Origin of the sequence: Pseudomonas sp. S09G 359, from assembly GCF_002843605.1 — a bacterium.
Taxonomy (GTDB): Bacteria; Pseudomonadota; Gammaproteobacteria; order Pseudomonadales; family Pseudomonadaceae; genus Aquipseudomonas.
Genome location: NZ_CP025263.1, coordinates 3,795,028 through 3,910,059, shown reverse-complemented (window position 1 = coordinate 3,910,059; position 115,032 = coordinate 3,795,028). Strand labels below are relative to the sequence as shown.

Annotated in this window: 91 protein-coding genes and 3 pseudogenes (2 of these 94 cut by a window edge); 42 read left to right on the top strand and 52 right to left on the bottom strand. The window is 61.9% G+C overall.

The genetic code is table 11. From position 1 onward, the window contains the following. From CXQ82_RS17640 to CXQ82_RS17600, 9 genes are all read left to right on the top strand, one after another. Positions 1 to 402 carry the end of an alkane 1-monooxygenase gene (locus CXQ82_RS17640; RefSeq protein WP_101271254.1) on the top strand. It extends 879 nt beyond the left edge of the window, so only the last 402 of its 1,281 coding nucleotides appear in the window; its start codon lies beyond the left edge, outside the window; the stop codon is at positions 400 to 402. Positions 403 to 532: 130 nt separating this feature from the next. Beyond that, positions 533 to 1,027, top strand: coding sequence for an alkane oxidation protein activator PraA (gene praA / locus CXQ82_RS17635; RefSeq protein WP_101271252.1), 495 nt, complete (start codon positions 533 to 535; stop codon positions 1,025 to 1,027). A 132-nt stretch (positions 1,028 to 1,159) separates the two neighbouring features. Continuing rightward, a complete protein-coding gene (praB, locus tag CXQ82_RS17630) occupies positions 1,160 to 1,663 on the top strand; it encodes an alkane oxidation protein activator PraB (RefSeq protein WP_101271250.1) in 504 nt (167 codons plus the stop codon). A 127-nt stretch (positions 1,664 to 1,790) separates the two neighbouring features. After that, a complete protein-coding gene (locus CXQ82_RS17625) occupies positions 1,791 to 3,215 on the top strand; it encodes an outer membrane protein transport protein (protein WP_101271248.1) in 1,425 nt (474 codons plus the stop codon). Positions 3,216 to 3,508: 293 nt separating this feature from the next. Next, positions 3,509 to 6,034, top strand: coding sequence for an acyl-CoA dehydrogenase (locus CXQ82_RS17620; RefSeq protein ID WP_101271246.1), 2,526 nt, complete (start codon positions 3,509 to 3,511; stop codon positions 6,032 to 6,034). 153 nt (positions 6,035 to 6,187) lie between these two features. After that, a complete protein-coding gene (locus CXQ82_RS17615) occupies positions 6,188 to 7,531 on the top strand; it encodes a 3-oxoacyl-ACP reductase (protein ID WP_101271244.1) in 1,344 nt (447 codons plus the stop codon). A 4-nt stretch (positions 7,532 to 7,535) separates the two neighbouring features. Next, complete coding sequence (locus CXQ82_RS17610) at positions 7,536 to 8,426, top strand: MaoC/PaaZ C-terminal domain-containing protein (RefSeq protein WP_101271242.1); 891 nt, start codon at positions 7,536 to 7,538, stop codon at positions 8,424 to 8,426. Beyond that, on the top strand, positions 8,423 to 9,721 hold the full coding sequence (locus CXQ82_RS17605; protein WP_101271240.1) for an acetyl-CoA C-acetyltransferase: 1,299 nt from the start codon (positions 8,423 to 8,425) through the stop codon (positions 9,719 to 9,721). The genes CXQ82_RS17610 and CXQ82_RS17605 overlap by 4 nt, the downstream gene beginning before the upstream one ends. A gap of 31 nt (positions 9,722 to 9,752) precedes the next feature. Beyond that, positions 9,753 to 11,456 (top strand): AMP-binding protein, encoded by a 1,704-nt coding sequence (locus CXQ82_RS17600; RefSeq protein ID WP_101271238.1) that lies wholly within the window; start codon positions 9,753 to 9,755, stop codon positions 11,454 to 11,456. A 638-nt stretch (positions 11,457 to 12,094) separates the two neighbouring features. Here the strand turns inward: CXQ82_RS17600 and CXQ82_RS17595 are convergent. Further along, on the bottom strand, positions 12,095 to 13,210 hold the full coding sequence (locus CXQ82_RS17595; RefSeq protein ID WP_101271236.1) for a Gfo/Idh/MocA family protein: 1,116 nt from the start codon (positions 13,208 to 13,210) through the stop codon (positions 12,095 to 12,097). Positions 13,211 to 13,511: 301 nt separating this feature from the next. Here CXQ82_RS17595 and CXQ82_RS17590 point away from each other — a divergent pair, with 301 nt between their 5' ends. Then, positions 13,512 to 14,546 (top strand): YCF48-related protein, encoded by a 1,035-nt coding sequence (locus CXQ82_RS17590; protein WP_101271234.1) that lies wholly within the window; start codon positions 13,512 to 13,514, stop codon positions 14,544 to 14,546. Between the two features lie 15 nt (positions 14,547 to 14,561). Beyond that, positions 14,562 to 16,937, top strand: a complete 2,376-nt coding sequence (locus CXQ82_RS17585) for an RND family transporter (RefSeq protein ID WP_101271232.1) — start codon at positions 14,562 to 14,564, stop codon at positions 16,935 to 16,937. 52 nt (positions 16,938 to 16,989) lie between these two features. Here the strand turns inward: CXQ82_RS17585 and CXQ82_RS17580 are convergent, their stop codons facing one another. Next, entirely contained in the window at positions 16,990 to 21,648 is a 4,659-nt protein-coding gene (locus CXQ82_RS17580) for a dermonecrotic toxin domain-containing protein (RefSeq protein ID WP_157832175.1), read from the bottom strand. A gap of 151 nt (positions 21,649 to 21,799) precedes the next feature. Between CXQ82_RS17580 and CXQ82_RS17575 the strand changes: the two genes are divergently transcribed. From CXQ82_RS17575 to CXQ82_RS17565, 3 genes are all read left to right on the top strand, one after another. Continuing rightward, positions 21,800 to 22,087, top strand: a complete 288-nt coding sequence (locus CXQ82_RS17575; RefSeq protein ID WP_101271228.1) for a DUF5629 family protein — start codon at positions 21,800 to 21,802, stop codon at positions 22,085 to 22,087. After that, complete coding sequence (locus tag CXQ82_RS17570) at positions 22,074 to 23,249, top strand: lactonase family protein (RefSeq protein WP_101271225.1); 1,176 nt, start codon at positions 22,074 to 22,076, stop codon at positions 23,247 to 23,249. Before CXQ82_RS17575 ends, CXQ82_RS17570 begins: the two co-directional genes overlap by 14 nt. Positions 23,250 to 23,404: 155 nt before the next feature. Continuing rightward, the gene (locus CXQ82_RS17565; protein WP_016980181.1) at positions 23,405 to 23,584 is read left to right on the top strand and encodes a hypothetical protein; all 180 of its coding nucleotides are present in this window, start codon (positions 23,405 to 23,407) and stop codon (positions 23,582 to 23,584) included. A gap of 204 nt (positions 23,585 to 23,788) precedes the next feature. On the opposite strand, the gene CXQ82_RS17560 is transcribed toward CXQ82_RS17565, so the two are convergent. The 11 genes from CXQ82_RS17560 to CXQ82_RS17510 all read right to left on the bottom strand — a co-directional run bounded on the left by CXQ82_RS17560 (position 23,789) and on the right by CXQ82_RS17510 (position 37,573). Continuing rightward, complete coding sequence (locus CXQ82_RS17560; protein WP_101271223.1) at positions 23,789 to 24,385, bottom strand: glutathione S-transferase; 597 nt, start codon at positions 24,383 to 24,385, stop codon at positions 23,789 to 23,791. Continuing rightward, on the bottom strand, positions 24,382 to 28,020 hold the full coding sequence (locus CXQ82_RS17555; RefSeq protein ID WP_101271221.1) for an AAA family ATPase: 3,639 nt from the start codon (positions 28,018 to 28,020) through the stop codon (positions 24,382 to 24,384). Before CXQ82_RS17555 ends, CXQ82_RS17560 begins: the two co-directional genes overlap by 4 nt. Continuing rightward, positions 28,017 to 29,258 (bottom strand): exonuclease SbcCD subunit D C-terminal domain-containing protein, encoded by a 1,242-nt coding sequence (locus CXQ82_RS17550; RefSeq protein ID WP_101271216.1) that lies wholly within the window; start codon positions 29,256 to 29,258, stop codon positions 28,017 to 28,019. Before CXQ82_RS17550 ends, CXQ82_RS17555 begins: the two co-directional genes overlap by 4 nt. Before the next feature lie 177 nt (positions 29,259 to 29,435). Beyond that, positions 29,436 to 29,735, bottom strand: a complete 300-nt coding sequence (locus tag CXQ82_RS17545; protein WP_241150978.1) for a DUF6124 family protein — start codon at positions 29,733 to 29,735, stop codon at positions 29,436 to 29,438. A gap of 350 nt (positions 29,736 to 30,085) precedes the next feature. Further along, positions 30,086 to 31,726, bottom strand: coding sequence for a BatD family protein (locus tag CXQ82_RS17540; RefSeq protein WP_101271214.1), 1,641 nt, complete (start codon positions 31,724 to 31,726; stop codon positions 30,086 to 30,088). After that, on the bottom strand, positions 31,723 to 33,462 hold the full coding sequence (locus tag CXQ82_RS17535) for a tetratricopeptide repeat protein (RefSeq protein WP_101271212.1): 1,740 nt from the start codon (positions 33,460 to 33,462) through the stop codon (positions 31,723 to 31,725). Before CXQ82_RS17535 ends, CXQ82_RS17540 begins: the two co-directional genes overlap by 4 nt. Beyond that, entirely contained in the window at positions 33,459 to 34,547 is a 1,089-nt protein-coding gene (locus tag CXQ82_RS17530; RefSeq protein ID WP_101271210.1) for a VWA domain-containing protein, read from the bottom strand. The genes CXQ82_RS17535 and CXQ82_RS17530 overlap by 4 nt, the downstream gene beginning before the upstream one ends. Further along, the gene (locus CXQ82_RS17525; protein ID WP_101271208.1) at positions 34,540 to 35,034 is read right to left on the bottom strand and encodes a DUF4381 domain-containing protein; all 495 of its coding nucleotides are present in this window, start codon (positions 35,032 to 35,034) and stop codon (positions 34,540 to 34,542) included. The genes CXQ82_RS17530 and CXQ82_RS17525 overlap by 8 nt, the downstream gene beginning before the upstream one ends. Next, positions 35,031 to 35,963: a DUF58 domain-containing protein gene (locus tag CXQ82_RS17520; RefSeq protein WP_094952755.1), complete on the bottom strand. Its 933-nt coding sequence runs from the start codon at positions 35,961 to 35,963 to the stop codon at positions 35,031 to 35,033. Before CXQ82_RS17520 ends, CXQ82_RS17525 begins: the two co-directional genes overlap by 4 nt. A gap of 5 nt (positions 35,964 to 35,968) precedes the next feature. Then, a complete protein-coding gene (locus CXQ82_RS17515; protein ID WP_034106117.1) occupies positions 35,969 to 36,928 on the bottom strand; it encodes a MoxR family ATPase in 960 nt (319 codons plus the stop codon). A 291-nt stretch (positions 36,929 to 37,219) separates the two neighbouring features. Then, a complete protein-coding gene (locus CXQ82_RS17510; RefSeq protein WP_101271206.1) occupies positions 37,220 to 37,573 on the bottom strand; it encodes a hypothetical protein in 354 nt (117 codons plus the stop codon). Positions 37,574 to 38,077: 504 nt separating this feature from the next. On the opposite strand from CXQ82_RS17510, the gene CXQ82_RS17505 reads away from it, so the two are divergent. Beyond that, on the top strand, positions 38,078 to 42,946 hold the full coding sequence (locus tag CXQ82_RS17505; RefSeq protein ID WP_101271204.1) for an NAD-glutamate dehydrogenase: 4,869 nt from the start codon (positions 38,078 to 38,080) through the stop codon (positions 42,944 to 42,946). Between the two features lie 395 nt (positions 42,947 to 43,341). On the opposite strand, the gene CXQ82_RS17500 is transcribed toward CXQ82_RS17505, so the two are convergent. From CXQ82_RS17500 to CXQ82_RS17490, 3 genes are all read right to left on the bottom strand, one after another. Continuing rightward, positions 43,342 to 44,028: a GntR family transcriptional regulator gene (locus tag CXQ82_RS17500; protein ID WP_101271202.1), complete on the bottom strand. Its 687-nt coding sequence runs from the start codon at positions 44,026 to 44,028 to the stop codon at positions 43,342 to 43,344. 17 nt (positions 44,029 to 44,045) lie between these two features. Then, positions 44,046 to 44,747 carry a FadR/GntR family transcriptional regulator gene (locus CXQ82_RS17495; RefSeq protein ID WP_101271200.1) on the bottom strand — a complete coding sequence of 234 codons (702 nt, stop codon included), beginning with the start codon at positions 44,745 to 44,747 and terminating at the stop codon, positions 44,046 to 44,048. Between the two features lie 159 nt (positions 44,748 to 44,906). Further along, positions 44,907 to 46,232 carry a C4-dicarboxylate transporter DctA gene (locus CXQ82_RS17490; protein WP_177409959.1) on the bottom strand — a complete coding sequence of 442 codons (1,326 nt, stop codon included), beginning with the start codon at positions 46,230 to 46,232 and terminating at the stop codon, positions 44,907 to 44,909. Between the two features lie 217 nt (positions 46,233 to 46,449). On the opposite strand from CXQ82_RS17490, the gene CXQ82_RS17485 reads away from it, so the two are divergent. Continuing rightward, on the top strand, positions 46,450 to 47,079 hold the full coding sequence (locus CXQ82_RS17485) for a DNA-3-methyladenine glycosylase I (RefSeq protein WP_101271196.1): 630 nt from the start codon (positions 46,450 to 46,452) through the stop codon (positions 47,077 to 47,079). A 133-nt stretch (positions 47,080 to 47,212) separates the two neighbouring features. On the opposite strand, the gene CXQ82_RS17480 is transcribed toward CXQ82_RS17485, so the two are convergent. Together CXQ82_RS17480 and CXQ82_RS17475 are read right to left on the bottom strand one after the other, a co-directional pair. Continuing rightward, the gene (locus tag CXQ82_RS17480) at positions 47,213 to 47,617 is read right to left on the bottom strand and encodes a cupin domain-containing protein (RefSeq protein WP_101271194.1); all 405 of its coding nucleotides are present in this window, start codon (positions 47,615 to 47,617) and stop codon (positions 47,213 to 47,215) included. An 84-nt stretch (positions 47,618 to 47,701) separates the two neighbouring features. Then, positions 47,702 to 49,135, bottom strand: a complete 1,434-nt coding sequence (locus tag CXQ82_RS17475) for a PLP-dependent aminotransferase family protein (protein ID WP_101271192.1) — start codon at positions 49,133 to 49,135, stop codon at positions 47,702 to 47,704. Between the two features lie 146 nt (positions 49,136 to 49,281). On the opposite strand from CXQ82_RS17475, the gene CXQ82_RS17470 reads away from it, so the two are divergent. Next, positions 49,282 to 49,725, top strand: coding sequence for a carboxymuconolactone decarboxylase family protein (locus CXQ82_RS17470; protein WP_101271190.1), 444 nt, complete (start codon positions 49,282 to 49,284; stop codon positions 49,723 to 49,725). A gap of 25 nt (positions 49,726 to 49,750) precedes the next feature. Here CXQ82_RS17470 and CXQ82_RS17465 read toward each other — a convergent pair whose 3' ends face one another. From CXQ82_RS17465 to CXQ82_RS17445, 5 genes are all read right to left on the bottom strand, one after another. Next, complete coding sequence (locus CXQ82_RS17465; protein WP_101271188.1) at positions 49,751 to 50,518, bottom strand: SDR family oxidoreductase; 768 nt, start codon at positions 50,516 to 50,518, stop codon at positions 49,751 to 49,753. A 22-nt stretch (positions 50,519 to 50,540) separates the two neighbouring features. Next, complete coding sequence (locus CXQ82_RS17460) at positions 50,541 to 51,608, bottom strand: phosphotransferase family protein (protein WP_101271186.1); 1,068 nt, start codon at positions 51,606 to 51,608, stop codon at positions 50,541 to 50,543. A gap of 129 nt (positions 51,609 to 51,737) precedes the next feature. Further along, complete coding sequence (locus CXQ82_RS17455; RefSeq protein WP_101271184.1) at positions 51,738 to 52,691, bottom strand: 2-hydroxyacid dehydrogenase; 954 nt, start codon at positions 52,689 to 52,691, stop codon at positions 51,738 to 51,740. A gap of 94 nt (positions 52,692 to 52,785) precedes the next feature. Continuing rightward, positions 52,786 to 53,310 carry a cysteine hydrolase family protein gene (locus CXQ82_RS17450; RefSeq protein WP_101271182.1) on the bottom strand — a complete coding sequence of 175 codons (525 nt, stop codon included), beginning with the start codon at positions 53,308 to 53,310 and terminating at the stop codon, positions 52,786 to 52,788. 181 nt (positions 53,311 to 53,491) lie between these two features. Continuing rightward, a complete protein-coding gene (locus tag CXQ82_RS17445) occupies positions 53,492 to 54,085 on the bottom strand; it encodes a TetR/AcrR family transcriptional regulator (protein WP_101271180.1) in 594 nt (197 codons plus the stop codon). Between the two features lie 283 nt (positions 54,086 to 54,368). On the opposite strand from CXQ82_RS17445, the gene CXQ82_RS17440 reads away from it, so the two are divergent. After that, positions 54,369 to 55,646 carry a serine/threonine transporter gene (locus CXQ82_RS17440; RefSeq protein ID WP_101271178.1) on the top strand — a complete coding sequence of 426 codons (1,278 nt, stop codon included), beginning with the start codon at positions 54,369 to 54,371 and terminating at the stop codon, positions 55,644 to 55,646. Positions 55,647 to 55,867: 221 nt separating this feature from the next. Continuing rightward, positions 55,868 to 55,993: pseudogene (locus CXQ82_RS31995) on the top strand (HAAAP family serine/threonine permease); the annotation flags it as partial. 216 nt (positions 55,994 to 56,209) lie between these two features. On the opposite strand, the gene acnB reads toward CXQ82_RS31995, so the two are convergent. Beyond that, positions 56,210 to 58,819 (bottom strand): bifunctional aconitate hydratase 2/2-methylisocitrate dehydratase, encoded by a 2,610-nt coding sequence (acnB, locus tag CXQ82_RS17430; protein WP_101271176.1) that lies wholly within the window; start codon positions 58,817 to 58,819, stop codon positions 56,210 to 56,212. Positions 58,820 to 59,216: 397 nt separating this feature from the next. On the opposite strand from acnB, the gene CXQ82_RS17425 reads away from it, so the two are divergent. Beyond that, entirely contained in the window at positions 59,217 to 59,687 is a 471-nt protein-coding gene (locus tag CXQ82_RS17425; protein ID WP_101271174.1) for a DUF1289 domain-containing protein, read from the top strand. A 150-nt stretch (positions 59,688 to 59,837) separates the two neighbouring features. Here CXQ82_RS17425 and CXQ82_RS17420 read toward each other — a convergent pair whose 3' ends face one another. Beyond that, positions 59,838 to 60,701 (bottom strand): universal stress protein, encoded by an 864-nt coding sequence (locus tag CXQ82_RS17420; RefSeq protein WP_101271172.1) that lies wholly within the window; start codon positions 60,699 to 60,701, stop codon positions 59,838 to 59,840. A 150-nt stretch (positions 60,702 to 60,851) separates the two neighbouring features. Here CXQ82_RS17420 and CXQ82_RS17415 point away from each other — a divergent pair, with 150 nt between their 5' ends. Next, positions 60,852 to 61,454, top strand: coding sequence for a tRNA-(ms[2]io[6]A)-hydroxylase (locus CXQ82_RS17415; RefSeq protein WP_027608547.1), 603 nt, complete (start codon positions 60,852 to 60,854; stop codon positions 61,452 to 61,454). Here the strand turns inward: CXQ82_RS17415 and CXQ82_RS17410 are convergent. Further along, positions 61,410 to 62,609 (bottom strand): MFS transporter, encoded by a 1,200-nt coding sequence (locus CXQ82_RS17410; protein WP_101271170.1) that lies wholly within the window; start codon positions 62,607 to 62,609, stop codon positions 61,410 to 61,412. The two genes, CXQ82_RS17415 and CXQ82_RS17410, sit on opposite strands and share 45 nt — an antisense overlap. 39 nt (positions 62,610 to 62,648) lie before the next feature. Then, a complete protein-coding gene (locus CXQ82_RS17405) occupies positions 62,649 to 63,137 on the bottom strand; it encodes a GFA family protein (protein WP_101271168.1) in 489 nt (162 codons plus the stop codon). Positions 63,138 to 63,229: 92 nt separating this feature from the next. On the opposite strand from CXQ82_RS17405, the gene CXQ82_RS17400 reads away from it, so the two are divergent. Genes CXQ82_RS17400 through CXQ82_RS17385 form a run of 4 tightly spaced genes read left to right on the top strand, consistent with a single transcriptional unit; the run spans position 63,230 to position 69,476 of the window. Further along, on the top strand, positions 63,230 to 64,351 hold the full coding sequence (locus tag CXQ82_RS17400; protein WP_101271166.1) for an AAA family ATPase: 1,122 nt from the start codon (positions 63,230 to 63,232) through the stop codon (positions 64,349 to 64,351). After that, complete coding sequence (locus tag CXQ82_RS17395) at positions 64,348 to 64,794, top strand: hypothetical protein (RefSeq protein WP_101271164.1); 447 nt, start codon at positions 64,348 to 64,350, stop codon at positions 64,792 to 64,794. The genes CXQ82_RS17400 and CXQ82_RS17395 overlap by 4 nt, the downstream gene beginning before the upstream one ends. Further along, positions 64,781 to 66,589 carry a hypothetical protein gene (locus CXQ82_RS17390; protein WP_101271162.1) on the top strand — a complete coding sequence of 603 codons (1,809 nt, stop codon included), beginning with the start codon at positions 64,781 to 64,783 and terminating at the stop codon, positions 66,587 to 66,589. The genes CXQ82_RS17395 and CXQ82_RS17390 overlap by 14 nt, the downstream gene beginning before the upstream one ends. Beyond that, positions 66,582 to 69,476 carry a bpX6 domain-containing protein gene (locus tag CXQ82_RS17385; RefSeq protein WP_101271160.1) on the top strand — a complete coding sequence of 965 codons (2,895 nt, stop codon included), beginning with the start codon at positions 66,582 to 66,584 and terminating at the stop codon, positions 69,474 to 69,476. Before CXQ82_RS17390 ends, CXQ82_RS17385 begins: the two co-directional genes overlap by 8 nt. A gap of 218 nt (positions 69,477 to 69,694) precedes the next feature. Here CXQ82_RS17385 and ampC read toward each other — a convergent pair whose 3' ends face one another. After that, entirely contained in the window at positions 69,695 to 70,849 is a 1,155-nt protein-coding gene (gene ampC / locus CXQ82_RS17380) for a class C beta-lactamase (protein ID WP_101271158.1), read from the bottom strand. A gap of 161 nt (positions 70,850 to 71,010) precedes the next feature. Between ampC and CXQ82_RS17375 the strand changes: the two genes are divergently transcribed. Then, complete coding sequence (locus CXQ82_RS17375) at positions 71,011 to 72,195, top strand: DUF2252 family protein (protein ID WP_101271156.1); 1,185 nt, start codon at positions 71,011 to 71,013, stop codon at positions 72,193 to 72,195. A 322-nt stretch (positions 72,196 to 72,517) separates the two neighbouring features. Here the strand turns inward: CXQ82_RS17375 and yghX are convergent, their stop codons facing one another. Both yghX and CXQ82_RS17365 read right to left on the bottom strand, forming a co-directional pair. Then, positions 72,518 to 73,405 carry a YghX family hydrolase gene (gene yghX / locus CXQ82_RS17370; RefSeq protein ID WP_101271154.1) on the bottom strand — a complete coding sequence of 296 codons (888 nt, stop codon included), beginning with the start codon at positions 73,403 to 73,405 and terminating at the stop codon, positions 72,518 to 72,520. A gap of 44 nt (positions 73,406 to 73,449) precedes the next feature. After that, positions 73,450 to 73,944, bottom strand: a complete 495-nt coding sequence (locus CXQ82_RS17365) for a PaaI family thioesterase (RefSeq protein WP_101271152.1) — start codon at positions 73,942 to 73,944, stop codon at positions 73,450 to 73,452. 121 nt (positions 73,945 to 74,065) lie between these two features. Here CXQ82_RS17365 and CXQ82_RS17360 point away from each other — a divergent pair, with 121 nt between their 5' ends. Beyond that, a complete protein-coding gene (locus CXQ82_RS17360; RefSeq protein ID WP_101271149.1) occupies positions 74,066 to 74,620 on the top strand; it encodes a YceI family protein in 555 nt (184 codons plus the stop codon). Here the strand turns inward: CXQ82_RS17360 and CXQ82_RS17355 are convergent. Beyond that, complete coding sequence (locus CXQ82_RS17355; protein WP_101271147.1) at positions 74,617 to 75,510, bottom strand: DMT family transporter; 894 nt, start codon at positions 75,508 to 75,510, stop codon at positions 74,617 to 74,619. The two genes, CXQ82_RS17360 and CXQ82_RS17355, sit on opposite strands and share 4 nt — an antisense overlap. An 88-nt stretch (positions 75,511 to 75,598) precedes the next feature. Between CXQ82_RS17355 and CXQ82_RS17350 the strand changes: the two genes are divergently transcribed. Beyond that, positions 75,599 to 76,924 carry a PLP-dependent aminotransferase family protein gene (locus tag CXQ82_RS17350; RefSeq protein ID WP_101271145.1) on the top strand — a complete coding sequence of 442 codons (1,326 nt, stop codon included), beginning with the start codon at positions 75,599 to 75,601 and terminating at the stop codon, positions 76,922 to 76,924. A gap of 7 nt (positions 76,925 to 76,931) precedes the next feature. Here the strand turns inward: CXQ82_RS17350 and CXQ82_RS17345 are convergent, their stop codons facing one another. Continuing rightward, entirely contained in the window at positions 76,932 to 77,363 is a 432-nt protein-coding gene (locus CXQ82_RS17345; RefSeq protein WP_101271143.1) for a nuclear transport factor 2 family protein, read from the bottom strand. Positions 77,364 to 77,583: 220 nt separating this feature from the next. Between CXQ82_RS17345 and CXQ82_RS17340 the strand changes: the two genes are divergently transcribed. The 4 genes from CXQ82_RS17340 (at position 77,584) to CXQ82_RS17325 (ending at position 80,211) form a co-directional block, all read left to right on the top strand. Continuing rightward, positions 77,584 to 78,681 (top strand): SMP-30/gluconolactonase/LRE family protein, encoded by a 1,098-nt coding sequence (locus tag CXQ82_RS17340; RefSeq protein WP_101271141.1) that lies wholly within the window; start codon positions 77,584 to 77,586, stop codon positions 78,679 to 78,681. 99 nt (positions 78,682 to 78,780) lie between these two features. Then, positions 78,781 to 78,999, top strand: a complete 219-nt coding sequence (locus CXQ82_RS17335; protein ID WP_101271139.1) for a DUF6434 domain-containing protein — start codon at positions 78,781 to 78,783, stop codon at positions 78,997 to 78,999. Then, positions 78,996 to 79,466: a RidA family protein gene (locus CXQ82_RS17330; protein WP_101271136.1), complete on the top strand. Its 471-nt coding sequence runs from the start codon at positions 78,996 to 78,998 to the stop codon at positions 79,464 to 79,466. The genes CXQ82_RS17335 and CXQ82_RS17330 overlap by 4 nt, the downstream gene beginning before the upstream one ends. A gap of 7 nt (positions 79,467 to 79,473) precedes the next feature. After that, positions 79,474 to 80,211, top strand: coding sequence for a CPBP family intramembrane glutamic endopeptidase (locus CXQ82_RS17325; RefSeq protein ID WP_101271133.1), 738 nt, complete (start codon positions 79,474 to 79,476; stop codon positions 80,209 to 80,211). 71 nt (positions 80,212 to 80,282) lie between these two features. Here CXQ82_RS17325 and CXQ82_RS17320 read toward each other — a convergent pair whose 3' ends face one another. Both CXQ82_RS17320 and CXQ82_RS17315 read right to left on the bottom strand, forming a co-directional pair. Then, positions 80,283 to 81,977, bottom strand: coding sequence for an amidase (locus CXQ82_RS17320; RefSeq protein WP_101271130.1), 1,695 nt, complete (start codon positions 81,975 to 81,977; stop codon positions 80,283 to 80,285). A gap of 54 nt (positions 81,978 to 82,031) precedes the next feature. Beyond that, complete coding sequence (locus CXQ82_RS17315; protein ID WP_101271128.1) at positions 82,032 to 82,820, bottom strand: helix-turn-helix domain-containing protein; 789 nt, start codon at positions 82,818 to 82,820, stop codon at positions 82,032 to 82,034. A gap of 83 nt (positions 82,821 to 82,903) precedes the next feature. Here CXQ82_RS17315 and CXQ82_RS17310 point away from each other — a divergent pair, with 83 nt between their 5' ends. Both CXQ82_RS17310 and CXQ82_RS17305 read left to right on the top strand, forming a co-directional pair. After that, positions 82,904 to 83,209, top strand: a complete 306-nt coding sequence (locus CXQ82_RS17310; protein WP_101271126.1) for a DUF2834 domain-containing protein — start codon at positions 82,904 to 82,906, stop codon at positions 83,207 to 83,209. Further along, positions 83,202 to 83,624, top strand: a complete 423-nt coding sequence (locus tag CXQ82_RS17305; RefSeq protein WP_101271124.1) for an MAPEG family protein — start codon at positions 83,202 to 83,204, stop codon at positions 83,622 to 83,624. Before CXQ82_RS17310 ends, CXQ82_RS17305 begins: the two co-directional genes overlap by 8 nt. A gap of 164 nt (positions 83,625 to 83,788) precedes the next feature. Here CXQ82_RS17305 and CXQ82_RS17300 read toward each other — a convergent pair whose 3' ends face one another. From CXQ82_RS17300 to CXQ82_RS17290, 3 genes are read right to left on the bottom strand one after another with little or no spacing between them, the layout of a single operon-like run. Next, positions 83,789 to 84,712 (bottom strand): sugar ABC transporter substrate-binding protein, encoded by a 924-nt coding sequence (locus CXQ82_RS17300; RefSeq protein WP_101271122.1) that lies wholly within the window; start codon positions 84,710 to 84,712, stop codon positions 83,789 to 83,791. 37 nt (positions 84,713 to 84,749) lie between these two features. Next, positions 84,750 to 85,874: a phytanoyl-CoA dioxygenase family protein gene (locus CXQ82_RS17295; RefSeq protein WP_101271120.1), complete on the bottom strand. Its 1,125-nt coding sequence runs from the start codon at positions 85,872 to 85,874 to the stop codon at positions 84,750 to 84,752. Then, positions 85,874 to 86,719 carry an SDR family oxidoreductase gene (locus tag CXQ82_RS17290; protein WP_101271118.1) on the bottom strand — a complete coding sequence of 282 codons (846 nt, stop codon included), beginning with the start codon at positions 86,717 to 86,719 and terminating at the stop codon, positions 85,874 to 85,876. Before CXQ82_RS17290 ends, CXQ82_RS17295 begins: the two co-directional genes overlap by 1 nt. A gap of 123 nt (positions 86,720 to 86,842) precedes the next feature. Between CXQ82_RS17290 and CXQ82_RS17285 the strand changes: the two genes are divergently transcribed. Beyond that, the gene (locus CXQ82_RS17285) at positions 86,843 to 87,868 is read left to right on the top strand and encodes a LacI family DNA-binding transcriptional regulator (protein WP_101271116.1); all 1,026 of its coding nucleotides are present in this window, start codon (positions 86,843 to 86,845) and stop codon (positions 87,866 to 87,868) included. Positions 87,869 to 87,911: 43 nt separating this feature from the next. Continuing rightward, on the top strand, positions 87,912 to 88,916 hold the full coding sequence (iolG, locus tag CXQ82_RS17280; RefSeq protein ID WP_101271114.1) for an inositol 2-dehydrogenase: 1,005 nt from the start codon (positions 87,912 to 87,914) through the stop codon (positions 88,914 to 88,916). Positions 88,917 to 89,078: 162 nt separating this feature from the next. Here the strand turns inward: iolG and CXQ82_RS31300 are convergent, their stop codons facing one another. The 5 genes from CXQ82_RS31300 to CXQ82_RS17265 all read right to left on the bottom strand — a co-directional run bounded on the left by CXQ82_RS31300 (position 89,079) and on the right by CXQ82_RS17265 (position 93,718). Next, the gene (locus tag CXQ82_RS31300) at positions 89,079 to 89,321 is read right to left on the bottom strand and encodes a hypothetical protein (protein WP_157832174.1); all 243 of its coding nucleotides are present in this window, start codon (positions 89,319 to 89,321) and stop codon (positions 89,079 to 89,081) included. Positions 89,322 to 89,413: 92 nt separating this feature from the next. After that, on the bottom strand, positions 89,414 to 89,782 hold the full coding sequence (locus tag CXQ82_RS31295) for a DUF6602 domain-containing protein (protein WP_157832173.1): 369 nt from the start codon (positions 89,780 to 89,782) through the stop codon (positions 89,414 to 89,416). A 116-nt stretch (positions 89,783 to 89,898) separates the two neighbouring features. Then, positions 89,899 to 90,804, bottom strand: a complete 906-nt coding sequence (locus tag CXQ82_RS17275) for a hypothetical protein (protein WP_101271112.1) — start codon at positions 90,802 to 90,804, stop codon at positions 89,899 to 89,901. A 432-nt stretch (positions 90,805 to 91,236) separates the two neighbouring features. After that, a complete protein-coding gene (locus CXQ82_RS17270) occupies positions 91,237 to 92,397 on the bottom strand; it encodes a GGDEF domain-containing protein (protein WP_101271110.1) in 1,161 nt (386 codons plus the stop codon). Positions 92,398 to 92,506: 109 nt separating this feature from the next. Then, on the bottom strand, positions 92,507 to 93,718 hold the full coding sequence (locus tag CXQ82_RS17265; protein WP_101271108.1) for an MFS transporter: 1,212 nt from the start codon (positions 93,716 to 93,718) through the stop codon (positions 92,507 to 92,509). 96 nt (positions 93,719 to 93,814) lie between these two features. On the opposite strand from CXQ82_RS17265, the pseudogene CXQ82_RS17260 reads away from it, so the two are divergent. After that, a pseudogene (locus CXQ82_RS17260) lies at positions 93,815 to 94,637 on the top strand (helix-turn-helix domain-containing protein). On the opposite strand, the gene CXQ82_RS17255 reads toward CXQ82_RS17260, so the two are convergent. Both CXQ82_RS17255 and CXQ82_RS17250 read right to left on the bottom strand, forming a co-directional pair. Then, positions 94,630 to 95,817 carry an MFS transporter gene (locus tag CXQ82_RS17255; protein WP_101271105.1) on the bottom strand — a complete coding sequence of 396 codons (1,188 nt, stop codon included), beginning with the start codon at positions 95,815 to 95,817 and terminating at the stop codon, positions 94,630 to 94,632. The pseudogene CXQ82_RS17260 and the gene CXQ82_RS17255 sit on opposite strands and share 8 nt — an antisense overlap. Then, a complete protein-coding gene (locus CXQ82_RS17250) occupies positions 95,817 to 96,836 on the bottom strand; it encodes an alpha/beta hydrolase (protein ID WP_101271103.1) in 1,020 nt (339 codons plus the stop codon). Before CXQ82_RS17250 ends, CXQ82_RS17255 begins: the two co-directional genes overlap by 1 nt. Positions 96,837 to 97,002: 166 nt before the next feature. Between CXQ82_RS17250 and CXQ82_RS17245 the strand changes: the two genes are divergently transcribed. After that, complete coding sequence (locus CXQ82_RS17245) at positions 97,003 to 97,917, top strand: AraC family transcriptional regulator (RefSeq protein WP_101271101.1); 915 nt, start codon at positions 97,003 to 97,005, stop codon at positions 97,915 to 97,917. Here the strand turns inward: CXQ82_RS17245 and CXQ82_RS17240 are convergent. Together CXQ82_RS17240 and proP are read right to left on the bottom strand one after the other, a co-directional pair. After that, a complete protein-coding gene (locus CXQ82_RS17240; RefSeq protein WP_101271099.1) occupies positions 97,892 to 98,398 on the bottom strand; it encodes a GAF domain-containing protein in 507 nt (168 codons plus the stop codon). The two genes, CXQ82_RS17245 and CXQ82_RS17240, sit on opposite strands and share 26 nt — an antisense overlap. 53 nt (positions 98,399 to 98,451) lie before the next feature. After that, positions 98,452 to 99,954, bottom strand: a complete 1,503-nt coding sequence (gene proP / locus CXQ82_RS17235) for a glycine betaine/L-proline transporter ProP (protein WP_101271097.1) — start codon at positions 99,952 to 99,954, stop codon at positions 98,452 to 98,454. A gap of 352 nt (positions 99,955 to 100,306) precedes the next feature. On the opposite strand from proP, the gene CXQ82_RS17230 reads away from it, so the two are divergent. After that, positions 100,307 to 100,831, top strand: a complete 525-nt coding sequence (locus CXQ82_RS17230) for a GNAT family N-acetyltransferase (RefSeq protein WP_101271094.1) — start codon at positions 100,307 to 100,309, stop codon at positions 100,829 to 100,831. Between the two features lie 143 nt (positions 100,832 to 100,974). After that, positions 100,975 to 102,378: an MFS transporter gene (locus CXQ82_RS17225; RefSeq protein ID WP_101271092.1), complete on the top strand. Its 1,404-nt coding sequence runs from the start codon at positions 100,975 to 100,977 to the stop codon at positions 102,376 to 102,378. A 36-nt stretch (positions 102,379 to 102,414) separates the two neighbouring features. Here the strand turns inward: CXQ82_RS17225 and CXQ82_RS17220 are convergent, their stop codons facing one another. The 3 genes from CXQ82_RS17220 to CXQ82_RS17210 form a co-directional block, all read right to left on the bottom strand. Next, on the bottom strand, positions 102,415 to 103,335 hold the full coding sequence (locus tag CXQ82_RS17220; protein WP_101271090.1) for a helix-turn-helix domain-containing GNAT family N-acetyltransferase: 921 nt from the start codon (positions 103,333 to 103,335) through the stop codon (positions 102,415 to 102,417). A gap of 69 nt (positions 103,336 to 103,404) precedes the next feature. Then, the gene (locus tag CXQ82_RS17215) at positions 103,405 to 104,697 is read right to left on the bottom strand and encodes a sorbosone dehydrogenase family protein (RefSeq protein ID WP_101271088.1); all 1,293 of its coding nucleotides are present in this window, start codon (positions 104,695 to 104,697) and stop codon (positions 103,405 to 103,407) included. Next, on the bottom strand, positions 104,694 to 105,107 hold the full coding sequence (locus tag CXQ82_RS17210) for a DUF2231 domain-containing protein (protein ID WP_101271086.1): 414 nt from the start codon (positions 105,105 to 105,107) through the stop codon (positions 104,694 to 104,696). Before CXQ82_RS17210 ends, CXQ82_RS17215 begins: the two co-directional genes overlap by 4 nt. Positions 105,108 to 105,281: 174 nt before the next feature. On the opposite strand from CXQ82_RS17210, the gene CXQ82_RS17205 reads away from it, so the two are divergent. After that, positions 105,282 to 106,310, top strand: coding sequence for a UV damage endonuclease UvsE (locus CXQ82_RS17205; protein ID WP_101271083.1), 1,029 nt, complete (start codon positions 105,282 to 105,284; stop codon positions 106,308 to 106,310). Between the two features lie 70 nt (positions 106,311 to 106,380). Here the strand turns inward: CXQ82_RS17205 and CXQ82_RS31990 are convergent, their stop codons facing one another. The 3 genes and pseudogenes from CXQ82_RS31990 to CXQ82_RS17195 form a co-directional block, all read right to left on the bottom strand. After that, the gene (locus CXQ82_RS31990; RefSeq protein ID WP_371917364.1) at positions 106,381 to 107,148 is read right to left on the bottom strand and encodes a methyl-accepting chemotaxis protein; all 768 of its coding nucleotides are present in this window, start codon (positions 107,146 to 107,148) and stop codon (positions 106,381 to 106,383) included. A gap of 87 nt (positions 107,149 to 107,235) precedes the next feature. Further along, a pseudogene (locus CXQ82_RS31985) lies at positions 107,236 to 108,240 on the bottom strand (cache domain-containing protein); the annotation flags it as partial. 230 nt (positions 108,241 to 108,470) lie between these two features. Then, positions 108,471 to 112,454, bottom strand: coding sequence for a bifunctional nitrate reductase/sulfite reductase flavoprotein subunit alpha (locus tag CXQ82_RS17195; RefSeq protein ID WP_101271078.1), 3,984 nt, complete (start codon positions 112,452 to 112,454; stop codon positions 108,471 to 108,473). Positions 112,455 to 113,025: 571 nt separating this feature from the next. On the opposite strand from CXQ82_RS17195, the gene nirB reads away from it, so the two are divergent. Next, positions 113,026 to 115,032, top strand: partial view of a nitrite reductase large subunit NirB gene (gene nirB, locus CXQ82_RS17190; RefSeq protein WP_101271076.1) — the 5' portion only. It continues 537 nt past the right edge of the window; 2,007 of the gene's 2,544 nt are visible here — the first part of the coding sequence; the start codon lies at positions 113,026 to 113,028; the stop codon falls past the right edge of the window.

Here is a 115,032-nt window from a genome sequence, read left to right as displayed (position 1 = left end):
TACGGGTTCTCGCTGCTGGAAGTGGTGAACTATGTGGAACACTACGGCCTTAAACGCCAGAAGTTGCCCAACGGTCGTTATGAACGCTGTTCGCCAAGGCACTCCTGGAACAGCAACCGTATTGTTACCAATATCTTTCTATTCCAGTTGCAACGGCATTCTGATCACCATGCCAACCCCACGCGTAGTTATCAGTCGTTGCGCCACTTTGATGAGTCACCGCAACTTCCCTATGGTTACGCGAGCATGATTGTCTGGGCCTATGTGCCGTACTTATGGCGGCGGCGCATGGACCATAGAGTGCTCAACCATTATGCCGGGGATATTACCCTGACTAATCTTCAGCCTTCACAGCGGTTGAAGTATTTGGAGAAGTACAGCAACAGCGCCAAACCCTTCTGATCTGACGTAACAGCGTGTGCAGGCTCGGGGCTTTATGCCGCGCAGGATTTTATCGCCCCGGCGTTGCCCAGTAAGTTGCAAGAACGTTGTTTGACCCGAACAAAAATAATTAAAGGGAAGGACGTACACCATGCAAGCACCTGCCAAGTTCACCAGCCATATCCTGTTGGCTGCCCTGGGCCTGATCGCCTATCACCAGGCCCAGGCGGCCCGTATCGAGCCTGCCGGCAGCGCCTTTACCGCCCAAGGCCCGATCAGTTTTTCCAAGGGCGCGCTGATCAGTGCCGACTGCACCATCAAGGTGGCCGGCAAGGTCGCTGCCGATGGCACCTCGGTGAACGTCGACAAAGTCGAATTTGACGGCGGCCTCAAGTGCAGTCGAGTCGAAGCCATCAACTTGCCGTGGGTATTGGTCGCCAAAGACACCAAGAGCGGTTCCATGTCGAAGATCAGCGTGGATGTTCACGCGTTCGGCTTGGGCGGCAAGTGTGGCCCCTCGACGGCGGAGGGTACTTGGGATAACGCCACCGGCAAGTTGGAAGCCGCCAACGTGCCAATTGGCGAAGACTGCAAGATCAAAACGGTGTCGATCAAGATGCCACCGAACTTCAAAGTTGTTGAATAAGCGTCGGATGTTGAAGCGGTAATTGAATTGAAATTTGGCTGGAAAGGGACGTTCTGCAGTTTCACCGTGACTTCTCGTTCATGGCCATTACCCCCTGGCGAATTGACTCGCCATAACATGTGAGGAATAACAATGAAAAGTTTGAAAACCCTCGTATCGTTGTCTGCTTTGGCTGTTTGCATGGGTGCTGCTTCGATGGCTAACGCCGTCTCCATCACCCCCAATCCAACCTCCTTCACCACGCCTGCCAGCACGATTGCCGTCAGTTCGCCAGCTTCCCTTGGCGCCGCGGTGAACTGTGGCATCAACTTCACCGGTTCTGTTGCCACTGGCGGTGCTAACGCATCGATCACCGGTGCCACCGTGACCGGTGGTGGGCTGTGTGGTGTGCCTGTGCTGCTGGGCCTGCCTTGGACATTGACGCCTACCGGCGGCGGTCCAACCCTGTGGACCGGCACCGTTTCCGGGGTCAACTTCAACATTCTTGGCGACTGCGCGACCAGCCCGGTCACCATCAATGTGACGTTCGATAACGCCACCAACACCCTGAGCATCCCGTCTGCCCAAACGGTCGGCAAGTGCAAGATCACCAAGCTCGACGTTCACCCAGATCCGAAGTTCGTAATTGTGCCTTGAAACCACGGGCTGGTTTGACGTGGTGATCACACGTTGAAACAAGCAGGTGCCTCGCAAGAGGCACCTGCTGCGGCGAACCATATCGGGGCAACCGAGCATGGTGGAAAACAATAATAAGGAGTGGAGCATGAATAATAAGAAACAGCAGGCGCACGCATTCCTCGGGCTGGCGTTGTTGGGAGGCTTGATTGCTACTGCCGGGTCAGCACATGCAGGCGGGTTCTCTACTCCGACGTTTGGGGCGGAAGGCTGGGGTCGCGCGTTTGGTGGTGGCTCGTTGTTCAAGAATGATCCGTCATCGGCCTATAACAACCCAGCGGCCATGGCGTTCATCGATCGCAATATTTCGCAGTTTAACGTTGACTATGCGCGCATCAATATCAAGTACAAGGGTACGGCCAAAGACTATGCTGGCAATCCAACTTCGGTGACGACCATCGACCCCGATACGTTTGATATCACCTCAGTGCCGCGCACCGGTGATGGCGGGCAGGGCGGTTTTACCGCGTGGCTGCCGACCGGCTTCATGGTCATGCCCCTGGGTGATCGTTTCGCCTTCGGCCTCAGCCAGGTGGTGCCCATGGGCGCGCGTACTACCTGGGATGACGACTGGAAGGGCCGCGATTTCGCCGTCGACACACGTATCGAAACCGTGGGGTTGACCGGCTCGCTGTCGTTCAAGGTCAACGACGAATTTTCCATCGGTGCGGGTGCGATTGTTCAGCACACCAAAGGCTTCGTCAGCCAGAACGTTGACTTGTATGCCGCGGCCGCGCTTGCCCCGAACTCGATTCCATTCCCGGCGGGCGTCGGTTATTCGCTGATGCGCGTCAAAGTCGACAATACCTCGGTGGGCTGGTTTGCCGGCCTGGCCTGGAAGCCGACACTGCAAGACACCGTCGGCTTGAACTACCACGCCAAGATCAAGAACAAACTCGAAGGTAAGTACAACATCTACGCCGACCCAGGCTCGACGGGGCTGATCGAGGCAGGGGTGCCGGGTATTTTGTACCCCGGCCTCAACCTGCAAATGAACGGTAAAGCCACAACCCAACTGGATGTTCCTGCCAACGCGTCCATCGACTGGGTACACAGCTTCACCGGCAGCCTTGACCGCCTGACCCTCGGTGCCAGTGTCACCTGGACCCAATGGTCATCGTTCAAAAGCCTGACCTTGAAGTCTGAGGGCTCGACCATCGTGGCCATCCCTTACAACTACAAGGACGCCTGGATGGTCTCCCTCGGTGGCGACTACCGGCTCACTGACGACTTCACCCTGCGCGCCGGTGTTGCGACGGACCAGACGCCAACCCGTAACTCCACCCGCGATCCACGTATTCCGGATGGCGATCGGATTTTCACCTCCTTGGGCTTCGGCTATAAAATTCGTGCGATCCCGGGCCTCGGTATCGACGGTTCCTACTCCCACCAGTTCGTGGAAAAAGCCAAGTTGAAAACCCAGAACCAGGATCGCCTGGGTGGCGCAACCCTGGATGGCAAAGCCGATGCCTATGGCGATGTCGTGAGCCTGGGGGTGACCTACGAGTTCTGACCCTGTGCAACCTGCCGCAGGGCCGGCTTGAACTGGCAGTCAGCGCATCTTTCTGCCTGTTTCACACTGGCCCTGCATCGACGGGTTGCCCACGCGACCCGTTGCGATTTTTCTCATAGACCCACCAATCAGGCTGACCCATTCAGCCGCTGATTTTTTCGCCAAATGATTAAATAAAAATTTCAAAACAAAATTTGAATTTAGCTTTACAAGTTTGTAGTGTGGCTTTACAGCGCAGTTCATTTTGACCTGCCACGCGTAGGCCACGCCCTGAATCGAGTAGAGGTATCCCCATGCTTATCTGGTTATTGGTGGGTTTCGCAGCTGCGATTGCCCTGGCGTATCGACAAGCCGCCGCGACCCTGTGGTTAGGCGCTGGCCTGCTCTGGCTGGCGGCGGGTTACCTGTTTAACGTGGTCGAGGGGTTCGGCGCCAGTGTCGCGGCCGTGCTCGTGGTGTTGCCAGCGTTGCTGATGACGATCAAACCCCTGCGCCGCGCGCTGTTGACCAGCAAGGCGCTGGGCCTGTTTCGTTCGATCATGCCGGCGATGTCCGACACCGAGCGCGCCGCCATCGAGTCTGGCACCGTGTGGTGGGACGCCGAATTGTTCAGCGGCAAACCCGACTGGCAGCGCCTGTTGCAAGCCGCGCCGGCCAGCCTGAGCGCCGAGGAGCAGGCGTTCCTCGACAACGAAGTGGAAACCCTGTGCGACATCGCCAACGACTGGGAAACCACCCAGGTCTGGCAGGACATGTCCCCTGAAGGCTGGCAGTACACCAAGGACGCCGGCTTCCTGGGCATGATCATTCCCAAGCAGTACGGCGGCAAAGGCTTCTCCCACTACGCGCACTCGCAAGTGGTGATGAAGCTGTCGACCCGCTGCTCGGCAGCGGCGATTTCGGTGATGGTGCCCAACTCCCTCGGCCCGGCCGAGCTGTTGCTGCATTACGGCACCGACGCCCAGCGCAACTACTACCTGCCGCGCCTGGCCCGGGGTGAAGACATCCCGTGCTTTGCCCTGACCAGCCCTTACGCCGGCTCGGATGCCGGGGCGATTCCGGACCTGGGCATTGTCTGCAAAGGCACCCATGAAGGCGAGGAAGTGCTGGGTTTCCGTGTGACCTGGGACAAGCGCTACATCACCCTCGGCCCCATCGCCACGGTGCTCGGCCTGGCGTTTCGAGCCGAAGACCCGGAAGGGTTGTTGGGCGCTCCCGGCTCGCTGGGCATCACCTGCGCGCTGATCCCGACCTCGCATCCGGGTGTCAACAGCGGTCGTCGCCATTGGCCGCTCAACGCGGTGTTCCAGAACGGTCCTACCACCGGCAAGGATGTTTTCATTCCGCTGGAGTGGGTGATCGGCGGCCGCGAACAAGTCGGCAACGGCTGGCGGATGTTGATGGAATGCCTGGCTGCCGGCCGCGCGATTTCCTTGCCTTCGGCCAACGTCGGCCTGGGTAAGGTGGCGGTGCGCGGGACTACCGCCTACGCGGCGATGCGCAAGCAGTTCGGCCTGCCCATCGGCAAGTTCGAAGGCGTGCAGGCGCCACTGGCGCGTATGGCCGGGCACCTGTATGCCTGCGATGCGGTACGCAAGGTGTCGGTGGCGTCCCTGGATGCGGGCGAGAAACCTTCGGTGATCTCGGCTATCGCCAAGTACCACGTGACCGAGCGCGCGCGCATGATCGTTAACGATGGCATGGACATCGTCGCCGGCAAGGGCATCTGCATGGGGCCCAATAACTTCCTGGCCCGCGCCTACCAGCAAAGCCCCATCGCCATCACGGTGGAGGGCGCGAACATCATGACGCGCTGCCTGATCATCTATGGCCAGGGCCTGATCCGTTGCCATCCCTACGTGTTCCGCGAGATGGAAGCGGCGCGCAACCCCGACCGGCGCAAAGCCCTGGAAGAGTTCGACCGTGCGATGTTCGGCCATGTGAGTTTTGTGCTGGCCAATACCGTACGCGCGGCGGTGCATGCGCTGACGGGCGGGCGGCTGCTTTCCGCGCCGGCCAAGACCGACCCGGCGCTGGCGCCTTACTACCGCCAGGCCAATCGGCTGTCGGTGGTGCTGGCGTTGATCTCGGATATTTCCATGGGCGTGCTGGGCGGCGCCCTCAAACGCAAGGAAAGTATCACCGGGCGTCTGGGGGATATTCTGTCGCAGCTGTACATCGTTTCCTGCGTGCTCAAACGCTTCGAGGATGACGGCCGGCCCCAGGCGGACCTGCCGCTGGTGCACTGGGCGGCCCAGGACGCGTTGCTCCGCGCCCATGAAGCGTTGGCCGAAGTGCTCGATAACTACCCCTCCAAAGCCGCCGCAGCGGTGGTGCGCGGCTTGAGCTTTCCGTTCGGTATCCCGCTGCGCAAACCGTCGGATCGGCTGTTGGCGCAGGTCGCCGATGTGGTGCAGACCCCAGGCGAGACCCGTGACCGTTTGCTGGCCAATTCCTACATCCCACGCCCGGAAATCGACAAGTTGGCCTACGGCGAATTGGGCTTCCGCCTGTTGCCGCAGGTGGAGTTGATCGACGCCCGGCTCAAGCCGGCCATCAAGCAAGGCCTGCTCGAACCGATGCCGATCTCCGCCACCGCCTTTACCGCCTGGCGCGTCAAGGCGCGGGCGCTGGAACTGATCAGCGAAGACGAAGAGGCGTTGCTGGCGCGCTATGTGGAATACGCCGATCACGGCATCCAGGTGGATGACTTCCCGCAGGACTTTGGTTTGCTGGAGGCCTTGCAACAGCGCAAGCAAGCGCTGGAACCGACCACCAAACGCCGCAATAGCCAAGCCGAAAACGCCCCGGTCAACTAGAACAAACGCGGTCCAAATGTGGGAGGGGGCTTGCCCCCGATAGCGGTGGTTCAACCAATGAGTCGGTGACTGGTGGATTGCTATCGGGGGCAAGCCCCCTCCCACAGGGCCCGGGTTCACAGGTCAAGACAGTGTAGTGAGTGAGTTTTTACTATGAGTGACAGCTACCTTTCGTTCGTCAATTCCCCCTGGGGCCGGCGCCTGGCCCAGGCGGTCGGTCTGCCGCAACCGTTGCCGTTGCAACGCCATCGCAGCGGCCAGCCTGGCCTGGCCAACCCGGTGATCGTCGCGGGGGCAGGGCGCCTGGTGGCGCAGGTGCAGCAGGTGTTCAGCGCGACCGACACGGTCATCGCCACCCCGGCCACGCTCAAGGCACCGTCCACCGTCAAGGTCCAGGGCGCGGTGTTCGACGCCAGCGGCGTGAGCGGCCTGCAACAGCTGGACGAGCTGTATGAGTTTTTCCACGCCAACGCCAAACGCCTCAGCCAACACGCTCGCGTCGTGGTGCTCGGCACTGCGCCCGAACACTGCGCGGATTTACCCCAAGCCATCGCCCAGCGCGCCCTCGAAGGCCTGGTGCGTTCGCTGGCCAAGGAGCTGCGCCGTGCGATCACCGTGCAGTTGCTGTATGTCGCGCCGGGTGCTGAAGCGGCGCTGGACAGCAGCCTGCGCTTCTTCCTGTCGCGGCGTTCGGCCTACGTGTCCGGGCAAGTGGTGCGCCTGGAGAAACCGGTGGACGGCCACCTCACGCCCAATTGGGACAAACCCTTCAGCGGCCGCCGCGCATTGGTCACCGGTGCGTCCCGTGGTATAGGCCTGGCGATTGCCCAGGTGCTGGCCCGCGATGGTGCCCATGTGGTGTGCGTGGACGTGCCCCAGGCCCAGGAATTACTGCAACAAGCGGCGGCCAGTGTCGACGGCTCCGCATTGGCCTTGGACATCACCGCGCCCGACGCCGCCGCGCAGTTGCAGGCCCATGTCAGCCAATACGGCGCCTTCGACGTGGTGGTGCACAACGCCGGGATCACCCGCGACAAGACCATCGCGAAAATGCCCGAAGCCGCCTGGCGCAGCGTCATGGCGGTGAACCTCGAAGCGCCGCTGCAACTGAGCACAGCGCTGCTGGAGAACGGCGGCTTGAACCCCGGTGGGCGCATCGTCTGTGTGTCGTCGATTTCCGGCATCGCGGGCAACCTGGGGCAAAGCAACTACGCCACCTCCAAGGCCGGTGTCATCGGCCTGGTGCAAGGCCTGGCCAGCCGTGCGGCGGCGCAGCAGGTCACCGTAAACGCGGTGGCGCCGGGGTTTATCGAAACCCAGATGACCGCCAAGATCCCGCTGATGATCCGCGAAGCGGGGCGGCGCATGAACTCCATGAGCCAAGGCGGTCAGCCAATCGATGTGGCCGAGACGATTGCCTGGCTGGCGCACCCGGCGTCGGGCGCGGTCAATGGCCAAGTCGTACGCGTGTGCGGGCAAAGCCTGCTGGGAGCTTGAGCCTATGGACTACGTAACGCAGATCATCGACCCAGCGCCAACCCGCACCCAACTGCTGTTGGACGGCGTGCGCGCGCTGCGCAAACCCAAGCTCGACGGAGCGCCGCTGCTGCCCAAGGAGCGTCTGGTGCGCTCGGCGGTGGAAATCTCCGCGGCGGGCGTCGCGGCGTATGGCCGTGCTTGTGGCTTTCGCCGCGAGCAGGGCGTGCCGCTGTCGTATCCCCATGTGCTGGCGTTCCCCTTGCACTTGATGCTGCTGACGCGGCCAAGCTTTCCGTACCCGGCGAGTGGCATGGTGCATCTGGCCAACCGCATTCGCCAGCACCAGCGCCTGCATGAAGGCCAGGCGTTGCGCCTGGAGGTGTATTGCGAGCGTTGGGTCGCGCACCCCAAGGGCCAGGCGCTGAGCATCGCCACCCGCGCCTACAGCGCCGGCACCCTGGTGTGGGAAAGCGACAGCCTGTACCTGCGTCGCGACGTGAAAGATCCGCTGGGCGAGCCGTGGCTAGACACGCTGCCCCTGCAGGAAGAGGGCCTGCTGCGTACCCAGCGCTGGGTCTTGCCTGCCGACCTGGGGCGGCGCTTTGCCAAGGTGTCGGGGGATTTCAACCCGATTCACACCTCGCTGATCGGCGCAAAGATCTTCGGTTTTCGGCGCGCCATTGCCCATGGCATGTGGACCCTCGGCCGCGCCCTGGCAGCCCAGCAACCGCCGGGCGGGTTGGGCCAGGCCGAAGCCCACTGTGATTTCAAGTTGCCGATCTTCCTGCCCGGCCAGGTCGCCCTGTGGAATCGCCCCGTGACCGGCCCGCGCCGTGAGTTTGAGGTACGCAATGTTGCTGGCGACAAACCCCATATGCGCGGGTTGTTCATCTGGAATGAGAGCCTTAAATGAGTGACTACAGTTTCAACCCGGCCCCCACCCGCCGTGTGGCGATCATTGGCGGTAACCGCATTCCCTTTGCCCGCTCCAACACGGTGTACGCCCACGACAGCAACCAGGACCTGTTGGTGGCCGCGCTGCAAGGCCTGGTCGACCGCTACAACCTGCACGGCCAGCGCCTGGGGGAGTTTGCCGCCGGTGCGGTGATCAAGCACTCGCGGGATTTCAACCTGGCGCGTGAGTCGCTGCTGTCCACCACGCTGTCCCCCGACACGCCGGCCTACGACGTGCAGCAGGCCTGCGGCACCGGCCTCGAAGCGGCCTTGCTGGTGGCGAATAAAATCGCCCTCGGCCAGATCGAGGTGGGCATCGCCGGTGGCGCCGACACCACCTCGGATGCGCCCATCGGCATCAATGAATCCCTGCGCCATACCTTGCTTGCGGCCAACCGCGCCAAGGGCCTGGGCGACAAGCTGAAGACCTTGCTCAAGGTGCGCCCGGGGATGTTTTTCCAGCCGCTGTTGCCGCGCAATGGCGAGCCGCGTACCGGCCTGTCCATGGGCGAGCACTGCGAAGAAATGGCCAAGCGCTGGCAGATCAAACGCCTGGCCCAAGATGAACTGACCCTCACCAGCCATCAGCGCCTGGATGCCGCGTATACACGCGGTTTTTTCGACGACCTGATCAGCCCCTATCGTGGCCTCGCGCGGGACAACAACCTGCGCGCCGACGCCAGCCTGGAAAAGCTCGCGGGCCTGTCCCCGGCCTATGACCGTCAGCACGGCAGCCTCACGGCGGGCAACTCCACGCCACTCACCGATGGCGCCTCGGTGGTGCTGCTGGCCAGTGAAGCATGGGCCGCGCAACACGGCTGGCCGGTGCTGGCGTACCTGCGCACCGGCGAGACCGCGGCGGTGAATTTCGTCGATGGCACCGAAGGCCTGCTGATGGCCCCGGCCTATGCCGTGCCGCGCATGCTCAAACGCGAAGGGTTGAGCTTTGCCGACTTCGATTTCTTTGAGATCCATGAAGCTTTTGCAGCGCAGGTGCTGTGCACCCTCAAGGCCTGGGAAGACGCCGACTACTGCCGCGAGAGGCTAGGCTTGGAGGCGCCGCTGGGCAGCATCGACCGCGCCAAAATGAACGTCAACGGCGGCTCGCTGGGTTGCGGCCACCCGTTTGCCGCCACCGGTGGCCGGCAACTGGCGACGCTGGCCAAGACCATCCACGCCAACGGCGGCGGTCGCGGCCTGATCTCGATCTGTGCGGCCGGTGGGCTGGGCATCACTGCCATCGTCGAAAAGTAGCTCTATCAAAAACAACAACAAGGAGACTGCCATGAACGCTGTAAGCCAGGAACAAACCGAACGGATCTGGTTGAACGCTTACCTGCCCGGCGTCCCGGCGGATATCGACGCCGCTATCGAAGACTACCCGTCGTTGCGCGAGGTGTTCCTGGAACACCTGGAGAAGTACCGCGAGCGGGTGGCCTACGTGAGCATCGGCACCGAAATGACCTACGCCGATTGGCAGGTGCAAGGCCACGCGTTTGCCGCCTGGCTGCAGGGCCAGGGCGTGCAACCGGGTGACCGCGTGGCGCTGATGATGCCCAACTGCCTGCAATACCCGATCTGTTTGCTGGGCACCATCCTGGCCGGGGCGGTGGTAGTCAACGTCAACCCGTTGTACACCTCCCATGAGCTGAAACATCTGCTCAAGGACAGCGGCGCGGAAACCGTGGTGATCTTTGAAAACTTCGCCCACACCCTGGAAAAAGTCGTGGCCGGCAGCAGCGTCAAGCGCGTGGTGGTGGCGGCTATTGGCGACTTGCTCGGCACCTTCAAGGGCGCGGCCATGAACTTCATCCTGCGCCGCGTTCAAAAGCAGGTGCCGAGCTTCAACCTGCGCGGTTCGGTGCGGTTCAACCAGGTGCTCAAGCAGGGCCGGGCGCTCAACCATTTTCCGGTGGGCATGCACCTCGATGACCTGGCGTTCCTGCAATACACCGGCGGCACCACGGGGGACGCCAAGGGCGTGATGCTCAGCCACCGCAATATCATCGCCAACCTGCTGCAAGCCAAGGCCTGGGTCGGCGACCAGTTGGACCAGCACAAGCAGGAAACCAACGTCACCCTGCTGCCGCTGTACCACATCTTCTCGCTGACGGTGAATTGCCTGATGTTTATGTGCCTGGGCGGGCGCAACATCCTCATTGCCAACCCGCGGGATGTGAAGCGGGTGCAGATGATCCTGCGCAAGGAGCGTTTCAACGGCATCGCTGGGGTCAACACGCTGTTTAACGGCTTGCTGGAGAACAAGGAATTCTGCGCGCGGGACTTTTCCGATCTGCGCATGGTAATCGCCGGCGGCATGGCCACCCACACGGCGGTGGCCAAGCGCTGGAAGGAAGTCACCGGGTTGCCGATCATCGAAGGCTACGGCCTGACCGAGTGTTCGCCGGTGGTGAGCATCAGCCCCATCGACATTGCGCGCATGCGCGAGATGGAATTCACCGGCAGCATTGGCGTGCCGTTGCCGTCGACCTGGGTGCGTTTTGTCCGCGAAGACGGCGAGTTGGCTGAGATCGGCGAGCAGGGCGAGTTGCAAGTGCGCGGCCCGCAGGTGATGCAGGGCTACTGGATGCGACCCAAGGAAACCGCCGAGGTGCTGGATGCCGAGGGCTGGTTGTCCACTGGCGATATCGGCGTGATGGACGCGCGCGGTTACATCCGCCTGGTGGACCGCAAGAAGGACATGATCCTGGTGTCGGGCTTCAACGTGTACCCCAATGAAATCGAAGACGTGGTGGCGTTGCACCCAGGCGTGGGCGAAGTGGCGGCGGTTGGCGTGGAGGATGGCGTGACCGGCGAGAAGGTCAAGATCATCGTGGTGCGCAAGGACCCGAACCTGACCCAGGAACAGATTCTGGCGCACTGCCGGGAGTACCTGACGGGGTACAAAATGCCCAAGTATGTGGAGTTTCGGACCACAGAGTTGCCCAAGACCACTGTCGGAAAAGTACTGCGCCGCGCCTTGCGCTGACTTGAATCTGTAGGTGATCCAAATGTGGGAGGGGGCTTGCCCCCGATGGCAGTCCATCAGCTAAAAATATACTGGCTGACACTCCGCTATCGGGGGCAAGCCCCCTCCCACAGGGGATTTGCAGTGTGTTTCAGACCGAGTCCACTTTTACCCAGCGCTCCTCAGCCGGCGCCACCCGAATCTATTTGGAGTTTCGGACCACAGAGTTGCACAAGACCACCGTCGGCAAAGTACTGCGCCGAGCCTTGCGCTGACTTGAATCTATAGGTGATCCAAGTGTGGGAGGGGGCTTGCCCCCGATGGCGGTCCATCAGCTAAAAATATACTGGCTGACACTCCGCTATCGGGGGCAAGCCCCCTCCCACAGGGGATTTGTAGTGTGTTTCAGACCGAGTCCACTTTGACCCAGCGCTCCTCAGCCGGCGCCACGCGAATCTATTTGGAGTTTCGGACCACAGAGTTGCACAAGACCACCGTCGGCAAAGTACTGCGCCGCGCCTTGCGCTGACTTGAATCTATAGGTGATCCAAGTGTGGGAGGGGGCTTGCCCCCGATGGCGGTCCATCAGCTAAAAATATACTGGCTGACACTCCGCTATCGGGGGCAAGCCCCCTCCCACAGGGGATTTGCAGTGTGTTTCAGACCGAGTCCACTTTCACCCAGCGCTCCTCAGCCGCCGCCACCCGAATCGCCGTCGCCAGCCGCTCCACCGCCCACGCTGCCTCAAAGTCAGTGCCGTCCGCACCTTGGCCAGCCACGGCCATGATCAATTCCTGCACTTCCAGCGTCTTCAGTTCGTTGTACCCCAACTGGTGCCCCGCCGCCGGGCTGAAGGCGGCGTAGCCGGGCAGGGCAGGGCCGGCCAGCAGGCGCTGGAAACCGTCCTGGCCGACCCGGCACAGGCGCAGTTCGTTGAGGCGCTCTTGGTCGAACGCCAGCGTGCCTTGAGTGCCGCTGATCTCGAAACTCAGGTGGTTCTTGTAGCCATGCTTGAGCCAACTGCTGCTCACCGTGCCGCGCGCGCCGTTGGCGAAACGCAGGAGAGCGTGCACCTGATCATCCACCGCGATGTTTTTCAGCTCGCTGCTTCCCTTTGACGCCGGGCGTTGGGCATGCACGGTCTGGGTATCGGCACACACACTGACGACGTCGCCGACCAGGTAACGCGCCATCGACAACAAGTGGCTGCCCAAATCCGCCAAGGCGCCACCGGCATGCGCCACTTCACAGCGCCACGACCACGGCGACGCCGGGTCGGCCATGAAGTCTTCGCTGAACTCGCCCTGGAAGCTGATGATCTCGCCGAGGTCGCCGTTGGCGATCATCTGCCGCGCCAGGCTGATCATCGGGTTGTGCTGGTAGTTGTAGCCGACTCGCGTGACCACCCCGGCGGTGCTCGCGGCGCGGCGCATCGCGTCGGCCTGCTCCAGGCTCACGGCCAGGGGTTTTTCACAGTACACCGCCTTGCCGGCGGCAAGCGCGGCCATGGCCATGGGGTAATGCAGATGGTTCGGCGTGGTGATCGCGACCACATCCACCGCCGGGTCATCGATCAGTGCCTGCCAGTCGCCGTGGGCCTGGGCAAAGCCCCAGGCCGTGGCACAACGTCGGGCGCGTTCGGTGTCGGCATCGGCCAGGGCGGCCAGCTTGAGGGTTACCGGCAGTTCGAACACCGCCCGAGCATTGTTGAACGCCAAGGCATGGGCGCGGCCCATGAAACCTGTGCCGATCAAACCGATTCCGAGTTCACGCATAGCCTTGGTCCTTTGCATTATTGTTTTCAGGATGAGTATTAATGGAATAAAAATTCCCATATTTCAATAGGTGGAATAAAAATTCATTAATCAGTCCTGGTAATGCCGCTATATTCAGGCCATGGCCAAACGCCGTCAGTTAACAAAAGATAACGTAGCGCCGATTGTCAGACGATTCGAAAGCCCGATAGGATGGCCCTGCTTCCTTCAGGCGCTCTAGATTGCAGGTTTCAAGGCCCTGGAAGGCGACACGACCTAACAAAAAATAATAATTGGGAGAAGGTCTATGAGTGAGCCTGTCATGGGTAGGGTTGTTTGCCGCCCACGCGCCGCACGCAAGGTTGCGTTGCTGGCCGCAGCGCTCTCGCTGTTTGGATTCGGCGTAACTGCCGCCCAGGCCGCCAGCGATACCACTGTTGCTGCAGTGTTTGCGATTGAATCCCCCAAGGCCGCCAAAGGCCTGATGATCGACGTGGTCCACGCCGGCAAGCGCCTGGTGGCGGTCGGTGATCGCGGGCACATCCTCTATTCCGATGACCAGGGCAGCACCTGGACCCAAGCCAAAGTGCCCACCCGGCAACTGCTCACCGCGGTTTTTTTCGTTGATGACAAACACGGTTGGGCGGTCGGCCATGATGCGCAGATCCTTGCCAGCACCGACGGCGGCGCCACCTGGACCCAGCAATACCAGGACCTCAAGCGTGAAGCGCCGTTGCTCGACGTGTGGTTCAACGACGCCAGCCACGGCCTGGCCGTGGGCGCCTACGGTGCGCTGATCGAAACCACCGACGGCGGCAAAACCTGGGAAGACGTCAGCGACCGCCTCGACAACGAAGACCAGTTCCACCTCAACGCCATTGCCCATATCAAGGACGCAGGCCTGTTTATCGTCGGCGAGCAGGGCAGCATGTTCCGCTCCAGCGACGACGGCCAGACCTGGGAGAAACTCGAAGGCCCCTACGAGGGCTCGCTGTTTGGCGTGATCAGCACCGCCCAGCCGCAAACCCTGTTGGCCTATGGCCTGCGCGGCAACCTGTACCGTTCCACGGACTTTGGCAGCACCTGGGAGCAGGTCGAATTGAACGCGGCGCGTGGGGCGCTGGAGTTTGGTTTGTCGGGCGCGACCTTGCTGGAGGACGGTTCCATCGTCGTGGTCGGCAACGGCGGCAGCGTGGTGGTCAGCCACGACGACGGGCAGACCTTCAGCGTGTTCAACCGCCCGGATCGCATTTCGCTGTCGGCGGTGACGGCGGCCGGCAATGGCAACCTGATTCTGGCCGGGCAGGGTGGCGTGCGCGTCGCCAAGCCCACCGGTGCAGAACTCGAAAAACAATAAGAAGGCGGGGAAAGAATGAGCAGTCATCACAACGATAAAGCGACCTTTCTTGAGCGCCTGATCTTCAACAACCGCCCGGCAGTGATCGTGATCTGCCTGCTGGTGAGTATTTTCCTGTTCTGGCAGGCGACGTTGATTCGCCCGTCCACCAGCTTTGAAAAGATGATCCCCCTCAAGCATCCCTTCATCGAAAAGATGATGGAGCACCGCAACGACCTGGCCAACCTCGGCAACACCGTGCGCATCTCGGTGGAGGCCAAGGACGGTGACATCTTCACCAAGGAGTACATGGAGACCCTGCGGCAGATCAACGACGAGGTGTTCTACATCTCCGGCGTCGACCGCTCGGGCCTCAAGTCGCTATGGAGCCCCAGCGTACGCTGGACCGAAGTGACCGAAGAAGGCTTTGCCGGCGGCGAAGTGATCCCGCAGAGCTACAACGGCTCGCCGCAGAGCCTCGACCAGCTGCGCAACAACGTGCTCAAGTCCGGCCAGGTCGGGCGCCTGGTGGCCAACGACTTCAAGTCGAGCATCGTCGATATCCCGCTGCTGGAGTCCTACCCGGACCCGCAGGACCAGGGCAAGTTGCTGGCCCTGGACTACCGCAAGTTCTCCCATGAACTGGAAGACAAGATCCGCGACAAGTTCGAAGCGCAGAACCCCAACGTCAAGATCCATATCGTCGGGTTTGCCAAGAAGGTCGGCGACCTGATCGACGGCCTGGTGATGGTGGTGCTGTTCTTTGGGGTCGCGTTCGTCATCACCTTGATCCTGCTGCTGTGGTTCACCAACTGCGTGCGCAGCACCATCGCGGTGTTGAGCACCACGCTGGTGGCGGTGGTCTGGCAGCTCGGGCTGATGCACTTTTTCGGCTTTGGCCTCGATCCGTATTCGATGCTGGTGCCGTTCCTGATCTTCGCCATCGGTATTTCCCATGGCGTGCAGAAAATCAACGGGATCGCCCTGCAGTCGAGTGACGCGGACAACGCGCTGACCGCCGCACGTCGCACCTTCCGGCAACTGTTCCTGCCGGGGATGATCGCGATCCTGGCGGACGCGGTGGGTTTCATCACGCTGCTGATCATCGACATCGGCGTGATCCGTGAATTGGCCATCGGCGCTTCCATTGGTGTGGCGGTGATCGTGTTCACCAACCTGATCCTGCTGCCGGTGGCGATTTCCTACGCCGGCATCAGCCAGCGCGCCATCGCCCGGAGCAAGAAAGACGCGCACCGCGATCACCCGTTCTGGCGCCTGCTGTCTAAATTCGCCAGCCCCAAAGTCGCCCCGATCTCGATCCTGCTGGCCCTGGTCGCCTTTGGTGGCGGCCTCTGGTACAGCCAGAACCTCAAGATCGGCGACTTGGACCAGGGCGCGCCGGAACTGCGCCCGGACTCGCGCTATAACAAAGACAACAACTTCATCATCAGCAACTACTCCACCAGCTCCGACGTGCTGGTGGTGATGGTCAAGACCAAGGCCGAAGGCTGCTCGCGTTATGAAGCCATGGCGCCCATCGACCAGTTGATGTGGAAGATGCAGAACACCGAGGGCGTGCAGTCGGCGATCTCGCTGGTGACCGTGTCCAAGCAGATGATCAAGGGCATGAACGAGGGCAACCTCAAATGGGAAACCCTGTCGCGCAACCCGGACGTGCTGAACAACTCCATCGCGCGTGCCGATGGCCTGTACAACAACAATTGCTCGCTGGCGCCGGTGCTGGTGTTCCTCAACGACCACAAGGCCGAAACCCTCGACCGTGCGGTGCATGCGGTGCAGGACTTTGCCAAGGAAAACAACAAGGACGGCCTGGAATTCATTCTCGCCGCCGGTAACGCCGGGATCGAAGCGGCCACCAACGAAGTGATCAAGGAATCGGAACTGACCATCCTGATCCTGGTGTACCTGTGCGTGGCCACCATGTGCATGATCACCTTCCGTTCCTGGGCGGCAACCCTGTGCATCGTGCTGCCGCTGGTGCTGACCTCGGTGCTCGGCAACGCGTTGATGGCGTTCATGGGCATCGGCGTCAAGGTCGCGACCTTGCCGGTGGTAGCACTGGGCGTGGGGATCGGCGTGGACTACGGCATCTACATCTACAGCCGCCTGGAAAGCTTCCTGCGCGCCGGGTTGCCACTGCAAGAGGCGTACTACCAGACGCTCAAGTCCACCGGTAAAGCCGTGTTGTTCACCGGCCTGTGCCTGGCGATCGGCGTGTGCACCTGGATCTTCTCAGCCATCAAGTTCCAGGCGGATATGGGCCTGATGCTGACCTTCATGCTGCTGTGGAACATGTTCGGCGCGCTGTGGCTGTTGCCGGCGCTGGCACGTTTCCTGATCAAGCCCGAGAAGCTGGCAGGGCAGAAGGGTAACTCGCTGTTCGCCCACTGATGCACAGGGCGGCGGGGCGTCCCTGCCGCCCTGCCGCCCTGTGGCCTTCAACTCATTGCACCAACGGCAGGAAGCGCCGCTCGGCCAGGTTCCTGCCGATCAACCCGCGATGCACATTGACGATGCTCTGCGAGTCATGGGCATTGCTCAACAACGACTGGTAGCTGTGTTTGCGTTGTGCGCGGGTTTTCAGGTGGGCTGCGGTGTACGCCAGCTTGGGCGTCGTGGCACTGGGGTAATGAAAGTGCGCATACCATAACGGGAAGCCTTTCTTGTCATTGATGGCGTACTCCTGGATGAAATCCCGCTGCTCGCCGCGCATCGGCAGGCGCTGGCCGAGGCTGGCGATCTGTACCTGGTCTTGCAGCAGCAGGTATTCCAGGTTTGCGTGAGTGGGCGGCAGTTGCAGGCTGGCGCTGATACGCAGCTCCTTGCCGTGGGTGTTCAGGCGCAGGGCTGCGTCCCGCATGTTTTCCAGCAGTGTGCGTTCTGCGTCGGTGCGCTCGCCGGCAGCCCGTTCCAGTTCGCCCGCGACGCTGGCCAGGCGATTGGCCTGGTACTGCAGCACTTCTTCAAGCTCCTGAGGGTGGCGGGTAACCTTCAGGTAGCTGTTTGCCCGATTCAGATGCTCTTGCAGGCCAGCGAGCAACCGATTGGCCTGCGCCTTGATATCCTGCACGTTGCGGCTCTGGCGTGGCGAGGCGGGTGCAGGCTCTATGCGGATTTCATCCCACACGTCGTCATGCCGGGAGTAGCTGGACAGCAGTTGGTCGGTGTCCTCGCTGCGCACTTCGACCACATCGATCGGCAATGTGGTGCTGGCGGGCTTGAGCTCGCCGATGATCATGCCCTTGCGGGTCTTGATGACTTTTTTGGCCGGCTTGCCACTGACCACCATCGGCCGCTTGGGCTGGCGCCTGCGCGGTTGCGGGTCTGGCTTGACCTCGGCAGCCAGTTGCCGTGCTGCGTCCTGGTACAAGCTTTCGACCAGCACGAGCAAACGGTTGAAGTCGGTGGGCAACAGCTCGTCGGCATTGACGATGCCGATGCCCTTCAACCCATCGAGTGCCTCGCCGTAGTGCTCCACCAGGCTGCTCAATACTTCGAGTTGTTCGGCGGGCGGCAGGGCCAGGTCGTTCAGTTCGCTGTGGGTGCGTACATGCAATTGCAGTGTGTCGAAGATGTTATCGAGCGCCAGGGCCGGGCCCTGCTCGAACTGCTTGAGGCAGAGAAATTTCAGGCTGCGCACCTGCAGGTTTTTTACCCCTAGGGCGCTGTACTCCGTTGCGGGGCGGTTGGCCGTCAGTCGCGTGTAGGTTTGGGTGCCGGCCTCGCCCAAGTCGAACAGTGCCTGCAGGTAGCGGTCCTTAAACTCAAGCCAGTGGATCTGCCGCGCGTTGATCTCGGTCAGTGCGTGGATAAAACCCAGATACTCGCGCTGATTGGCGCTGACCGCGAGGTTCAGGCTTGGGCCTTGTCTGGTGAAGGCGGTGTTGGCACTGTAGAGTTCGGTGCGGTCATCTCCAGCAAACACTACGCTTTTGCGCGCATTATTGATGGCGCTCTCCATCAGCCGGGCTACCGCCGCTGGCGGCAGCGGAATCAGCAGTTGTTCGCGCTCCTGCCGGGTGGTGAGGATTTTTTCGTATTCGCCCGTTTGCTGTTGCAGCGCCACATCGAAGCGTTGTCGACGACGGATGCGCTCCTGGGCGCTTTCGCGCGGGTCGTTCTGGGCCTGGAGCCACAGGTTTTCCGCCAGGTCGACACGCCGCTGTTCTGTGACCTGTTGCTGCAGGTAAAGCTCGAATTGGCCCTGTAGCGCCTGCTTTCTCGCCGCTTTGCGCTGGCGTTCGGCAACCAGTTGCTTGTTCGGCATGCCCCCACGCAGGCGCAGCCTGAGGTCCATCACCCAGCGGCCATCATCGAGCCGCAGGTAGGGGCCCTGGGTGCGGATATCGGTCGGGTCGACAATCACCCTGGCGTCTGCGTCGTGGCCGACCTGGAACAGGTCACCTTCGATCAAGGCGTAGGTGCTTCGGTCTATCAAGTACAAGCCCTTATCGGGGCCGCTGGCAATCGGCTCCGGCAGGCTGGCCGGCGGCGGCACCTTGAAGCGCACCAGACGTGCGCGTTGAGCCGAGGTCAACTGATTGCGCGAATTGGCGAAACTGAAATCCAGCGGCGCCTGGTTCGCGCCCGGCCATTGGCCATACACCGCGACGGTGTTGTCGGAAAGAGTGGGTGCCACGCGGATCGGCCAGCTTTCGCGGCGCGGCACCGCCGGTTTCAAGAACTGCTCCAGGCGCTCGCCGGCGATTGCCGGTTGGGTGATGGCAGGGGTTGGCGCCAAATGCAGCAAGAGCATGCCCAGGTTGAGCAGGGTATCCACGGCGGCCAGTTCACGGGTCACCGGGTCAGGGTTGGCCAGCGCCGGAATGTCCTGGCTGGCACTCGCCATCAGCGCCAGCAGCCAACCGGTGAGCATCGCCGGGCCGCGCAGCCAGGGCAGCAACAGGCTGCTGAACAGCAGGCCGCCACCTTCCAGCAGCACCGCCCAGCGGCTTTCGTTGTTGGAGACCGAATCGCGCTCGGCCTGGTCCACCAGCGCCCGTGCGGTGCTCCCGAACAGATACTGCATGAGGCGCCCGTTCAACAGGCATTGGTGCAATTCGTCACTGGCACCGTCCGTGGCCAGGCTGGCGGGTGGCGGGGGTTGCAGCGGGGCGAATTCGTCGCCCTGGCCGAAACGTACGTAATGCGGTTGCAGGAAACCGCCATTGTCGTACACCGCGCGGGCGCCGTTGGAGAGCCAGGTCAGCACGCTGGTTTGCAGCTCGCCAGGCGTGGCAATGGCCTCGAGCAAGGCTTGGCGCGTCGCGAATTCCAGCAGTGCGTCGGCATACAGGGGGCGGTAGAGCAAGTGCGGCCCGACCTGAGTGTCCTGTGCTTCGATGATGAACATGGTGTTGACCGCATCGGCACCCGCCTCGGGCTTGCGCAGCAGTGCCAATGCGCGGATCACCACGGGCTGGCCGTCAACCTCACGTTGACTGGCGTTGGGCTGCATCAGGGCCGCGACCAAGTGCACGCCTTTTCGACTCAAGGCATGCGGTGGTTTGAGTGCGAGTTCCAGAGCCTGCAGCGGCAGCTGCACGCTGAGCTGGTCGGCAAACCAGGTTTCGCGTTGGCGGGCTTCGGCGCTGTCCTCCAGCAGCAGGGTCCTGAGCAATGCCGGGTAGGCCTTGCCGATATCGACTTGCTGCACGAGCGCGCTGAGGTAGTCGGCGGTCAGCCAGGCCGGCAGCGGCTTGGCATGCCGGTGGCGCAGGGTGGCCTGGCCACGCGGTTTGCCGACCAGGTTCTTCAGCGCCAGTTCGGTCAGCGTCAGGCTGCGGTGCTCAATGATGCCCGCACCGCCCGGATAGCCGGCGGCGACAGCAAAGTCCAGTTCCAGGTCATCGGGTTTGAAACAATCCGCCTGGGATTGGTCGGCCGCGATCTGGCCCAACGTGACCTCGTCACGCTTCATCTGTTGCCACAGTGTATCGGCGGCATAGGTGCGGATATCGCTGATGCCGCTGAGAAAGGTGCGGCCGGTACTGCGCTTTTTGGCACTGGCGAGTGCCAGGCAATACTCGCGGTAGCGCATCTGGTCGGCGCCGGACGCGTGGCTCAGCCAGTCGGGAATGCGCGGCGAGAGTGCGGCCAGGGCGGCGGGCGACACCTGCAGCGAATCGATGAAAAACAGCCCGGGATCGGTCAACTGCCGGTAAACCTGATGCAGCATCGCCAGCGGTTGCCCGGCCGGCAATCGCAGGGCGGCGAGGTTTTCCAGTTGCTGGTTGAGGATCAGCATGGCCTGGGCGTCGAACACGTTGCCGTCGGGCTCGTAGCGTTGGCAGGCAATGGCCTCGACGTTGTAGTGCGTCGCGAGCCGGCGGGCCCAGGTCTCGGTGAAAGTCTCCACTGAGCGCAGGCACTCGATACTGCCATCGGGCTTGCACAGCAGGCCGAGGGTGCGGCCTGCGACGACTCGTACCAGCATCAGCTCCGGGCTCAGCAGGCGCGTGCTCAATGACTGATGGGTGAGGGTGGCTTGCAGGCAATAGGCATACACCGCGTGCTCGCCAAAGCGTTCGATACGGCTGTCGCGGTCGGGGTACTGGATCAGTTGGTCGAGGCTCTCGCGTTCCAGCAGGTCGAGCCCGGAATGGCGCAACGCGCTGACACGCAGGGTTTCGCGCAGCAAGTCTGCGAGCCAGCGCCAACGGCTGGCGCCGGTGTCGCCGGTTTGCTGCCAGTGGTCAATCAGGCTGTTTTGCAGGCCCAGGGGTAGGGCCCAGGGCAGTTCGCGGATCAGCTCGGCGATGACGCTGAGCTGCAGCTCCTGCGCGGCGCCCTCGGGCATCCTCAGCCGAGTGGGCGGGTGGTCAGAGAGGAAGCATGGCAGGCCGGCGACGTCATCGAAGTTTGGCGCTACGCCGCTGGCGAGGTAGTCCAGCACGTGATCCATCAGCAGGCGCAGGCTCCAATTGCCATCAGCCTGGGGGCTCGCCAGGCGGGTGTGCAGCAGGTTGATGGCGAGCGTCGGGAAACGTTGCCGGATGGCCTCGGCGAGCATTTGCCGGGCGACAGTCTCAAGACTGGGCCGGCTTAGAAACTGCAGGCTGACGGCGTGGGCCGGGCTGATGGGTGAAAAAACGGTGGGCATGAAAAATCCTTTTTGCGGCCTTGTGATAAAGCCTCATTAACGCCCAACTCCGCCGGCACCGGGCGTTATCGGGTTACCGCTTGCGCGCCGGTTTAGGTACCCGTCGAAAACTGGCCTATCATTGGCGCTTTGAACCGACTGAACGACTGCCATGACCCAGACTCTACTGACGACAATCCCCACCAGCGACATGCTGGTCATCGATGGGTTGTACACCTTTGATTTTCGTCTGGAGGACCAGCACTTGCACATCACGACCACCGAGGGCCGTGAGGAAAAGCGCTGGAATTTCGATCTGCAACAACTGCAAGCCGCGACGTTCGATGAAGCGTCGCAGAGTTGGACCCTTACCGATGGCACGGGCGAACACCGCCTGGTCTGCATGAACGGCGCCACCGGCAACAATAACGATGAGGATGAAGCGGATGATGATGCGTAAATTCTGGCCGCTGCTGATGGCCGGCAGTGTTGGCGCGATGTCGGTACAGGCCGCGCCGGCTGACACCTATGAACTGTTGGTCGGCAGCTACACCGCCGGCACCAGCGAAGGGATCTACCGCTTGCAGTTCGACAGCCGTACCGGGCAGTTCAGTGGCAAGCCGGTGCTGGCGGCCAAGGCGGCCAACCCGTCGTGGCTGACGGTATCCAAGGACCAGAAGCACCTGTATGTGGTCAATGAAAACGGCCCGGGCCAGAAAGACCCGGTCGGCCGCGTGAGCAGCTACAGCATTGACCCGCAGAATCATCAGCTGACCCTGATCAACCAGGTGCAGAGCCTGGGCAACGAACCGACCCATTCCAGCGTGGCCGCAGACGGGCGCTACCTGTTTGTCGCCAACTATTCGGTCCTCGAAGACCCGGGCGGCAGCCTCGCGGTATTGCCGGTCGACGCCGAGGGCAAGCTGTCGGCACCGGTGCAGTTGAGCGGGCACCCGGCCAGCCGGGTCAACCCTGAGCGCCAGGCCTCCAACCACGTGCACTCGGTGGTTTCATCGCCGGATGGCAAATACGTGTTTGTGCAGGACCTGGGTGCGGACCGGATTTTTGCCTACCACTACGACCCCAAGGCCAACCACGAACTGCCGCTGACCCCGGCGGACCCTGCCTTTGTGCAATTGCCGCCGGGCAGCGGGCCGCGACACCTGCTGTTCAGCGCCGATGGCAAGCATGCCTGGCTGACCACGGAGATGAGCGCGCAGGTGGCGGTGTTCGACTACAAGGATGGCAAGCTGACCCAGACCCAGCTTGTGGACTTTGCCGCCGGCCAGCCGGTGTCCGACAAGGCGGGCGCTGCGCTGCATGCCTCCAGCGATGGCAAATTCCTGTATGTGAGCAATCGCGGCACGGCCAACCAGATGCTGGTATTCAGCATCGACCCGGCCACGGCGCACCTCAAAGAGCTGCAGCGTCGCTCCGTTGAGGGAGACCACCCGCGCGAGTTCAGCCTGGACCCGAGTGGCAAGTTCTTGCTGATCGCCAACCAGAAAAGCAACGCGATTGTGGTGGTCGAACGCGACCCCAAGACCGGTCTGCTGGGTAAAACCGTGCAGACTTTGCCGATCGATGCGCCCAGCGACCTCAAGTTTGTGCTGCGTCAATAAGCCACAGGCCCCGCAGTGCGGGGCCTGACCCTTAGTATTAATTGTATTAATAGCGGCTACTGTTTCAAAGCATTTCTAAGGCTTAACCCTCGGGCGTAAGTTTGGTTCCAAGGCCTTCCCGGCCACTCAACCAAACGAACACAAGGGTTACCGACATGAACTTGAATCTCTTCTCCATCATCGCTGCTTCCGCTGTATCCGCCACCGTGGCTTTGCCTGCTGCCGCCAGCGTTGAAGTCTCCGGCAAAAAATCCAGCACCAGCGCCTACACCCAGAAATACCTGCAACAAAGCGCCAACTTCTACGCCGCTTTGGACCACAAAACCCAGCAATGAGCCTGATCGAAAGTAGGTGGCGAGCGGGCTTGCCCGCGTTGGGCTGCGAAGCTGCCCCTATCAAGATCATTGCAGGGTGTCAGTAAGTCCGCGGTGCCGGGTTTTAGGGGTGCTTCGCGCCCCAACGCGGGCAAGCCCGCTCGCCACAACAAGCCCTTTCGCCACGACAAGCCCGTTCGTCACTGGCCCGCTTGCCACAGGGGGTTATGTGGGCTTCGCCATCACGCTGATGAATAGCGGTGATTGCACAATAGTCTCAAGCCACTGCTGCAATCGGCTATACGGCGTGCCAGCGAACCAGTCGCGGTCCACATGTGCAAATTGGCGCACGAACGGCGCCAGGGCCATGTCCGCCAGGCTTGGGTGATCGGCCAGCAAATACGCACGGCCCGCCAACAACCCTTCCAGCTTGTGCAAAAACACCTCGCCCTCGGCCCGATAGTGTTCCATCGGCTGCTCCGGGTAGCGTTCGGCATATTTGTATCGATTCAAATGATGTTTGAACACCTGGTCATTTTCTGCGATCAGTGCCGCCACCGCCGGATCGCCGCCCAGCCGCCAATCCTCCGGATCATGCTGCGCCAGGGCCCAGTGCATGATGTCCAGGCTTTCATCGATTACCGTGCCATCCACGCTCAGCACTGGCACCGTGCCCTTGGGCGACAGCGCCAGCATCTCGGCCGGCTTGGCCTTGAGGCTGACCTCGACGATCCGCACCGCCACGCCTGAGTAGCGCAAGGCCAAACGCGCGCGCATCGCATACGGGCAGCGCCGAAACGAATACAGCAGCGCTTCGCTCACTTGACCTCCAGCGTGCTCAGGCCGTTGCCCTGGCGCTTGACCTGGATCTGCACCGGGATGCGCTCATGCATTTCCTGCACGTGGGAAATCACTGCCACTTTGCGGCCCTGGGCCTGCAAGCCATCCAGGGCGTCCATGGCCAATTGCAGCGATTCCGGGTCGAGGCTGCCGAAGCCTTCGTCAATAAACAGCGATTCGATTTTCAACGTACTCGACGCCATCGACGCCAGGCCCAACGCCAGCGCCAACGACACCAAAAACGTCTCGCCACCCGACAACGAATGCACCGAGCGCAGTTCGTCGCCCATTTCCGTGTCCAGCACCAACAGGCCCAACATGCTGCCGCCGCGCTTGAGGCGATAGCGCCGCACCAACTGGCGCAACTGCACGTTGGCGTGATGCACCAGCAGGTCGAGGTTGTAAGCCTGGGCGATCTTGCGGAAGGTGTCGCCGGTGGCCGAGCCGATCAGCGCATTCAGGCGCGCCCAGCGCTGCCACTCGTCATAGGCGTTGGCGATTTGCTCGGCCAGGGCACTGTTGGCGTCCTGGCGGCGCTGGTCTTCGGACTGGCGCGCGCGTAACTCGGCGCAGTGTTTTTCGCCGTCGGCCAGTTGCTGATTAAGCGCGGCCAGGGTGCTGTCCAGCTCTTCCGCTTGCAGGTTGCCGTTGTGCAGGGCCTGGTGCTCGGCCAGGCGTTGATCGCGCTCTTGCAGGAGTACTTTGGCTTGTTCGACGGCTTTTTCGCTGTGTTGCAGGTGTTGGCGCAATTCGCTGACCTGGCTGTCATCGAAGGCCAGCAAGCGCGTGAGCCCGTCGTCATCCAATTCCGGGTGCAAGGCGCGCCATTCGCTCAGGCGTTCGTGGAGGCTGTGCTGTTCGGCGGCCAATGCCTGTTGGCGTTCCTGCTGGGCCTTGAGGTCGGCAGCCAGTTGGATCAAGGCGTTGCGCAGGTCTTGCAGCTGTTGATTGGCGTCGGCCTCGCTCTGGCGTGAGTGCGCCACCGCTTGGTCCAGCTGCAGTTGCCACTGTTCGGCACTGGCGTGCTCACCCAGCAGGGCGCCGAGCTTTTCCTGGGCGGCCTGTTGCTGTGTGGTCAGGTCAGCTACTTGCTGCTGCAGGGCTTCCAGTTGCTGCTGGCGATGCTGCTGATGGGTCTGTTCTTTCTCGATAGCCTGCTGGCGCTCTTGCTGCTCGGCCAGTTCGTCGCGCTGATGGCCCAGCTGTTCCAGACGCTGGCTGACGTGCTGGTCCAGTTGCATAAAGGTCGCCGCCGGCTCACGGCGTAAACCTTCGAGTGTTTCCGCCGGCAACAGGCTGGAAAAGGCTTGCAGCTCCTCGTCGAGGCGCTCGCGGTCATTGGACAGCTCGCGCTGCTGGTCCACCAGCAACTGACGGGCTTGCTGGCTCGCGTCCTGGGCGGCTTGCAGTTGTTGCTGCAAACGCCCGGCGTTTTGTTGCAGGTTGAGCAGGGCGCCTTGGCGCTGTTCGTCCTGGGTAATGCTTTGCGTCAGTTGGTTCAACTGCTGGGCCAACCAGGCACTGCGTTTGGCCGCCTCCTGATTGAACAGCGAGGCGGACAGCGGGTGCGCTTGCAGGCTTGGCGCCAGGCCCTGTTGTTGCGTGGCCAACAACTCCTGCTGGTGCAGGAATTCTTTTTGCTGGGCGATCAACCCGCCCACTTCGCCACGCAGTTCGGTGAGTTTTTCCTTGAGGGTATCCACGGCCTTCTGCGCCGCTGCCTCTTCGTTTTCATCATGCCGACCGAGGCTTTGCAGCAGGGCTTCGGGCTGGTGATACGGGTGTTCATGGCTGCCGCACACCGGGCACGGCTGGTCGTCCTGCAATTGCTCGCGCAGCTCCTCGACACTGGCACTGCGCGCCAGGCGCTGGCGCTCCAGCAGTTGTTTGGTCACCGTCAGTGTTTGCTCGGCCACCGTCAGTTCGGCCTTGGTTTGCAGGCCGGTCTGGTTGAGCTGTTCGCGTTGTTGCTGTGCGTCGGCGAGTTTCTGCGTCAGCGTGCCAGCCTGTTGGTCCAACTGCTGCTGGCTGTCCCACAAGCGCGTGAGGTCTTCGAAGGCGCGTTGCTGCTTGCGATTGTCCTGCAACAGGCTGGCGAGCAACTGGATCTGCTCGGCGACGGCGTGCGGTTCGGCACCGGCCTCCTGGTACAGCAGGTCCAACGCTTCGCGTTGCTGGGTGAACTGTTCGACGGCGGTGGTGGCGCGCTGTTCGAGCTGCGGCAGTTCGGCCTGGCCTTTGTTCAGGCGATTGCCGATCAGCATCAGTTGTTGCAAGCGGTCGCGGTAGGCGCCCCAGGCATCGCTCAGTGGCGCCAAAGCCGCACTGCGCTCCAGCTCGGCGGCCAGGCGTTGCAGGCGCCCGGCGACCTGGGCCTGCTTCTCCAGCAACGCATTGAGCAACCCCTGGCCTTCGGTGCAGGCGCTTTCCTGCTGCTGTTTGTCGTCGCTGCGCTTGGCCAGGTCTTTGGTCAGGTGGGCGAGGGTGCTTTGTTCTTCAAAGGCCTGGCGCAGCAACGGCACCGCGTCAGCCTGCTGCTTCAAGGCGTCAGCCAGGGCCACCTGGGCGGCGACCTGCTGTTGTTGCGCCTGCTCCTGACGGGCCAGCAGCGCGGTTTGCTGCTCGAGGTGCTGCTGGATCTGTGCGGCGAGCGGGGTCAGTAACGTGCCGAGTTCAGCCTGGCGGGCAAACTGATGGCGTTGCGGCGCCAATTGGTCCAGGCGGCTCAGGTCCTGGCGTTGTTGGCTTTGGCCTTCCCACTGCTGCTGGGCGTGTTGCAACTGTTCGGTGGCGCTGAGCTGACGCTCCTGCCATTCACGCAGCTCTTTGAGCCAGGTGTGTTGCAACTCCAACTGCTTGAGCTGGGCCTGTTGGACCTTGAGCTGCTGCTGGGCCGCGTCGAATTGCTGGTCGAGTTCGGCACGCGCTTCAGGGGCCAGGGGCACCACGCCGGTGGCCTGGTCTTGCAAGGCTTTGTGGGCGTCGCGGGCGTCCTTGGCCTTGTCAAAGGCGCGGCGGCCGAGCTGGGTATAGAGCGCGGTGTCGGTGAGCTTTTCCAGCAGCTCGCTGCGTTCGTTGTCATTGGCCTTGAGGAACGCGCTGAACTCGCTTTGCGCCAGCAATACGGCGCGGGTGAACTGCTCGAAATTCAGGCCCAGGGCCAGTTCCAGCTGGGTCTTGTACTCGGTTTTCTGACTGGCCAGCAGTTGCTCGCTGTCGAGGTCGATCAGGCTCTGGCGGCTGTTCTGCAACTTGCCGCTGGCCTTGTCGCGGGCGCGGTTGGCTTCCCAGCGCGCCCGGTAGCGACGCCCGCTGACGCCAACAAAATCCACCTCGGCATAGCCGCCGCCGGTGCCACGACGGATCAGGGTGCGCGGGTCGCCGATGGAAATGTCAGTATCGGCGTCCGGCATCTTCGCCTGGCCGGTGTCGCCCAGGCGTGGCACCGCACCGAACAGCGCCAGGCACAGGGCATCGAGCAAGGTGCTTTTGCCGGCGCCGGTCGGGCCGGTAATCGCAAACAACCCGGCGCTGGCCAGGGGCTCGGCGGTAAAGTCGATCTCGAACGGGCCGGCCAGGGAGGCGAGGTTTTTCAGGCGGATAGCAAGAATCTTCATGGCTGTTCCTCCTCCTGCTGCACTTCCTGGAGCAGCACGGCGAAATCCTTCAAGGTCTGTTCATCCACTTCACTGCCGTAGTTGTCCTGCCAGGCGCGGCTGAACAGCTCCTGGGGCGTGAGCTGGTCCAGCTCGATCAGGCGCTCTTCATTGTCGTCTTCGCGACTGCCCGTGCCGGCGTATTCAGCGGCGATGCGCACCAGGCGCACGGCCTTGCCTTGCAGCGCGGTTTCGATTTGCTGGCGCAGGTCGGGCTGCGGCTCGTCGAGGCGCACGCGCACTTCCAGCCAGGGGTGGCGCTGGGTTTCGGCCAGCAGGTCGACGTCGGGCAACTCGGCCAGCGCCTTGAGGATATCCGCCAGCGGGGCGGCGTCCAGGCGTTGCAGGTCGACCGAGCGGGGGATCAGGATCGGTTCGACACCCACCAGGCATTGGCCCTGGAAGGTCACATCGAGAATCTGATGCTTGTAGCCGATTTCGGAAAACGACAGCGGAATCGGCGAGCCACTGTAGCGAATACGTTCTTCGCCATTGACCTTTTGCGGCTTGTGCAAATGGCCCAGGGCCACATAGCCGACACGTTTGTCGAACAGGCTGGCGGGCAGTGCCTCGGCATTGCCGATGATCAGGCTGCGCTCGGAGTCTTCCGACACCGAACCACCGGCCATGTGCGCATGGCTGATGGCGATCAGCGCCTGGCCTTTTTTGCGCTTGGCGTTGGCGGCGGCGATCAGCGATTCATGCACGTGGCCGATACCGCGCAAATAATCATCACCCAACTGCGCGCCGGTGACTTCCGCCGGGCGCAAAAACGGCAGTGCCAGGCACCACGCCGCGACCTTGCCTTTGGCGTCGGGCAGCGGGATCAGCAAACGCTCGGCATCCAGCTGGCCATCATCCAGCCACAGCACGCGGCCCAACGCGTGAGTGCGCAGGCGGCGCATCAACGGCGCGGGCAATTCGATACGCGAGCCGGAGTCGTGGTTGCCGGCGATCATCACAATCGTCAGTTGCGGGTTTTGTTCGTGGGCGCTGATGATGAAGTCATACAGCCGCTCCTGGGCCTTGAGCGGCGGGTTGACCGTGTCGAATATATCGCCGGCGATCAGCAACACATCCGGCTGATCGGCTTTCAGTTGACCCAGCAGCCACTCAAGGAAACAGGCGTGTTCGAAGTCGCGTTCCTGGCCATGCAGGTTTTGGCCAAGGTGCCAGTCGGAGGTGTGAAACAGACGCAAGGCGAACTCCGTGGAGAAGATGAAAAGGAGGGGAGTTTACCTGTAAAAGCCTGCGCGGTGCCCGTAGGTGGCCAAGAACCAATGTGGGAGCGGGCTTGCTCGCGAATGCGGTGTGTCAGTGAATGCATCGGTATCTGACACACCGCATTCGCGAGCAAGCCCGCTCCCACAGGGGGGTTATGTGCTATGCAGGCAGTTCAGTGCGCGGTCGGCCAGGGTTTTGGCATTGTTGATCAGGTGTTCGGTGGCGCCGGCCATGTGGCGCTCATTGCCGAGCAGCGCCTGGGTGGTGCCGGCTGCGGTGGCGGCTGCACAGCGCAGCAGGTCGCAGATTTCGGCGAGGGCGTCTTCGAAGCTGAGGTCCTGGTGCACGGAGAAGGGCGGTTGTGAGTCGGGTTTCAGGTAGTGGCTGAGGGCGCGCTCGAAGATTTCGCGGTCATGGGTGAAGCGAGGTGAATCCGAATTGCTCTTGCTCATACTTAAGCTCCTGGTAAGGGGCCTACTAGTCTCAGGTTTCCACACCCGTTCGCTGATATGCAGCGACGGAACGAAGGCTAGCCAGTGAAGTGAGCAGGCGCAAGCCCGTGGGATTGTCTAGGAAACTTCCCGCAAATTAAAGGGATAAGGATTGCTGGCGATGAGCTTGTTGTGGCGAGCGGGCTTGCCCGCGTTGGGCTGCGAAGCGGCCCCAAAACCGGTGACCGCGATTTGCCTGGATTAATGGGGGTGCTTTACTGGGGCTGCTTCGCAGCCCAACGCGGGCAAGCCCGCTCGCCACAACTAGCCCGCTTGCCACAACAAGCCTGCTCGCCAAAAAAACCTAGGGTTTACTTCGGATACAACGGCGGCAAGCTGGTGGTATCCGTCGCCGGGTCTTGCTCGCGTTCGGCCATCGGGATGGCTTTGATCGCGCGCCACAGGTCTTCGCCCAGCCAGTATTGGCCGCTTTCGCTGTACAGCGCGCCGTTCAGCCCATCCAGTGCGTCCGACAGCGGCACAAACCGCGCGGCCATGTCGGCCAGGGTTTCCGGTTGCTGGCGGGCCCAGGCGTCCAGCGCCTGGCGCGTGGCCTGGGGGTCGTTGGCCTGGGTGGCGCGCTTGAGGTCGTCGAGCAAGGTGCGTGGGCTTGGGCCGGTTTGCGCGGCGCGCAGTACCGCCGGTTGCCGCCGTGCGCGCCACCACAGGCCGAAGCCGAGCAGGGTGGTGCAGGCCAGGATCAGCGTGCTGAGTTGCCACAGCCACAGACGGCTGTCATCGGGGGCGGTGATGATGGTCGGCGTGGCCGGCGTGTCGACCACCAGGCTCGGGTTGTTGGCCACTTGCAGGGTGCGGGCGGGCAGGCTGGTGCGCTCGAGGTGGTCTTCATGGGTGTTCCACCACACCACTTCAACCGCAGGCAACTCCAGTGCGCCGACGCGGTTGGGCACCAGCGCTTCGCGGTCTTCGCGGCTGCCGATCAGGCCGCGGTCGTTGCTCTGGTTGCCCAGCACCGGCTGGTCCGGGTAGCGGCGCAGGCCATTGATATCGGTGCTGGGCAGGGCCGGCAGTTGCGCGCTGGACAAGCCTTCGGCCTTGACCGTGAGGCTGCGGGTCAGCGAGTCGCCGACCTGCACGTGATCGGGGGCCGGGTTCCAGTTCTCGCTCAGCGTGAGGCTGCGCGCCGGCAGCCAGGGGGTATCGGCCGGGTACAGCTCCGGCTTGGGTTTGACCGTCAATTGCAGCGGCGCGGAGCTGACGTGAATCAGCTTGCCCGGCTTGGTGCCCTGCAGTGTGTTTTCTTGCGGCGGGCGCGATTCCACCAGCGTGGCGCTGAAGGTCTGCGTGGGAATATCCAGGCTGCCGCTGTGCTGCGGGTAGATCGCATAGCGGGTTTCGATCACGCCATGGCGAATGCTGTTGATGACTTTTTCGTAGGTGCGCGACTCGCCCAACTGCTCCACGCGCGCATCCGGAATCTGCAACGGCGTAAGGCTGCTGTCGTCATACAGCGACACCGAGTGGTACACGCGCACGGTCAACAGCGCCTGGGCCTGCACGTACACGGTGGCCTGGTCGAGGTTGGCCTCGACAAACACCGGCGCCAGTTCTGCGCTGGTGTTCTGGCTCGCGGTTTCCACCACTTGCAGGCTGATCGGCTGGGTCTGGTACTCGCCCACTTGCAGGGGCGGGATCACCACGGTGCCGTTTTGCCGGGGCAACAAGGTGATGATCCAGCGCGTGGTGGCGTGGTTGTCGCCACCCAGGGTGGTGAGCTGGTTGAGTTGGCGCGTGCCGCTGACTTCGAATTGCGCATCCAGCGGCGACAGGTCGGGCTTGCCGAACTGGGTGACGTCGCTGGATTCCACCGTCAGCTCTACCGTTTCGCCGGAATTCAGGCGGCTGCGGTCGACACTGGCCACCAGGTTCGCCGCCTGGGCGGGGCCTGCCGACAGCGCGAGCAGAAGCAGTAGGGAAGTGCGGCGGCTCATCGAGTCTTGTCCTGATGTTGTTGCTGTTCGTACCAGAATTTGCGCCGCAGTAGTTCGCCGGGGTTGTCCGGGATCTCCCGCAGCCATTGTTCCAGGGCCTGGCGGTGTTCGCCGTCGAGGCTGGCGTCGGTGGGGCGCAGCGGCGGGGTGGTGGTTTGCTCATCCCCAAGCTCGCTGCCGGGTACTTCATTGCCGCCGCTTTGTGGCTTGGCGCCGGGCTGGGTATCGCCGGTGCCGGCCTCGCCCTGGCCCTGGGATGACTGCTCGCCACCCGGAGCATTTTGCCCACTGGCGCCCGGTTGCGCAGTTTGGCCGGGTTGGGTGGTTTCGTCATCCCTGTTTTCTGCCGTTTGCTCGGGCTCGGGTTGTGCCTGTTGCTGCAGCAGGGTTTCGACCAGGGCCTTGTTTTTCAGGGCCGGTTGCAAATCGGGCTGGGCTTCCAGGGCTTGTTCGTAGGCGTCGATCGCGGCTTCCAGCTCGCCGGCCTTGGCCAGCGCATTGCCGCGATTGTAGTGAGAATAGGCGTCATCGCCCTCGGCGAACCGTTTGATCGCCTCGGCATAGTTGCCGGCTTCGTAGAGGGCCACGCCTTGCCATTGCGGGTCCTCGAAGTGTTCGGCGGCTTCGGCCGGGCGCTTTTTCTTGAGCAGGTATTGGCCTTGCTGGTCGGGGCGCAGCCACAAGTCTTGCAGGCCGAAGGCATAGCTCGGCTGCGGCGCGGCCATCAGCAGCAAGGGCAGGCAGAACAGCCAGCCACGCCGCCCGGCACAGGCCGCCAGCAACAGCAGGGGCAGCAGCAGCCAGTAACCCTGGTCGGCCCAGGTATCGAGGTGCAGCAGTTGACCGTCATTGCGCAGGGCTTGCGGGGTGTCCAGTACGCCGAGCTGGCGCAGGTCTTTGTCGTCGAGGCGCGCGGCACGGTAACGGCCGCCCATTTCGCTGGCGAATGCCTTGAGGGTGGGGCTGTCGAGGCGCGGCACCAGGATTGCGCCCTGTTCGTCCTTGAGGAACTCGCCGCTTTCCTGGGTCACGGGCGTGCCTTCGCGGCTGCCGATACCGAGGATCGACAGCGGCGGCGACTGGCTGTTTTGCAGCAGCAGGCGAATACCTTGGCGTTCCTGCTTGGACAGCGATGAGCCGATCAACAGCAGGCGGCCCTGGCCGAGCCCGCCGTGCTTGAGCAGCTCCAAGGCTTTTTCCACGGCCAGGTCGGCGCGATGGCCGGCTTCGGGCATCAGCGAGGGGCGTAGGGCTTCGAGCAGGTTGCGGCTGGTGGCCAGGTCGTCCGACAGCGGCACCAGGGTGTGGGCGCTGCCGGCGTACACGACGATGGCGGTTTGCGCATCGCTGCGCGCCTGCAACAGGTCGTACAGCTTGCGCCGGGCCTGCTCCAGACGGTTGGGCGGGCTGTCGGTGGCGAGCATTTCCGGGGTCAGTTCCAGCAACACCACCAACGGGTCGGAGGGTTTCTGACTGGTCTGTTCAACGCGCTGCCAGCTGGGGCCGAGCAGCGCCAGCACGGCCAACAGCCAGGCGATGCCAAGCACCACCCACGGCGATTTGCTTTCGCGGCCGTTGCCGCCGCTGAGCAGCACCGCGTGGAAGGCCGGCGGCAGGATCATCTTCCAGCGCCCGGCGCGCTTTTGCCGGTGCCACAGCTGCCACAGCAGCCAGCCGAGCAGCGGCAGCAGCAATAGCCACCAGGGGCGGAACCAGTGCGGCCACAGGTCGATCATCGACGCCTCCGCAAACGCAGGCGTTTGAGGCGCTGGCGCCATTCCGGGTGTTGTTGCAGGAAAATCCCCTTGCTCGATAATTTGTCGAACAACCTTTGCAGGGCGTTGTTCGGCCAGCGCTCCTGAATCACCAGCAACATGCTCAGGATCAACGCCAATGCCAAGGGCGCGCTGTACAGCGCCTGGGCCGGGCGCGCCTGGGTCGGTTGCTGTTCGACGGGCTCCAGTTGGTCGAGGGTTTCCTTGATGGTTTGCAGCTCTTCGCCATCACGCGCGCGGAAATATTGGCCACCGGTGGCCGCGGCGATGGCCTTGAGTGCGGGTTCATCGAGGTCCAGGCTCGGGTTGACGCCGAGGATGCCCAGGGAGCCGGTTTGCTCGGGGTCGGCGCCGATGCCGATCGGGTAGATCTTCACGCCTTCTTCGGCGGCCAGGCGCGCGGCGGTCAGCGGGTCGATCTGCCCGGCGTTGTTGGCGCCGTCGGTGACCAGGATGAGTACGCGGCTTTGTGCCGGGCGCTGGCGCAGGCGTTTCAAGGCCAGGCCGATGGCGTCGCCGATGGCGGTGTTTTTGCCGGCGATGCCAATGCGCGCCTCATCCAGCCAGGTGCGCACGGTGCGGCGGTCGAAGGTCAGCGGGGCTTGCAGGTACGCCTGGCTGCCGAACAGGATCAAACCTACGCGGTCACCTTCGCGGCCTTCGAGGAAGTCACCGAGCAAATGCTTGACCAGGCTCAGGCGGCTGACGTCCTCGTCCTGCCAGTGCATGTCGGGAAAATCCATGGAGCCGGACACGTCCACCGCCACCAGCAGGTCGCGGCCACTGGCGGCAATCGGCAGCGGTTCGCCAAGCCATTCCGGGCGCGCGGCGGCGGTCAACAGCAGCAGCCACAGCACCACGAACGGCGCTTGCTGGCGCCAGCCCGGCAGGTTCACCCGGGCGCGGCGGCGGGCCAGGCCTTCGAGGTCGCTGAGGTAGCTGACTTTGAGTGCCGGCTCGCCGCTGTCGGCCACCGGCAGCACCAGGCGCATCAACCACGGCAATGGCAATAAGGCGAAGACCCACGGCCAGGCGAACTCAAACATGTTTGCGAATCCAGGTGTCGACGGCCTGGGTCAGGCCGGCGATGGCCTTGTCGTCGAGTTTGCATTCGGGTTTGTAGGCGCCTTCCACCAGTACCATCCAGCGCGTGAGGCCGGCGGCCGGGCAGCGGTTGTCGAGGAAGGCCAGCCATTTGCGCCCGTTAAGGGTGTGGCTCTGGCTGTAGGGGTAGTCGTTGCGGCACAGGCGCTTGAGCAGGCCATTGAGCTGCTGCAGCCAGGCACCGGCCGGCGCGCCGTCGTAGGGTTTGGGCATCAGCGCCAATTCTGCCAGGGCGGCGATGCGCAACGGGTCCAGCGGTTGTTCGGCGCGCGCCACGGGCCGGCGCGTGGGCAGGAAACGCCGCGACCACCACAGCCCCCAGCCGAGCAACGGAATCACCAGCAACAGTAGCCACCAGCCGGGGGCAGGTGGCCAGAAGCCGATGCTCGGCGGGGCGATCAGCGGTTGCAGTTGGTCGAGGCTGCTCATTGCTTTTTAACCGGGCGTTGCGGGTTGAGGTATTCGCGCAGTTGCTCGACCATTTCGCTCTGGGTGCTCAACGGCATCAATAGAATGCGCAGTTTTTGCGCCAGCAGTTCCCAGCGGGCGATACGCGCTTCGGCCTGGGCCTTGTAGGCCTGGCGTAAATCGAAATTCAGCGTGTCCAGTTCCAACTGCGCGCCGCGCTCGGCGAAACGCAGCAGCCCTGCGGCAGGCAGGGCGTGGTCCAGCGGGTCCGAGATCGGCAACAGCAGCAGGTCGCAATGGCGCGACAACAAGCTCAGCTGTTGCTCGGCGCCTTCGGTGAGGGCGCGCTCGTCGCAGATCACGATCACCAGGCTGCCGGGGCGCAGTACTTCGCGGCCGCGGCGCAGGGCCATGCCGAGGGCGTCGGCTTCCGGGCGGCTTTCGGTGTTCAGGCTCTGGTTGACCCGCACCAAGCGGTTGAGCAATTGCAGCAGGCTTTGCTTGCTGCGCCGAGGCTTGATTTCGTAGTGCTCGTTATCGCCGAACACCAGCCCACCGACCCGGTCGTTATGCCCCAGCGCGGCCCAACCGATCAGGCTGGCCGCCTGTGCCGCCAGCACCGACTTGAACATCTGCCCCGAGCCGAAAAACAGCCGGCAGCTTTGCTCCACCATGATGAAGATCGGCCGTTCGCGTTCTTCATGGAACAGCTTGGTGTGCGGCTCCTGGGTACGCGCGGTGACGCGCCAGTCGATGGTGCGCACGTCGTCGCCGGCCTGGTACACGCGCACCTGGTCGAAGTCGACACCGCGCCCGCGCAGCTTGGAATGGTGCAGGCCGATCAGCGGGCTGCGCTGGCTCGGCGTGGAGAACAGCTGCACTTCGCGCACGCGGTGGCGCATCTCAATCAGTTCACTGAGTGTGACGCGGATTCCATCGCTGGCGTTCATCGACTTCAAGCGACGGCAACAACGTCGAGAATGCGTTGCACCACGCGGTCCTGGTCAATCCCGGCGGCTTCGGCCTCGAAGGACAGAATGATGCGGTGGCGCAGCACGTCGAACAGCACCGCCTGGATATCCTCCGGGCTCACGAAGTCACGACCGGCCAGCCAGGCATGGGCGCGTGCGCAGCGGTCGAGGGCGATGGAGCCGCGCGGGCTGGCGCCGTAGGCGATCCATTCGGCCATTTCCGCGTCGAACTTGGCCGGGGTGCGCGTGGCCATTACCAGTTGCACCAGGTATTCCTCCACGGCATCAGCCATGTACAGGCCGAGGATTTCCTTGCGCGCGGCAAAGATTGCCTGCTGGCTGACGCGGCGTTCGGGCTTGGTTTCGCCGTTGAGCGCTTCGCCACGTGCCTGCTGCAGGATGCGCCGCTCGACGGCGGCGTCCGGGAAGCCGATTTTGACGTGCATCAGGAACCGGTCGAGCTGGGCTTCGGGCAGCGGGTAGGTGCCTTCCTGCTCGATGGGGTTTTGCGTGGCCATCACCAGAAACAGCGGGGACAGGTCGTAGGTGCTGCGCCCCACACTGACCTGGCGCTCGGCCATCGCTTCCAGCAAGGCCGACTGGACCTTGGCCGGGGCACGGTTGATTTCGTCCGCCAGCACCAGGTTATGGAAGATCGGCCCTTGCTGGAACACGAAGCTGCCGGTTTCCGGGCGATAGATCTCGGTGCCGGTGATGTCGGCCGGCAACAGGTCGGGGGTGAACTGAATACGATGGAACTGCGCTTCGATACCTTCGGCCAGCTCTTTGATCGCCTTGGTCTTGGCCAGGCCCGGCGCGCCTTCCACCAGCATATGGCCGTCGGCAAGCAGCGCGATCAGCAGGCGATCGATGAGTTTTTCCTGGCCGAGAATCTGCGTAGAAAGAAAGGTTCGCAGCGCAAGCAGCGCTTCACGATGTTCCATCGATGACGGTTCCTGGAGAGATGAGCCTGTGCGTGTGAAAACTGCCAAGGCCTGGGGCGTCTACTTTAATGCATCGCGGGGGGTGGCGACTAACGGCGTGACGGGTATTTTTGGCAAAACTTGTAGGAATTTTGTGCTGAGTGCGCAGTTGGGCTGAGCACATTTCTTGTTGTGAGCCCTGTCAATGTGGGAGGGGGCTTGCCCCCGATGGCGGAGTGTCATTCAGCTAATACATAGCTGACCCACTGCTATCGGGGGCAAGCCCCCTCCCACATTTGAATATTTGTACTCTTAAGTTCGGGTGAAGGTACCGGTGCCCTTGAGGATGTTCTGCAAGGTTTCTTCCAGCTCGGCCATGTCCGATGCGGCGGTGGCGTGGGTGATCTGCAACTGGTCCTTGCCACCCAAGGCATCGGCATCGCCCGCCGCCAGCTCCACCAGCAGGGTGGTGTCGCTCAGCGTGACCTTCAAACCGTCCAGGGTCGACGGCTCATAATCCCAGGTCAGCTCGACTTCTTCCTCGTCCGGGTAGCGGCTGAGCATGAACATTTCGCCGTTCTTGCCGTGGCAGCAGAGCATGGCCATGTTGTCTTCTTCTTCGTCGCACGGGGTGGCCATCAGTGCGTCGGTTTTCAGTTGCAGCATGGGAAATCCTGTCTGGGGTAGGGCATTACGCGGGCAATTGTGCCATTGCGGCGAATTTTGTGCTGCTCCCTGTGTCACACCCAGTGCATGACCTGACGGGCTGTATCAGTCATTTCTGGTACTCAGGGCGTAGGAAATAGCTGGTTTTTCTGCCGGAAATTCTCGGTTGCCCAAGTTGCAACCCGGAGCCTGCTTACCGATGACCGAATATGTCGCAGCGTCGCAAGCAGCTGTCTTCCTACTCTCGTTAAGCTGCGCAACGGATGCGCTCTCGTTGCAAAGCCTGCCAGGCGTCTGACCTGCCCGTCGTACCGTCACCCGGCAAGGTGCGCATCTTATGGAAGTTGTATGTGACCTCATTGTCTTGTCCAGCTTCACCCACCTGTCACCCTGTTTCGTTTATGGTTAGTCGCACGGCTATTTACGAACAGCGCTGACGGTCTCCCCGCAAGGGGATAACACGCGACGCTTCCATCAATAACAAGCCCAAGCGGAGTACCACAGATGGCGTTCTTCACCGCAGCCAGCAAGGCCGACTTCCAGCATCAACTGCAAGCGGCACTGGCGCAGCACATCAGTGAACAGGCACTGCCACAAGTGGCGCTGTTCGCTGAACAATTTTTCGGCATCATTTCCCTGGACGAACTGACCCAGCGTCGCCTTTCCGACCTGGCCGGTTGCACCCTGTCTGCCTGGCGCCTGCTTGAGCGCTTTGACCACACCCAACCGCAAGTGCGGGTCTACAACCCCGATTACGAACGTCATGGCTGGCAGTCGACCCACACTGCGGTCGAAGTGCTGCACCATGACCTGCCGTTCCTGGTGGACTCGGTACGCACCGAGCTGAACCGCCGTGGCTACAGCATCCACACCCTGCAAACCACCGTACTCAGCGTGCGCCGTGGCAAAAAGGGCGAGTTGCTGGAGATTTTGCCAAAAGGCACCCAGGGCGAAGACATCCAGCAAGAATCGCTGATGTACCTGGAAATCGACCGCTGCGCCAACGCCGCCGAACTGAACGTGCTGAGCAAAGAGCTGGAGCAGGTGCTGGGCGAAGTGCGCGTGGCCGTGGCCGATTTCGAACCGATGAAAGCCAAGGTCCAGGACCTGCTGGCCGGTATCGACGCCAGCCGGTTCAGCATCGACGGCGAAGAAAAAGCCGAAATCAAGAACTTCCTCGAATGGCTGGTGGGCAACCACTTCACCTTCCTTGGCTATGAAGAATTCGTGGTACGTGACGAGGCGGACGGCGGGCATATCGAATATGACGCCAGCTCCTTCCTCGGTCTGACCAAGCTGCTGCGCGCCGGCCTCACCGCCGACGACCTGCGCATCGAAGACTATGCGGTGGCCTACCTGCGTGAACCGACCGTGCTGTCGTTCGCCAAGGCCGCGCACCCAAGCCGCGTGCACCGCCCGGCTTACCCGGACTACGTGTCGATCCGTGAGATCGATGCCGACGGCAAGGTCATCAAGGAACACCGTTTCATGGGCCTGTACACCTCGTCGGTGTATGGCGAAAGCGTGCGCGTGATCCCGTATATCCGTCGCAAAGTCGCCGAGATCGAACGCCGCTCGGGCTTCCAGCCCAAGGCGCACCTGGGCAAGGAGCTTGCCCAGGTCGTTGAAGTGCTGCCGCGTGACGACCTGTTCCAAACCCCGGTCGACGAGCTGTTCAGCACCGTGATGTCGATCGTGCAGATCCAGGAACGCAACAAGATCCGCGTGTTCCTGCGTAAAGACCCGTACGGTCGTTTCTGCTACTGCCTGGCCTACGTGCCGCGCGACATCTACTCCACCGAAGTGCGCCAGAAGATCCAGCAAGTGCTGATGGATCGCCTGAAAGCTTCGGACTGCGAGTTCTGGACGTTCTTCTCCGAATCCGTGTTGGCTCGCGTGCAACTGATTCTGCGGGTAGACCCGAAGAACCGCCTGGACATCGACCCGCTGCAGCTGGAAAAAGAAGTGGTGCAGGCCTGCCGCAGCTGGCAGGACGACTACTCCAGCCTCGTCGTCGAAAGCTTCGGCGAAGCCCAAGGCACCAACGTGCTGGCAGACTTCCCGAAAGGCTTCCCGGCCGGCTACCGCGAGCGTTTCGCGGCGCATTCGGCCGTGGTCGACATGCAGCACCTCAACAGCCTCACCGAAGCCAATCCGCTGGTGATGAGCTTCTATCAGCCGCTGGGCCAGGTGTCCGGCCAGCGCGAGCTGCATTGCAAGCTCTACCACGCCGATACCCCGCTGGCACTCTCCGACGTGCTGCCGATCCTGGAAAACCTTGGCCTGCGCGTGCTCGGTGAATTCCCGTACCGCCTGCGTCACGCCAATGGCCGTGAGTTCTGGATCCATGACTTCGCGTTCATCGCTGCCGAAGGCGTGAACCTGGATATCCAGCAGCTCAACGACACCCTGCAGGACGCCTTCGTGCACATCGTGCATGGTGACGCCGAGAACGACGCGTTCAACCGCCTGGTGCTCACCGCCGGCCTGCCATGGCGCGACGTCGCGCTGCTGCGTGCCTACGCCCGCTACCTGAAGCAGATCCGCCTGGGCTTCGACCTCGGTTACATCGCCAGCACCCTGAACAACCACACCGACATCGCCCGCGAGTTGACCCGGTTGTTCAAGACGCGCTTCTACCTGGCGCGCAAGCTCACCGCCGACGATCTCGAAGACAAGCAGCTCCGCCTGGAACAAGCGATCCTCAGTGCCCTGGACGATGTTCAGGTGCTCAACGAAGACCGTATCCTGCGGCGCTACCTGGACCTGATCAAGGCGACCCTGCGTACCAACTTCTACCAGACCGACGCCAACGGCCAGAACAAGTCGTACTTCAGCTTCAAGTTCGACCCGCGTGCCATTCCTGAGCTGCCGAAGCCGGTGCCGAAGTTTGAAATCTTCGTGTACTCGCCACGCGTTGAAGGCGTGCACCTGCGCTTTGGCAACGTCGCCCGTGGCGGCCTGCGCTGGTCCGACCGTGAAGAAGACTTCCGTACCGAAGTGCTGGGCCTGGTAAAAGCCCAGCAAGTGAAGAACTCGGTCATCGTGCCCGTGGGCGCGAAGGGCGGCTTCCTGCCGCGTCGCCTGCCATTGGGCGGCACCCGCGACGAAATCGCGGCCGAGGGCATTGCCTGCTATCGCATCTTCATTTCCGGCCTGTTGGACATTACCGACAACCTGAAAGACGGCGCCCTGGTGCCACCGGCCAACGTCGTGCGCCATGACGACGATGACCCGTACCTGGTGGTGGCTGCGGACAAGGGCACTGCGACCTTCTCCGACATCGCCAACGGCATCGCCATCGACTACGGCTTCTGGCTGGGCGATGCGTTCGCTTCCGGCGGTTCCGCCGGTTACGACCACAAGAAAATGGGCATTACCGCCAAGGGCGCATGGGTCGGCGTGCAGCGTCACTTCCGTGAGCGCGGCATCAATGTGCAGGAAGACAGCATCACGGTAGTCGGCGTCGGCGACATGGCCGGTGACGTGTTCGGTAACGGCTTGTTGATGTCCGACAAGCTGCAACTGGTCGCGGCCTTCAACCACCTGCATATTTTCATCGATCCAAACCCGAACCCGGCCACCAGCTTCGTTGAGCGTCAGCGCATGTTCGAGCTGCCGCGTTCGGCCTGGACCGACTACGACACCAGCATCATGTCCGAAGGCGGCGGTATCTTCTCGCGCAGCGCGAAGAGCATTGCCATCTCGCCACAGATGAAGGAACGCTTCGACATTTCGGCCGACAAGCTGACCCCGACCGAACTGCTGAACGCCTTGCTCAAGGCGCCGGTGGACCTGTTGTGGAACGGCGGCATCGGCACCTACGTCAAGGCCAGCACCGAAAGCCACGCCGACGTGGGCGACAAGGCCAACGACGCGCTGCGCGTCAACGGCAACGAGCTGCGCTGCAAGGTAGTGGGCGAGGGCGGTAACCTCGGCATGACCCAGTTGGGTCGGGTTGAATTCGGCCTCAATGGCGGTGGTTCCAACACCGACTTTATCGACAACGCCGGTGGTGTGGACTGCTCCGACCATGAAGTGAACATCAAGATCCTGCTCAACGAAGTGGTGCAGGCCGGTGACATGACCGACAAGCAGCGTAACCAGCTGCTGGCGAGCATGACCGACGAAGTCGGCAACCTGGTGTTGGGCAACAACTACAAGCAGACCCAGGCCCTGTCCCTGGCTGCGCGCCGTGCCTACGAGCGTGCCGCCGAGTACAAACGCCTGATGAGCGACCTGGAAGGCCGTGGCAAGCTGGACCGCGCCATCGAGTACCTGCCGACCGAGGAGCAGCTCAGCGAGCGCGCCGCGAATGGCAAGGGCCTGACGCGTCCGGAGCTGTCGGTGTTGATCTCCTACAGCAAGATCGACCTCAAGGAAGCGCTGCTCAAGTCGCTGGTACCGGATGACGAGTACCTGACCCGTGACATGGAGACCGCGTTCCCACCGAGCCTGGTGGCCAAGTTCTCCGAGGCCATGCGTCGCCACCGTCTGAAGCGTGAGATCGTCAGCACCCAGATCGCCAACGACCTGGTCAACCACATGGGCATCACCTTCGTTCAACGGCTCAAAGAGTCGACCGGCATGAGCCCGGCGAACGTGGCCGGCGCTTATGTGATCGTGCGCGACATCTTCCACCTCCCGCACTGGTTCCGTCAGATCGAAGCCCTGGACCACCAGGTCTCCGCCGACGTGCAACTGGAGCTGATGGATGAACTGATGCGCCTGGGCCGCCGCGCTACGCGCTGGTTCCTGCGCAGCCGTCGCAACGAGCAGGACGCTGGCCGCGACACCGCGCACTTCGGTCCGCACCTGGCGGCGTTGGGCCTCAAGCTCGACGAACTGCTGGAAGGCCCGACGCGCGAAGGTTGGCAGAACCGCTACCAGGCCTACACCGAAGCCGGTGTGCCTGAGCTGTTGGCGCGCATGGTTGCCGGTACGACTCACCTGTACACCTTGCTGCCGATCATCGAAGCTGCCGACGTGACCGGGCATGACGCCGCCGAAGTGGCCAAGGCCTATTTCGCCGTGGGCAGCGCCCTGGACTTGCCGTGGTACCTGCAGCAGATCAGCGATCTGCCGGTGGCCAACAACTGGCAGGCCCAGGCCCGCGAAGCGTTCCGCGACGACGTGGACTGGCAGCAACGCGCGATCACCATCTCGGTACTGCAAATGGCCGATGCGCCACAAGACATGGAAGCCCGCGTGGCCCTGTGGCTTGAGCAGCACCAGGACATGGCTGATCGCTGGCGCGCGATGATGGTGGAAATTCGTGCTGCGGTCGGCACGGACTACGCCATGTACGCGGTGGCTAACCGTGAACTGCTGGACCTGGCGTTGAGCGGTCAGTCGGTGCTGCAACCGGCTTGATTACGCGGTAAAACAAAAGCCCCTGCATTGTGAGATGCAGGGGCTTTTTTGTTGGACCACTATCTATTAAACAATGAAGAGCAAATGTGGGAGCGGGCTTGCTCGCGAATGCGCTGGTTCAGTAAATGCATCATTGACTGATACACCGCATTCGCGAGCAAGCCCGCTCCCACAATTTTAATCTCCATTTGCCTGGGATCAGTGGTGTTTCAGCAACTTGGATTCCAGGTGATCCAGGTGCTTTTTGTTGGAACACTATTTATCAAGTGCCAGTGGGCTCATGTGGGAGGGGGCTTGCCCCCGATAGCGGTGAGCCAGTCATTAAGAGGTTGACTGACCCACTGCCATCGGGGGCAAGCCCCCTCCCACATTTAGATCTCCATTTAATCTGGAGATCAGTGGTGTTTCAGCAACTTGGATTCCAGGTGATCCAGGTGCTGGGTCATCAGTGCCGCAGCGGCAGCCGAATCCCGCTGTTCAATGGCATCCACAATCGCCACATGCTCCTGCCACGCGCAATACGTGCAGGCTTTCGATTCATATTGAGCAATGATCAACGAGGTCAACGGCACCAGGCTATTGAGAAACTGCGCCAATGGCGCGTTGCCCGCCATCGCCGCCAGTTGCAGATGAAACTCCCCGGAAAGCCGGATCGCCGGCCCACGCTGGTCGCGCTCGATGCACTCACGCTCCCGGCTGATCAGCTCGCGCAACTGGCGTACTTGCGCGGCGGTGGCGTGGGCGCAGGCCAGTTGCACCACGGTCATCTCGGTCATGCGCCGCGCTTCGAGGATCTGCCGCGTTTGCTGGGCATCCGGCGCGGCGACCTGGGCGCGTTGGTTGGGGCGCAGGATGATCACTTGCTGATGGGACAGCTTGGCCAGCACCCGCCGAATCACGCTGCGGCTGACGCCAAACGTTTCGCCAAGGCCTTCTTCGGTAAAACGGCTGGCCGGGGCGATGCGTTGTTCGAGGATGGCGTCGAACAGCCGTGGGTAGATGTCATCCACCGAAGGCTTTTTGCCGGCCACCAGGCGCAGGGTGGGCAGGGTGGGTTCGCGTTGCAAGGCGTAGGCGGTCATGGCCGTTCTCCTAAAATTCAGCTACCCAGGTGGTCGTCCGGGATGTTCAAGCGAATGCCCATGCGCAGGCCTTCCTGGAGGATGTGCCGACGCATCTCGGCACTGGCCAGGGCGCTGTTCTTGTTGCGGATGGCGCGCACCACGGCTTCGTTTTCCTGCAGGCGCTCTGCCAGGTGTTCGGGTGAGTTGCGCAGCACCTGGGCGCTTTGCTTGAGCGCGTTGCTGGTTTGCTGCACCACATTCTGGAAAATCGGGTTGGAGGTGAGCGCGAACAGTTCTTCGTGGAAGTCGATGTAGGCATTCATGCCGGCTTCGGCGTCCCCGGCGTCGAGGGCTTCGCGCATGTCCATCAGGTTCAGGCGCAATTGGCCGACTTCCTTGCTGCTGATGGACTGGGCTACCAGACCGACAATGAACGGTTCGAGGGTGTAGCGCAGTTGCAGGATGTCTTCGAGACTGGCGTCGGCCACGGCGTCGCTGGATTGCGGCTCGCTGACGCTGGTTTCCAGTACCACCACGCCTTTGCCGGGCATGGAGCGCACCAGGCCGAGGGTTTCCAGCACGATCACCGCTTCACGCAGGCTGGGGCGGCTGATGCCCATCTGTTCGGCCAGTTCACGCTGGCCGGGGAGCATTTCACCCCGGCGCCACTGGCCCCGCGCCAAGGCGGCGCGGAGTTTTTCTACGACTGAATTAACGACGGTTGAGGTGCTGATCACGTCTACGTCTCCTTGATGTTGCACATACGGTAGCCAAGTGGGCGATGGTCAAAATGTGGGAGCGGGCTTGCTCGCGAATGCTGTGTATCAGTCAACACATCTGTTATTGAAAGACCGCATTCGCGAGCAAGCCCGCTCCCACATTGGAGGTGTGTGGCCCTAGAACTCCTGATGCGCCGGCAACACCGGTTTCTTGGCCTGGAAGGCATAACCTTGCTGGCCGTCGAGGACCTTGTTGGCGCGCTGGATATCAATGTCCTTTTCCCAGCGGGCGATGGCCACGGTGGCGACGCAGTTGCCGATCAGGTTGGTCAACGCGCGCCCGATGCCCATGAACCAGTCCACAGCCAGCACCAGCACCAGCCCGACCACCGGAATCGCCGGGATCGCGGTCAGCGTTGCCGCCAGGATCACCAGCGCCGAACCGGGGATACCGTGGGCGCCCTTGGAGGTGATCAGCGACACCAGCAGGATGGTCAGCAGGTCGGTCATCGACAGCGGCGTGCCGGTGGCGTTGGCGATAAATACGATGGCCAGGGTCAGGTAGATGGAGAAACCGTCGAGGTTGAACGAATACCCGGTTGGAATCACCAAGCCGACGGTGGAGCTGCCAATGCCGAGGTGCTCCAGCTTGCGCATGATCTGTGGCAGCACGGCGTCGGAGGAGGCGGTGCCCATCACGATCAGCAGCTCTTCGCGCAGGTACTTGAGCAGCGGCAGCATGCGCAGGCCCGACAGGCGCATCACCAGGCCGAGGATCAGCGCGACGAAGGCAAAGCAGGTCAGGTAGAACAAACCGACCAGGCTGCCCAGGTGTTGCAACGAGTCCAGGCCATAGGTGCTGGTGGTAAAGGCGATAGCGCCGAACACGCCGATCGGCGCCAGGCGCACGATCATGCCCATGATGCGGAAAATGACGTGGCTCAGTTCGTTGATCAAGCGCGAGATGCCCGAGGCGGCTTCGCCCACCAGGTTCAACGCGCTGCCGAACAGCACTGAAAACAGCAGCACTTGCAGCACATTGTTATCGGCGAAGGCGCCGATCACCGAGTTGGGGATCAGGTCCATCAGGAACTGGCTGGTGCCCTTGATGTGCTGGCCCTTGTCGGCCAGTTCATTCAAACCGGCGGAGGAGAGCTGTTCCAGGTGGATATTGGCGCCTTGGCCGATACCGGTGCTGAAGGCCATGATCAGGCCGATCACCAGGGCGATGGTGGTCAGCACTTCAAAGTAGATCACCGACTTGAGGCCGATGCGCCCGACTTTCTTCAAGTCGCCGGCGCCGGAAATGCCGCTGACCACCACGCAGAACACGATCAGGCCGATCAGCATCTTGATCAGCTTGATAAAGCCGTCACCCAGCGGTTTGAGTTGCGAGGAGAATTCGGGAAGGGCCAAGCCGCAAATGATGCCGAGCATCAAACCGATCACGACTTGCAGGAAAATCGAACGCGAGCACCATCTGAGCATGGGAGGGATCTCTATTCGGTGCCCTGGTGGTTCCAGGGCTTAATTGTTGTGGTCTTACCGGTAAGTCCAGTGCGGGGCCAGTCTACGCTGGGTTTTTTTGAATCTACAAGTAAAAATTCTGCGGTGGGCGGGTCCCGGTCTGACCAGTGAGTCGGTGAGGGCGATGCTTGAGCGGTTGCCGGGCTGGAAATTTTTTCGCTTATCATCCGTTGCTCGGCATAAGAGGTGACGGATGGATACACCTGGACTGACCACAGACGACACCGGGCAGACCCACTGCAGCTGGCGCACGGCCGCGCCGCAATACCCGCATTACCACGATCACGAGTGGGGCGTGCCGGTGGCGGATGATATCCAGCTGTACGAGAAGATCTGCCTGGAGGGCTTTCAGGCCGGCATGGCGTGGATCACCATCCTGCGCAAGCGCGAGCAGTTTCGCGCGGCGTTCGACGGGTTTGATTTTCGCCGCGTGGCGCAGTACGGCGAGACGGACATTGAGCGGCTGATGCAGGACCCGGGCATCGTGCGCAATCGGGCGAAGATCGTCTCGGCTATCAACAATGCGCGCAGGGCGTGTGCGCTGGTGGAGGAAACCGGGTCGCTGGCGCGTTGGTTATGGGCATTTGAACCGGCCCCTGAAGAGCGCCCGGCCGTGGTGGACCTGGCTTACTGGACGGCTAACCCGACGTCCCCGGCCTCGGTGCGTTTATCCAAAGCCTTGAAGAAACGCGGCTGGACCTTTGTCGGCCCGACCACGATGTATGCGCTGATGCAAGCGATGGGCATGGTCAATGACCATCTCGACGGTTGCGCCTGCCGACCAAGGATCGAGCAACTGCGCCGCCAGTTCAAACGGCCGTGAACTCCCTGGCAAACGAAGAGCAAAATGTGGGAGCGGGCTTGCTCGCGAATGCGGTGGTTCAGCCTACGCAGCTGGTGACTGACATACCGCATTCGCGAGCAAGCCCGCTCCCACATTTGTTCGCTGGCGCAGATTATTTGTGTGGCAGCGGGGTGAGCACTTCAGCCTTGTCATCCAGCACCATCACCACCAGCAGCTTGGCCGGCTGTGTCTGGCTGGCATTGCTCGATTCAAAGTGCCGCGAGCCGGCCGGCTCGTAGAAAGATTCGCCCACCTTGTAGGTTTTTGCCTGCTCATCATTCACCCGCGAGGTGATCGCGCCTTCCAGCACGTAGGCCACCGCCGTGCCGGTATGGCTATGCGGCACGGTGGCCTGGCCTGGGGCGTAGTCCACGGTGAGCATGATGGTTTTTTTGCCGGGTACATTGGTCAGCGCGTGTTCTTGCAGCACCTTGATCGATTCCTGGTTGTACACGGGTTCGTGGGCAAAGGCGCTGAGGGAGGCGAGCATGAGGCTGGTTGCGAGCAGGCGTTTCATGGCGAGGTTTCCAAGTGGTTCGAGACCTGTTCACCCTACGCCGCGCGCACGGGCTGACCAATGACCAATCCTGCGGAAAATCCCCTAGCCAATCTGCTGCAGGATATCGCGCACCTTGTCCAGCGCCGGGTCGATGTCGAGGGTTTCGATGGCGCCAAAACCGATGATCAGCCCCGGGCGCACGGGCGCGTCGTGGAAGAACACGTCCAGTGGATACAGCCCCACCTCGACCTGGCGCGCCAACTGAATCAGCAGCGGGATATTCACCGGTACCTTGCACAAGGCGGCCATATGGAAGCCGGCCACCGTCGGCACCGCTTCAAACCAGGGCGACAGATCCCCCGCCAGGCGTTGCAGGATGCGCTCACGGCGCCCGGCATACACGCTGTGGCAGCGACGGATATGCTTGAGCAGGTAGCCCTCGTCGATAAACTTGGCCAGCGCCCATTGCGGCAGCGTGGAGCTATGCTGGTCGGTCAGTTGCTTGGCCTTGAGCACCGCGCCGTGGATTGCCGGCGGCAGCACCGCATAGCCCAGGCGCAACTCCGGCAGCAGGGTTTTCGAGAACGTCCCTACGTAGGTCACCACACCTCGGGTGTCCATGCTTTGCAGGGAATCGGTGGGGCGCCCTTCGTAGCGGAACTCGCTGTCGTAGTCGTCCTCGATGATGATTGCGCCCAGCTCGAACGCACGTGCCAGCAGGGCTTCACGGCGTGGCAGGCTCATAGACATGCCGAGGGGGAATTGGTGCGACGGCGTGACATAGATCAGCCGCGTGCCGAGGGGAATCTGCTCAACCTGGATGCCCTGTGCGTCCACCGGCACACTGGCGACGCTGGCCCCCATGGCCTGGAACAGCTGGCGCGCGGGGCTGTAGCCGGGGTCTTCCATGGCGACGATGCAGCCCGGCTCCAGCACCACACGGGCGATCAGGTCCAGGGCCTGCTGCGCGCCATTGGTGACCACGATGTCGCTGTCACGGCATTTGACCCCACGGGAAAACGCAATATGCCCGGCGATCGCACTGCGCAGCGCCGGCAAACCTTCGGGCTGGCTGTAGAACCCGCTGTTCTGCGCGATACGCCGCAGCGCGTCCTGGGTGCAGCGCCGCCATTCATCCTGGGGGAACTGATGGCGGCTGGTGGCACCGCCGATAAACTCGTAGCGCAACGTGCTGTCGCGGGTCGGGTGGCGCATGGGCGAGGGCAGCGCTTGCCATTTCGCCAGGTTGGCGGCGCAGGCCAGGTCGGTGGCGGTTTGCAGGCGTTCAGCCTGCGGTGTGTGGGCGTTGACGAAGGTGCCACGGCCGGTCTTGCCCACCAGCAGGCCTTCGTAGGTGAGGGTGGCGTAGGTGTCGGACACGGTCTTGCGCGACACGCCCAGTTGTTCGGCGAGCAAGCGGCTGGGTGGCAGTTGCGCGCCGGCAGCCAGGCGCCCGGAGCCAATGGCTTCGCGCAACTGCTGGTACAACTGTTCGGCCAAGTCCTTGCGGCCGTTGATCACCACGTGCAGTTCCATAGTTCATCCAAAGGCACCAAGTCTGCGCCAAGGTTACTCGCTCGTGGGGCGCGCTCAAAATGGTCTATTTGTAAACCGTAGGATTGGCTATAGGGCTTATTTCCGCTGGGCTCTAGGCTGTGTTCTCACTTTGCGAGAACCGCCCCATGGAACCCCGTCTGGATTACTACACCGCCTCGCCGCAAGCGCTCAAGGGCATGTTGATGCTGGAGGCGAACACCTTTGGCCTGTCCATCGAGAAGCCGCTGCTGGAGCTGATCAAGATCCGCGTCTCGCAACTCAACCACTGCGGGTTCTGCACCGATATGCACTCGATGGCGGCGCTGCAGCGCGGGGAGTCGGAACGGCGCTTGTTCGCGCTGTGCGTATGGCGTGATTCGCCGCTTTTCACGGCGCGGGAGAGGGCGGCCTTGGCCTGGAGCGAGTCGGTGGCGACGCTGCCGACCTCCACCGTTTCAGATGAGCTGTTCGCGGCGGTACGCGTGGAGTTCAGCGAGCAGGAGCTGGTGGACCTGACCATGGCGGTGTCCAGCATCAGTGGCTGGAACCGCCTGGCGGTAAGCTTTCGCCAGCAACCGCCCAACGCCTGAGTACACCGCCGCTCCCACATTGCTATCAGGACAGGAAGCCGCCATCCACGTTCAGCGACACGCCGGTGGTGTAGCTCGAGGCATCGCTGGCCAGGTACAGCACCGCACCGGCCATCTCGCTCGGGTCGGCCACGCGCTTGAGCGGGATCTGCGCCAGGGCCGTTTTCAGGATCGCGTCGTTCTTTACCAGCGCCGAGGCGAACTTGGTGTCGGTCAGGCCTGGCAGCAGGGCGTTGCAACGGATGCCAAACGCCGCGCATTCCTTGGCAAAGACCTTCGTCATGTTGATCACGGCGGCCTTGGTCACCGAGTAGATGCCCTGGAACACGCCCGGGGAAATGCCGTTGATCGACGCGACGTTGATGATGCTGCCACCGCCGTTTTCGCGCATCAGCTTGCCGGCTTCCACCGACATGAAGAAGTAGCCGCGGATGTTGACGTCGACGGTCTTCTGGAACGCGCCCAAGTCGGTGTCCAGCACGTTGCAGAACTGCGGGTTGGTCGCGGCGTTATTGACCAGGATATCCAGGCGCCCGAACTGTTCACGAATGCCGGCGAACACCTGGGTGATCTGCTCCATTTCACCGATATGGCAGGCAATGGCCGTGGCCTTGCCGCCGTCGGCGATGATCGCGTCGGCGACGTGTTGGCAGCCTTCCAGTTTGCGGCTGGAGACGATCACGTGGGCGCCTTGCTGGGCCAGCAACTTGGCGATGGCCTCGCCGATGCCACGGCTGGCGCCGGAAACGAAAGCGATTTTGCCGTCGAGGTCGAACAGGTTGGTCTTGGACATGGGAGTTCCTTGTTGTAGTCGATCAGAGCGCGGATTTGCCGATGACATTCAGGCTCATCTGCTCCAGCAGCTTGTTCATGTGGATGAACTGCGCAAAGCGTTTGTCCTGGGTCTGGCCATGGAAGAAGCGGTAGTAGATCTGCTGCACGATGCCGGCCAGGCGGAACAGGCCGTAGGTGTAGTAGAAATCGAAATTGTCGATCTGGATGCCTGAGCGTTCGGCGTAGTAGTCGACGAACTCGCGTCGGCTGAGCATGCCGGGGGCGTTGCTCGGCTGGCGGCGCATCAGTTGCACGGGTGCAGGGTCGCCGGCTTCGATCCAGTAGGCGAGGGTATTGCCGAGGTCCATCAGCGGGTCGCCGAGGGTGGTCAGCTCCCAGTCCAGTACCCCGATGATCTGCATCGGGTTATGCGGGTCGAGGATCACGTTGTCGAAGCGGTAGTCGTTGTGCACGATGCTGGAGGTGGGGTGGTCGGCCGGCATCTTGTCGTTGAGCCAGGCGCGCACGGCTTCCCATTTGGGCGCGTCGGGGGTCAGGGCTTTCTCATAGCGGTCGCTCCAGCCACGAATCTGCCGGGCCACGTAGCCTTCGGGTTTGCCCAGGTCGGCCAGGCCGCAGGCGCTGTAGTCGACCTGGTGCAGCTCGACGAATTTATCGATGAAGCTTTTGCACAGGGCTTCGGTCTTGGCCGCGTCCAGGCCCAGCTCGGCGGGCAGGTCGGAGCGCAGGATGATGCCGTTGACGCGCTCCATCACGTAGAACTCGGCGCCGATCACCGACTCGTCGGTGCAATGCACGTAGGCCTTGGGGCAATACGGGAAACCGTCTTTAAGCTGGTTGAGAATGCGGTATTCGCGACCCATGTCGTGGGCGGACTTGGCCTTGTGGCCAAAGGGCGGGCGGCGCAGCACGAATTCCTGGCCGGGGTATTCCAGCAGGTAGGTCAGGTTGGACGCGCCACCGGGGAACTGGCTGATTGTGGGGGTGCCGCTCAGGCCCGGGATATGGGCCTTGAGGTAGGGATCGATCAGGCTGGCATCAAGTTCTTCGCCTGGGCGAATCTGGGTCGATTGGTCGTTCAGCGCCATGCTTATCCCTTCTGCTTATTCTAAAGGCCTCGGACTATTTCCTAATCTAATGCGCACGACCGCCCAGCGACAAGGTCGAGGCGGCTTAATAGGTTAGCGTGTTGGATGATAATCAGCGTGCCTGATCGGTCATTTTTCGGGCGCGGGCAAGGCGACCGGCGTGAGCACCGGGCGGCCGGCAAAGTATTCCACCAGGTTGTCGGCTACACGCTGCACGGTGTCGTGGGCGGCTTCGGGCGACAGGCCGGCAACGTGGGAGGTGAGCACGGTATTGCCCAAGCGCTTGAGGGCGTCCGGCACCTTGGGTTCGTCGTCGAACACGTCCAGCGCGGCACCGCCGATACGCCGCTGTTCGAGGGCGGCCACCAGGTCGGCGGTGACCACCACGCTGCCGCGGCCGATATTCACCAGGTAACCGTTGGGGCCGAGGGCGTCGAGTGCGTGGCGATCGATCAGGTGGCGGGTGCTGGCGCCGCCGGGTGTGGCCAGGATCAGGAAGTCCGAGGTGCGCGCCAGTTCGACGGCGGTGGCGCAGTAGGTGTAGTCCACATCGTCACGCGGCTGGCGGTTGTGGTAGCTCACTTCCATGCCGAACCCCAGGGCGGCGCGCTTGGCGATCTCCAACCCCACCGCGCCCAGCCCGAGAATGCCCAGCTGCTTGCCGCCCAGGGACGGGCGCATCACCTTGGGCCACTCGTTGCGGCGCACGGCGGCGTCGGTCTGCGGTATGCCGCGCACCAGCGACAGCAGCAGCGCCATGGCGTGGTCGGCCACCGACGGCGCGTTCACGCCGGCGCCGTTGGTGACCACGATCCCACGGTTGCTGGCGGCCTGCAGGTCGACGTGCTCGTAGCCGGCGCCGATCACACAGATGATCTCCAGCAGCGGCAGGGCGGCGATTTCCTCGGCATACAGCCCCAGCGGGCCACGGGTGAGTACGGCGTTGATCTGGCCGCCATGGGCCTTGATGGCCTGGGCGCGTTCCGCCGGCGTCGGCGCCAGGATCAGGTGAAAATCATTGCTCTCGATGATTTGCAGGTATTCGTTGATGGTTTCAACCAGAACCAGAACAGTGGTGGTCATCGGAACGCTCTTCCTGAAGGGTTTGAGGGGATGAGTATGCGCGAAAAAGTCTACGGCAGGCGCGAGCGTGCTCGCACCTGGCGTGTTTGTGTGGTCAGAAGTTGAGATCAGCGGCGCGCACGCGCCGTACAAATGCGCCCGCCAGCGTCGCATTGTGATGCTCGATAATCGCCTCGGCCTTCAGCGCCGGGGTGTCCATGCAGGTGTGGCCGTCTTCAGGCAATACCACCGACAGCCCCAACTCAACCGCCACCCGGCACGTAGTGTCGATGCAGAACTGGGTTTTCATGCCGACGATCACCAGTTCCGTCACGTTGGCGGCCTTGAGTTGCTGCGCCAGGTCGGTGCCCAGGAAGCAACTGGGGCGGGTTTTGTTGAAGCAATGATCGCGGGCTTCATCGACATGCAGTGCATGCCACAGCTGCCACAGCGGGCTGCCTGCCTCGATCGGCGAGCCCGCCGGGCCGGTGTGGCGGGCAACGAAAATCGGCGCGTCGGCCTCGCGGGCGCGCTGGATCAGCTGGTTGATAGTGCCCAGTACACGCTCGCGTTCGAAGGGTTTGTCCGGGCCATCGTACAAGCCGGTTTGCATATCGATAATCAACAGGGCGTCAGCCATGGTGGTGCTCCTTGTGAGTGCCAGATGGCGGAGCAATAAAAAGGCCCCGTCCATTGCTGGCGGGGCCTTGGGTTGAATCTGTGAAGTGTTTGGCTAACCCTCACAGCCACCGCGCGACCCGCCGTAAGCGGTCGTGGTGGTGGTGCGGGTGAGGTTCAGCTGAGTCAGGTTCATGGCCCGATCATGCTGCGGCAGGCGCAGGGCTGTCAACCGGAAGCAGGGTGTTTCGTGCGGCATCCAGGAACTCATCTGACAGTTCAGTGCCTCGTGTCGCACGAGCGAGGGTAATGGCGCCGATCATCATGGCGTACTTGGCCAGCATGCTCTGGCGGTCACCGCCTTCAAGCTGCGCGAAGATCTCCAACGACTGCTCGACGCCCGCGATGAAGGCGTGCTGTAAGGCTGTGTCGGCGGGTTCGCGGCACATGTCCGGGGAAAATGCCGAGATCGGGCAGCCGTCCCCGGGGTTATCACGATGGGTCGCCGACAGGTACGGGGCCATTACTGCCTGCCGGGCCGCTGGCAGGTCTTCACTGCGGTGGATCTTGTCTTGCCAGCCCAGGTTCGCCTGCTTGAACGCCTGTTGGCAGGCTTCTGTCGCCAGCGCTTCCTTGGACGCGAAGTGCCCGTAGAAGCCGCCATGGGTCAGGCCGGCGGCGGCCATCACGTCCGACAGGCTGATACCGTGCAGCCCGCGCTCACGAAACAGGTGCGTGGCGGCCTCGACGATGATTTCGCGGTTGAGTTCGGCTTGTTTGCGGGAAACGCGTGGCATGGCGGGGCTCACAGGAAAAAGGCGGTGCATGGGTAAAAGCTACAGGAACCCACGGGATTCTAAAATAGATTTGTATGGGAATGTATTATCTGCACCGTGCCAAAGCCCACGCAAACCCATGCGTGTGGCGCCCTTTGAGGGTCTGCACCGGCTAACCGTTCCTCAGCTAAGTCTTTGCTTATTCACAAGAATCCCGGACAATCCGGCCCCTTCTATGGTCGGGGCGCTGCCTGTCAGGTTTTTCTGACTCGTCCCGGCTATGTAAATGCGGAGATCCGACCGGATGAATGATCAGGCCAATAGCGTCGACGAACGCTATGCAACGACACCTGCAACCCTCGCAAGCTGGAGCCGCCAGGACACCACCTGGATGCTCGGCCTGTTCGGCACCGCCATTGGCGCCGGCACTTTGTTTCTGCCCATCAACGCCGGCCTGGGCGGCTTCTGGCCCCTGGTGATCCTGGCCGCGCTGGCCTTCCCGATGACGTTCTTCGCCCACCGTGGCCTGACCCGTTTCGTACTGTCCGGCCGGGAAGGCTCCGACATTACTGACGTGGTGGAAGAGCACTTCGGCATCAAGGCTGGTGCACTGATCACCTTGCTGTACTTCTTTGCGATTTTCCCGATCCTGCTGATCTACAGCGTGGCGTTGACCAACACCGTCGGCAGCTTCATGGAGCACCAGTTGCACATCATGCCGCCGCCACGCGCGATTCTGTCGCTGGTGCTGATCCTGGGCCTGCTGGCGGTGGTGCGCTGCGGTGAGCAAGTGATCGTCAAGGCCATGAGCCTGATGGTGTATCCGTTTATCGTCGCCTTGCTATTCCTGGCGGTGTACCTGATCCCACATTGGACCGGCGGTATTCTCACCACGGCCAGTGAAGTGCCGGCGCCTTCTGCATTGCTCAACACCCTGTGGCTGGCGATTCCGGTGATGGTGTTCTCGTTCAACCACTCGCCGATCATCTCGGCGTTTGCGGTGGACCAGAAGCGCCAGTACGGCGCGAACGCCGATCAGCGCAGCTCGCAGATCCTGTCCCGTGCGCACCTGTTGATGGTGGTGATGGTGCTGTTCTTCGTGTTCAGCTGCGTGCTGACCCTGTCGCCAGCGCAGCTGGCCGAGGCGAAAGCGCAGAACCTGTCGATCCTGTCGTACCTGGCCAACCACTTCGACAACCCGACCATCGCCTTCGCCGCACCGTTGATTGCATTCGTGGCGATTGCCAAGTCGTTCCTGGGCCACTACATCGGTGCCAGTGAAGGCCTCAAGGGCCTGGTGCTGAAAACCGGTCGTCGCCCGGCAGCCAAGTCCCTGGACCGCATGACCGCCGCGTTCATGCTGGTGGTGTGCTGGGTGGTTGCCACACTCAACCCAAGCATCCTTGGCATGATCGAAACCCTGGGCGGGCCGATCATTGCGTCGATCCTGTTCCTGATGCCGATGTATGCCATTCGCAAAGTACCGGCCATGGCCAAGTACCGTGGGCAGGCGTCTAACGTGTTTGTCACGGCGGTAGGCCTGGTGGCGATTACGGCGTTGGTGTATTCGTTTATTGCTTGAGTCGTAGCGCTGCTGTGAAGTTGTGAAAATCTAAAAATGTGGGAGCGGGCTTGCTCGCGAATGCGGTCTATCAGTCAAATCATCAGTGACTGACCCAGCGCATTCGCGAGCAAGCCCGCTCCCACATTTGTTTTGTGTTGTTGTTACTACTGTATTCCAGGCATAAAAAAACGCCGCGTATCTTGCGATACGCGGCGATCTGGTCGAAGTTCAGGTGGCGGATGCCGATGTATGCCATTCGCAAAGTACCGGCCATGGCCAAGTACCGTGGGCAGGCGTCTAACGTGTTTGTCACGGCGGTAGGCCTGGTGGCGATTACGGCGTTGGTGTATTCGTTTATTGCTTGAGTCGTAGCGCTGCTGTGAAGTTGTGAAAATCTAAAAATGTGGGAGCGGTCTTGCTCGCGAATGCGGTCTATCAGTCAAATCATCAGTGACTGACCCAGCGCATTCGCGAGCAAGCCCGCTCCCACATTTGTTTTGTGTTGTTGTTACTACTGTATTCCAGGCATAAAAAAACGCCGCGTATCTTGCGATACGCGGCGTTTTTTACGTCACAACATATTAGGCTTGAATCACCGGAATGTTGGCGCTTGCTGCGATCTTGCGGAACTCGGCGATCTGGTCGAAGTTCAGGTAGCGGTAGACGTCACTGGCCATGGTGTCCAGTTTCGCTGCGTAGCCCATGTACTCTTCGACGGTCGGCAGGCGACCCAGGGTGGAAGCTACTGCCGCCAACTCGGCCGAGGCCAGGTAGACGTTCGCGCCATCACCCAGACGGTTCGGGAAGTTACGGGTCGAGGTCGACACAACGGTCGAATTCGGCTCAACACGTGCCTGGTTACCCATGCACAGCGAGCAGCCCGGCATTTCCATGCGCGCGCCAGCCTTGCCGTAGATGCCGTAGTAGCCTTCTTCGGTCAGTTGGTGAGCGTCCATCTTGGTCGGCGGCGACAGCCACAGACGGGTTGGCAGCTGGCCCTTGACCTGCTCGAGCAGCTTACCGGCAGCGCGGAAGTGACCGATGTTGGTCATGCACGAACCGATGAACACTTCGTCGATCTTCTCACCGGCAACGCTGGACAACAGACGGGCATCGTCCGGGTCGTTAGGGGCGCAGAGGATCGGCTCGTTGATTTCCGACAGATCGATTTCGATGATTTCGGCGTATTCGGCGTCGGCATCGGCTTCCATCAGTTCCGGGTTGGCTACCCAGGCTTCCATCGCTTGGGCACGACGTTCCAGGGTACGTGCATCGCCGTAGCCTTCGCCGATCATCCAGCGCAGCAGGGTGATGTTGGAGTTCAGGTACTCGGTTACGGAATCTTTCGACAGCTTGATGGTGCAACCGGCAGCCGAACGTTCAGCCGAGGCGTCGGACAGCTCGAAAGCCTGTTCCAGCGTCAGGTCGTTCAGGCCTTCGATTTCCAGGATGCGGCCGGAGAAGGCGTTTTTCTTGCCTTTCTTCTCTACGGTCAGCAGGCCAGCCTGGATCGCGTAGTAAGGAATGGCATGAACCAGGTCACGCAGGGTGATGCCAGGTTTCATTTTGCCTTTGAAGCGCACCAGGATCGATTCCGGCATGTCCAGTGGCATTACGCCAGTGGCTGCGGCGAACGCCACCAGGCCGGAACCGGCCGGGAACGAGATGCCCATCGGGAAACGGGTGTGGGAGTCACCACCGGTACCCACGGTATCCGGCAGCAGCATGCGGTTCAGCCAGCTGTGGATGATGCCGTCGCCAGGACGCAGCGATACACCGCCACGGGTCATGATGAAGTCAGGCAGGGTGTGGTGGGTGGTCACGTCGATCGGCTTAGGGTACGCCGCGGTGTGGCAGAAGGACTGCATGACCAGATCGGTCGAGAAGCCCAGGCACGCCAGGTCTTTCAGTTCGTCACGGGTCATCGGACCGGTGGTGTCCTGGGAGCCCACGGTGGTCATCTTCGGTTCGCAGTAGGTGCCAGGACGAACGCCTTTGCCTTCTGCCAGGCCACATGCACGGCCAACCATTTTCTGTGCCAGGGTGAAGCCTTTGCCGGTGTCGACAGGTGCTTCAGGCAGCTTGAACAGGTCGGTAGGGCCCAGGCCCAGTTCGGCACGGGCCTTGTCGGTCAGGCCGCGACCGATGATCAGCGGGATACGGCCGCCGGCGCGGACTTCGTCCAACAGCACCGGGGTCTTCATTTCGAAGGTGGTCAGGACTTCATCGGTGCCGTGTTTGCAGACTTTGCCAGCATGCGGGTACAGGTCGATCACGTCGCCCATGTTCATGTTGGTGACGTCGAATTCGATTGGCAGTGCGCCAGCATCTTCCATGGTGTTGTAGAAGATTGGAGCGATCTTGCTGCCGAAGCAGAAGCCGCCAGCGCGCTTGTTCGGCACGTAAGGGACGTCGTCGCCGAAGAACCACAGTACCGAGTTGGTTGCCGATTTACGCGACGAACCCGTACCGACCACGTCACCGACGTAGGCGATCGGGAAGCCTTGGCCGCGCATCTCTTCGATCTGCTTCATCGGGCCGGTCTTGCCTTGCTCGTCCGGCACGATGCCTTCACGAGCCATTTTCAGCATGGCCAGGGCGTGCAGCGGGATGTCAGGGCGGGACCAGGCGTCCGGGGCAGGGGACAGGTCGTCGGTGTTGGTTTCGCCGGTAACCTTGAACACGCGCAGGCTGATCTTGTCGGCCAGGGTTGGGCGGTTACGGAACCATTCGCCGTCAGCCCAGGACTGGATCACGCCTTTGGCGTGCTCGTTGCCGTTCTTGGCTTTTTCGGCCACGTCGTGGAACGCGTCGAACATCAGCAGGGTGTGCTTGAGTTGGGCGGCGGCGACAGGCGCCAGCTCGGCGTCGTCCAGCAGCTCGACCAACGTCACGATGTTGTAGCCGCCTTGCATGGTGCCAAGCAGTTCAACAGCGCGTTTCTTGCTGATCAGGGGGGAAGTGGCTTCGCCCTTGGCCAGGGCAGACAGGAAACCGGCCTTGACGTAGGCAGCTTCGTCAACACCTGGTGGAATGCGGTTGGTGATCAGGTCAACGAGGAATTCTTCTTCGCCAGCCGGAGGATTTTTCAGCAGCTCGACCAGGCCTGCGGTTTGTTCGGCATTAAGCGGCTGGGGAACAATACCCAGGGCTGCACGCTCTTCGATATGTTTGCGGTAGGCTTCAAGCACAGTTATTACCCTCATCAGTGGTCCCACGGGACGCTCATCCAGAAATGAACGGCACGCATGCGCTCGGGGGCTTTTTGGGCCGCAAAGCCAGCGCTGCCGGCATTCCTCACAGAAGCTGCTTTCAAAGTTTTACGCCTGCAGAACGGGGCTGATGAGGGTTGGCGCTGGCTATTGACCTACCGGGTAATAACCATCGCCAACACCGTTCTGAAGGAACGACTGTGCTCGTGACGCTTTGAAAACAGCTTCCAGCGGATTATTGGCGCCTTACAAGGCCGGATGATTCTACGGCAAAAAAATTCTAAAGGTAAGTTGCCTAACCAAGTTTGCTGGGTGATCCAGCTTAGACAAAGGGCTAACATGGCGCACTGTTTCGCTAATTTGCGTGTTGCTACCCATGTCCAACCAAACCATCAAGACCCCCTGCGTCGGCCTGTGTTCCACGGTTTACGGCGATCTGGTGTGCCGTGGCTGCAAGCGTTTCCACCACGAAGTGATCCTGTGGAACGGCTATAACGAAGAAGAAAAACGTGCGGTATGGCTGCGTTTGGAGCAACTGTTGGTGCAGGTGATGGCCGGCAAACTGGAAATCTTCGACCCCAAGACCCTGCGCGGCCAGCTGGAGCAGCGCAAGATCCGCTTCGTGCCGCACCAGTCCGAGTATTGCTGGGCCTACCAGTTGATCGCCCGGGGTGCGCGGGTGATTTCCAATCTGGAGGCCTATGGCATGGTGCTGCTGCCGGAATTTCGTGACTGGAACCTGCCGGATTTGCGTGATGCGATTGATCGCGAGTTTTTTATCCTGTCCGAGGCGCATTACCAGCGGTATATCGCACCTGGATTCTTGAAAGATGCGCTATCTACCTGACACTAATCATTTAAATGTGGGAGGGGGCTTGCCCCCGATAGCGGTGTATCAGTCGATGAATTAGTTTGCTGATCCACTGCCATCGGGGGCAAGTCGAATCGTCGCACCGCCCCTCCCACATTTGATCGGCGTTGGCTGAAAAGGGCTGCGTCAGGCCTTGGTCGCCAGCTCTTCCAGATGATCCATCAGCGTCTCAGGCTTGAGCACCAGCACATCGCTTTCCACCGCATCCAATATCACTTCCGCGGTATTGCCGATCAACGCGCCGGACACTCCGGTGCGCCCGACGGTGCCGATAATCGTCACCGCCGCCTGCAGTGTGTGCACCAGATGCGGGATCAACACGTCCGCCGGACCTTCCTCGATATGCAGGTGCTTGTCATCCACGTCGAATTCCGCCTGGAACGCCTGGCACTGTTCGCGATAACGCGCCGCGATGGTTTCCTTGAGCTGGAAGGTCGGGTCGGCGGCCGACAGCATGGGCGACGGGTGGGCGCTGATCACATGCAACTGCGCCTTGGCCAGGCTGGCGATGTCGAAGCCGTGGTCGATGATTGAATTGTGCAAGGCCCGATGCTCACCGTCGGTATTGCCCACGTCGATGGCCGCCAGAATGACCCCGCCAGACCACGGGGTAGCGGTCTTGACCAGCAGCACGGCGGTGGGGCAATAGCGCAGCAGTTTCCAGTCCGCCGGGGTCAGCAGGGCTTTTTTCAGCGGGCTGTCGGGGAAATGCTGCTTGATCACCAGGCCACACCCTTCGGCCTGCTGCACGTCGATGATGGTTTCATGCAGGCTGGCATTCCACGCCTGTTCGGTGGTCACGCTGTAGCCATCCTCCTGCAGGCCTGACTTGAGCAGGGTCAACAGCGCCGAATGCTCATGTTTCTTGTCGCAGACCAGCAAATGCAAGTGCGCGCCGGTGACCCCGGCGATCAGTTTGGCGCGCTTGAGCGCCAGGCTTTCCGAATGTTCGGGTTCGATCACCACGAGGATGCTGCGGATGGCTTGCATGAGCGGGATCTCCAAAAGGGTGGGCGTGGAATAACTATAGTTGCTGCCACGCAGCCGTCATGTTGATACACATCAAGGCCAGTGGCTGGTGGTCTGCGGCGCGGTCGGTATAATCGCCGGCCTTTTGTGATCCTTTTGCCCGTGAGCCCGATGAACCTGCCCGAAATCCACGAATTCCTCGGCTGCCGTACCCCCGACGCCTGGGTCCAGGCTGCGCTGGCCGATCAGGACACCCTGCTGATCGACCACAAGAACTGCGAATTCAAGGCCGCCAGCACCGCTCTGAGCCTGATCGCCAAGTACCATGCGCATGTTGACCTGATCAATATGATGTCGCGCCTGGCCCGCGAAGAACTCGTGCACCACGAACAGGTGATGCGCCTGATTAAAAAGCGCAAGGTCGAGTTGCGGCAGTTGCACGCCGGGCGCTACGCCTCGGGTCTGCGCAAGGTGGTGCGCAGCCATGAACCGGTCAAGCTGGTGGACACCCTGGTGGTCGGCGCATTTATCGAAGCGCGCAGTTGCGAACGTTTCGAAGCGCTGGTGCCGCATTTGGACGAAGAACTCGGCAAGTTCTACTTCGGCTTGCTGAAAAGCGAGGCGCGGCACTTTCAGGGTTATTTGAAGCTGGCCTACCAGTACGGCGACGCCAAGGACATCGCCCAGGTGATCGAGCGGGTGCGGGCGGCCGAGCAGGAACTGATCGAATCACCCGACATCGAGTTCCGCTTTCACAGTGGCGTGCCAGCCTGAGGCCACCGCCACCCCGAGCAATGTGGTGATCCCGGCCAGTACCAGGATCACCGTTTGCGTGCCCAAGGGCCCAGCCCATAGCGCAACCGCCAGGCCTGCCAAGGGTTGAGGCAGGTTGTTGAGCAACGTGATCACGCCCACCGTCTTGCCGAAGTCCTGCACCGGGATGACCTTTTGCCGGACGCTGCGCATATACACGCTGTACATCTTGTCGAAGCCGATCACCAGCAGGAAACCGACTGAATACGCCCACAGGTTGGGGCTCAGCGCTGTGATCAACGCGCCGACGGCGATCAGCCCGTAGGATACGGTGCCGAGGATCTTCAGCGGCAATGTCGCGCGCGCCAGGTAAAACAGAATCGCGATAGTCACCAGCGCGCCCGCGGCTTGCAACAGTGCGTAGGCATCCTTGCCGGCGGCAAATTGGCCGGTGACCATGGCGGCGGAGGTGGCCAGGGTGACGCCGATGATCAGGTTCACGCCCACCGTCAGCGTAATCAGGCGTTTGAGCCCTGCCAGGTTGCGGATATGCCCGAATGCGATGCGCAACGGTTGCACCCAGATATCCCGGTGCTGTGCGTGGCTTTCCCACGCCACCGTGGTGTTGCGTTGCCAGGCGCGCATTGCCAGGTCCGCCAGCCCGAACAGAACGGCAACCCCCAGTACCACCCAATGCCAGGCCCACACCTCGAGCATCAGTGCGGCAACCAGCGGCCCCAGCACCAGGCCGGATTGATCGGCGATCTGCGAGTACGACAGCGTCTTGGCATAGCTGTACTGCGGGAAGATATGCGGCATCAACACTTCGCGGGCCATGACGCCTTGGGTGGTCAACACCCCGCAGAGTGCCGACAGGCCTACCAGCCAATAGATACCCCCGAACACTGCGTACAGCGCAACTGCCACCGCACAGGCCAGCGCCCGGTACACCTGGCTGATATGCAGGATGCGCACCGGCGAAAACTTGTCGCACAACGCCCCGCACACCGGGAACGCAAGAAAGCGCGGCAGTGACTCGACAAAGAACGCCAGCCCCGCCCAGGCCACGCTCTGGGTGGTTTGGAACACGATCAATGGCACCAGAAACAGCAGAATCTGGTCCGCCAAGCGTGACAGAAACAGCGAGACGAAGAACGCCAGGTAATCCTTGCGCATACCACTCCCTAGTAAAGGCGTTAAAGATTGCAGGCTACATTAAAGCCTCAGCCCCAACCGCTCATGCCACTGGGCAATCGACTCTTCGGGGTATTCATCGAACTGCAAATCACCCTTGCGCAGGCTGACCTCGACCCACGGCGCCTTTGACCCCAGCATCAGGTGCGTATGCTCCGGCGGCACTGGCAACGGCGTGTCGATGGCGCTGGCAAACGGATGGATCAGCTCCGGCCATTCCGGGCTGAACAGCCACAGCGCAGAGCCGCATTGCGAGCAAAAGTGGCGCTCGGCGGTACTGGTGTGAGCGCGGCTGGCGCCCGCCGGCTTGAGCTTGGCATGGTAGATCGAAATCTGTTTGCGCCCGCGCACCTTCAAACTCTTGCTGTCGCCAGACAGGTTGATCGCATAACCGCCGCCGCCTTGGGTCTTGCGGCAGATCGAGCAGTAACAGCGCTGGTAAGGGTAGGGGTGGGTACTGGTGAGGCTGAACGTCACGGCGCCGCAATGGCAGGAACCTTCAAGCTGCATGGGCTGACTCCTGATCAAGACTGTGTAACAACACTTTGCTAATACCTTAGCCTCAGGCAAGATTCCCCGCTTTGGTTTCAGGGAAGACACCCATGATTGCTCAGTTGCACAGCGCTGCCGCGCAAATTCGCCAAGCCGTGCGTGCGGCCACCGAAGGCCTGGTCGGGCGTGAACAACTGGCCGAGCTGATCGTGCTGGCTGCCGTGGCCCAGGAGCACATCCTGGTCATCGGGCCGCCCGGCACTGCCAAAAGTGCCGTGGTGCGGCGCGTGGCGCAGTCCATGGGCGGGCGCTATTTTGAGTACCTGCTCGGGCGCTTTACCGAGCCTTCCGAACTGTTCGGCGCGGTGGACCTGAAAAAACTGCGCGAAGGCACGGTGGAAACCGATGTCAGCGGCATGCTGCCGGAAGCCGATATCGTGTTTCTCGACGAGGTCTTTCTCGGTTCCACTGCCATCCTCAATACCCTGCTGGGCGTGCTCAACGAGCGCCGTTTTCGCCGTGGCCATACCCAGGTCCAATGCCCGTTGCGGGTGTGCGTCGGCGCGGCCAACGGCCTGCCGGATGACGAAGCGTTGGCGGCCTTCGGTGACCGGTTCCTGCTGCACCTGTTTGTTGAATCGGTACCGGACAATCAGTTGGAAGCCATGTTGGCGGGCGGCTGGCAGTCGGAACAGCGGCCAGTCCAGCAGTTGCTGGGGCTTACGCAACTGGACACCCTCAGCCAAGCGATGAAAAGCGTCGACCTCGGCAACGTTCGTCCAGCCCTGGCCCAGGCCATTCGCCGCCTGCGCGAAGCCGGCATTCAGTTGTCCGACCGGCGCATCGTCAAATCCCAGCGACTGATCGCCGCCGCCGCACTGCTGGGTGGCCGCCTGGAGGCCAGTGATGCCGACCTGTGGCCGCTGCTGTACGTGCTGCCGACCCAGGAAACCCAGCAACATGCTCGTGAGGTGTTGCGCGACCTGTTTGCCGCGTCGAGCAATAGCCATCTGTTCAGTGCAGTAGAAGAGGCCACCTTGCAGCCGATGTCGCGGTTCAACCGCCTGCTGGAAACGGCCGAAGACTACCTCGCCCGCAGCGAGCCGCCGGCCAGTGCCGTGCTGGAAGGCTTGCTGCGCGAGATCGATGCCAACTTCGATAGCCAGACCCTGCCCGAGCCATTGCAGCAGGCGCGGGGGCAACTCACTCGCTTGCTGACCCCTGCCGAATGAGTGCGCTAGCGCAGCCCTGGGCCTGGCGTTCGCGGCAGGTGCCGGCCGAGCCCCAGGCCGCCGTGGCCTGGGGCGACGCGGCAAGGCGCTTGCACCGACGCCTGGCGTTGCTCCCCGGCGAACAGGCCGCACGCCTGCAAGCCACTGCCAACGGCGATGTGCTGGTGGTGACCGGTATGACTGCGGATTTGCCCTGGGTCGACGCGGTGGCCTACGCCGCGCCCAGCGCCTGCGCGCCAGGGCTCTGGTTGCCTACCCGTTGGGCGCCGGATGTGCCGGAGGATTTGCTCGGTCAGGCCTTGTCGGCGCGCTTCAAGCGTTTGCCCTTGCTGGTGTGGCGCGAGCCCCAGGTGGTGATCCCGCTGGACCGCCTGCAGACCGTGTCGCCTGAAGTTCTGCAGCGAATCGCAACCTATTGGGGGGCACGCCATGCAACTGCCTGAAGCGCTGCAACCCTGGCGACAATGGCTGGAATGGTTTGCCCCGCAGCACCTGCCACTGTTCGCCGACTTGCTGGGCCGCATCAACCCGGTGCTCGGGCCGCTGCGTGGCCGGCACCAGGGCGGCGTGCCGGAGCCTGATGGCCTGGGCGATCTGCAGCGCCGTGGTCCCTACGAGCGGCTGCTCTCCAGCGAATGGTTACTGGCCGAGGAAGTGCCCGACGAATTCCTGCGCCGGGCGGTGGGCGGCGAGCATATGTTCCTCGCCCCCCAGTATCGTGCCCGTGAGGCGAACCGCCTGATTGTCGTGTTGTTCGACGCGGGCCCTTTGCAACTGGGGGCTGCGCGGCTGGTTCACCTGGCGCTGTTGATGTTGCTGGCGCGGCGTGCCAGCGATGCCGGGGCGCAACTGCGCTGGGGCATTCTGCAAGGCGCGCCGGTGCTGCATGAGTTGGACTCAGCGGCGCAGCTCAAACGCCTGCTCAACGCGCGTACCTATGAAACGGTGAGCGACAGCCATTGGCTGGCATGGCGCGACTGCCTGGCCGACCAGGCCACCGGCGAATGCTGGGTGGTCGGGCAGCGCTTGCCTGCAACCGATCCCAAGGTGTGCACGCACCGGGTGCAGATTCAGCGCAGCCTGGATGGGCGCAGCCTGTCGTTCGCCTTGCAGGCTGGGCAGACGCAGCGTGTGGCGTTGCCGATCCCGGATGAGCAACAGAGCGTGCGATTGCTCAAGGGCCACTTCGAAAACGAGGTGCACACGCCAGGGCCCACCGCTGCCGGCAAGGTGCCTCGGGTGGCCTTGACCCTGCCGCCGGTGATCTCCGGCTCAGGCCACTATGTGGCCCTGCGGATGTTGGACGAGCCTGGGATGGTGGTGATCAAGCTGCCCCACAAAAACCAGAAAAAAGCCATCGAGGTGCGACGGCGCCTGTGGGGCAAACACCAGCATGTGCTCGCCGCGACCTTTCACCATCGCAGCCTCGGCGCATTGCTGGGGGATGAGAACACCCTGGATTTCTGGAACATCCCCACCATCGTTTCCACGCCCAAGCCGTCACGCGAAGAAATGCACCTGCCACCGGGAACGGCAACCTTTCTGCCGGCGGTGTGGCTGCGCGGCCAGCAGTCCGAGCGCCTGTACGTGCTGGATAGCAAAGGCCAGCTCGCCTACTGGCAGCAACGCGGTCGGCGTTTACCGGAGGATGCAGGCTGCGGGGTGACGAGCGACGTACTGGGGCTGGCGCAGGTAGACACCATGCGCCTGGTTTACGCCCGTAGCGAAGGTGCGCAGGTGGTCATCTACCCGGCCACCGTTGCGGGCCCCAGGGCCTCGGGCTACGCGGTCGGTGCCGCTGCCGGCGTGAGCCAGGTGCTGTTTGCCAGCGCAGCGCGCTGGGCATACGACTTTGGTGGCTGCGCATTGCTCACCCAGCATGGCAGCCATCAGAGTTGGCGCCTGGTCACCCATGACAGCTTCCCCACGAAAAAAGCCCAGATCGACCTGCCGCCTGGCTGGAAGGCCATCGGCCTGCACCACGAAGATGGCGCGCAAGAGTGCTACTCGTTGGTACTGCTGGGGCCGAACCAGCACACCGTCGGCCTGTACGTCCAAGGGCAGGCGCGGGTTCTGTTCACCACCTCGGCGCCGATTGCCCGGGCGAGCTTCTGCCCCATGAGCGGCCTGGTGGCGGTGCTGACCAACACGCGTGAATTATTGGTGTACGCCCTTGCCGAGCGCGCCATGCGTTTGCAAGTGATGTGTGACCTTAAGCAAGGAGGCTCCAATGCTTGAGCAGGACCCCCTCGTAATCCGCCGGCCGCTGTTGACCGGCCACCAGCAGATTGACGGCCTTTGGCTGCCCGCCGAGCGCTACACGCTACAAGAACGTGCGCGCCTGATCCTCGCGCATTGGCACACGGGCGCTGCGGCATCGCGCTTTGCCGAGGGCGATATGCTGCGGTTCGCCGCGCCCGTCTCGGTGCACTGCGAAGCCCTCGCCGGGTGGCCGCTGGTGCGCCAGGGCCGTGGCCTGTGTTCAGCCCGGCTGGCCGCCGAGGAGCTGCGTGCCTTGCCGCCCGCCGACCTGTGGCTGGTGCGCGGCAGCCATGTACATGCGCTGCACCTGCGTGATGCCCTGGCGTTGGAGCCAGGGCAGTGGCTCGACATCAGTGCCTACACCTTGCTCGACACCTATGATTGCCACGCGCCCATTGCACAGCCTCTGCCCGAGGCGGTGGTAACCGATGTGCGCGAGATTCTCGGCGGGGCTCTGCAACCGGTCAGTCCGGAACAGGCAGGGGTCATGCAGGCGCTGTTGGAGCGCCAGCGCCAGGCGCCGGCGCCCACACCAGCCCCGACACCGTCGCCCACACGCGCGCAAAACCAATGGGACACGACGACGCCGGCGCAATACCCGGCATTGAAACTCGGCGCGACCCTGGCCTTGGTGGCGGGGCTGATCTGGATGGCCGTGCAGGGCCAATCAGCGCCGCAGTCAGCGGTTCACGCCCCGACCAACGAGCACGTCGGCAGCGTTATTCTGGGGATGCTCATCAGCGCCGTGGTCTTCACCCTGTTATTGCTCGGGTTGAACAAATTCCTGCAGCGCGGCACGCCGGTCATCCATGCGCCGCCGCGTGCCCCGGCTGCGCCAAGCATCAGCCAACGGGCTCAGGCGGGTCAGCGTAAACCGGTCATGTGGCGGCGTTGGCTGACCCGCCTGACCCTGAATTCAAAACTCTCCAGGCTGTATGGCAAGCGCCAAGCTGCCTACATGCAGCGCATGCTGGAGATGTTCGAAAACGGCGATTTCTCCGAGGCCTTGCGCCACGCGATCCCGTTGGGCGGTGAGCAATCCTCGGTGGAACAGAGCTTCGGCACGCCCCAGCGTAGGGAGGACTTGACCCTTAGCCAGCAGAATGGCCACGGCCGTTCCTACCTGTTCGAGGAAGGGCTGACCGAGCACCTGCGCCGGGTCTATCGCCAGACCTACGAGCGCCTGGCCCGTGAGGGCCGCATCGAAGAGGCGGTGTTTGTCCTCGCCGAGCTGCTCAAGGAACGTCAGGAAGCCCTCGACTACCTGGAGAAACACGCACGCCATCAGCAAGCTGCCGACCTGGCCCTGGCCTGGGATATGCCGGCGGCGGTGATCGTGCGTCTGCTGTGCCTGGCCGAGAACTGGCAGCGCGCCTTGCTGGTGGCGCGTCGTGATAATGCGTTTGCCGAAGCGGTGGTGATGCTTCAGACCAAGCAGCCGGAAACGGCCGACCGCTTGCGTCTGGAATGGGCTGAATCGCTGATCGCCAAGGGCCAGTGGCTGCAAGCCGTCGAGGTGGTTTGGAGCCTGCCTGCCGAACGCCCGCGCGCCGCGCAATGGCTGCTCAATGCCGAGGCGGCGGGCGGGCGCCTGGCGATGGGGGCGTTGGTCAAGCGCGCGATTTTGCTGCCCGAGACCCTGCAGGCTTACGGTGCCTGGCTCGAACAGCTACGCGACGATCCTGAGCGTTACCTCGAGCGCGATGCCCTGGCGCATGCCATGTTGGCGCACAAGTCCGAAAGCGCCGCTCTGGCCTGGCTCGCCGGCTCGACCGTGCACGCCGTGCTGGCGGACCAGCTCAGTGGTCGTGGCGGGCTGAACTTCAACCAACTGCAACTACTGGTCAAAATGAGCCGCGACAAGTACCTGCTGGCAGACCTGCCGGGGCAGGCGCTCAAGCGTCCTCCGGTGCGCTCCCTCGACCGCGTGGGCAGCCCGCTTGAATGGCCCGCCCCGGCAATGGGCAGCCGCCCGTTACAGGATGCGGTGTTGCTGGCAGACGGGCGCTACCTGGTGGCGCTGGGCGAGGCCGGCGCGGTGGTGACGGATGCAACCGGCAAGGCGCTGTTTCACTTCGCCGTGCCGGCGCAACGTATCGTCCTAGCCCATAGCCAGCAGATGGCACTGGTACTGACCCGCCGCGACACAGGGTGGCGGATCAGCAAGCTGGACCTGGTCAACCGCACGGCGACTGACCTCGGGATGTTGCTATTGGATGTGTTCGCCAACGTCTTTGACGGCAGCACCTGGACCATCGGCCAAGGCCGGCAACTGCGCGTGGTGGATGTGGACCGCGGCTTTGAAATCCTCTGGCATGTCAGCGACTTGCCCGGAACTGTCCGCGTGTTCAAAAGCGATGAGCACAATGAGTTCCTGTGGCTCCATGACCCGCAACACGGCGGCGAGCGCTGGCACTATCGGTTGCCCGAGCGCCGCCTGGCGGGGCGTGAGCCGCTGCCGCAGACGGAGCAGGGGAGCCCGCTGTTTTGCGCACTCGCCCAGACCTTCGAGTTTCTGGTCAAGCATCACGAAGGCGAAGCGCCCATCCTGGTGATCATGGTCAACGGCACGCGCAAGGGCTACCGCATGCCCGGCTATGACGACGGCTTCACGGATGGTGTGCCCGTGCGCATTGAACTGGACGCGCAATGGTTGGTTATTGGTTACATGGCGGGTGAATTCGACACCTGTTGGCACTTCATCCACCGCAGCAGTGACCGCCTGTGCGCGGTGGTGCAGTGGCCGTGGCCGGAGGTGAACATCCGTAGCACCGGCGAGGGCTGGCTGCTATTCGACGATCAGGGGCGCTTGAGCCACATCACGATTGACGGCGCCAGCCAGCGCAACATCAGCTTGCACTGAGCGTGTCCGGCACCAACGCACGATCGGTGCCGGTTCGTGCACCAGGATGCTGCGCTGCTGGCCTCAGCATCCGGCAAATCGCCTCGAAACTCATCACTACAACGCTCTAAATGTGGGAGCGGGCTTGCTCGCGAAAGCGGTGTGTCAGGCGCGAGACAAGTTGATTGACACACCGCCTTCGCGAGCAAGCCCGCTCCCACATTTGATCGTTGTTGAGCTTAGTTATCCATCGCGCTCAAGATCGCATGGGCGACTTTCACCCGTTCGGCATTCGGGTAGTTCTTGTTCGCCAGGATCACCACACCCATGCGCTTGCCCGGCACATACGCCACATACGCGCCAAAGCCGTTGGTGGAGCCGGTCTTGTTCACCAGGCTAGCGGCGTAGGGCGCTTGGGGCGGGGTCAGCCATTCGACCTTGTGCGGCTCCATGGCCATGGGCGTGGAGTTGCCGTCAATCAACGCCTTGAGCTGGATGGGGTAGGGGTACATTTCCCAGCCCAGGCCTTGGCGCATGCCGTCGACGCGGTAGTAGCCGGTGTGGGTGACGGCGATCGCGCGTTCTATGTCTTTACCTCGGCCTGCCGGGTTCATATTGACGGCCACGTAGCCAAGCAGGTCCTTGGCGCTGGTCTTGATGCCATAGGCTTCGCTGTCCAGTGCACCGGGGCCGACGCGTACCGGTTTGCCGTCCTTGCCATAGCCTTGGGCGTAGAGGTGCTGCTGGCTCGCGGGCACCTTGAGGAAGGTGTGCTTGAGCTGCAATCGAGGCAGCAGGATTTTTTCCATCGCCTTATCGAACGGCCGGTTGAGGCTCTGCGCCGCCAAGTAGCCGAACAGGCCCAGGCTGGGGTTGGAATACAGGCGTTGGGTGCCGGGGGCGAAGTCGGGTTTCCACTGTTGGAAATAGCCGATCATGCGCTCGCTATTGTCTGCTTCACGGGGGAATTGCAGGGGCAGGCCGCCGGCGGTGTAGGTGCCGAGGTTGAGCACGCTGATATGGTCGAACTTGCCACCCGCCAGGGCTGGCAGGTACTGGCTGGCTGGCGCCGAGAGCTTGAGTTTATCGGTGGCTACGGCATAACCGGCCAGGGTCGCGGTGAAGGTTTTGCTCACCGAGCCGATTTCAAACAGCGTGTTTTCACTCACCGGCTGGCGCGTAGCCTGGTCAGCGACGCCGTAGTTGAAGTAGTCCACCTTACCGTCCTGGATCACCGCGACGGCCAGGCCGGGAATGGCCTGCTGCTGCATCAGTGGTTTGACACTGGCATCTACCACGGCCTGTAAATCGGTGGCGGCCAGGCAGTTGCCGGCGGCGAGAAGGGCTGCGATTGCCGTGAAATGACGCACGCCAGTCAGCAAATGTTGGGACATGTTTACGCTTCCATGAGAATGATCGATCGAACAAAGCGCCTGCGCGGGCGAGGGCAAATGTAGGCAGTTCAAGGGCCCAAGGCAAAAAAACATTTCAGAAATATTATGAAACATTTGCCGATGGCCAAGGCTCTATCGCTACACCTGCACTGAGTTCTTCCATGAAAACACCGCGCCCTTCCGCCCGCATGCCTCACCTGACCCAACTGCGAAACCTGAAAATGGCGCGCTCGGCCCACGCCTATGTGCGCGGCAGCACCGTGCAATTCTACGAGTGGCTGCATAGCCAGATGGGCAGGCGCCTGCCTCAAGGCCCGGCCATCTGGATCTGCGGCGACTGCCACGCAGGCAACCTCGGCCCCACGGGTGACACCAAGGGCCGCATCGATATGCATATCCGCGACCTCGACCAGGCAGTCATCGGCAACCCGGCTCACGATCTGGTGCGCCTGGCCCTGTCCCTGGCCACTGCTGCGCGCGGCTCGGACCTGCCGGGGGTCACCTCTGCGCGCATGCTTGAGGAAATGATGGTTGGCTACGCGCAAGCGTTCAAAGACAAGCCCGACGAAGTGCCACCGCGTCCCTCACAGGTCAAGGCCGGGATGCGCAGCGCCGTGGAGCGCACCTGGAAAAACCTCGCCCGTGAACGCATCGACAACGTTCGGCCGACGATTCCTTTGGGCAAGCATTTCTGGTCTTTGTCACGGGCTGAAAAAGCCGCGCTGGAAAACCTCTGCGCCTCGGATGAAATCCATCAGTTGGTCACCTCGCTCAAGGGCCGGCCCAAGGACGCCAAGGTCGAACTGCTGGATTCGGCCTATTGGGTCAAGGGCTGCAGCTCCCTGGGCTTGTTGCGATACGCGGCGTTGCTGGGCGTGGGTGACAAGGACGACCAGGAATATTGCCTGATCGATATCAAGGAAGCCGTCGGCGCTGCCGCACCCCGTGCGGCACGGGCGAAGATGCCCCGGGATAACGGCCGTCGCGTTGTGGAAGGCGCGCGCCAGCTGTCACCGGGCCTGGGGGAACGCATGGTGGCGACGCGGTTTCTGGACCATGGTTTTTTCATCCGCGAACTGCTGCCCCAGGACATGAAGCTGGAACTCGATGAGTTGAGCGAGACCGACGCCATGCACGCTGCCGGTTACCTGGCGCGGGTGGTGGGGATCGCCCATGCCCGGCAGATGGACCGGGCCACCCGTAAGGACTGGATGGCGGTGCTGCAGGAAAACCGCTCGCGGCACCTGGACGCGCCGTCGTGGTTGTGGACCAGCGTGGTGCAACTGGTAGGCAGCCATGAGCAGGGCTACCTCAACCATTGCCGCCGCTATGCCCTGGAACACTGACCTGAACAATGGCGACCTTCCAATGTAGGAGGGGGCTTGCCCCCGATGAGGGTGGGTCAGCCAATTAATCAGTTGCATGACACAGCGCTATCGGGGGCAAGCCCCCTCCCACATTTGGAGCACGCGGCAGCTGGACGCGCCGTCGTGGTTGTGGACCAGTGTGGTGCAACTGCCGCCGGTATGCCATGGAACACTGACCTGGAAAATGGCGACTTTCCAATGTGGGAGTGGGCTTGCCCCCGATGAGGGTGGGTCGGCCAATTAATCAGTTGCATGACCCACCGCTATCGAGGGCAAGCCCCCTCCCACATTTAGAGCACGATCAAGCCAGGTATTTGTGGAACCAACCCAGGGTGCGCTCCCACGCCAGATTCGCCGCCGCCTCGTCGTAACGCGGCGTCGAGTCATTGTGGAAGCCGTGGTTGGCGCCCTTGTAGATAAACGCTTCATAGTTCGTGCCGGCCGCCTTCAGGGCTTTCTCATAGGCCGGCCAACCTTCGTTGATTCGCGTATCCAGCTCGCCGTAATGCAGCATGATCGGTGCCTTGATGCGTGGCACATCCTTGGCCTCGGGTTGGCGCCCATAAAACGACACTGCTGCACCCAGTTCCGGGTAAGCCACCGCCGCCGCATTGGTCACGCCGCCGCCGTAGCAGAAGCCGGTGATGCCGACCTTGCCGGTGCTGCTGTCGTGGTGCATCAGCCATTCGATGGCGGCGAAGAAGTCATTCATCAGCTTGGTTGGGTCGACGGTCTGTTGCAGCGCGACGCCTTTTTCATCGTTGCCGGGATAACCACCGACCGACGTAAGGCCATCCGGCGCCAGGGCGATAAACCCGGCCTTGGCCAGGCGCCGGGCGACGTCTTCGATATACGGGTTGAGGCCACGGTTTTCGTGCACCACCACCACCGCTGGCAACTTGCCTGCGGCCTTGGCCGGGCGCACCAGGTAGCCACGTACCGTGCCGTTGCCCTTGGGTGAGGGGTAGGTGATGTAGTCGGCGACGATATCCGGGTCGGTGAATTTCACCTGTTCAGCCAGGGCATAATTGGGGCTCAAGGCCGCGAGCAAGGCTGAGGCGGTAAGGCCGCCAAAGGTGAACAGCGCGGCGCGGTCGAGAAATTCGCGGCGGTTGATCTTGCCGTGTGCATAGCCGTCGTAGAGTTCCAGCAGTTCGGGAGCAAAGTCTTTCGCGGTCAGACGAGTCATCGGTGCAATCCTCGATTAGCAGTGGCAAACAATGTAGACCAGGATCAACCCTCGCGGCCATGGGCGGCGGCGGCCAGTTGGCCGGTGTCCACACGCACGAATACCGAATCGCCGATGGCCGTGAGCACGTCGCCTGCGTACACCTCGCAGACCACGCGGCTTTTACGGCCCACATCGCCCTCGACCCGTGCGCGCAGGGTGAGGATGACGCCCATCGGCGTGGGCTTGATAAATTTGATACCAAGTGTGCCAGTGACGCAGTCGATGCGCGGCAGGCTGCCGGGCTCGCGCTGCTCGGCGCGGTAGTGGTAGGCCATGGCGGTCCAGTTGGAGTGACAGTCCACCAGCATCGCGATCAGGCCGCCGTAGACCAGGTCGGGCCAGCCGCTGTATTGGGCGTCGGGCAGGTGCTCGGCCACCACGTGCACGCCGTCTGTGTCCCAGCGACTCTTGATGTGCAGGCCGTGGGGGTTGCTGCCACCGCAGCCGTAGCAGATGCCTTCGGGGGCGGTGATGTCCTGGAGTGAAGGGGGTTGCATGGAACGTCCTTATTATTCTGGGCGGCTATCCTGTTTAGCAGAGCATGGCGCGGATGGGAATAAATCCGTGGGTTGGGGTGTTAGCTGAGTATCTGTGTCATGTCCTTTTGTGGAGCGTTGCATGAAGCCTCTCATTTACCTGGCTGTTCTCCTGGGTTTTTGCGCCACTGCCCAGGCGGTGGAATACACCGACGTCAACCGCACTGCCAGCCAGATCAGCTTTACCTACAAGCAGTTGGGGCAGCGGGTGTATGGCACCTTCAGTGATTTCGAGGGCACGCTGAGCTTCGATACGCAAAAGCCCGAGACCGGCCATGCACTGCTCAAGATCCAACTGGCGAGCATCGACGCCGGCAGCCCCGACGCCAACGACGAGCTGCAGCGAGCGTCCTGGTTCGACACCGCGACCTACCCGGTGGGCGTGTACGAATCCACCGGTGTCACCGCCCTGGGGGATAACCGCTACCGGATCAGCGGCAACCTGACGATCAAGGGCACCACGCGCCCGGTGGATGTCGACGTGGTGCTCAAGGAGCAAAGCGGCATCGGCGTGTTCGACGGCGAGTTCATCCTCAAGCGCGGCGACTTCAAGATCGGCGAGGGCGAGTGGGCGGGTAACAGCGTGGTGTCCAACGACATCAACATCAAGTTCAAGATGGTCGCGCCACAGCGCTAGCGCGCGAACTTCTTCGCGCCGGCCACGCAGCCGATCACTGCGACCGTCACCAGCACCATGCCCAGGCTGACCTGTTCATGTAGCAAGCCCGCCGCCAGCGCCAGGCCGAAGAACGGTTGCAGCAACTGCAACTGGCCGACCGCGGCGATGCCACCTTGGGCCAGCCCGCGGTACCAGAACACAAAGCCGATCAACATGCTGAACAGCGCCACATAGCCCAGGCTTAACCAGGCCGGCAGGCTGATGCCGGTGAGGCTCGGTGGCGCGAGGATCAGGCTCAACGGCAGCACCACCGGCAATGCCACCACCAGCGCCCAGCAGATCACCTGCCAACCGCCGAGGCTGCGCGATAGTTTGGCGCCTTCGGCATAGCCCAGGCCGCACACCAGCACTGCCAGCAGCATCAATAGATCCCCCAGCGGCGCGGCGCTCAAGCCCTGGGCGAAGGCATAGCTCATCACCAATAGGCTGCCGAGCAGCGAAAACAGCCAGAACACCGGGCGCGGGCGTTCACCGCCGCGCAGTACGCCAAACACGGCGGTGGCCAACGGCAGCAGGCCGATAAACACGATGGAGTGCGCGGAGGTCACGTATTGCAGCGCCAGGGCCGTGAGCAGCGGAAAGCCGATCACCACCCCCAGCGAGACAATCACCAAGGGCACCCACTGGTGGCGTGCGGGGCGTTTTTCCTTGAATAGCCAAAGCACCAGCAATCCCAACACGGCGGCGATAGCGGCGCGGATCATGGTGAGGAACACCGGGTCGAACTCCATCACCGCCAGGCGTGTGGCCGGTAACGAGCCGCTGAAGATCACCACGCCGATAAAACCATTGATCCAGCCTTGTTTGCTGGTGTCTGCGGTGTGCAGAGTGTTGAGAGTACGTTGCATGGCGGTGTGCTCGAAAAGAGGGGTTGCGTAGGCGCCATCCTAGGAGCGAGGATTAATACAATCAAAAAATTGTCATGGATACATCCGTATGCCGCGCGCCCGCTACAAGTCATTGGTCGACACCTTCGCCGAAGCCATCCGTGCGGGTCGTCTACCGCCCGGCACGCGGCTGCCGACGCACCGGCAACTGGCCGCCGAGCACGGCCTGGCGCTGGCCACCGCCAGCCGGGTGTACACCGAGCTTGAGGCCATGGGCCTGGTCAGCGGGGAAACCGGCCGGGGCACCTTCGTGCGTGAAATCTCGCTGCCGCCGGGGCAGGGCAGTGGGCAGATGAACCTCGCGGCGGGCGTGCTCGACCTGAATTTCAACTACCCATCACTGCCCGGCCAGGCCGACCTGCTGCGCACAGCCCTACGCCAATTGGCGCTGTCCGGCGATCTGGAAGCTTTGCTGCGTTATCAACCCCACGCCGGCCGCGCCCATGAGCGGGCTACCGTGGCGCGGCATTTGCTCAGCCGCGGGTTGACGGTGGAGGCCGACCAGGTGCTGGTGGTCAACGGTGCCCAGCACGGGTTGGCGGTGACGCTGATGACGCTGCTCAAGCCTGGGGACGTGATCGCCGTAGACGCACTGACCTATTCGGGGTTCAAGGTCTTGGCCGAAACCCTGCATCTGGAAATGCTCGCGATACCAGCCACCGCCCACGGCCCCGATCTGGATGCGCTGCACGGCCTGTGCCGCAAGCGCCCGGTGCGCGCGGTCTACTGCATGCCGACCCTGCACAACCCCCTCGGTTGGGTGATGAGCATGGCGCAGCGCGAGAAACTGGTGGCCATCGCCCGGCAGCACAACCTGATGATCATCGAGGACGCGGCCTACGCGTTTCTGGCCGAGGACGCGCCGCCGCCCGTGGCCAATTTGGCGCCGGAGCGCACGGTGTATGTGGGTGGGCTTTCCAAGAGTGTCGCCACCGGTTTGCGCGTGGGCTTTATCGCCGCGCCCTTGGCGTGGGTGAAGGCGCTGGAGCGCAGCATCATGGCCACTACCTGGAATGTGCCGGGGGTGATGAGCGCCATTGCGATGGCATGGATCGAGGACGGTACGGTCGCACAACTGGAAGCGCAAAAGCGCCAGGATGCCCAGGCCCGGCAGGCTGTGGCGGCGCAGGCACTGCAAGGGCTGGCGTACATCAGCCATCCCTCGTCGTACTTTCTATGGCTGCCGCTGGCCGAAGATTCCCGCGCCGACCAGGTTGCCATGAGCTTGCAGCGCGAGGGCGTTTCCGTCTCCACCGCCGAGCCGTTTGCCGTCTCGGCCCAGGTGCCTCACGCGTTGCGCCTGGCCCTGGGGTCGGTGGAGATGGGCGCCCTGCGCGAAGCCTTGGTGAAGGTGCGCAGGGCGGTGCAGTGGTGAGTCGGTATCAGTATTTGTAAGCCTGACGGCCGATCAGCAGCCACTTGCCTTTCTGTTTCTGCCAGACCTGGAAGTTGTCGATATCGGTCGGCACTTCAACGCCACTGTTCACGGCCAGCGCGTGGAAGTGGTTGCGCACCAGGGCGGTGTCGCCTTGCAGGGTGACGGTCTGGTTCTGCATTTCGAGGGTCTTGAACGCGCTGGTGTGGGTTTCCAGGTCAGCGATGAATTGCGCCTTGTTCTGCACCTTGCCGCTGGAGTGGCCGTAGGTGAGTTTATCGCTGGTCAATGCGTGCAGTTGCTTGAGGTCCAGGTGCAGCATGGCTTGGGTCAGTTGATCGACCGCTTGGGCCACTTCCTTTTCGGCGGGGGCAGGCGCGGCGGCGACAAAACCGCTGAACAGGCACAGAAAACCGATCAGCACTTTGACTTTTTGCATGGGTGTTTCCTTATTGTTGTTGGGGGCGTTCGGGCAACACGTTACTGAATGTGTTGTCGTACAACATGCAATAGTTTGGGGTGATTTGGAAAGTGAAATTTGGAGTATTTGCGTGATTGCTCGGGTTTGTTAAGCGGTATCTTTCAATCTATCTTGTACGATGTCTCATCACGCGTTAAAAATGGCCTCCCGTCTAACAATAAAATAACGGAGACACATGATGGATCTTTCCCCTTTGCCTGCCCGAACGGATCACAGCCGCCGCGTCTTTCTCAAACGCTCCCTGGCGGTTTCCGCGTCGGTGGCGGTGCTGGGCAACCTGCCGCAGTTAGCCGACGCAGCAGAGCCGTTGAGCCAGCGTTACCCGGACCCACTGGTCAAGGTGCTCGATGACAGTTTCCTCGAGTTGCGGTTGTTCAATGCCAGCGTCGAACGGCTCGCCACCGGCCTGCGTTGGGCCGAAGGGCCGGTGTGGGTCGGCGATGGTCGCTACCTGCTGCTCAGCGATATCCCCAATAACCGTATCGTGCGCTGGGACGAGGTGACCGACAGCCTGTCGGTGTACCGCGAACAGTCGAATTTCTCCAACGGCATGTGCCGCGACCGCCAGGGTCGCCTGCTGGTGTGTGAAGGCTCAACCACCTTCAAGGAGGGGCGGCGCATCACCCGCACCGAACACAACGGCAGCATCACGGTGCTGGCGGACAGTTTCGACGGCAAGCCCTTCAACTCGCCCAACGACATCGTGTGCAAGCGCGACGGTTCGGTGTGGTTCAGCGACCCGCCATTCCAGACCGGCAACAACTACGAAGGGCACAAGATCACTCCCACCCAGCCCCACGGTGTCTATCGAATCGACGCGGACAGCGGCAAGGTCACGCGGGTGATCGACGACCTCAACGGGCCCAACGGCCTGTGCTTCTCGCCGGATGAAAAGACCTTGTATGTGGTAGAAGGCCGGGCCAAACCCAACCGACTGATATGGGCCATCGACGTCAATGACGACGGCACCCTCGGCGCACGCCGCAAGCATATCGAAGGCCTGGAATACGCCGCGTTGGACGGCATCAAGTGTGACGAAAGCGGCAACCTCTGGTGTGGCTGGGGCGGCAATGGCGACCCCAAGGCGGACCTGGAAAAACTCGACGGCGTACGGGTGTTCAATCCCCAGGGCAAGGCCATCGGGCATATCTCGCTGCCGGAACGTTGCCCCAACCTGTGTTTTGGTGGCAAGGAAGGCAACCGCCTGTTCATGGCCGGCAGCCATTCGATCTATGCGCTGTTCGTGAATACCCGCGACGCCGGTTTCGCGGCATGAAGCGCTGAAAAAATTCACGTTCAGTGTCGGTAGGTCGGCGCTGAACGTGGCATTTTTTCGTTATGCTGCGTGCTCCTGTGAGTACAGAGATGCAAGCCAATGGATTTTGACTGGCACAGCGACCCCATCACCCGCGCCACGCCCGTGACGCCGCGCTATAAAAACACCCAGAACGTACGCCGTTTCATGCTCGAGCACTGCGGTCCAGGGTTTAAATTCGACCGGCCGTTCATGGCCTGGATTCGTAACGACCAGCCCAAGACCCTCGGTGATCTGGTGGATGAATGGCAACGTCGCAACCAGGACACACGCCCATGACGCTCGATCAAAAATACCAGGCCGCCCAGCAACGCCTCGGCTATCAATTGGATGAATTCAAAGTTGGCGGCAACTACACGCCGCTGGTGCGCGACGGCAATCACCTATACATCAGTGGCCAGATCCCCCGGGTAGGCGATGCTATCGTGCTGCCGGGCAAGGTCGGTGACAGTCTCACCTTGGCCCAGGCGCAAATCGCTGCCGGTGTCAGTGCCTTGCGTTGCCTGGGTTTGCTCAAGCAGGCGCTGGGGTCTCTGGACCGGATCAAGGCTATCCCGCGGATCACCGTGTATGTGCGCAGTGCCGAAGACTTTGATCAGCAAAGTGAAGTAGCCAACGGCGCCTCCGACTTGCTCCACGAGATCCTCGGCAGCGCCGGGGTGCACACGCGCACGTCGGTGGGGGTGATGCAACTGCCGAAATCGGCGGCGGTGGAGATCGATATGATTGCGGTGGCCCACGACTGAACACGCAATGATTACCCAAGGCATGCTGGTTCTGACCCACTACGGCACTTACCTCGCGCCGGGCCTGGCGCTGTTTGCCCTATGGTTTGCGCTCACGCCCAAGGCGCTGACCGCCCTGCGCATTCTGATTCTGCTGGCCGCGTTCGTGCTGATGCGCGACGCGATGACGCCACTCGGCATGTGGGCGCTCAGCGACGCGGTGAGTATCACCTTTACCGCCAATACCTTTGTACTGGCGGCTTTGGGTGGCCTGTCGCTGTTAATGATTGCCGTGCTTTCGCGGCTGGCGCCGGAGTTATGGCGACTGGTGGTGTGGGTCAAAGGCCAGCCGCTGGCAGGGCTTGCGGCGGGGCTGGCCATGGGCTGTCTGATCGGTGTGCCGTTGCGGTTTTACCAGGGCATTGAGGCGCATGCGATCCCCGGCTATTGGGCGTGGCTGCCGGGCATGGCAGTGCTGGCCTATGGTGGCAATGCACTGGAAGAAGTGCTGTTTCGCGGTTTTTTGCAGGGCTACCTGGAACAACAGGTAACGCCGTTGCGCGCAGCATTACTCAGTGGCGTGGCGTTTGCGGCCTGCCATGCCTTCCTGGCTTTGAGTGTTACCCAATTGGGCTGGCCGGTGTTGCTGTTTACCCTGATCGAAGGGCTGGCCTGCGCGCTGGTGCGCATGCGTTTCGGGGTGCTGGCGGCGACGCTGGCCCATGGCACGGCGATCTTGTTGATTGCGGTGCCTTACATGGCTTGAATTGAAATACGGTCCAGATGTGGGAGGGGGGGGGACGATTCGACTTTCCCCATCCCACATTTTAACCGCAGCTATTCAGACGGTAGCGCCGGCGTGCGCGGCGGAACCACGCGTTTGCTGCCCGTCGCCTCATACGCTGCCGCAAACCGCAGCAGCGCCGAGTCGTCATAGGCGCGGCCGGCAAACGTCAGGCCGATCGGCATGCCGATATCCGCCATTACGCCCATCGGCACGGTGACGGTGGGCACGCCCAGGTGGCGTATCGCGAGGTTGCCGTTGGCCACCCAGATGCCGTTGCTCCAGGCGATATCGGCGCTGGCTTCGTTCACGTCGGCATCCGCGGGGCCTACGTCGGCCACGGTCGGGAACAGCACCGCGTCGAGCCCAAGCTTATCCATCCAGTCTTCCAGGTCGACCCGGCGGGTCTGTTCCAGGCCGCGCAGGCCGTCGGGTACTGTGCTGATCTCGTTCCACGGCGTGATGCCGCGTTCGGCCATGCGCACGTACTCGTCCATGCCGGCGGCCAGGTCGTCTTCACGGTTGGGCAGGGTGCCGGGGTCGTGGGGGAAGATCTTCGGCCCGTCCACATCCGCCAGGCGGTTCAGGTTCGGGTCGTTGTTGGCGCGCAGGAAGTCATCGAACGCCCAGGCGGACAGCTCCCACAGCTCATCGTGGAGAAATGCCTTGGACACCAGGCCACGGGTAAACACGGTGGGCGCGCCAGGGCGGTCGCCTTCGCAATTGGACACCAGCGGGAAATCCACTTCGATCACTTCGGCTCCGGCGGCTTCCAGCGCCTGGCGTGCGTCTTGCCACAGGTCGATGACGCTGGCGCGGGTGTTGATCTTCTGCCCGGTCGGCCCGCCGATGCCGGGTTTTTCGCTGGTGCCGGCCTCGGGGTCGGCATTGATGTACATGCGCGGTACACCGAAGCGTTTACCTACGAGGGATTCAGGCGTTGCGGCGAGTTCTGCGTAGGACGCAGGGCGCACGTCGGCGACGCGGGGGATCGGCACCCAAGGCTGCAGGCGCCACAGGTCGCCACGGGTGTCCGGGTCTTCGGCCACCACCACGTCGAGCACTTCGAGCAGGTCGGCCATGGTGCGTGCGTAAGGCACCACCACGTCCATGGTCGGGGTCAGCGGCCAGTTGCCACGCACCGAAATCACCCCACGGGATGGGGTGTAGGCGCACAGCCCGTTGTTGGATGCGGGGCCGCGCCCGCTGGACCAGGTTTCTTCGGCCAGACCGAATGCCGCAAAGCTGGCAGCGGTGGCTGTGCCGGCACCGTTGGACGAGCCGGAGGCGAACGGCGCGGTCAGGTAGTCGGCGTTATACGGGCTTTCGGCACGGCCATACACGCCGCGCTGCATGCCGCCATTGGCCATCGGCGGCATATTGGTCTTGCCCAGACAGATGGCACCACCGGCGCGCAGGCGTTCGATGGTAAAGGCGTCGCGATGGGCAACCAGATCGGCGAAGGCGGGACTGCCGGAGGCGGCGGTCAGGCCTTTGACCAGGTAACTGTCTTTGGCGGTATAGGGGATGCCATCCAATGGCCCCAAGGTTTCGCCCTTGGCCCGGCGCGCATCAGACGCCGCGGCTTCTTGAAGGGCTTCGGGGTTGCGCACTACCACGGCGTTGAGTGCGCCGTTGTACGCATCGATCCGCGCCAGGTATGCCTGAACCAGTTCAACGGCCGTGGTCTGGCCGGTTTCAAGCGCCGCGCGCAATTGGGCAATGGAGACTTCGGTAACTAGCATCAGGTTTTTTTCGCCGCCTTCAGATGGGGGTATGGCGGCAGTCTACGTACAGATATTTCACAAAACCAGTGCGGCATGGTCGGCATAGGCGCCGCGCATTACCTGCCAGGTGGCGTCGTCGGCGGGAATCAGATGTTCGATACGCAGCGAGGCCAGGGTGATGTCCTGAGGCATGCCGAAGGTGGTGAAGGTCGACAGAAAGTTCAGCTCGCCCTGGGTAGAGCGGATGCGGGTCAACACCAGGGGCGGCAGCTGTTCCGGCATTTCGCTGTTGCTGGGTGCTGGCAGGCCTGCGAGTAAGGTCGCCAACCCCGGGTTGCCGAGCGCCTCGCGGGTGGCGCGCTGCCAGGCCAGGCTGCGGATTTCGTCGGCATTGATCAGGTGGTCGCCCAGGCCGCCGGGCTGCAGCAGGGTGGTCAGCAGGTTCACGCCTTGGGCGGCATCCGGGTGGATGCCCACCAGCGCAAACAACACACCGGTGCTGGCATTCGCAGCCAGCACTTGCCATTGGCTGTCCAGCAGGATCGCCGGGGCCGGGTTGTTGGCGTGCAGCACATGGCTGACCGCCTCGCGAATTGCGGCCATCACCGGCGAGGCGAGCGGGGTGGCGGTGTAGCGGGGCGCAAAGCCGGCGGCGAGGAACACCTGGTTGCATTGGTCCAGCGGCACTTCCAGCGCCGTCAGCAGATTATGCAGGGTGCCAGGGCTTGGCATGGCGCGGCCGGTTTCCAGGCAACTGAGGTGGCGCTGGGAAACCCCCGTGATCAGGGCCAGGTCGAGCTGGCTGAGCTTGGCCTGGCGGCGCAATTGGCGCAGGAGTGCGCCGGCGGTAGCAGGGTTTTCCATGACGTATTCATGACCTCCGAGGTCATTGCGAGGGAGGCAACCTTATCACTAGGCTGAGCCTCAATCACTTCAAGGATGACACCATGCACAAACCCTTTCTGGCCCTGGCCGCGCTGTTGGGCTTTTCGTTTTACACCCTGTTCACCATGCTCACGGCCGAGCAGTCGCTGTTGGCCTTTGGGCGGGAATTGATGTCGCGCCCGGATACGGCGCAGGTGGTGATTGACCTGTATTTGCTGGCCGCATTGGCGTGCGTGTGGATGTACCGCGATACACAGCGGCGTGGGCGCACGGTGGTGGCGGTGCTGCCGTATTTTCTGCTGACGGCAGTGTTCGTATCGGTGGGGCCGTTGTTGTACATCGTTGTGAATGGGTGGCGGGATGAGTGATTTATTGCAGGTCTACGCGCTCTGCGTGCTGGTGCTGTGCGTGAAGATGTTGGGTGTTTCCTGCTATCAAGGATGCTTCCGTATCTGCGGGCGGGCGTTCGTCAATCCTGAAGACGCGGCTTGGTTGAATAGCACAGCACGCGCAGTCGAGTTGCCACAGGTGGAGCGAGCAGCCAAGGCATGGAGCAATGACCTGGAGAATATTCCGCTGTTTTTTGTGTTGGGCGGGCTGTGCGTGGTGCTGGAGACGTCCGCCATGGCCACCGTCTGGTTGTTTGGCGGTTTTACCCTGGCTCGGATTACGCACACGGTGACGTATCTAGGCAGGTGGCAACCTTGGCGCACGCTGGCATATGGAGTGGGGATAGTATGCCTGTTCGGGCTGGGAGGGATGGTGGCTTGCAGGTTGGCATGAAGAAGCGCGGTCCCCGATTTGCTGGACGAATGAGCTTTTTTTTGTGGCGAGCGAGCAAGCTCGCTCACCACATAGAGCTCTTTAGCCACTTATAGCCCAATGGCCACATAGAGCCCTTTAGCCATAGAGGTTTCTTTAGCCACAGCAAGTCCCTCCGCCACAGATCAAGGATTAAGAAACGCCTGGTAGTTGTCCTTGGTGATCTGCTGGTAAGGAATGGTCAGCTCAGCCTCATATGGTTGTTTCTTCACCATCTTCACCGCCAGGTCAATCGAGCCCACGGCCTGGCCCTTGTTGTCCTGGTACGCGGTGACCAGCAACAGACCTTTCTTCACCGCATCCAACCCAGCCGCGCCGCCATCGCTGCCGGCCACGAGGATGTCCTTGCCCGGCTGCATGCCTGCCTGGCTGATCGCCATGGCTGCGCCGATGGCCATTTCATCGGCGTTCGCGGCCACGGCATCGATTTTGCGGCCCGACACGATCCAGTTGTTCATCAGATCAATCGCCTTGCTGCGCTGCCATTCGGCGCTCTGCTCCTCGACGATCTTGATGTCGGGGTAGTCCTTGAGTACGTTTTTCACCCCCTGCGTGCGGTTATGCGTGGCGTTGTTGGAGAGCAAGCCCAGCATGATCGCCAGGTTGCCCTTACCGCCCATTTTCTCGGCCAGGTAGCGCATCTGGATCTCGCCGGCCTTGATCTCATCCGAACCTACATACCCCACGCCCGGCGGCACCTCCTTGAACTCGGGGCGACGGTTGACGTACACCAGCGGGATCTTCGCCTGCTGGGCGTTAACCGTCATTTTCTGGGTGGCGGCGGTGTCCACCGCATTGACGATAATCGCGTCCATGCCCTGGGCGGTGAAGTTCTGCACCTGGTTGAGTTGGCGTACCACATCGCCCTGGGCGTCTTCGAACTGCAGGGTCACGCCGGGCAGTTCCTTGGCGTGAGCGGCCATGTAGTCACGCATTTGCGCGAGGAACACATCATCGACCTGGGCGATGCTCACGCCGATGCGTATATCAGCCAGGGCCCAGGGGCTGATGGCGAGGGTAAACAGTGCCGCAAGGAGTTGCTTCTTCATCATGGAGCTCCGCTGTTTTTGTTGTTGTTAAAGCGATTCATGCCTGACGCTTGGCCCGCTGCTGCGCCACGGCTGCAGCGAACTTGGCAGTGGGCCAGCGCTCGTCGAGGGCTTGCAGCATCAGTTCCTGCCCGGTTTGTGGGGCCAGGCCCTTTAACGGCGGGTCGGTGTCGAGGTTGGTTGGGAACGAATAGCCATCGGCGGTACAGGCGACCACAGCGCTGGCGTCCAGGGCCGGGTTGGCGAGCAGCGCCGGGTAAATCGCCAGCATCATGCGCTCGCGGTCGAGGGCTTCCATGGGTTTGCCGAAGGCCGAAGAGATTTGCAGCAGGTTGGCCATGCGCTGGCGGTCCGGCGTGCGGTTGGTGCCGGCGGCATGGAACAACGCTGGGTTGAAGAACAGCAGGTCGCCCTTGTTCAACGGCAATTGCACGGCGTGCTGCTGGAAGTGCTGGATAAACTCCGTGCGCCGCCAGGCCAGGTAGCCCAAGGCGTATTGCTGGGAAAACGGCAGCAACTGGGTAGGGCCGGTCTCCAGCGGCATGTCCGAATGGGCCACCGCACCCTGCAACGTCAGGTACTGGGACAGCTGGTGCAGCGGCAGCGGGAAACGCTCCACCACATCTGCGGTCTGGAAACCCAGGTGATAGTCACGATGCGGTTGCTGGGCCTGGCCGCCGGGGTGCACCACATTGACTTGCGCCGTCACCTGAAAACTCGGCCCCAGCCACGCCTCGGCGATCAGCCCCAGCAGCGGGTTGGCGTAGTACTCGACAAAGGATTCCGGCGACTGCAACGCCGCCTTCTGCAACGAATTCCAGATGCGCCCGTTGGTGCCCGCCTGGGCAAAATGGTCGGCCCCCGCGCCGTGTTTGGCCTCATTGGCGAAAATCGCTTCGAAAACCTGGCTGTGGCGGTCCACTACTTCCAGGTCCTCATAGGCGCGGCGCACCACCATCACCCCCGGCCCCTCGCTGAACACGCGGTGCAGTTCATTCATCACCGCGAGGCGGTCGCTGTGGCGCAAAGTCTGGGCCTGGTAGATCGGCACGTTGCTCACCACTTCAGCGGCCAGCGGATAGTCCTCGACACGCGCCCGCTGTGCGCAAATGCGCTGGAAATCTTCGATGTGCACGGCGTCGGCCGTGACGAACGCCGACATCACACACCGCCCGACAGGCTCAAGGCCTGATGCGGTTGCGGGCTGCCGCTGTCACTGCAGCCGATTACGCCTTGCTCCAGATCGATGATTGCACCGGTCATCATCCCCGATTCACGGGACAGCAAAAACGCCACGCTTTGCGCCACTTCGGCGGGTTTGAGCAGGCGCCCGAACGGCTGCGCGCTTTCCGCCTTGGCCAGCCAACCGTCCTCGGCGCCGTGGTACTGGCGCTGGATGTCGTCCTCGTGGGGTGTGTCCATCCAACCGATATTCAAGCCGTTGATGCGGATGCGGTTGCGCAGCGCACTGAACGCGACGTTCTTGGTAAGGATCGCCAACGCGCCCTTGGACGCCGCATAGGCACTTAAGAATGACTGCCCGCCATGCCCGGTGACGCTCTGGATATTCACCACGGCGCCTTCCACGCCGTTGCTGATCATCAGTTTCAACGCCTCCTGCATCAGGAAGAACGGCGCGCGCACATTCACCGCCATCAACCGATCAAACAGCTCCGGCGAGGTGTCGAGAATGGTGCCGCGGTCGGACATCCCGGCGCAGTTCACCAGCCCGTGGAGGGTGCCGAAGTGAGTGCGCGCAGCGTTGATGATGGCGCGGCAGTCCTCGACGTTTTCCAGGTCGGCTTCGACAAAAAACGCCTGGCAATCCAGCTGCGCCAACTGCCGCACCTGTTCCTTGCCCTGGGCACGCCGGCGCCCGCAGATGATCAGCCCGGCGGCACCACGTTGCGCCAGCGTGTGGGCCACGGCGGCGCCCAGGCCTTGAGTGCTGCCGGTGACGACAAAGTATTGGCCGCTGAAGGTGCTGGCGAGATCGGTGTGTGGCATGGGGGTCTCCTGGATTTTTGTTGTTGTTCATCGCCAGGCTCGACGCCGGGCAAGACTGAGACTAGCATTGCAAAACCTCAGTTATGCCCAAAAAAGACCTCAAAAACACCTCAGGCGAAACCCGTGCTCGAACGCGCCAAACATTTCTCCATCAAGCAACTCGCCACCCAGGCGGGTGTGAGCAAAGCCACGGTCGACCGCGTGTTGCACCAGCGCGGCAGCGTGCATGCGCAGACCCGGCGGCGCATCGAGCAGGCGTTGGAGGAGTTGGAGTCCCAGGAGAAAAACGGCCTGGCGGTGGGGCGTACCTTTCACGTCGACGTGATCATGCACACGCCGCAACGCTTCAGCGCGGCGGTGCAGGCGGCGATCATCGCGCAACTGGCCAGCCTGGCGCCGTTTCGGATCGCCCCGCGTTTTCACCTGTTTGAAGAAATCGAGCCCCAGGCCATGCACGACCAGTTGCTGCGCTGCCTGGACACCGGCAGCCAGGGCGTGGTGCTCAAGGCCGCTGACGAGCCGGCGGTGAACCAGGCGGTCAAAGCACTTATCGCGGCGGGTATTCCGGTGGTGACGTTGGTCACCGACCTGCCGCAAAGCGAGCGCATCGGCTATGTGGGCATGGACAACCGCACCGCCGGCCAGACCGCCGCCTACCTGATGTCGCGTTGGTTGCCGGCGCAGCCCCAGGACGTGGCGGTGGTGATCGGCAGCCAGCTGTTCCGTGGCGAAGAAGAGCGCGAGATGGGTTTTCGCGCCTGGCTGCGCGGACGTGCGGCGCACTTGCGCGTGCTCGATATCAGCGGTGGTTATGGCGTGTATGCCCACACTTTCGAGCGCGTCACCCAGGCCTTGAAGCAGAACCCCGACCTCAAGGCGGTGTACAGCGTCGGCGGCGGCAACCGCGCGATTGTCGACGCCTTCGCCGCCCAGGGCCGCCCGCTGGAGGTGTTTATCGGCCACGACCTCGATGAAGAAAACCGCCAGCTGCTGATCGACGAAAAAATCGCCGCGATCATCGACCACAACCTGCAGATCGATGCGCGCCACGTGTTCCTGCACATCCTGCACTACCACCGCTTGTGGAAGGCCGGGCCGATTGCGCCGTCACAGGTGCAGATCGTTACGCCGTTCAACCTGCCGGACTGAAGCTCTGATTCCACAAATCCAATAACGATCCAGGAGTTCACCCATGCTACGTATCGCCGTTCTAGGTGCCGGGCGCATCGCCAAGATCCACGCCGCCAACGTCGCCGCCCACCCCAATGCCACGCTGGTGCTGGTGGCTGACCCATGGCGCGAAGGCGTTGATGCACTGAGCACGCAACTGGGCTGTGAGGCGGCCTACGATTGCGCCGCCGTGCTCAGCCGCCAAGACATCGACGCCGTGGTGATCGGCACCCCCACCGACACCCATATCGATTTATTGCTGGCGGCAGTCGCCGAAGGCAAGGCGGTGCTCTGCGAAAAGCCCATCGACCTGGATATCGCCAAGGCGCGTAGCGCCGCCCAGGCTGTGGAGCGCCAGGGCGGCAAGGCCATGCTCGGCTTCAACCGCCGTTTTGACCCCGACATGCTGCGCCTGCGCCAGGCCCTCGACGCCGGCCAGATCGGCGCGGTGCGCCAAGTGATCATCACCAGCCGCGACCCAGGCCTGGCCCCGCGTGACTACCTGGAGCACTCCGGCGGCATCCTGCGCGACATGACCATTCACGACTTCGACACCGCCCGCCACCTGCTTGGCGAAGAACCGGTGGAAGTCAGTGCCATCGCCAGCCGCCTGGTGGACCCGAGCCTGGAACAGATCGACGATTACGACAGCGTGATGGTGCTGCTGCGCACCGCCTCCGGCAAACAATGCCATATCAACTGCTGCCGACAGGCCGTGTACGGTTACGACCAGCGCGTCGAGGTGTCCGGCGCCCATGGCGTGCTGCTCACCGACAACCACCGCCCGAGCACCTTGCGCCACTGGAGCGCCGAGCACACCGAAGCATTGGAGCCGTTGCAGCATTTTTTCCTGGAGCGGTATGCCGATGCCTATCGCAATGAACTGACCCAGTTCATCGATGCACTGAACAACGGCCAGGCCTTGCCCACAGGCATGCGTGACGGGTTGTACGCGTTGCACCTGGCAGATTGTGCGTTGGAGTCGGTGCAGACCGGGCGCAGTGTGGCGGTCAGTTACGATTTTTAGACTAATCTGACTGGGATCCTCAGGATCTAGCTGGAGACCTAGTCGTAAGAGTCCAATTTTGTGGGCGGATATTTACAAAAAATAACCGCCCTTCATGGTGCGGCGTTTCATAACGCTATATGCAGTAAAGTCTAGGTGGGATCTACTTTTACAGGAAATTTCTCAATCAAGGTATTGCTCCCACTTGATATCTCGCAGTATTAAGTTGCCGGTGATTGTTGAAAGCGAGATGAGTAGTCGAGCCAATCCAATAGCTGGGGTATCGAACTGAAGATAAGGTTTGGTCCCCTCTAAATCATAAAGTAGACCTTCATTTTTAATTAAAATCCCTTTCGAAAGGTCTAAATAGATGTCGGGTTGATCGATGCTCGGTAAGTTGCTTAAAGCTTGCTCAATACTGCTCAATGGCGACCCTTTATAAGTCAATATTATTGTTAGTATCCGTGTGTGCGGCCATCTCTGGTGACCGATGCGGGCTCCTCCTAAGGAACTGGACTTTATATATTTAACGCTTTCGATGTTTTTGCAATATTGCCGAGGGTTGCTGGTGTTACTCCTGTTTTAATCTCAAAGGTTGCCACTGTGCCCTCTTGGAATATAAGATCTTGACCGCTAGCAAAAGGAGGTCTTGGCATGGATTTTAACATTAGCAAGATGTCTTGTTGTTTGGATCTACTTCCCTCCGAATCAATAATTACGCCGCTTACTATATTTGTCATCTCGGGGAGGTGGGTGATCAGGAAATCTTGTATCAGACGTTCCCGTACAGATCCGGAAGTGGCCGAATGCCCCAATACTTTGGACATAACATACTGCGGGTTCAAAGCTTTTACGGCACCATCGCAATACTCAATTAGTGCTTTCATCTTCTTAATTCCTTTTAATGATTATGCTTATTGCTACTTATGGCTGAAAGACTCGGATGGCGCCTTAAAATAACAATTATCCTATACCTATACCTATACCGATTTTAGAGTTGATGTCAAATACATACTGACATTGCCATGACTCTAACCGCTGGTCCTGGTAGATTGAGCTGGCATACTTTTTGCGCCATTGTGGTTGCGACCAGCATGCCACTTCTATAATCTTGAATGCTATCGGTGATACCCACCACTTTTTCAACTATACCGAGTATTGAAGATAATACTGTTCTCTGCATAAGGCTAATCGACTCGCCTTCTTCAATATGTCTAGAAACTCTACCAATTACTCGGAATCTACCATCTGTTAACTTGGCTTTAACAGAAGGCGCATCTGCATCACCAACGTCAACGTCCAATATCCCTATCTGACGATTGGAGTTCGGGCAGAACATTATCATCTCAAGTTGCCCGGACTTAAGGTAATCGCTTTCGAGTTCCGAAAGAATTTGTGATATGAGCTCTTCATATCTTTTTATGTCATCTTTTAGCTTTTTGTTTGAGAAAACTTTTTGGTTTATTTTGTCGCCGAAATTTTGAAGTACCTGGCATATCAGTGGTGCGGAGATTTTCAATGCTTCAAGTATTGAATAGAAGTCGACAGGCTTAAGGATCACATCAAGCTCCACGAAGCTTGAATTATTTGAAATTTTCATTACATTAAATTTGTGGTCTATCAATTCTCTACTGTTTAATTCATCAATTAGGGTCATGTGCAAACCACCCATTGTGTATCTACGAGCGGTTTTAGTGGTCGATGTGGAGTCCTTAGTGAACTCTCCATTACCTGAAATTGGAGAAATCAAATCACTCAAAAATTTGAATCCAAGACTTATGTTGCCTTTTCCGCTCAGTGATGTGCCTTTCTGTGACTCTGATTCCATAGCTACGCCTTTGAATAAGTATGCGGCGCAGTTTAAAACCATTTTTTCGTTTAAGTATATGGGTTCGATATAGGAGTTCATTGGCATATCCATTGCGTGATTTTTGCGTGGGGAGTCGTTGTTCACATAAGAGAGTGGGTTTTCAACGTGAACCCATAATCGCTATTGCGTGATCAACTATCAAGTTCTGTATTTTCGCTGGCATGGTATCGGTCAATTTTAATGGGCGGTGCTGATCATACCTCACGTCGGCGATATATTGGTATCTTGTATTTTCGTGCTTTCAAGCGCATCTGAAGTTTGCTTGAGGCGTGCATTTCAGTTGATATTATGACTGTGATACAAAGGTCACTCTTTTGTTAACTGCTTGCCAGATTAAGGAGTGCTATCCCATCACTCGCTTCGCAACAAGCAGCTAAGCTTGGGAAGCTATCGAAATGTCTGAACATAATAACTATTCTGATGCGTGTGTACTGTGCAGACCGGGCGCAGTGTGGCGGTCAGTTACGACCTCTAGCGGTAAGCCCCAGTCCGATCCACCAAGCGAATGCTGTCGCGGCCGCCACGCTTGGATTCATACAGTGTGGTATCGCCCTGTTCGATCAACGCGGCCAGGCTGGCCGGCGGCTGGTCGAACAGGTTGGCGCCGATGCTCAGCGTCACCGGTTGCGGCGTGGCGAACGTCTGCGCGGCGAGTTGCTGGAACTGCTCGCGCAGGCTGCTGCCCAGTTCGACGATCTGCGCGGTCGAGGCCGGGTACAGCAGGATCACAAACTCATCCCCGCCCAGGCGTGCGGCCAGCGCACCCTGAGGCACCACGCTGCGGATCATCTCGCTCAAGGCAATCAGCAAACGGTCACCGGCGGTATGGCCGTAGAGGTCGTTGACGCCTTTGAAGTTGTCGATATCGATCAGCAGCAGCGCACCCGGTTGCGCCGCTGAAACCTGGGCGAGCAGGCGTGGTGCGCGCAAATCCAGGGCGCGCCGGTTGTACAGAGCGGTCAGCGGGTCGCGGGCGGCGAGGCGGGCGATCTGCTGTTCGCGGCGATAGCGTTCGGAGCCGGTCATCGACAACGCGATCAGCATGATCGCCATGGCGCCTTCCACCAGGGAGACCTGGATGATCTCGCCCTTGAACGCGGCCAGGTCGATCAAGGTGCCCGGGACCAGCACCGACGCAGCCTTGATCAGGTAGAAAATCCCATGGATCAGCAGCACATAGCGCAACTGCACCGCGCCGATGCTCAGGGATTTGCCATGGGGCCGCAGCAGGAAACTCGCGCGCAGGGTCGGCACGGCCACCAGCAGCGACTGCACCCCCAGCATGGCTTTGGACCAGGGCAGGTCGGCCGGCAGCATCAGCATGCCGAGCCAGATCACCAGCATCAGCCACCACCGCCGGGAAAGGCGAACCTGGGTAAACCGCGCGACACCGAGTAAAAACAGAAAATGCGCGCTCACCAGCAAGCCATTGGCGAACCAGATCCCGATGACCAGATAGCCGTTGCTGCGCAGCAGGGCGAGGGTAGAACCCAGGGTGATGGTGGCGAAACCGGCGCTCCAGAACAGCAGCGACGGCTCGCGCACGCTCCGCCATTCAACGGCCAGGTAAAGAGCGGCAGCGGCTGCCAGGGCAACCGTAAGTGCCAGAATCGTAGGAGGGTCGAGCGCCATGTCTTGCCGGGTCTGCCTGGTGTGCGTTGAAAACCGGGATTGTAAGCGCACACGCAGGTTTTTCAGAGCGTTCATCGTGCTGGCATACAGCCAGCCGATGATCGGCGGTCTAGACGCCTTTGGTCGAGGGCAGCAGTATCGTCAGGATCCCCACCAGCGGCAGGAACGAGCACAGCTTGTAGACATACGCGATGCCATGGCTGTCGGCGAGCAAACCGAGCAAGGCCGCGCCGATCCCGCTGAAGCCGAACATCAGGCCGAAGAACACACCGGCGATCATGCCCACATTGCCCGGTACCAATTCCTGGGCGAACACCACGATGGCGGAGAAGGCCGAGGCCAGGATAAAGCCGATCACCACGCTGAGCACGGCCGTCCAGAACAGGTCGACGTAGGGCAGGGCCAGGGTGAACGGGGCGGCGCCGAGGATCGAGAACCAGATGACTTTCTTACGCCCGATCTTGTCGCCGATCGGGCCGCCCGCAAAGGTGCCCACGGCCACTGCGCCGAGGAACAGGAACAGGTACATCTGCGAACTTGACACCGACAGCTGGAATTTCTCGATCAGGTAGAAGGTGAAGTAGCTGGTCAGGCTGGTCATGTAGAAGTATTTGGAAAATACCAGCAGGGCCAGTACCACCAGGGCAAACGTCACACGGCCTTTGGACAGACCATGGGTGGCTTTGCCGCCTTGCTTGAGCTTGAACAGGTTGAGGTGGTTGCGGTACCAGCGGCTCAAGCCGTACAGCACCAGGATCGCGAACACCGCAAACAGCCCGAACCAGGCGATATGGCCCTGGCCATAGGGGATGATGATGGCCGCCGCGAGCAACGGGCCCAAGGCGCTGCCGGTGTTGCCGCCGACCTGGAAGGTCGATTGCGCCAGGCCGTAACGCCCGCCGGAGGCCAGGCGTGCAACGCGCGAGGTTTCCGGGTGGAAGGTCGACGAGCCCACGCCCACCAGGCCGGCCGCGAGCAAAATCATTGGGAAGCTGCCGACAAACGCCAGCATCAGGATGCCCACCAGGGTGCACACCATGCCCGCCGGCAGCAGCCACGGCTTGGGGTGGCGGTCGGTGTGGTAGCCGATCCACGGTTGCAGCAGCGAGGCCGTCAACTGGAAGGTCAGGGTGATCAGGCCGACCTGGGTGAAGGTCAGCCCGTAGTTGGCCTTGAGCATCGGGTAAATCGACGGCAGCACCGCCTGGATCAAGTCATTGATCAGGTGTGCCAGGGCGCAGGCGCCGAGGATACGCATGACCAATGGGCTTACTTGGGGAGGGCTTGACGTTGCGGCGGGTGATGCGGTCAGGGTCGACATGCAGGCATTCCATTCAAGGCAACAAACACGGGCAGCGAGTACTTGGCTGGCTGCCCATTTCAAATTGTTTCGAAGGTTATGCTAAATTCGCGACAAATGCCTGTCTCGCGTAATTCGGGATTCAACCATCGCAAAAAGGGCAAAAATGCTCAAATCACTGGATAAATTTTTGCAGGAGATCGATGCAGGCGCGTGGGCAGTCATCAGCTCAGCCACCGACTACCCGGAAAACTGGGTGATCCCCGAGCACAGCCACGAAAAGCATCAACTGCTGTACGCCACCGAAGGGGTGATGGTGGTGCACTCGGCGCAAAGGCAGTGGACGGTGCCGCCCAATCGCGGTTTCTGGATACCCTGCGGGCACGTGCATTCCCTGCGCTGCGTGGGCGCGCTGAAAATGCGCAGCGTGTTTGTACGCCCGGACAGCTTCCCCAACCTGCCCAGCGAGACCAAGGCGGTGAGCATTTCGCCGCTGCTGAGCGAGCTGATCAAGGCTTCGGTGAGCTTGAAGCCACCCTACGCCGAAGACTCACGCGATGCGCGCATCATGCACCTGATCCTCGACGAACTCGCCTTGTTGCCGGCCCTGCCGTTGTCGTTGCCGCAGCCTGGCGACCCACGTATCCAGCAGATCTGCCTGGCGCTGCAGGATGACCCGGGCGATGCCTCCACCGTCGCCGATTGGAGCGAGCGCCTGGCCCTGGACCAGAAAACCATCCAGCGCCTGTTCCGCAAGGAAACCGGCATGACCTTCGGCCAATGGCGCCAGCAGGCGCGGCTGCTGCTGGCGCTGGAACGCATTGCGGTGGGGGACAAGATCATCGATGTGGCCCTGGAACTGGGCTACGACAGCCCCAGCGCGTTTACCAGCATGTTCAAGAAACAGTTTGGCAAGACGCCGAGTCATTTTTTCAGGTAGCGCGGCTGGCTTCGAGCTTCGCCGATGAGCTGCGGGACGCCGCACCGGCCAGCACGGCAGCAATCACCAGCAAGCCGGCGCTCAATTCAAACGTCATCTGGTAGCCGCTGAGATCGAACGCCACGCCACCGACCGTGGCCCCAGCGGCAATTGCCAGTTGAATGATGGCTACCATCAAGCCACCCCCTGCCTCGGCATCATCGGGCAGGGTTTTGGCGAGCCAGGTCCACCAGCCTACCGGCGCGGCGGTGGCCAACAACCCCCAGCACCCCAGCAACACTGCCGCGAGAATCGGCGTACTGCCGACTGCAACCAGCGCCACGGCAACCATTGCCATCAACAGCGGGATGGCGATCAGCGTGGGATGCAGGCTGTTTTTCAGGAACCGTTCGATCAGCAACGTTCCCGCCAGGCCAGCCAGGCCGAGCACCAGCAACATCAGCGAGAGCGTGGGCACGCTGACGTGGGTAACGTCCTCCAGGAACGGCCTCAGGTAGGTGAAGAGCATGAATTGGCCCATGAAAAACACGCTGACGGCGAGCATGCCCAACGCCACCGGCGCCAGCTTTAGCAGGCGCAGCACGTTACTGGTTTTTCCCTCACCGACGGTTTTGATCGAAGGTAGGCTGAGCAACAGCCATATCAGCGCAATCACAGCCACCGGCACCACGCAGAAAAATGCACCGCGCCAGCCGATCATCCCGCCGACATAGCTGCCCAGCGGTGCGGCAACGACCATGGCCAGTGCGTTGCCGCCATTGACCAGGGCCAGCGCCCGTGGCACTTGCGCCTCGGGTACCAGGCGCATGGCGGTGGCTGCCGACAATGACCAAAACCCGCCGATGGCCACGCCGATCAGGGCGCGGCCGAGCATGAAGATCAGGTAGTTCGGTGCGAACGCCACTACGATGCCGGAAACGATCATCAGCAGGATCAAGGCCACCAGTAGGCGCTTGCGATCCACGCGTGCCGCGACTGCCGCGATCACCAGGCTGGTGAGCAAGGCGAACAGCCCGGATACCGAAATGCCCTGGCCAGCCTGGCCCTGACTGATGTGCAAGTCGGCCGCCAAAGGTGTCAGCAGGCTCACGGGCATGAATTCGGAGGCCACCAGGGCAAACGCTGCCAGCGACATCGCCAGCACCGCGCCCCAATGCCGGACAGGAGTGTATTCAGTCATCACAGGTGGCTTTTGAAGAAGGTCGTGAGCTTGGCGAACGGGATCAGGTTGACCCGGTCGTAGAGGTCCACGTGGCCGGCATTGGGGATGACCAGCAGCTCCTTGGGCTCGGCCGCACGCTGGAAGGCGTCCTCACTGAACTCACGGGAGTGCGCATTGGCGCCGGTGATCAGCAACAGCGGGCGCGGCGAGATCGTCTCGATGTCGTTGAACGGGTAGAAGTTCATGAACTTCACATTGCTGGTCAGCGTCGGCATGGTGGTGGTTTGCGCCGACGCACCGGCTGGCGTGACCTGGCCGCGTGGGGTGCGGTAGAAATCGAAGAACTCATCGCCAATCGGGTTGCCCGTCAGCTTGAGTGGCGTGCCGCTGGTATAGAGGGTTTCTCCACCCTGGAATTCCACATAGCGCTGGTTGGCCGCCTGCAACAGCACCTGGCGACGCTGCTCCAGTGTCATGCCCTGTTTGAGGCCACTGCGGTTGGCGGCGCCCATGTCGTACATGCTGACGGTGGCGATGGCCTTCAGGCGTGGGTCGATCTTCGCCGCCGCGATGGCGAAGCTGGCGCTGCCGCAGATGCCAATCACACCGATACGTTCACGGTCCACGATAGAGCGGGTGCCAAGGTAATCCACGGCCGCGCTGAAGTCTTCGACGTAAAGGTCGGGCAACACCGCGTTGCGTGGGGTGCCTGCGCTTTCGCCCCAGAACGACAGGTCCATGGACAGGGTGACGAAGCCCTGTTCGGCCATTTTGGTGGCGTACAGGTTCGCGCTTTGCTCTTTGACGGCGCCCATCGGATGGCCGACGATAATCGCCGGGCTTTTTGCGCCAGCGGCAAGGTGCTTGGGTACGAACAGGTTGCCTGCAACCCGCAGGCCGTATTGGTTGTTGAAGGTGACCTTTTCGACGGTCACCTTGTCGCTGGTATAGAAGTTGTCAGCACCGTTGGACATATCGGCTCCCAGTGAAGAAAAGGACGTCACCAGCAAAGCCATGGCAAGTAAAAGGCGTTTCATGGGGTAATCCTTGAGGCGGTTGGTTCGCACATTTTCCCGGCATGTACCTGGGTTCTGTAGTGCGTTCCGCTGGATTACTTGCCTGATCCTCTGAGTCTCGCCGGTTGCCGGCGACGTCTTGGGTGGTGCGGGGGTAAAGTTCGCTGACGAACGAAAAGGGCTGGTTATGAACAACAATCTGCACGCGCTGGCTCACGCCATCGGTGCGCGAATCTTTACCCCCGGCGACGAGCCCACGGCGGTTCCAGGCCTGAGTTTTTACCGGCGTGAGCAGCCTTGCAGGCCGGTGGTGTGCATGGTCCCGCCAAGCATCGTGCTGGTGGCCCAAGGTGAAAAGCAGTTGTGGGTCGGCGGTGAGGGCTACCCGTATGACACGTCGCGATTCCTGGTGACCTCGCTGGACATCCCGGCCAATTCCGAAGTGCTGGTTGCTACCCCGAATCGGCCATGCCTGGGGCTGACCTTCAAGCTGGACTTGCGCATCCTCGCCGAGCTGATCGCCCAGAGTGAGCTGCCGCCCAAGCGCGAGCGGGCGGTAATGAAGGGCGTGGGGATTGGCGTGGTGACCGAGGGCATGCTGGCGTCATTCGCACGCCTGGTAGCATTGCTCGATGAGCCCGAAGCCATACCGGTGCTCGCGCCGTTGATCCAGCGCGAGATTCATTACCGGCTATTGCAAAGCGATCAAGCTGGCCGATTGCGCCAGATCTGTGCGGTGGACGGGCAGGGGTATAGGATTGCCCGGGCGATCGACTGGCTGAAACTCAACTACGACGCGGCGCTGCGCGTGGATGAGTTGGCCGCACGGGTACAAATGAGTGCGGCGACGTTTCACCATCACTTTCGCCAACTGACGGCGATGAGCCCATTGCAATATCAGAAGTGGCTGCGCCTCAACGAGGCGCGGCGCTTGATGTTGAACGAGCATCAGGACGTGTCCAGCGCTGCATTCAAAGTGGGTTATGAAAGCCCGTCGCAGTTCAGCCGTGAGTACAGCCGCTTGTTTGGTGTGCCACCCAAGCGCGATATCGCTGCGTTGCGCGGCCAGCCGACGATCACTGATCGGTCGTCGTCAAGTTAGCGTAGAAGATGCAGCCGATCAGCCGCGCAAACAGGCTGAGGGTTTCCGGCAGGTTGGGGTCGTCGAACAGCATCGCCCGGGAATCCAGTGCGCACAGCGCACCGAACAGGCGGCCGTCGGGCAGGAAGATCGGCGCACCGGCGTAGCTCTCGATGGCAAATTGCTTGACCACCGGGCGAACGGCAAAGCGGCCATTGGCGCTGATTTGCGGAATGAACAAGGTTTGCGGGTTGATGCAGAACTCGCTGCACAGGGTGGTTTCGAGGTCGAGCACATCATCGACATGAATGCCCATGTCGGCGGTGTCGTGGACGGAGCAGACAATCCAGTCCACTTCGGTGAACTTGGCGATGCCGGCGAAGCGCATGCCGGTCAGGCGGGTGACCAATTGCAGGATGCTAGTGGTGGCTTCAATTTCGGCGATGGCTGCGCGTTCGTCGGCGTTGAGCAACGATTGTGCGGCGGTGACACTTGGAACCATGCTGCGCACTCCAAAGGCGTGGCGGTTTGCGCCGCCACGCAGGGTCAGGTCTGTTAATTAATCCGTGGATGCTGCTGCACCAGATTCTGGCGCTTGGCTTCCAGCTCGGCAATCTCGGCGTCGATGTCTTCGATTTTCTGCTCGATGTTGTCGTGGTGCTCTTGTAGCAGTTCCTTGGCCTCTTCCATATCGGAAGCGGCCGGCGCCGCGCCGCGCAGGGGCTTGTTGGCGGTTTCCTTCATGGTCAGGCCGGTGATCAGGCCGACCACGGCAAATACCATCAGGTAGTAGGCGGGCATGTACAGGTCGTTGGTGCTTTCCACCAGCCAGGCCACGGCGGTCGGCGTAACGCCTGCGATCAGTACCGAGACGTTGAAGGCACTGGCCAACGCGCTGTAGCGCAGGTGTGTGGGGAACATCGCGGGCAGCGTCGAGGCCATCACGCCGATAAAGAAGTTCAGGATCACCGCAAGAATCAGCAGGCCGGCGAAGATCAGGCCGGTCTTGCCGCTGGTGATCAGCATGAACGCCGGGATGGCCAGGAACAGCAGGCCGATGCTACCAGCGATAATGAAGGGCTTGCGGCCGATCTTGTCGCTGACAAAGCCAATGAACGGCTGCACGAACAGCATGCCGACCATGATCGCGATGATGATCAGCACGCCGCTGTTTTCCGGGTAGTGCAGGTTATGCGAGAGGTAGCTCGGCATGTACGTGAGCAGCATGTAGTACGTCACGTTGGTGGCCGCGACGATACCGATGCAGGTCAGCAGGCTGCGCCAGTGCTTGGTGGCGATTTCCTTGAAAGACACTTTGGGGCCGTGGGTCAAGCCCTCGCGGTCACCCTGTTCGAGCTTGTCGACGTGCTGTTGGAAGGCCGGGGTTTCTTCCAGTGCATGGCGCAGGTACAGGCCGATCATGCCCAAGGGCAGGGCGAGGAAGAACGGCAGGCGCCAGCCCCAGGATTCGAACTCCGCTTCGCCGAGCACGCTGGAAATCAGCACCACTACGCCAGCACCCAAGACGAAACCGGCGATGGAGCCGAAGTCCAGCCAGCTGCCAAGGAAGCCGCGCTTGCGGTCCGGGGCGTATTCGGCGACGAAAATCGAGGCGCCGGTGTATTCACCGCCCACCGAGAAGCCCTGGGCCATCTTGCACAGCAGCAACAGAATCGGTGCCCAGATGCCAATGGAGGCATAGCCGGGAATCAGGCCGATGGCGAAGGTGCTCAGGGACATGATCACGATGGTAGCGGCGAGGACTTTCTGTCGCCCGTATTTATCCCCCAGCGCGCCGAAGAACAGGCCACCCAGTGGGCGAATCAGGAACGGCACCGAGAAGGTGGCCAGTGCGGCGATCATTTGTACGCTGGGTGAGGCGTCGGGGAAGAACACCTTGCCGAGCACATAGGCGACAAACCCGTAGACGCCAAAGTCGAACCATTCCATGGCGTTGCCCAGTGCGGCGGCGGTAATCGCCTTGCGCATCTTGGCGTCGTCGACGATGGTGATGTCTTTCAAGCCGATGGGCTTGACGCTCTTCTTACGTAATTTCATGCGGGCCACTCTAAAACTGAACAGGGGAGGTGCCATCGTTGCGATGGCACCGCTCTGTCAGTTCAGATACAACTGCATACGAAATAATTCACCACTATTTGTGTTTTTTTGCAGGGGCATTGGTTTTTTGTGCTTGGCAGCCCTATTTAGTGGATGGACACGCTGTTTGTGGCGAGCGGGCTTGCCCGCGTTGGAGTGCGCAGCAGTCCCAAAACCTGCGACGGAGATTTACCTGAAGTTACGCGGAGTTTTTTTGGGGCTGCTTCGCAGCCCAACGCGGGCAAGCCCGCTCGCCACAGAAAGGCTTGCGTGGCACAAAACACCGATATGCACGGAAACAGGAGCCAATCAAATGCCCCCCTCGCGCCTGGTCTACCGCAAGCCACAGCCCACGGATGTGCAGCGATTGTTCGCGATCTTCGGCGACCCGCAGACCAACCTCTTCAACCCCGCCGGGCCCATGCCCAGCCTTTCCGCCGCCCAGCGTCTGCTCGATCACTGGCTCGAACAGTGGGCTACCCTCGGATACGGCTGGTGGGCCATCGCCCGTGTTGAGGCGCCGGACCACCTCATCGGGTTTGGCGGTATCGCGCCGCTCAACTACCTCACGCAATCGCGCATCAACCTGGGCTACCGCTTCGCCGTAGAAGCCTGGGGGCAGGGCTATGCCACCGAACTGGCGCGCGATGCGCTGGTGCTGGCATTTGACACCTTGGGCGTACCCGAGGTGTTTGGCCTGGTGCGGCCAGAACACGCGGCGTCGATTCATGTGCTCGAAAAGGTCGGTATGCAGCCGTTCGGCGAGCTTGATGACGTACCCGGCAAGGCACCGAGTTTGGTGATGCGCGTTTGTCGTCCTACAACCGTGCACATCTGACACTTTTCGTAACCACGTAATAGCTAGACATACGGCAATCTTTGCGATTGACACCGGACAGGCGTCCCGATATAAAAGTCGCAGTTGTACGACGACATATGACGTTACATATGTCCTACCTAACAAAAATAAAAAGTGATGCCATGAACTTGAACGAGCCCATCAACGCCCACCGCGTTGGTCAAGCTGTAGGCAACTATCGCTGGACCATCTGCGCGATGCTGTTTTTCGCCACCACCGTCAACTACCTCGACCGCCAGGTGCTCAGCCTGCTGGCCCCGCAGTTGTCGACGCAATTTGGCTGGAGCAACACCGACTACGCCAACATTGCCGCTGTGTTCCAGTTTGTCTATGCGATTTCCATGCTGTTCGCCGGGCGCTTTGTCGACAAGATCGGCACCAAGGCCGCCTACGTGGTAGCGATTGGCATCTGGTCCACCGGCGCCATCATGCATGCGTTCTCGGTGCCGATGGGCGAGGGCATCGCCGCCGTCAGTGGCGCGATCGGGCTTGCAGTGATTCCGGTGTCGATTGCCGGCTTCATGCTGTCCCGCGCCGTGCTGGCGATTGGCGAAGCGGGTAACTTCCCGATCGCGATCAAGGCCACCGCTGAATATTTCCCGAAGAAAGAGCGCTCCCTGGCCACCGGTATTTTCAACTCCGGGGCCAACGTGGGTGCGATCCTCGCGCCGATCTGCGTGCCACTGATTGCCGGCATGTGGGGCTGGGAGGCCGCCTTTATGGTGATCGGCATGCTCGGCTTCGTGTGGGTGGCGGTATGGGCGGCCGTGTATGAAAAGCCCGACCAGCAAAAGCGCCTGTCGGCCGAGGAGCTGGCCTACATCCGCAGCGACCAGACCGTGCAGGCCTTTACCCCGGCGCCAGCCGGCACCGTCGAGAAAAAAGTCTCGTGGTTCAAGTTGCTCACCTATCGCCAGACCTGGGCCTTTGCCTTCGGCAAGTTCATGACGGATGGCGTGTGGTGGTTCTTCCTGTTCTGGCTGCCCACCTACCTGTCGGCGCAATACGGCATGAAAGGCGCCGATATCGTGATGCCGCTGGCCGTGCTGTACAGCATGACCATGGTCGGCAGCATTGGCGGTGGCTGGTTCCCCAGCTACTTCATGGCGCGTGGCGATGCACCCTATGACGGCCGCATGAAAGCCATGTTGGTGATCGCCCTGTTCCCGCTGGTGGTGTTGCTGGCGCAGCCGCTGGGCTACATCAGCTTCTGGGTGCCGGTACTGCTGATCGGCGTGGGCGCCTCGGCGCACCAGGCGTGGTCGTGCAATATCTTCACCACCGTGTCCGACATGTTCCCGCAAAAAACCGTGGCCTCGGTGGTCGGCATCGGCGGTATGGCCGGCGGCATTGGTGGCGTGGTCATGACCAAGATCGGCGGCTGGGTGTTCGACTATTACAAATCGATCAACGATATCCATACCGGCTACATGATCATGTTCGCGATCTGTGCCCTGGCCTACCTGGTAGCCTGGAGCGTGATGAAAACCCTGGTGCCACGCCACAAGGAAATCACTGACCTGTAAAGGGTGTGGGGCTTGAGCCATTCAAGCCCCTTTTTTTTACAGCGCGCGTGCCCAGGTCTGGCTGACCAGTTGCTTGCCGAAACTGCGCATGGGTTCCTCTTCCAGCAACTCGAAACCGGCTTTTTGATAGAGCTTGCGCGCATCGGTGAGGATGTCTACGGTCCACAGCATCATGCGTTGGTAGCCGGCATTGCGCGCAAAGCGCAGGCACTCGTCCACCAGGCGCTGGCCGATCCCCAGGCCGCGGGCGCTGGCGTCCACATAGAGCATGCGCAGCTGGGCGGTGCTGTCGTCATGGCGCACCACGAATACCGAGCCAACCACCTCGCCATCCTTCTCCGCAATCCAGCAGCGCTCGCGTGTCGGGTCGAATTCGCGCAGGTACTTGGCAACAATTTCGGCCACCAGCGCTTCGAACTCCCAGTTCCACTGATACTCGCGGGCATACAGCGCCGACTGCGCCTGCACTACGTGGCCCATATCGCCCGGTTGCGGGTCGCGCAGCAGGTAGCTGGGCGCAGTGCCTTGGAGCACGGCCTGGATTCGGCGCATGGCGTCGGTCAGTTGCTGTTGCTGGGATTCAGGCAGGCCGTCGAGCAGGGCGATCACTTCGTCCTGGGTTTGTTGCTCCAGGGGCGCCAGCACCGCACGGCCGAGGTCGGTGAGGTGCAGTTGGATTGCGCGCGCGTCGGTGACGGAGCGGACTTTCTGGATCAGGCCTTTTTTCTCGAAACCACCGGTCAGCCGGCTCAGGTAGCCCGCGTCCAGGCTGAGCATCTGGCACAGGTCAGCGCTGGTCAGGTCGCCACGCGAGGACAACTCGTACATCACGCGGATTTCGGTCAGGGAAAAGTCGCTTTGTAGCAGGTGTTCCTGCAACACGCCGATCTGGTGGGTATAGAAGCGGTTGAAGCCGCGCACAATGCCGGCGCGCTCGACAAGCAGGGGTGTAGACATGGCGGATGCTCGAATGGTTGCCTGAGGCAATTATATTGTTGCCTCAGGCAAGCATGTCAAACCATTTGCTTAGCGGTTACGCGTTACCCGCCAAACGGTGTTGGCCAGGTCGTCGGCAATGATCAGCGCGCCTTTCGGGTCGACCGTCACGCCCACCGGGCGCCCACGAGTCTTGCCGTCGTCACCGCGAAAGCCGCTGGCAAAATCAACGGGCTCGCCGGAAGGCTTGCCATTGCTGAACGGCACAAAGATCACTTTGTAGCCCACCGGGTTGTCGCGGTTCCAGCTGCCGTGCTCGCCGACAAACACGCCGTCGGCAAATTTTTCGCCCATGGCCGGGATCGAGAAGTCCACGCCCAGCGCCGCCACGTGGGAACCGAGGCTGTAATCCGGCTTGATCGCGGCGGCGACTTTGGCCGGGTTCTGCGGCTGGGCGCGCGGGTCGACGTTCTGGCCCCAATAGCTGTAGGGCCAGCCGTAGAAGGCGCCTTCGCGCACCGAGGTCAGGTAATCCGGCACCAGGTCCGGGCCGAGTTCGTCGCGCTCGTTGACCACCGTCCACAATTGCCCGGAGTCGGGTTGAATGGTCAACGCCGTGGGGTTACGCAGGCCGGTGGCGTAGGGTTTGTGGGCGCCGGTAGCCGCGTCGATCTGCCAGACCATCGCGCGGTCGATCTCCACTTCCATGCCGCGTTCGGTGACATTGCTGTTAGAGCCGATACCCACGTACAACTGGCGCCCATCGGCGCTGATCGCCAGGGATTTGGTCCAGTGGTGGTTGATCTGCGCCGGCAGGTCGGTGACCTTGGTCGGCGGGCCGCTGGCCTTGGTCTGGCCGTCGGCGTAGTCGAAGCTCACCAGTGCGTCCTGGTTGGCGACGTACAGTTTGCCGTTGGCAAATGCCAGGCCGTAGGGCGCATTGAGATTGTCGGCGAACACGGTCTTGAGTTCGTAGGTGCCGTCACCGTCGGCATCGCGCAGCAGGGTCAGGCGGTTGCCGCCCTTGACCTTGGTGTTGCCCTCGGCCTTGATCAGGCTGGCGATCACATCCTTGGGCTTGAGCTTGGCCGCGCTGCCGCCACGGCCTTCGGCGATCAGGATGTCACCGTTGGGCAGCACCAGGGTCTGGCGCGGGATGGCCAGGTCGGTGGCGATGGCCGTGATGCTGTAGCCCTCGGGCACTTTGGGTTTTTGCTCGCCCCACGGCGCCGGCTCGGCAATCTTCATGCTTGGCAGCAGGCTGCTTTGCTGCTCGGGCAGTTTGGGGTCGGGGCCACGGGCCTGGGTTTTGTCGCCTTCGCCACCACAGGCGGTCAGCAACAGTGCAGCGCTCAACAGGGTCAGTGTGCTGGAGGTTTTCATTGGACACCTCGCGAACGCAGGCCGGTCCAGGTGGCTGCCAGTGTCAGCAGCAAGACGATGGCCGACAGCACCAGGCCTGTCGGCATCGAGGCGTAGGCATCCTTGGCATGCTGGAAGGCGTTGACCAGGCCCAATAGCCAGGTGGCCAACAGCAGCAGGACATACCGCGTGGGCTGCCCGGCCTTACGCTCGGCGCGGAGCAGGTTGACCAGCGCGAACAGGAACGCGAAGCCCGCGAACACCAGCGCGCCGGCGATCAACCAGGATGCGAAGTTGGCCCATTGAATCTGGTAGGTCTGGGTGTAGGCAATGTCACTGAGCAAGGCGCCGAGAAACAACGGCACGGTGCCGGCCAGCAAAGTCGCATGCAGCGGCCCTGGCGTGTATCGGTAGGCGGGGAGGGTAGTCATAGGCGTGGCGGCTCCTTGTTGTACAACGCCCCTGGGTCGGGGCAGCGCATAGGAAATGAACGCACCACGTGTCAGAAAGTTCAGCGTCAATCGTGTCGAAATATTGTGAACCCGCTGGGTAGGCCCCGGCCTAACGCCGTATCATCCCGCACTTTTCCAACGCAAGGCGCTTCCATGACTCACCCCCGCATCGGTTTCCTGTGCCAGTACCAGCATCCTGATCGCCTGCTGTCCGCCAGCGCCTTGAAGCTGATCGAAGGCCCTTTCAACCCGCGCACCACCACGTTGCGCTGGATGGAGAGTGTCACGCCGCAGGTGGCCCGCGATAAATTGGTCGAAGTGGTCACCCATAACCTGGCCGCCCAATTACGCCTGTTGACCTATGTCGCCGAGCTGCCGCCGACCTTGCACATGCTGCGTCTGAGCAGCGACCTGTTGCCGTTCTATAGCCACCCGAAAGTCGCCGCGCTGTACAAGGACCCGGCCATCGAACGTCAGCTGGTCGAGGGGTTTGCCGCGATCGGCGACCTGGCGCGCGCTGCGGACATCCGCCTGTCGTTCCACCCCGGCCAGTACTGTGTGCTCGCTTCGGAGAACCCTGGCGTGGTGGAAAACAGCCTCGCCGAATTCGAATACCACGCCGACATGATCCGCATGATGGGCTACGGCCGACGTTTCCAGGACCTCAAGTGCAACGTGCATATCGCCGGCCGCCTCGGCGTGGAAGGCACGCGCGCGGTGTGGCCGCGCCTGTCGGAAGTGGCGCGCAACTGCATCACCTTCGAGAACGACGAGAAAACCTACGGCCTGGATCACTGCCTGCAAGTCGCCGACCTGGCGCCGGTGGTGCTGGACATCCACCATTGCTGGATCAACGAAGACGACTACATCGACCCCCACTCGGAACGCGTCGCGCGGGTGATTGAAAGCTGGCGAGGCGTACGCCCGACCATGCACTATTCCCAACCGCAGGAAAGCCTGCAGGATCTGGGCTTCGACGCCGACCACAAGCTGGAAATGGAGGCCTTGCTGCAGGTGGTCTCCAAGCGCGACCTCTATGCCCACAGCGCGCAGATGTGGAACCGCTGGACCAACGACTACGCGCTGCAGTTTATCGATCGTTTCGACATCATGCTTGAAGCCAAGGGCAAGAACATCGCAGCGTTGGCGTTCTACGAACAGTTCAAGTCTCGTTCAACGTAGGGCAGGTTCGATAGGGATGGTGGCTCTAAGCTAAACCCTGCATACGCGCAGCCTAAGATTTCGCAGCTCATCAGGACTTGAAGCGCCCCACCAAGCCATTCAACTCATCCGACAAATTCGACAACCTTCCGGAGTCGTCCTGCGCCGAGTTGGCCAGGCTTTCCACCAGGCGCGCCTCGTCGTAGATCTGCTGGATATGCCGGTTGATCTCTTCGGCCACGCTGTGTTGCTCCTCGGCGGCAGCGGAGATTTGCAGGTTCTGGTCGCGGATCTCGTTGACCGACAACTGGATGCCTTCAAAACTGTCCCGTGCGCTTTCGATGGACGACACACTGGCCCGTGACAGGTCCAGGCAGCTGCCCATTTTCTGGGTGACTTCCTGGGTCTTGTTTTCCAGGGTGCCGAGCAGGTTCTCGATCTCGCCGGTGGAGTCGGAGGTGCGCTTGGCCAGGGCGCGCACCTCGTCGGCGACCACGGCAAAACCACGGCCCTGGTCGCCGGCGCGCGCAGCCTCGATGGCTGCGTTAAGCGCCAGCAGGTTGGTCTGCTCGGCAATCGCACGGATGGTGCCGAGGATCTGGTTGATGCTGCGGCTGCCGGCTTCCAGCTCGACCATGGCCTGGGACGATTCGGTCAGGCGGCGGCCCAGGCGGTTGACGTTATCGGTGGTCACTTCGATCTGCTGCTTGCCCTCGGCGACGCGGCGATGGCCGTTCTCGGCGGATTCGGCGGCACCGCTGCACGAGCGGGCGACTTCGTTGGCGGTGGCGACCATTTCATTGAATGCGGTGGATACTAATTCCACTGCCTCACGCTGGCGCCCGGCGGCTTCGTTCATGTTGTGCGCGACTTCGCTGTTGACCTTCGAGGCGTTCTGCAAATTGGCCGAGGCCGCGCCGATATGCTGGATCAGCTGGCGGATGGCTGCGAGGAACTTGTTGAACCAACCGGCCAGTTCGGCGGTTTCATCCTTGCCCTGCACCTGCAGTTCATGGCGCAAATCGCCTTCGCCCTGGGCGATGGACTGCAAACCGGTACTGACCTGGCCGATCGGCTTGACGATAACCTTGGAGAACGCCGCCGCGAGCAAGCCGAAAATCAGCACCAGCACGCCAACGATGGCGGCAGTCAGGTAGGTCATGCGCGTGGCCTCGGCCATCACTTCGCGGTGCTCGATCAGCCCTACATAACGCCAGCCCAGGCCCGGTGAGGTCCAGACGTTGGCCATGTAACGAACACCATTGATCTCCACTTCGGTGGAGCCTTGCGGCGTTTCGGCCAAGTGCGCGTAAGGCGCGCCCAGGTCCTTGAGCGGTTTGAAACTGTGGGCGGCGTCACGCGGGTCCACCAGCACCACGCCGTCTTCGATCAGCATCACGTAGCCGCTTTCGCCGAGCTTGATGCTCTTGACCAGCTCGGTGAGGTTCTTCAGCGACACGCTGACCACAAACACCCCCTTGGCCTTGCCGCTGGTATCCAGCAGGGCGCGCGCGGTGCCCACCAGGGCTACGTCGTCCTTGTCGTAATAGTAAGCCGGGGTGCGCACGGTCTTGCCGGGGCTGGCCATTGCCGCCTTGTACCAGGGGCGCGTGCGCGGGTCGTACTTGGCCAGTTGTGGGTCATCGGGCCATTTGGCGTAGGTGCCGTCTTCGAGGCCGATGGACAGAATGGCCGCCGCCGGGTGCGTGGCGCCAAACCGGGCGAAGCGCTCAATCACGCTTTGCGCCTCTGCCGGCAGCGGCTGGCTGGCGGCGTCGGCGGGTTGGTAGTTCTTGAGTGTGTTCACGGAAGTGTATACAGGATCAGTGGCCATCTGATCGACGTTCTGCAGCGTGCCATCGAAGAACTGGCGGATATTGCCATCGATCTGGCGGATTTCCCGGGTGCTGCCGTCGATGAACTGGTCGACCGCCTGGGTCCGTGTGTTCATCACAGAAATCACGGCCACCAGGCTTACCGGGATAAACGCGACCGAGACAAAAGCCAGTACAAGCTTATTTTTTATTTTCATCGAGACGACCATCAGCGTGGAGGGCGGCCAAATCGTCGCGCTTCGAGAAAAACGCGAGGCGATTTGCTATCACTGCTGTGTCGGCCTGGCGTCGACAAATCTTTAGGGTTTTTTGTACACAATACAATTCGCGATTGTTCTGTATCCAATCAATACACATCACGCAGATAACGCTTCTGCTCGCTCAACTGCCGCCAGTACTCCACGGCGCTCTCGGCACTCAGCCCGCCGTGGGTTTGCGCGACCTGGCGCAATGCCTGGTCGACGTCCTTGGCCATCTGGCTGGCGTCCCCGCAGATGTACAGCTTGGCGCCGTCCTGTAGCCAGCGCCACAGCTCGTCGCCTGTTTCGCGGATGCGGTCCTGCACGTAGATTTTCTGCGCCTGGTCGCGGGAAAACGCCAGGCTCAGGTGGGTGAGCAAGCCGTCGCGCTGCAAGCCTTGCAGCTCATCCTGATAGTAGAAGTCGCTGGCGGCATGCTGCTCGCCAAAGAACAGCCAGTTACGGCCCTGATGCCCCTGCGCCCGGCGCTCCTGCAAAAACGCGCGGAACGGCGCCACGCCGGTGCCAGGGCCGATCATGATCATCGGTACATCGCCGTCAGTGGGCGTACGAAAGTGCTTGTTCGGCTGTACGAACACCGGCACTTCGCCGTCGCCCGCACGGTCGGCCAGGAAGGTCGACGACACGCCTTTGCGCTTGCCGTAACGCACGGCGGCCACGGTGAGGTGCACTTCGTGTGGGTGCGCCTTGGCGCTGGAGGCAATCGAGTACAGGCGCGGTTGCAGGCGCTTGAGGGTGCCCAGCAGCTCGTCGGCCGAACACTCGACGGGGTATTCCTGCAGCACGTCCACCAGCTGCCGGCCCCAGAGCCAGTCTTTTAGTTCGGCCTTGTGCTCGGGCCGCAATAAGTGCTCCAGGCCAGGGTTGGCGCTGCGCTCGGCAATAAACGCGAGGGTTTCAGCGCCGGGGCGGGCGATTTCGAAATGTTGGGTGAGCGCCTGTTGCAGTGGCACATCACCGAAGGTGTCGATGTTCACCGAGGTGCTGGCGTTCAAGCGGGTCAGGTCGAGCAATTCGCTCACCAGTTCAGGGCAGTTGCGCGGCCGCACGCCAAGGGCATCGCCGGCTTCATAGGCCAACCCGGAGTCGGCCAGGTCGAGGGCGAACTGGCGGGTTTCCTTGTGACGGCTGTGGGGGTTGAGGTGCCGGTTGAGCAGCAGCCGTGCCCCGTGCAGCTTGGTTTTGCCCGCCGGCGTGGGCAGGCTTGGCGGTTTTGCCGGGTTGAGGGCTTGCTGGAACTGCGCCAGCCAGGCATCGGCGCGTTCTTCGAATTCGGTGTCGCAGTCCACACGGTCGAGCAGACGCGTGGCGCCCAATTCCAGCAGGCGCTGGTCGAGTTGTTTACCGTGTTTGCAGAACTGGTCGTAATTTGGATCGCCCAGCGCCAGCACCGCAAAGCGCAGCGACTCCAGGCGCGTGTCGACGTTGCTGAGGCCGTGCCAGAAGCTTTCACCGTTGTCCGGTGGGTCGCCGTCGCCAAAGGTGCTACTGATCACGGCCAGGGTCTGGGTGGTCGCCAGTTTGCTCGGCGGGAAGTCGGCCATGGCGCTCAGTTCCACGCTGATGCCGGCGTCGCGCAGGCGCTTGGCAAAGCGCTCGGCCAGGGCTTCGGCGTTGCCGGTTTGCGAGGCCCACAGCAGGGTCACTGTCGGCGAGGGCGGTGCGGCAACAACGGTGTCGGCACGGCTGAATAAACCGCCGAGCAAGCCGTCCAGCCACAACCGCGAATCCTTGGCCAACGGCGCATTGGCCGGCATCACCGGTACCCCTCCGGCACTGGCTTGCAGGCCGCTGAGGAAACCGGCGAGGTAGGTGCGTTCACTGTCGCTCAGCTGGGGTTTGGGCAGGTCGCGGATGCCGGTGAGGTCGGCGAAGGCGTCGAGACGCGACATAGTGAGGGCCTCTGTTAACGGGGAGTGTTCAGCCGCTGCCGGCGCGTCGAGAAACTGGTGGTCGATCAGGGCGACACGGGCGAGGGCGACCGCGCAGAACTTGAATTCGGGCTGCAGCGAAATCGGGTCGACGGCGTCGTTGGTCACGGCGTTGATCGCCAGGTTGTCGCCAAACACATCGTTCCAGTGGAAGGGTGCAAAGCAGTTGCCCGGACGCACGCGGTCGGTGACCACCGCAGGCAGTACGGCGCGGCCGCGCGCGGAGCGGATCTCCACCGAATCCTTGGCGTTGATGCCCAGGCGCGCAGCGTCTTGCGGGTGGATTTCCACAAACGGGCCAGGGTTGAGTTTGTTCAGCGTGGCGACCTTGCCGGTCTTGGTCAGGGTGTGCCACTGGTGCTGCAGGCGGCCGGTATTGAGTACGAAGGGGAAGGCGTCATCGGGCATTTCCGCCGGTGGCATATGCGGGCGTGGAAAAAACTGGCCCTTGCCGTTATCGGTGGCAAATTTGAGTGTGCCGGTATCCAGGTAGCGAATCGGGTTGCGGTCGTCGGCCTCATTCGATGCACAGGGCCATTGCAGCGGTTGGTCCCGCAGCCGCGCGTAGCTGGCGCCACGAATGTCATAGCCGGTCTTGGGGTTCCAGGCGCGTTTGATCTCTTCGAAGACGTCGGCGGCGGATGCATAGGTGAAAGCCTCGGCAAAGCCCATTGCGCAGGCGACCCGGGCAATGATCTGCCAGTCGGGCAGGGTTTCGCCCGGTGCGTCGACGGCCTTTTGCATCAGGGTCAAGTTGCGTTCGGAGTTGATCATCACGCCTTCGGCCTCGGCCCACAGTGCGCCGGGCAAGAGGATGTCGGCGTAGCGGTTGGTCTCGGTGTCGAGGAAGGCGTCCTGGGTGATCACCAGTTCGGCGGCTTGCAGGCCGGCGATTACGGTCTTGCGGTTGGGCGCGCTGGCGACCGGGTTGGTGCAGATGATCCAGCAGGCCTTGATCTGCCCGGCGGCCATCTGCTCGAACATCGCCACGGTACCGCCGCCGGCCTGGCGCGGCAGGCTGTCGTGGGGGATTTGCCAGAGGTCTGCGATAAATTCGCGGTCGGCCTCCACCAACACCGAGCGCTGCCCTGGCAGGCCCGGGCCCATGTAACCCATTTCGCGTCCGCCCATGGCATTGGGTTGGCCGGTAAGCGAAAACGGCCCGCTGCCGGGGCGGCAGATGGCGCCGGTGGCCAGGTGCAGGTTGCACAGGGCGTTGGTGTTCCAGGTGCCGTGGGTGCTCTGGTTGAGGCCCATGGTCCAGCAGCTCATCCACTCGGCGGCCTGGCCGATCCAGTCGGCGGCTTGGCGGATATCCGCTTCGGCCAGGCCCGTGAGGTCGGCGACAGTCTGCGGCGGGTAGTCCTCGAGGAAACCGGGCATGGCGTCCCAGCCGTCGGTGAACGCGGCGATAAAGGCCGGGTCGGTGTGGCCGTTTTTCACCAACAGGTGCAGCAGGCCATTGAGCAAGGCGAGGTCGGTACCTGGCTTGATCGGCAGGTACAGGCTGGCCTTATCGGCCGTGGCGCTGCGCCTGGGGTCGACGACGATCAGCTTCGCCCCGGCCTTGACCCGGTCCATCATGCGCAGGAACAGAATCGGATGACAGTCGGCCATATTGGCGCCGATCACGAAGAACAGGTCGGCACGGTCGAAATCTGCATAGGAGCCGGGCGGGCCGTCGGAGCCCAGGGACAGCTTGTAGCCGCTGCCGGCGCTGGCCATGCACAGGCGTGAGTTGGACTCGATGTGAGGGGTGCGCACAAAACCTTTGGCCAGCTTATTGGCCAGGTATTGGGCTTCCAACGACATCTGCCCGGACACGTAGAACGCCAGCGCCTCGGGGCCATCGCGATCGAGGATGTGGCGCAAGCGGTCGGCGGTTTCGCTGATGGCGGTGTCCATCGCAGTGCGCACCGGGTCTTGGTCGCGCTGCTCACGCAGGTAGGCGTTTTCCATGCGGCCAGACTCGGCGATGGCCTGGCCGCACGTGGTGCCCTTGGTGCACAGGCGACCGAAGTTGGTGGGGTGGGCCTTGTCGCCGGTCACCTTGACCACTTTGTTGTTTTCGACCTGCATGACGATGCCGCAGCCCACGCCACAATAGGGACACACGCTGCGTACGCTTTGGTTTGCCATCGTTAACCCTCGAACCTTCTTTTCTTGCCGCCAACAAAAAAGCGCCCTGCAACCCTCCGTTGGAAACGGGGGCTGCACGGCGCCTTTGTCGTGAATGGGCAATCAGCGTTGACTGCTTGGTAGGTATCTCCCTAGCAAGTCACGCGCCAGCTTTGGCAGGGCCCTGGTGATGAGCGGGTTTTATGTGGCGAGGGAGCTTGCTCCCGTTGGGCTGCGTAGCGGCGCCAAAATCCTCGGAGCGCTGCGCACTCCAACGCGAGCAAGCTCGCTCGCCACAGGTGGGGGTGCACTTTTATAAGGCGCGGCGCACCAGTTGGAGGCGCATTTGAGCGGGCCGGATACGGCTTGATCCCGCAATTACGGGCTGCCTACGGATTGGCACGCCGCCTGCAAGTCCAGCTTCAACCCACCTCGGTCAACGACGATCGACAACCAGGGCAATAGCGATGGATCCGGCGCAGTCGCCGAACCGATCCCGCAATAAGAACAGGCAAAGACGCCTGGAACCGCAAGGTTTCAGGCGTTTTTTTTTGCTTTTCAAAAACCGTGATGAATGTTGTCAGGTGCTGATATGAACAAACCGATGAAAACCCTGATCGTCGTTGGCAATGGCATGGTCGGCCATCACTGCGTGGAGCAATTGATCGAGCGCGGCGCGCTGGATCACTACCGCCTGCATGTGTTCAGCGAGGAGCCTATGCGCGCCTATGACCGTGTGCACCTGTCCGAGTATTTCACCGGCCGCGATGCCGAGTCGCTGGCATTGTCCGAGGCCTCGCTGTACCAGACGCCAGGCGTGACTTTGCACTTGGGCGTACCGGTGCTGGAAATCGACCGCGCCCGTCGCGAGGTGATCACGGCCAACGGTTGCGTGGCCTACGACACGTTAGTGCTGGCTACCGGCTCTTACCCGTTTGTGCCGCCGATCGAAGGCGCCGAAGGCGATTCACGCCTGGTGTACCGCACGCTGCAAGATCTTGATGCGATCCGCACAGCCGCCGCCAACGCCCGGCGTGGCGTGGTGGTCGGTGGTGGGCTGCTGGGCCTGGAGGCTGCCAACGCGCTGAAAAGCCTCGGCCTGGAAGCCCATGTGGTGGAATTCGCGCCGCGCCTGATGCCGGTGCAGCTGGATGATTTTGGCGGGCTGGCGCTCAAGGCGCAGATCGAACGGCTGGGCGTCGGTGTGCACTTGTCGCGCGCCACCCAGTCGATCAGCGCGGGCGAGCAGTACCGCTATCGCATGAACTTCGCCAATGACGAATTCCTCGAAACCGACCTGATCGTGTTCTCCGCCGGTATCCGTGCCCAGGATGCCCTGGCCCGCCAGGCCGGCCTTGAGATTGGCCCGCGCGGCGGCGTGGTGATCAACGATGAGTGCTTGAGTTGCGACCCGCACATCTACGCGATTGGTGAGTGCGCCTCGTGGAATGGCAGCCTGTTTGGCCTGGTCGCGCCGGGTTACCAGATGGCCCGTGGGGTTGCCGCGCTGTTGTGCGAGCAGGGCGCCGAGCCGTTTGTTGGCGCCGATATGTCGACCAAGCTGAAACTGCTGGGGGTGGACGTCGGCTCCATCGGCGACGCCCATGCCCACACCCCTGGCGCGCGCAGCTATCAGTTTATCGACGAGGCCAGCGCCAGTTACCGCCGCCTGGTGGTGGACGCGAGCGGCAAGCATGTGATCGGCGCGGTGCTGGTCGGTGATAACAGCTACTACGACACCTTGCTGCAATACATGCAGAACAGCATCACGCTGCCCGCCGAACCGGCCAGCCTGATCCTGCCGTCGTCCGCCGGCGCACCCACCCTCGGCCCCGGCGCCTTGCCGGAGTCGGCCACCGTGTGCTCCTGCCACAACGTCACCAAGGGCGCGATCTGCTCGGCCATCGACGGCGGTTGCAGCGACCTTGGCTTGCTCAAGTCCCAGACCAAGGCCTGTACCGGCTGCGGCGGTTGCGCGGGGTTGCTCAAGCAAGTGTTCGAGCATGAATTGATTGCCCGTGGTGTCAGCGTCGACAAGAGCCTGTGCGAACATTTTGCCTACACCCGTCAGGAGCTGTACGCCCTGGTGCGCGTGGAAGGGGTGATCACCTTCGAAGAGTTGCTGGCCAAACATGGCCGTGGCCACACCGGTTGTGATGTGTGCAAGCCGGCGGTGGGTTCGATCCTGGCCTCGTGCTGGAACCAGCCGATCATGGATGCTTCCCTGGTGCCGTTGCAGGACACCAACGACACCTTCATGGCCAACATGCAGAAGAACGGCACCTATTCGGTGGTACCGCGCATTCCGGGCGGCGAGATCACCGCCGACAAGCTGATAGTGATCGGCGAGGTGGCGAAGAAATACGACCTCTACACCAAGATCACCGGCGGCCAGCGCATCGACCTGTTTGGTGCGCAACTGCATGAACTGCCGGATATCTGGGCCGAGCTGATCGCCGCGGGTTTTGAAACCGGGCATGCCTATGGCAAATCCACGCGCACGGTGAAGTCGTGCGTGGGCAGCACCTGGTGCCGTTATGGCGTGCAGGACAGCGTGAAAATGGCGCTGCTGATCGAGGATCGCTACAAGGGCCTGCGC

Excerpts from the sequence above, each read along its gene's own strand:
- CXQ82_RS17515 (WP_034106117.1), bottom strand. The coding sequence starts at position 36,928 with ATGGAACATCGTGAAGCGCTGCTTGCGCTGCGAACCTTTCTTTCTACG.
- CXQ82_RS17360 (WP_101271149.1), top strand. The coding sequence starts at position 74,066 with ATGAAGCCTCTCATTTACCTGGCTGTTCTCCTGGGTTTTTGCGCCACT.
- CXQ82_RS17590 (WP_101271234.1), top strand. The coding sequence starts at position 13,512 with ATGGGTAGGGTTGTTTGCCGCCCACGCGCCGCACGCAAGGTTGCGTTG.
- praB (WP_101271250.1), top strand. The coding sequence starts at position 1,160 with ATGAAAAGTTTGAAAACCCTCGTATCGTTGTCTGCTTTGGCTGTTTGC.
- praA (WP_101271252.1), top strand. The coding sequence starts at position 533 with ATGCAAGCACCTGCCAAGTTCACCAGCCATATCCTGTTGGCTGCCCTG.
- yghX (WP_101271154.1), bottom strand. The coding sequence starts at position 73,405 with ATGACTCGTCTGACCGCGAAAGACTTTGCTCCCGAACTGCTGGAACTC.
- CXQ82_RS17535 (WP_101271212.1), bottom strand. The coding sequence starts at position 33,462 with ATGATCGACCTGTGGCCGCACTGGTTCCGCCCCTGGTGGCTATTGCTG.
- CXQ82_RS17545 (WP_241150978.1), bottom strand. The coding sequence starts at position 29,735 with ATGAGCAAGAGCAATTCGGATTCACCTCGCTTCACCCATGACCGCGAA.
- CXQ82_RS17310 (WP_101271126.1), top strand. The coding sequence starts at position 82,904 with ATGCACAAACCCTTTCTGGCCCTGGCCGCGCTGTTGGGCTTTTCGTTT.
- CXQ82_RS17540 (WP_101271214.1), bottom strand. The coding sequence starts at position 31,726 with ATGAGCCGCCGCACTTCCCTACTGCTTCTGCTCGCGCTGTCGGCAGGC.
- CXQ82_RS17500 (WP_101271202.1), bottom strand. The coding sequence starts at position 44,028 with ATGACCGCCTACGCCTTGCAACGCGAACCCACCCTGCCCACCCTGCGC.
- CXQ82_RS17565 (WP_016980181.1), top strand. The coding sequence starts at position 23,405 with ATGAACTTGAATCTCTTCTCCATCATCGCTGCTTCCGCTGTATCCGCC.
- proP (WP_101271097.1), bottom strand. The coding sequence starts at position 99,954 with ATGAAATTACGTAAGAAGAGCGTCAAGCCCATCGGCTTGAAAGACATC.
- CXQ82_RS17480 (WP_101271194.1), bottom strand. The coding sequence starts at position 47,617 with ATGAAACGCCTGCTCGCAACCAGCCTCATGCTCGCCTCCCTCAGCGCC.
- CXQ82_RS17275 (WP_101271112.1), bottom strand. The coding sequence starts at position 90,804 with ATGAACTCCTATATCGAACCCATATACTTAAACGAAAAAATGGTTTTA.
- CXQ82_RS17220 (WP_101271090.1), bottom strand. The coding sequence starts at position 103,335 with ATGTCTACACCCCTGCTTGTCGAGCGCGCCGGCATTGTGCGCGGCTTC.
- ampC (WP_101271158.1), bottom strand. The coding sequence starts at position 70,849 with ATGTCCCAACATTTGCTGACTGGCGTGCGTCATTTCACGGCAATCGCA.
- CXQ82_RS17390 (WP_101271162.1), top strand. The coding sequence starts at position 64,781 with ATGCAACTGCCTGAAGCGCTGCAACCCTGGCGACAATGGCTGGAATGG.
- CXQ82_RS17440 (WP_101271178.1), top strand. The coding sequence starts at position 54,369 with ATGAATGATCAGGCCAATAGCGTCGACGAACGCTATGCAACGACACCT.
- CXQ82_RS17365 (WP_101271152.1), bottom strand. The coding sequence starts at position 73,944 with ATGCAACCCCCTTCACTCCAGGACATCACCGCCCCCGAAGGCATCTGC.
- CXQ82_RS17615 (WP_101271244.1), top strand. The coding sequence starts at position 6,188 with ATGAGTGACAGCTACCTTTCGTTCGTCAATTCCCCCTGGGGCCGGCGC.
- CXQ82_RS17525 (WP_101271208.1), bottom strand. The coding sequence starts at position 35,034 with ATGAGCAGCCTCGACCAACTGCAACCGCTGATCGCCCCGCCGAGCATC.
- CXQ82_RS17265 (WP_101271108.1), bottom strand. The coding sequence starts at position 93,718 with ATGTCGACCCTGACCGCATCACCCGCCGCAACGTCAAGCCCTCCCCAA.
- CXQ82_RS17340 (WP_101271141.1), top strand. The coding sequence starts at position 77,584 with ATGGATCTTTCCCCTTTGCCTGCCCGAACGGATCACAGCCGCCGCGTC.
- CXQ82_RS17505 (WP_101271204.1), top strand. The coding sequence starts at position 38,078 with ATGGCGTTCTTCACCGCAGCCAGCAAGGCCGACTTCCAGCATCAACTG.
- CXQ82_RS17450 (WP_101271182.1), bottom strand. The coding sequence starts at position 53,310 with ATGGCTGACGCCCTGTTGATTATCGATATGCAAACCGGCTTGTACGAT.
- CXQ82_RS17425 (WP_101271174.1), top strand. The coding sequence starts at position 59,217 with ATGTCCAACCAAACCATCAAGACCCCCTGCGTCGGCCTGTGTTCCACG.
- CXQ82_RS17375 (WP_101271156.1), top strand. The coding sequence starts at position 71,011 with ATGAAAACACCGCGCCCTTCCGCCCGCATGCCTCACCTGACCCAACTG.
- CXQ82_RS17620 (WP_101271246.1), top strand. The coding sequence starts at position 3,509 with ATGCTTATCTGGTTATTGGTGGGTTTCGCAGCTGCGATTGCCCTGGCG.
- CXQ82_RS17335 (WP_101271139.1), top strand. The coding sequence starts at position 78,781 with ATGGATTTTGACTGGCACAGCGACCCCATCACCCGCGCCACGCCCGTG.
- CXQ82_RS17195 (WP_101271078.1), bottom strand. The coding sequence starts at position 112,454 with ATGGCAAACCAAAGCGTACGCAGCGTGTGTCCCTATTGTGGCGTGGGC.
- CXQ82_RS17270 (WP_101271110.1), bottom strand. The coding sequence starts at position 92,397 with ATGGCGCTCGACCCTCCTACGATTCTGGCACTTACGGTTGCCCTGGCA.
- CXQ82_RS17240 (WP_101271099.1), bottom strand. The coding sequence starts at position 98,398 with ATGGTTCCAAGTGTCACCGCCGCACAATCGTTGCTCAACGCCGACGAA.
- CXQ82_RS17330 (WP_101271136.1), top strand. The coding sequence starts at position 78,996 with ATGACGCTCGATCAAAAATACCAGGCCGCCCAGCAACGCCTCGGCTAT.
- CXQ82_RS17295 (WP_101271120.1), bottom strand. The coding sequence starts at position 85,874 with ATGTCGGCGTTCGTCACGGCCGACGCCGTGCACATCGAAGATTTCCAG.
- CXQ82_RS17355 (WP_101271147.1), bottom strand. The coding sequence starts at position 75,510 with ATGCAACGTACTCTCAACACTCTGCACACCGCAGACACCAGCAAACAA.
- CXQ82_RS17555 (WP_101271221.1), bottom strand. The coding sequence starts at position 28,020 with ATGAAGATTCTTGCTATCCGCCTGAAAAACCTCGCCTCCCTGGCCGGC.
- CXQ82_RS17530 (WP_101271210.1), bottom strand. The coding sequence starts at position 34,547 with ATGTTTGAGTTCGCCTGGCCGTGGGTCTTCGCCTTATTGCCATTGCCG.
- CXQ82_RS17415 (WP_027608547.1), top strand. The coding sequence starts at position 60,852 with ATGAACCTGCCCGAAATCCACGAATTCCTCGGCTGCCGTACCCCCGAC.
- CXQ82_RS17585 (WP_101271232.1), top strand. The coding sequence starts at position 14,562 with ATGAGCAGTCATCACAACGATAAAGCGACCTTTCTTGAGCGCCTGATC.
- CXQ82_RS17580 (WP_157832175.1), bottom strand. The coding sequence starts at position 21,648 with ATGCCCACCGTTTTTTCACCCATCAGCCCGGCCCACGCCGTCAGCCTG.
- CXQ82_RS17625 (WP_101271248.1), top strand. The coding sequence starts at position 1,791 with ATGAATAATAAGAAACAGCAGGCGCACGCATTCCTCGGGCTGGCGTTG.
- CXQ82_RS17570 (WP_101271225.1), top strand. The coding sequence starts at position 22,074 with ATGATGATGCGTAAATTCTGGCCGCTGCTGATGGCCGGCAGTGTTGGC.
- CXQ82_RS17485 (WP_101271196.1), top strand. The coding sequence starts at position 46,450 with ATGGATACACCTGGACTGACCACAGACGACACCGGGCAGACCCACTGC.
- CXQ82_RS17230 (WP_101271094.1), top strand. The coding sequence starts at position 100,307 with ATGCCCCCCTCGCGCCTGGTCTACCGCAAGCCACAGCCCACGGATGTG.
- CXQ82_RS17215 (WP_101271088.1), bottom strand. The coding sequence starts at position 104,697 with ATGAAAACCTCCAGCACACTGACCCTGTTGAGCGCTGCACTGTTGCTG.
- CXQ82_RS17325 (WP_101271133.1), top strand. The coding sequence starts at position 79,474 with ATGATTACCCAAGGCATGCTGGTTCTGACCCACTACGGCACTTACCTC.
- CXQ82_RS17250 (WP_101271103.1), bottom strand. The coding sequence starts at position 96,836 with ATGAAACGCCTTTTACTTGCCATGGCTTTGCTGGTGACGTCCTTTTCT.
- CXQ82_RS17595 (WP_101271236.1), bottom strand. The coding sequence starts at position 13,210 with ATGCGTGAACTCGGAATCGGTTTGATCGGCACAGGTTTCATGGGCCGC.
- CXQ82_RS17460 (WP_101271186.1), bottom strand. The coding sequence starts at position 51,608 with ATGGCGCTGAACGACCAATCGACCCAGATTCGCCCAGGCGAAGAACTT.
- CXQ82_RS17345 (WP_101271143.1), bottom strand. The coding sequence starts at position 77,363 with ATGCAAAAAGTCAAAGTGCTGATCGGTTTTCTGTGCCTGTTCAGCGGT.
- CXQ82_RS17255 (WP_101271105.1), bottom strand. The coding sequence starts at position 95,817 with ATGACTGAATACACTCCTGTCCGGCATTGGGGCGCGGTGCTGGCGATG.
- CXQ82_RS17465 (WP_101271188.1), bottom strand. The coding sequence starts at position 50,518 with ATGTCCAAGACCAACCTGTTCGACCTCGACGGCAAAATCGCTTTCGTT.
- CXQ82_RS17475 (WP_101271192.1), bottom strand. The coding sequence starts at position 49,135 with ATGGAACTGCACGTGGTGATCAACGGCCGCAAGGACTTGGCCGAACAG.
- CXQ82_RS17610 (WP_101271242.1), top strand. The coding sequence starts at position 7,536 with ATGGACTACGTAACGCAGATCATCGACCCAGCGCCAACCCGCACCCAA.
- CXQ82_RS17410 (WP_101271170.1), bottom strand. The coding sequence starts at position 62,609 with ATGCGCAAGGATTACCTGGCGTTCTTCGTCTCGCTGTTTCTGTCACGC.
- CXQ82_RS17385 (WP_101271160.1), top strand. The coding sequence starts at position 66,582 with ATGCTTGAGCAGGACCCCCTCGTAATCCGCCGGCCGCTGTTGACCGGC.
- CXQ82_RS17445 (WP_101271180.1), bottom strand. The coding sequence starts at position 54,085 with ATGCCACGCGTTTCCCGCAAACAAGCCGAACTCAACCGCGAAATCATC.
- CXQ82_RS17210 (WP_101271086.1), bottom strand. The coding sequence starts at position 105,107 with ATGACTACCCTCCCCGCCTACCGATACACGCCAGGGCCGCTGCATGCG.
- CXQ82_RS17245 (WP_101271101.1), top strand. The coding sequence starts at position 97,003 with ATGAACAACAATCTGCACGCGCTGGCTCACGCCATCGGTGCGCGAATC.
- CXQ82_RS17305 (WP_101271124.1), top strand. The coding sequence starts at position 83,202 with ATGAGTGATTTATTGCAGGTCTACGCGCTCTGCGTGCTGGTGCTGTGC.
- CXQ82_RS17605 (WP_101271240.1), top strand. The coding sequence starts at position 8,423 with ATGAGTGACTACAGTTTCAACCCGGCCCCCACCCGCCGTGTGGCGATC.
- CXQ82_RS31990 (WP_371917364.1), bottom strand. The coding sequence starts at position 107,148 with ATGAACGAAGCCGCCGGGCGCCAGCGTGAGGCAGTGGAATTAGTATCC.
- CXQ82_RS17350 (WP_101271145.1), top strand. The coding sequence starts at position 75,599 with ATGCCGCGCGCCCGCTACAAGTCATTGGTCGACACCTTCGCCGAAGCC.
- CXQ82_RS17395 (WP_101271164.1), top strand. The coding sequence starts at position 64,348 with ATGAGTGCGCTAGCGCAGCCCTGGGCCTGGCGTTCGCGGCAGGTGCCG.
- CXQ82_RS17205 (WP_101271083.1), top strand. The coding sequence starts at position 105,282 with ATGACTCACCCCCGCATCGGTTTCCTGTGCCAGTACCAGCATCCTGAT.
- CXQ82_RS17575 (WP_101271228.1), top strand. The coding sequence starts at position 21,800 with ATGACCCAGACTCTACTGACGACAATCCCCACCAGCGACATGCTGGTC.
- CXQ82_RS17520 (WP_094952755.1), bottom strand. The coding sequence starts at position 35,963 with ATGAACGCCAGCGATGGAATCCGCGTCACACTCAGTGAACTGATTGAG.
- CXQ82_RS17470 (WP_101271190.1), top strand. The coding sequence starts at position 49,282 with ATGGAACCCCGTCTGGATTACTACACCGCCTCGCCGCAAGCGCTCAAG.
- CXQ82_RS17405 (WP_101271168.1), bottom strand. The coding sequence starts at position 63,137 with ATGCAGCTTGAAGGTTCCTGCCATTGCGGCGCCGTGACGTTCAGCCTC.
- CXQ82_RS17510 (WP_101271206.1), bottom strand. The coding sequence starts at position 37,573 with ATGCTGCAACTGAAAACCGACGCACTGATGGCCACCCCGTGCGACGAA.
- CXQ82_RS17455 (WP_101271184.1), bottom strand. The coding sequence starts at position 52,691 with ATGACCACCACTGTTCTGGTTCTGGTTGAAACCATCAACGAATACCTG.
- CXQ82_RS17315 (WP_101271128.1), bottom strand. The coding sequence starts at position 82,820 with ATGGAAAACCCTGCTACCGCCGGCGCACTCCTGCGCCAATTGCGCCGC.
- CXQ82_RS17600 (WP_101271238.1), top strand. The coding sequence starts at position 9,753 with ATGAACGCTGTAAGCCAGGAACAAACCGAACGGATCTGGTTGAACGCT.
- CXQ82_RS17300 (WP_101271122.1), bottom strand. The coding sequence starts at position 84,712 with ATGAAGAAGCAACTCCTTGCGGCACTGTTTACCCTCGCCATCAGCCCC.
- CXQ82_RS17290 (WP_101271118.1), bottom strand. The coding sequence starts at position 86,719 with ATGCCACACACCGATCTCGCCAGCACCTTCAGCGGCCAATACTTTGTC.
- CXQ82_RS17400 (WP_101271166.1), top strand. The coding sequence starts at position 63,230 with ATGATTGCTCAGTTGCACAGCGCTGCCGCGCAAATTCGCCAAGCCGTG.
- CXQ82_RS31295 (WP_157832173.1), bottom strand. The coding sequence starts at position 89,782 with ATGAAAGCACTAATTGAGTATTGCGATGGTGCCGTAAAAGCTTTGAAC.
- iolG (WP_101271114.1), top strand. The coding sequence starts at position 87,912 with ATGCTACGTATCGCCGTTCTAGGTGCCGGGCGCATCGCCAAGATCCAC.
- CXQ82_RS17225 (WP_101271092.1), top strand. The coding sequence starts at position 100,975 with ATGAACTTGAACGAGCCCATCAACGCCCACCGCGTTGGTCAAGCTGTA.
- CXQ82_RS17420 (WP_101271172.1), bottom strand. The coding sequence starts at position 60,701 with ATGCAAGCCATCCGCAGCATCCTCGTGGTGATCGAACCCGAACATTCG.